Genomic DNA, 115,343 nt, shown 5'->3' on the forward strand with positions numbered 1-115,343 from the left:
AATAATAGCGGCAGTCAACAAGCAAGTTTTACGGCACCGGTACTCACAGAAGCTGAAGTGCTAACTTTTGAGTTAATAGTGACAGATAATGAAAATTTATCAGCAAGTGATAGGTTGCAAATATCGGTTAACCCAAAGAATGAAGCACCTTCATCAAATGCAGGGGAAGATCAAACTATAGATGAACAAAGTTTAGTTACCCTTTCTGGACAAGGAATCGATACTGATGGTGTAATCGAATCATATTTGTGGGAACAAATATCTGGCACTTTAGTGACCTTAGAAAGTTCGCAGAGCAACATAAGCACTTTTATATCCCCAACTATTGTAAAAAGTGAATATATAACATTCAATTTGATAGTTACCGATAATGAAGGGTTATCTGCTAGTGATGAAGTACGAGTTAAGGTCGTTCCAAATAATAATCCTCCGGTTGTTGATGCTGGAGTTAACAAGTCTGTAAAAGAATTAAGTCAAGTTTCTCTTTTAGGTCATGTTACTGATTCAGATGGAACAATTGATGACTATTTATGGAGTCAGGTATCAGGACAAAATGTAGTAATAACAGATTCTAATATCGAATCAGCAAGTTTTATCGCACCAGATGTAATTGATGAAGAGGTCTTAATTTTTGAACTTACAGCAACAGATAATGAAAATGCAACAGGGGTTGACCGAATCTCTATTACCGTTATTGAAAATGAGTTACCAGTAGCTGATGCTGGGGTTGACCAAAATATAACTAGTGGCAGTCTAGTCCAGCTTGACGCAAGTAATTCAACAGATCTAGAAGGAACGGTTTCATTTAATTGGCTGCAAGTTGACTCTACTGGTATAAAAGTGGCACTAAGTGATGTTAATTCGGAAAAACCTGACTTTACCTCTCCCATTTTACTATCAAAGCAAACCGTTTCATTTGAGCTAACCGTTACAGATGGGGCTGGTTTAACAGATATTGATCAAGTTGATATCGCTATTACACCAACTTTCTCTACAGCTTTTAGTCCATCAAATGATTCAAAAATTATTTATGTCAGTAGTCAAAGTGGTGATGATGCAACTGGTACTGCTATTAATGCATCTGAAATGGAGAGTCCTACTAATCCAAATGTTTCGATATTACCTTATAAAACGCTTTCGGCTGCAATATCTCAACTTAGAGACGGTTATCCTGATTGGATTTTATTAAACCGTGGGGATACGTGGAATAATGAAAGTTTTGGTATCTTTTCGAAATCAGGACGTGCTTTATCTGAGCCTATGGTTTTAGGTTTTTATGGTTCTTCGGGTCAAAGACCATTAATTAAAACTGGTAGAGAAACAGGATTGAATAGCGCAGGAAGAGAAACCTCAAACTTAGCTATTATAGGTCTTGATTTTTATGCTAATGCTAGAGACCCCAATTCAGCTGACTTTATTGATAGTACTGAAGGGAGTTCTGGATTAAGAATCGTTGGCAGTGGTGAAAATATTTTAATTGAAGATACTGTGATTCGATTTTTTGGCACTAATTTAAATATTTCAGAATATAATGGCTATCATTCAAACGTTAGTATCAAACGATGTATTATTTTGGATAGTTATGGATATAAAGGTATATCTCATAGTTCAGGTATCTATATTTCAGGTGTGGATGGGATTCTCATGGAAGATAACGTCTTTGATCATAATGGTTGGAATTCACAGGTTTCAGAAGCAACTTCAACTGTATTTAATCACAATGTGTATATTCAATGGAGTAACATTGCAGAAAATATTACCGTGAAAAATAATGTGTCAACAAGATCATCAAATCATGCAATAAAAGGGCGCCCAGGAGGTGTTTATACTAATAATTTATTTGCTGAAAATCCGATAGGTTTTGAGTTTGGTTACAATGCAGAGCATCCAATACAAAATGGATCCCATGCATTAGTTCAAGATAATGTAATACTTGAAGGAAAACAAGGTGGTGGTTCAAAAGCAATATGGGGTATTGAAGTTGATAAAAACGCCTTAGATTGGGGGGGGACTATTGAATTGACTAGAAATATAGTCGCTAATGTGGCTGGTACGTCAGAAAGCATGCAGGCTATTATCTTGCAAGATGGGGTTGTGAGTAATGATAATATTATATATAAGTGGGCTGCTAGAGAAGACATGTTTGATCCTAGTTGGCCAAACCCAGATATTAGTATAGATGAATATATGTCAAGTATCGGCGAGGCTCCTACCTTAGATGCATACTTGAACCTGTTGAGAAATAGAAGTCTTGGAGAATGGGATGAGAGGCTTACTTCGCCTTCAGTAAATAACTATATCCGTTCAGGTTTCAATCGATAACCTATTTGTATATTTACCAAGCATGAGCTTACCTAAAAGTAGGCTTAAAGCAAATCATTTAAAAGGACATAAAATGAAGATAATAGAAGATCATGACTGGGATAAATTAGGGAAAAAATATAAAGATGCGAAACCTTTTCCCTCTATATGTATCGATGATTTCTTAGATATTAAATTTGCTAATTCATTAGTCAAATCCTACCCAAAATATTCAGAAGCTCGCACAATTGGTCGAGAGTTTAGTTCTTTAAATGAAAATTTGAAAATTCAAATCACAGATTTAAATGATTTTCCTGATCCAGTTAAGCTATTATCTCAGGCTTTGTCAGAACCTGAATTTATAGATAATATATCTACCTTAACAGGAATTAAGGATCTGATATGGGATCCTGATTTTTCCGGTGGTGGAATACATTTAACCAATACATCAGGTTTACTTGATGTTCATGTAGATTTCAATTTCGAGACAAAATTAAATTTATATCGCCGACTAAACATATTGATTTACCTTAATCCTACGTGGGAAAAAAAGTGGGGTGGGCAAGTTGAGTTATGGGATAAGGATGTTCAAGATTGTATCCAATCTTTTGAGCCTGTATTCAATCGCTGTGTACTTTTTACAACAAGTGATTTTAGCTTTCATGGTGTGAATGCTGTTAATTCACCTGAAAATATTTCTAGGAACTCTTTTGCAGCATATTATTATACTAAGGAAGCAGGGGATAATTCTGGAGAGGTATATGGGGGGCATCACACTACAATATTCAAAGCAAGACCGTCAGAAAAAATTAAAAAATACTGGCTAATGCCTAAAAATAAAGTAGAGACAACCTTAGCTAAAAGTAAAAAAGAGCTTAAGTCCAGAGTTAAAAGGTTAATTAATTAAGCGCTATTATAAATTAACTTTTCAAGCACTCATTTAGCTTATGAGCAGATCTTGCATTACAAATATCAAATTTAATGATGTCATATTTTTTAAGTAGTGCTTATTTGAGAAGTTAGCTACTTATCATTTTTTTTATCCCTTTTTGTTTTGACCCAGCCAATTTTCTTATTTTTAAAAAAATCAGAATATATTGTTAGCTTACTCAAGATATACATAGGAATTGTGAGAATCTCCCTTATCGATATAATATCCCTAGCTCTTATTAACCAAGTCAGCATGATTGAGAATGAAAATAAAGTACAAGCTAAAAGCAGTGATATAATATAAAACATATTAAAAGTAAGATAAGAAATAAATAAATAAAAGATTAAATAAAGTAACGTAACCAAACATAATAAGCTGATAGGTGGAATTGATAGATCGATAGTAAATAAAATATCTTTTATTCTTTTATGCTTAATAACATAGCTAATTAAATGTGGAATATAAGTTTTTATTGTATTTAAGTGTCCTAGTTCCCACCTTTTCCTCTGACTATGCCGAGCTTGTAAATCATTTGGCAATACACTGACCACCTTTGTTGTGGGTAAGAATATGGGGCTGTTATTATTTAATGTGAAATCAATACCAAGTTTCATATCTTCGACTAAATCGGAGTTTGCTAGATGTACTTTGCTAATTAAATGCCAAGGAAAAGCCATGCCACTACCCATCAAGTGGCAAGGTAAGCCAAGAAGCTTTAAACCTAAAGGCCGTATCTGATTTTTAATGAAAAATGCAAAAAGACTAATCTTTTGATTGATAGAGTGGCAGGGATCTGAAGTCATTAAATATAAAGCTTGTATTGGTTTATCATATTTTAAAGCTGCAATTGATAGCTGATCTATTGTATTGCTTTCTATTTTACAGTCAGCATCTAATAAAATTATAATTTTAGTAGGGGATTTAGATATGTGTTTTATTCCAAAATCCAAGGCATACCCTTTACCTACTAAATTAGGCTCATTTCTTTGTAAAACCTGAACACCAAAGCTTTTTGCTAATTCAGCGGTATCGTCAGTGCAGTTATCGGCTACCACGACAACTCTATCATTATCTTGCGTATGCATAAGTAAATTACTTAGCGTATCTACAATGGCTAATGACTCATTATGAGCGGGGATCAAAATTGTCACATCAGGTCTGAAGCCATTAATTTCTTTATTCTTTTTATTGAAAAAAATTGTACCAATAAATATTTCAATAGAGAGAAAAGTAATAATAATAATAAAAGGTATTAATAAAACATAGCTAAAAATAGTTATGGTAATCATGATAGGCTTCTTTTTTTACAAATATTTTTAAAATGCGAAATTAGCTTTTTAGCTTCAATATCTATATTGTGCCGTTGAGTAACCACTTTTTTTGCTCGGTTACCTATTTCTGTTATTTCGGAGTTATTTAAGTTTAAAGCTTCTTCTATCGCTTCAGATAACTTCGTCGAATCACCAGCTGGAACTAACCAGCCATTTTCATTATGCGTTATTAATTCAGGAATACCTGCGATAAAGGTGGAAATTACAGGTTTTGATAAGCTCATTGACTCCATAATAACAACAGGTAGACCTTCTGCAAAACTTGGTAGAACAGTCAGCTTTGATTGTAAAATAAGCTTCTTTACTTGTTGGCAACTTTGCCAACCAGTAATATTAATATTTCTTTGTAAATTGTATTCTGCTATTTTATTTTCAATATCTGTTCGCATATCGCCATCACCAACAAGAGTGAGGCTAAAATTCACTCCTTTTTTAGCTAATATATTTAGTGCTTCTATTAATAATATTTGCCCCTTTTGCTCACATAGTCGACCTATACAAACTAGATGATTCTTAGTGCCTATTTCGTCAAAGGTGCCATGATAGAAACTTTTTTCTAAGCCGCAATGGACTATCTTAATCTTCTCCCAATACTGATTTGGTACTAACCGGTAAAGTTGGCTTTTTCCAAATGAACTAATCGCTATTACAAAAGCTGCGCTTTTAATTTTTTCAGGCAAAGATATGAAGTTAGGTTTATCAAACTCTTCAGGTCCATGAACTGTAAAACTAAATGGAATCTTAGATAGTTTGGATGCTAGTAGGGCGATAGCTGCTGGGTTCGTTCCAAAGTGTGCATGTAAGTGTTGTATGTTGTCTTTTTCAATCCAATCAGAAAGTATACATGCCTCTAAAAAGTAAATGTAGTGTCGAAAAAGTCCACGCTCTGATTTGAATCCAATTTTATTTGCTAATAAAAGTGTTTTTAGCCATAAAAAAGGTTTATTTATTAATATTAAAAAGAAAGTTTTAATTATAGTTATTTTTGAAGTTGAGAGTATATATTTTGTTTTTTTATATTCCTCAATATCATTTTTATCGACTAATTCATTGAGGTTCGATTTTAATGCATACCTAGATATAGAGGTTCCCATTTTTTCTAATGCTAATATTTCTCGACGAATAAAACTATGGCTAACTTTTGGGTATTGATTTGTAAAATATCCAATTTTCATTTTATTTCACTTTCCATGTATTCTAACAGTAACATCAACTTAGTAAATTATATGGCGTGTTAATTTTATGTAAATTCGATGTCCTTTATCTTGCTTTTCTTTATTAGGCACAAGAAGAGGGGAATCCTAGCAAATAAACTTCTTAGCTAAAAGGGGTCAGTAAGTAATAAAATAGCTATAAGTTATAATATTAAAATTAATATGTTCATTTTAGTCGGTTAGAAAAATAACCTTTAATTTTTATTAATTAATAAGTTGTTGAATCTAATTGTATTGTTGTTGAAATTACCTAGTGTTACTTTATAAAAAAAATAAAATATCAATTAACAGATCAAGAAATTATTGAACAATAAATTGAAAATTTAATAATTTATCATTAGAATGTTCCTTTTTTAGCAATAACCAAGAAATGGATTCATGAATAGAAAAGGAATTATCCTTGCCGGTGGCAGTGGAACTCGACTCTATCCGCTTACAAAAGTGGTCAGTAAACAACTTATGCCTGTATACGATAAACCTATGGTTTATTACCCAATAGCAACATTAATGAATGCTGGTATTAAAGAAGTCCTTATTATTACAACCGAAGAAGAACAGCCTAAATTTGAAGCTTTATTAGGTAATGGTAGTGATTGGGGCATATCAATAGAATATAAGATACAACCTTCTCCAGATGGTTTAGCGCAGGCATTTTTACTTGGTGAAGCGTTTATAGGCGATGCTAATGTTGCATTAATCCTAGGAGATAACCTTTTTTATGGTCATGATTTAGTTAAGTCATTACTTGTAGCAAGTAAGCAACAAGAAGGTGGCACTGTATTTGGTTATCATGTAGCCAACCCTAATGCATATGGTGTTGTTGAATTTGATAATGATGGCATCGCGATTTCTATTGAAGAAAAACCAGTTAAACCAAAGTCTAATTATGCAGTGCCTGGTTTATACTTTTTTGATAATAAAGTAGTTGAGTATGCTAAAAATGTAAAACCATCTGCGCGTGGTGAATATGAAATTACCGATGTTATAGAGCAATATTTAACAGCTGGCACATTAAATGTAGAAATTATGGGCCGTGGTACTGCTTGGTTAGACACTGGAACACACGACAGTTTACTTCAAGCTGCTCAATTTATTGAAACCATCGAAAAACGTCAAGGTCTTAAAGTAAACTGTCCTGAAGAAGTTGCTTATCGTATGGGTTATATCTCTGATGCTCAATTGAGAGATTTAGCTGGCCCTTTACGTAAGAGTGGTTATGGTGAATATCTGCTTAATTTACTTACACAGAGAGTATTTTAATGCGTGTTATCGAGACCGAAATTCAAGACTTAAAGATCCTAGAACCTAAAGTATTTGGTGATGAAAGAGGTTTTTTCTTTGAAACTTTTCGTGATGATTGGTTTAGAAAAAACGTAGCTGACGTTACTTTTGTTCAAGAAAATCATAGTAAATCTTCTCAAGGGATTTTACGTGGTATGCATTATCAAACAGAGCAAACTCAAGGTAAGCTTGTGCGTGTAACACAAGGTGTAGTATTTGATGTTGTAATTGATATGCGAAAGAGCAGTAAAACCTTTGGTCAGTGGTATGGCCATTATTTATCGGCTGAGAATAAGCAACAATTGTGGGTGCCTGCAGGTTTTGCTCATGGCTTTTACGTTACTTCAGAATCGGCTGAATTTGTTTACAAATGTACAGATTATTACGCGCCACAGTTCGAACAAAGTATTCTTTGGAACGATCCAGATCTAGATATAAAATGGCCTATAAATAAAGATTTAATGACATCGCTGTCATCCAAGGATGAAAGTGGATTGTTATTTAAAAACGCGCCTTTTTTTGCATAATCAGACTTCAGAAGAGTAAACAATGAGTAAAACTATTTTTATTACTGGCGGAGCCGGGTTTATTGGTTCAGCTTTGGTGCGTTATTTAATTAATGAAACTGATAATACAGTTATTAACTTTGATAAATTAACTTATGCAGGGAACTTAGAATCTCTAAAGTCGATTGAAGATAATGAGCGTTATCACTTTATACAAGGTGATATCTGTGATCGCCAAATGGTGAGTCATTTATTTGAAAAATATCAGCCCGATTATATTATGCATTTAGCAGCTGAAAGTCATGTGGATCGTTCAATTGATGGGCCTGGTGAGTTTATTGAAACCAATATTGTTGGCACTTATGCGTTACTAGAAGCTGCGAGAAGTTATTATTTAACTTTAGAAACAGATAAAAAATCAGATTTTCGCTTTCATCATATCTCTACAGATGAAGTTTATGGTGATTTGGGAGAAACAGGTTTATTTACAGAAGAAACATCGTATGAACCAAGCTCTCCTTATTCAGCTTCAAAAGCAGCATCTGATCATTTAGTAAGAGCTTGGCATCGAACTTACAACTTGCCTGTTGTTATTACTAATTGTTCAAATAATTATGGTCCTTTTCACTTCCCTGAGAAATTAATACCTTTAGTGATTTTAAATGCATTGGAAGGAAAAGAGCTGCCTATATATGGTAATGGTAAACAGATAAGAGACTGGCTATTTGTTGAAGACCATGCCCGTGCGCTTTATTTAGTTGTCAGTGAAGGAAAGTTAGGTGAAACCTATAATATAGGTGGTTTTAATGAAAAGCAAAATATAGAAGTAGTTAAAACAATTTGTGAACACTTAAATCAATTAGTAAATAATAAACCTGAGGGTATTACTGATTTTAACCAGCTTATTACTTATGTAGCAGATAGACCCGGTCATGATGAACGATATGCAATTGATGCGTCTAAAATACATAAAAAATTAGGATGGCAACCATTAGAGACTTTTGAATCTGGTATTAAAAAAACAGTTCAATGGTACCTATCTAATTTAGATTGGAGCAAACATGTTCAAGATGGTAGTTATCAAAGAGAGCGATTAGGCAAATAAGTCGTTCACTGCATTGGCTGTGAACAGCCATTTTAAATATTAGACTAATTTAATGGAATTAAAATGAAAGTCTTGATTATTGGTAAGAGCGGACAACTTGCATCAGAGCTCATTGATACAAAACCAAACCGAATCGAAGTGCTTGCTCTTGGGCGTGAAAATATAGAAATTGAATCAATTAATTCAATTTCTGATCAAATTGCAAAGTTCAACCCATCAGTAGTCGTAAATGCATCTGCTTATACTGCAGTTGATAAAGCTGAAACTGATAGCGATGCAGCTTATGCGATTAACTTTTCTGCTGTGGAAAATATCGCTAAGGTTTGTAAATCAAATAATATACGACTTATTCATGTTTCAACTGATTTTGTTTTTGATGGGAAAAAAAATAGCGCTTATAAAACCTCAGATAAAACTCATCCAATAAACGTATATGGTGCGTCAAAGTTAGCAGGTGAAAAAGCAATATTTGAAAATCACCCAGAAGATTCAGCTATTGTGCGTACTTCTTGGCTTTACTCAGGTTATGGAAATAACTTTGTTAAAACCATGCTTAGGTTGATGGCAGCGAAAGACTCTCTAAATGTTGTAGCTGATCAAATTGGATGTCCAACATCAGCTAAAGAGCTAGCTAGTTTCATTTGGAAATTAACATCACAAGAACTGATAAAACCTCTATATAACTGGAGTGATTTAGGGGTTGCATCTTGGTACGACTTTGCAGTTGCTATACAGGATATTGCCATTGAATGTGATATTTTAAATAAAAAAATCCCAATAAAAGCAATTTCAAGCCAAGAGTATCCTACGCCTGCTAAAAGACCACAATTTAGCTTGCTTGATTCAACAGAGTCATATCAAATTTACCCTGCAAATCATTGGCGCGAACAGTTAAAAATAATGATGAGTAATACAAAGGAATTTTTATTATGATCTTACCCGTAATTATGGCTGGTGGTTCTGGTACTCGGTTATGGCCATTATCAAGAGGGAATTACCCAAAGCAATTTTTATCACTTTATGGTGAGCAAACAATGCTTCAGCAGACAATTTCTCGTTTAGAGGGATTAAACAATCAACCTAGTATGCTTATTTGTAATGAAGAGCATAGATTTATTGCCGCAGAGCAAATTAGGCAACTGGGTGTGAAACATAGCGGAATTTTCTTAGAACCTGTAGGAAGAAATACTGCACCAGCAATTGCATTGGCCGCATTTAAAGCTTTAGAAAATAATAAAGGTGAAGATGATCCTATCTTACTTGTTTTAGCTGCAGATCATGTAATAGAAAATAAAGATGAATTTCAAAAATCAATTAAACAAGCTTATATTCATGCCCAAGATGACAAGCTTGTAACTTTTGGTATTGTTGCAAAAACTCCAGAAACTGGTTACGGCTATGTAAAACGTGGAGAAGCGGTTAAAAATCAATTAGGTTCTGCTTTTAGAGTCTCAAGCTTTGTTGAAAAACCAGATCTAAAAACTGCTCAGTCTTATGTTCATTCTGGAGAATTTTATTGGAATAGCGGTATGTTTATGTTTAAAGCTAGCCGTTATTTAGCTGTGTTAAAACAATTTCGTCCTGATATATATGAAGCATGTGAAAAATCAATGCAGCAACAGGATGTGGATAATGATTTTATTCGAATAAATAAATCAGCATTTTTAGCATGTCCAGATGAATCTATTGATTACGCAGTTATGGAGCCTATTTGCCAACAAGTGGGTAGTACTGATGCAGTTGTTGTGCCTATGGATGCTGGTTGGAATGATATCGGTGGTTTCTCCGCTTTATGGCAAGTGTCTGAGAAAGACAATAATGGCAATGTTTTCAAAGGTGATATTAAGGCTACCGATACCCAGAACTCATTAGTTATGAGTGATGATAAGCTTGTTGCTTTAGTTGGTGTTGATGATTTAGTTATCGTAAATACAAAAGATGCAATCTTAGTTGCCCATAAAGATAAGGCACAAGAAGTTAAGTCCATTGTAAATGAGTTGAAGAAAGAAGTGCGAAGCGAAGCTACTTTTCACCGTGAAGTATATAGGCCTTGGGGGAAGTATGACTCTCTTGATAACGGAGAAAGATTTCAAGTAAAGCGTATAACAGTTAAGCCAGGCGCAAAATTATCAGTTCAAATGCATCATCATAGAGCTGAGCATTGGGTTGTTGTGTCTGGAACTGCAAAAATCACTAATGGTGATAATGAAATCTTATTAACTGAGAATCAATCAACTTATATTCCTATCGGTGTTGTCCATGCGTTAGAAAATCCAGGTGTTATTCCGCTTGAATTGATAGAAGTGCAATCAGGCTCATATTTAGGTGAGGATGATATTGTAAGGTTTGAAGATAAATACGGTCGTAGTTAAGTCTACTAATTTAAATAATTTGATTTTTAAGTAGTTTTCATTTTTAAGGTTTATAAATGTCAAAGGGATTAAATTCATCTAACGCAATATTAGATGAGGAAAGAGCAAACATTAACTCAAACTCAACTGTAGAGTCTAAAAAATTAACTTGTTTTAAAGCTTACGATATAAGAGGTGAGCTAGGTAAAGAGTTAAATGCGGATATCGCTTATCGTATTGGGCGCGCATATGGAGATATTTTATCACCTAAATCAGTCGTTGTTGGTGGTGATGTTAGGCTTACGTCTAATGAGTTGAAGCTATCTTTAGCAAACGGTTTAATGGATGCTGGGGTTAATGTTTTAGATCTTGGAATGACAGGAACTGAAGAAATCTACTTTGCAACATCTCATTTAAAAGTAGATGGTGGTATAGAAGTAACGGCAAGTCATAACCCAATGAATTTTAATGGTATGAAGCTTGTTAAAGCTCAAGCTCAACCTATCAGTGGTGATACTGGGCTATTTGATATTAAAGTTTTGGCTGAGTCACAAGATTTTAAAGAAAAAGCAGTTGTAAGAGGCACAATCAAGAATACCTCGACTTTAGATCAATATGTAAAGCACTTATTAACCTATGTAGATATTCAAAATATAAAACCGCTTAAATTAGTTGTAAATTCAGGTAATGGTGCTGCAGGTCATGTAATTGATTCATTGGAAGTTGAATTTAAAAAATTAAATGTACCTATTGAGTTTATAAAAATTAACCATTTACCAGATGGGAATTTTCCTAATGGTATTCCAAACCCGTTATTGCCAGAGAACAGGCAAGAGACTATTGATGCTGTTATTGAGCATAAAGCAGATATGGGTATTGCTTGGGATGGCGATTTTGATAGATGCTTCTTATTTGATGAGAATGGCGACTTTATTGAAGGCTATTATATTGTAGGCCTTTTAGCTGAAGCTTTTTTACAAAAAAATCCTGGTGAAAAGATAATTCATGACCCACGTTTAAGCTGGAATACCATAGATCTTGTCAATAAAGCTGGTGGTCAAGCCATTCAAAGTAAAACAGGTCATGCATTTATAAAAGAAAGAATGCGTTCTGAAGATGCTATCTATGGTGGTGAAATGAGTGCTCACCATTATTTCAGAGATTTTTCATATTGTGATTCAGGCATGATCCCTTGGTTATTAGTTGCAGAACTTCTTTGTGTTAAAGAGTCTTCTTTATCTAATTTAGTCAAAAATAGAGTATCAGCATATCCATCACCTGGCGAAATAAATAGAAAAGTTTCAGATGCTGATTCTGTAATTGCAAAGGTATTATCTGTATATAAAAGTGATGCTATCAACATAGACTATACAGATGGGATCAGCATAAATATGGGAGCTTGGAGGTTTAATCTTCGAAAATCAAATACGGAATCATTGCTGAGATTGAATCTAGAAACTAAAGGTAATGAGAAGTTAATGATAGAAAAAACAAAACAAGTATTAGCTTTGTTAACGTAAAAATTTAATTGAATAAAACCGGAAACTAACAAGGTTTCGGTTTATAAAAGGGGCATTCAAAGTGTTATATCTTCAGGGAGTGAAAAGTGAAAAAGTCATCAACTTTTAAAGCTGGAACGAAATCTAATTCAGTCATTTGTCGGTTTTTTGATCTTATTATATTAGTCATATCATTATATTTAGCTGCAAGTGTATATGGCGTAAGGTTAGGTCGCGAATATTTAGTTGTTTTACTTATTGTATTAGTTGCTTTTTTATATGTTGCAGAAGGGGTTGATTTATACCGTTCATGGAGGGCTGGGAAGCTTCGTTCTATGGTGTTAAGTGCTTGGCTTACTTTAACAGTTGCTTTTGCCGCTTTATTTTTATTCGCCTTTATCTTTAAATTTTCAGAGCAATTGTCTCGTGTCACTATAGCTTGTTGGTTTGCTTTCTCATTCGTGAACTTATTTCTTTGGCGCTTAATTTTGCGAAGCTATAAAGTTAATAGAAGAAAATTAGGCTTTAGCATAAAGAAAGCTGCAATTATAGGAGCAACAGATGCTGGTGTTCGAATTGCTAAACAGATTGAGCAGCATAATGAACTAGGTTATGACAGTGTTGGTTTTTTTGAAGACCGCTCCCCAGAAAGGGTATTTCAAAATCAAAACTATACAATAGAGGGCTCAGTAAATGATGCTGTCAATCGCGCTAGAAATGGTGAAATAGATGTTTTGTTTATCGCATTGCCTTTAAAAGCTGAAAAACGTATTGCAGATATATTGAGTCGCTTAGGCGACACGACTGTTGATGTTCATTTTATTCCTGATTTCTTTTTATCAAACTTAATACATGCTCGTATAGACCATGTTGGTGATATTGACACCTTAAGTGTTTTTGAATCTCCATATTTAGGTATAAAAGAATGGGTTAAAAGAAGTGAAGACATCATTTTAGGCTTAACTATATTAGCCCTGATATCTCCAATTTTAATGATTATTGCATTATGTATTAAATACACATCTAAAGGGCCTATCTTATTTAAGCAAGATAGATATGGCTTAGCAGGTCAAAAAATAAAGGTTTGGAAATTTCGCTCTATGACAGTTACTGAAAACAGTGATGTAGTCACTCAAGCGACAAAAAATGATAGCCGAATTACGCCTTTAGGTGGTTTCTTACGCCGTACAAGTTTAGATGAGTTGCCACAATTTTTTAATGTAGTGACAGGTGATATGTCAATTGTAGGGCCTCGACCTCATGCTGTATCTCATAATGAAGAATATAGAAAGAAAGTTGAGTTTTATATGTTACGCCATAAAGTAAAGCCAGGCATTACTGGCTGGGCACAAATAAATGGCTGGCGAGGTGAAACCGATACTTTAGAAAAAATGGAAAATAGAGTTGATTATGATTTGCAATATATTAAGCATTGGTCACTTTGGTTCGATTTAAAAATCATTTTTTTGACTGTATTTAAAGGATTTACGGGTAAAAATGCGTACTAAATTAGGATCCTTAAAAGTGAAAACTTGTATAAAAATATCATTATTTGCAGGAGTATTTTGCTATACGACACATGGTACAGCATCTTCTGAGATTTATTTAGAAAATGGCGTGGTTGTTAAACCTTTATTAAATGTCGTTAGTAAGTACGATGATAATATTTATCAGCAAGCCTCAGATAAACAAGGAGACTCTATCCTGATAGTTACACCATCGATTGGTTTAGTATTTGATGATGGCTTGAACCAATACAAATTGGATTTAGGGTTGAGTTCGGGTAGCTATGGTAAAAATTCTGATGATAATTATTTAGATACAGAAGCTAATTTATCAGCTCACTTTGAACCAAGTAATAAACATAGATTTGATTTACTTGCTTCTGCTTTTAGCCAATCTGAGCCCAGAGGTACTGGAGTGACTGAAGGGACTGGGAGTGCGCTTCCTGAACCCTTAACTTATAAAAAGCATATTTTAGGTGGTAAATATGAATTTGGCGCAATGAGTTCATTTACCCGTATCGCATTTGAAGCACAATCCGAGAATAAAAAATATGACAATTTTAGAAGTATCTCTAAATATAGAGATACTAGTTCTATAAAATTTGGCTCATCACTTTTTTATAAAATGGATTCAGAAACCGATTTATTTTTAGACCTTAGTCGCGAAGATATTAAATATGATCAAATTGAAGATAATACTATTAGCCGTGATTCTAAAGATAATAGAGCCTTATTAGGTGTTCAGTGGGAAATGACCTCAATGACAACGGGTTTGGCAAAATTAGGTTATCAAAATAAATCTTTTGTAGGCTCTAGTAGAGAAAACTTTAGCGGCTTAAGCTGGGAGGCACAAATTCAATGGCAGCCATTAACATATACAAATATCACATTTGAAACTTCACGAGCCGCCAAAGACCCAACAACAGAAGGTGATTATGTCAATCAAAGTTTATATGCACTTAACTGGAATCATAACTGGAATGAAAAGTTACGTTCAAGTATAGGTGCCTCTTTTACAACTGATGTATACACAGGTATTTATCGTAAAGATGAAATATTAACTGGAAGCTTTAGTATTTCATATTTAATTCAACGTTGGTTAGAGATCGGGGTGTTTATCGAAATTAAGGATAATGATTCAACAACAGAAATCATGTCTTTTGATAAAAACTTAGCTGGCTTAAATTTTAATATTTCAATGTAGGGAAGGTTGTGAAAAATTTTTTATATTTAGTTTGTTTAGTTTTATTTATGCCAATGAATGCTTTTGCTAATAATGAATATATTTTAGGTTCAGGAGATCATATTGAGATTAAGGTTTATGGGCAGGATGATTTGACTTTAAATACTCAAATTGGCAACAGCGGAAAAATAAATTACCCCTTTCTCGGTGATATTAAAGTATCTGGTTTAACAGCGAAACAGTTACAAAATAATATTTACGCACGCTTAAATGGTGATTTTTTAATTAATCCCAATGTTTTTGTTCATATTACTCAATATAGATCTTTTTATATTCATGGAGAAGTTAGAACTCCGGGGGGGTACCCTTATCAGCCTGGTATGACAATTAATCAAGCAATTGCCCTTGCTGGCGGATTAACAGAAAGAGCCTCAACCGAAAAGGTGTATATATACAGGGAAGGTAGTAAAGAAATGCAAAATCAAGCCTTGCTAAAAACAAAAGTAAATGCTGGTGATACTGTAACAATAGAGCGAAGGTTTTTTTAATGGATACGCATTCGAATATAAATATACAAGATAACTTAAGCTTAGATCAGGCTAAAGGCTTAGATATCAATCGATTATTAAAAACTGTATTAAAATACAAGTTTTTAATTGTTGGTTTTGCAATTCTAATTACTGTTTTGGTATCCATAGTTTTAGCTAATATTCAGTCTGTTTATCAAGCTAAAGCAACCATCCTTTTTGATTCTGCTAGAGTTCAAGCCGTTTCTGTTAAAGAAGTTTATGCTGCTAATACACAAAGACAAGAGTATGGGATTACTCAGTTAGAATTATTACAGTCAGGTGATATTGCAAGAAAAGTAATTAGCAAGCTAGATATGTATAAATCACCTGATAAAAGCCTTCAAAGTGAATTAGGATTATTAGATAAGCTACAAAATAGCATACCATTTTTACCTAAGAAGGAAGTTGTTCGTATTTCACCTGAAAAAAGAGCGCTTTATGAAATTCAAAGGAAAGTCAAAATATTTCAAAAAAGCCTAAAGGTAAAACGTGTTGGTTGGAGCCATTTGGTTGAAATTTATTTTGAGCACCCAAATCCAGAGGTGGCAGCTGCTGCTGCAAATGCGGTGGGTGAAATATATATTGAAACTCAGATGGCAGCAAAATTAGGCATAACTGAGAAGGCATCTCAATGGCTCGGTGGTCGTTTAGATGAGTTAAGAGTAAGACTAGATGCTTCAGAAGAGAAATTACAAAGGTATCGAGAGCAAGAGAACTTAGTTGATATCGATGGCGCTGTGACCATGATAGACAATGAAGTAACATTATTAACAGAACAATTCAATGAAGCAAGAAATGAGTTAATACAGCTAAAGACTATCGCTCAGTTAATAAATAAACATGGGGAAAATGATAAGCTGAAATTTATCTCAGAGTTAAAAGATCATGAATTAATTAAAAATGCCAACGCTCAGCTTTTAAGTTCAGAATTAAAACATGCTGAGTTATCTAAAGTATATGGACCTAAACATCCTGTCATGCAGGCTGCTGTAGAAGAAGTAAGGCTTTTAAAAAGTCGTTTCAATGATAGGATATCTGGATTTATTGATGAAGTTGATCAATCAGTGTTAAATGCTGAAGATAAATTAAATAGATTACAAAATGAATTAACACTTACAAAGTTAAAATACCAAGACGTGAGTAAAAAAGAATTAACTTTTCATAAGTTATTACGTGATGTAGAAGCTAATAAAAACTTATTTAACCAGTTTTTAAGGCGGTCGAAAGAAACACAAGTAACAGGTGATTTTAATTCAGAACCGGTAACTTTTGTTGAAAAAGCGATGGAACCCCGTTACCCAATTAAACCAAATAAAAAGAAACTAGTGGCTATTGCATTCATTTTTTCAGTCGCTTTTGGTATTGGTTTGGCAATTCTAAGAGAGCTTTTAAATGATACTTTTAAAAGTGTGAGTGATGTGGAAAGCATTTTATCTCAACGCCTTTTAGGGACTTTGCCTTTACTAAATTTACAAAAAGGTGAGGAAATTAATACACATCAATTTTTTGATGCTTCAGAGAAAGGCTATTCAGAGTCGGTTAGAACCTTGAGAACCAATTTTTTATTAACTCACTTAGACTCTGATAATACAGTAATTGAAGTGACATCTTCATTACCAAATGAGGGTAAAAGTGCGGTATCTGTTAGTTTTTCATCAGCTTTAGCACAAATAGAAAATGTTTTGTTAATTGATGCTGATATGAGAAAACCTAGCTTATGTAAAAAATATGGTATCCCTTCATATCATCCTGGTATTGCCAATCTGATTGCAGGTACTGAAAAATTTGAAGATTGTATTTATGTTGATGAGCAATCTGGCGTGACTATTATGCCTTGTGGTCAATTACCGCCAAACCCACTTGAATTATTGTCTTCTGAAAAATTCAGTGAAGTTATAGACATGGTGAGAATTAAATTTGATAAGGTGGTGATAGATACAGCACCGGTTCAAGCTGTTAGTGACGCATTAATAATATCTAAATATGCAGATTCTATCTTGTATGTTGTGAAATCTGATGATACACGCACAGGAATTGCAAAAATAGGCATAGGTAAGTTGTTACAAGCAAATGCAAAAGTGGGTGGTGTTGTACTTAACCAGTTAGATATGGCCACGGTTAGTAAAGATGAAAATGCATATTATTATGAATATGGTAATGCTCACAATGCTAGCAAAGCATGATAGATATTCATAGCCATTTAATTCCAGGAATAGATGATGGCGCTAGAGACAAAGATGAATCTTTGTCTCTTTTTCAGATAGCTGAAAAAGATGGTATAAAGCGTATGGTGATGACACCTCATATTCATTTTGGTCGATTTGATAATACGATATATAAAATTAAATCCGAAGTTCATGAACTTAAAGCTTTATTATCAGAGAATAATATTAACTTAGATATAGCCTATGCTGCTGAGGTAAGGATAGATGCACAATTACTACCAGAAATTGAGCAAGGTCGAATTCCATTTATAGGACAAGTTGAAGGTCAAAAAGTATTGTTATTAGAACTACCTCATAGCCATGTTCCTCATGGATGTGAAAAGTTAATCCGATGGCTCACATTACATAATATAAAGCCTTTAATAGCTCATCCTGAGCGAAATCGAGATATATTAAAAGCTCCCGAAAAAATCAAACAATTTCAAAGTTTAGGCTGTTTATTCCAATTGACAGCTTCTTCATTAACAGGTCACTTTGGCCAAAAAGTACAATTATTATCTGAAAAGTTATTGCTTGATGGTGTGATTGATGTAGTCGCTTCAGATAGCCACAATATTCAACGTAGGCCGCCTATCTTGAGCATTGCTCACAATAAAGTAACTGAATTGTTAGGAGAAGAAACTTCTCACAAGATTTTTCATCAAACTCCTTATGATATTACTAAATCATTATTTAGATAATATGAAAAAATTAAATAGTTCAGTAACTGATTTCTGTATCAGTTTATTAATTATTCTGACTTTGGCATTTGCGTTTATTTCTTTTCAGTGGGCATTAGCAAGTATGTGGTACTTCAATGCAAGTTATCATATTGATGAATGGTCTAGGTCTGAATTGGTGGATAATAGACGAGACTATGATGATGCACTTTTAGCAATAAATAAAGCGATCAGTTATAGTTCTGAAAACCCTCATTATCTACATACTAAAGGCAAAATTATTCATTGGGGAATAATAAGTAAATTTGAAAAGCAGCATAAAATAAAAGAAATAAAAGAAATATATAAAACCTCCCTAATTTATAGAGAGTCTTGGCCTATTGTATGGAGTGATCTTGCTAGAATAAATTCTTTAATCGAAGGCTTATCTATTGAAACTCAAAGCTATATAGATAAAGCTTTATTTTATGGACCTTATAAGAAAGAGGTTATTTTAGAGGTGTTTGATATATATATGCAAAATCTCTCTGATTTAAATTCAACACAAACCCTGCTTTTTTATAAACTGTTAGAGAGTTTTACTAATCATCCTCACTTATTAAAAAACATATTAATTAATGCCGAAGAGTATGGGGTAGCTCACATTATCTGTATTCAAATAAAGTTTAATCAAAAATATAAAAGTTTATCTTCATCTTGGGTGAAAAATGAATATTGCAAATAAAGAAAGTAAACTCCTAAATGGAGCCGAAGTAGGCTTTGAAGATGAAAATAAAAAAATAAGGCAGAGTTTAAAACATGATTGTGGACTTAAAAAATTACTAGAGAAAATGCCTGAAGATGTGCAAGACAGTTTTACTGAGGAGCAATTAGCAAATTTAAAAATAGCCGTTAGTGCTAGGAGTTGGGGTAAACATGCGGTTGATTTTAGAAGTACAGTAAAGTTTTTCCGCTATCGTTATTATTATGTTTTTGTAGCTGGAAGAAATTTAAGAGAATTAACTCGGGCAGAAAAACAATTTGGTTTATTGGTACAAGCATTTTTTGGTACTATTTTTTTGAGCTTTTGTGCAGGGTTAGGACTTTTAATTTTATATCTTATTAAATCAGCGCTTGGCATTAATATATTTGATGACTTTTCTTTAGGTATCTGGGATTGGTTTAAATCGACTTTTTAGTAATTCAATAATTAGACATAAAAAAAGGTGAAGTTAAGCTTCACCTTTTTTTATTCTCTAGAATAGAGTTAGTTTACAAACCTGCAGATGCTTTTAATGCGTCTGCTTTATCTGTTTTTTCCCAGCTGAATGCTGTAAAAGTATCATCGCCTACAGTCATTTCATATGGTTCGCGACCGAAGTGCCCGTATGCAGCAGTTTGTTGGTACATAGGATGTAATAAATCTAACATCTTAGTAATGCCGTAAGGACGTAAGTCGAAGTGTTCACGTACTAGTTCAACTAAACGTTCTTCAGATACTTTACCTGTGCCAAATGTATCAACAGAGATAGATGTAGGCTCTGCAACACCAATAGCGTAAGACACTTGAATCTCACACCGATCAGCAAGTCCAGCAGCAACGATATTTTTTGCAACATAACGACCTGCGTATGCAGCACTACGGTCAACTTTTGATGGATCTTTACCAGAAAAAGCACCGCCGCCGTGACGTGCCATACCGCCGTATGTATCAACAATGATTTTACGACCAGTTAAACCACAATCACCTACCGGACCACCAATTACAAAACGGCCCGTTGGATTGATATGATATTTAGTATCTTCAGTTAATAGTTCAGCTGGTAAAACATGTTTAATGATATTTTCCATTACCGCATTAACTAAATCGTCTTGCTTGATATCAGGATTATGCTGAGTCGATAAAACAACAGTATCAATAGCTACTGGTTTGTTATCTTCATAAACAAAAGTCACCTGAGATTTAGCATCTGGACGTAACCAAGGTAAAATACCTGATTTACGCGCTTCAGCTTGACGCTCAACTAAACGATGAGAGTAGTAAAGTGGTGCAGGCATTAATGTTGGTGTTTCATTTGTTGCATAACCAAACATTAAACCTTGGTCACCAGCGCCTTGCTCTTCAGGTTTTGAACGATCAACACCTTGTGCGATTTCTGGAGACTGTTGACCAATTAAATTCATGATACCACATGTTTCGCCATCAAAACCTACATCAGAAGATGTATAGCCAATTTCACTGATCACGTTACGTGTAAGTTTTTCTAAATCAACCCAAGCATTAGTTGATACTTCACCAGAGATAATCGCAACACCCGTTTTTACCATAGTTTCACAGGCAACTCTCGCATGCTTATCTTTAGCAATGATGGCATCTAATACAGCATCAGAGATTTGATCAGCAATTTTATCCGGATGACCTTCTGATACTGATTCAGAAGTAAAAAAATGTTTCGCCATTTTATGTATACTCACAATAGAGAGCGCTGGTTTTTACACCTACAAGTTGTCTATGGAGGTGAAGCATGCGCTAGGTAAAAATAATGGATGTATTTTATCTGAAGCGATTACAATTTCATAGTTTTTTTACGCCTAGACGTCTAAACGTTATAAATTATAGCGTTAATATTCTAAATTGTATGAAAAAAACTAAAGAACTTAAAATTTGTAGGGGTTTTTATTGCTCAAGAATCCTTAATAAGTAAGAATGGCTGTTCTATTTTTGCAAACCTGCAATTTAGTAAAAACTTAAATTATTTCCAGCGCACAAAATTGAAGGTAGAAGAAGTTATGCCATCTCGCAAAGAACTAGCAAATGCTATTAGAGTCCTATCAATGGACGCCGTTCAAAAAGCCAAATCAGGTCATCCGGGTGCCCCTATGGGTATGGCGGATATCGCTGAGGTTTTATGGCGTGATTATCTAAAGCATAATCCAACAAACCCAGAATGGGTTGATCGTGACCGATTTATACTCTCAAATGGTCATGGTTCAATGCTGATATATTCTTTGCTTCATTTATCTGGCTATCAACTTTCAATTGAAGATCTTAAAGATTTCCGTCAAATGGATTCTAAAACGCCAGGTCACCCAGAGTATGGTTATGCACCAGGTGTTGAAACAACTACAGGTCCATTAGGCCAAGGTATTACTAATGCTGTTGGTATGGCGATTGCCGAAAAATCTTTAGGCGCACAGTTTAACCGTGAAGGTCACGATATCGTAGATCACTTCACTTATACTTTCTTAGGCGATGGCTGTTTAATGGAAGGTGTTTCTCATGAAGCATGTTCATTAGCGGGTACATTAGGTTTAGGTAAATTAGTTGCTTTTTGGGATGACAATGGCATTTCAATTGATGGCGAAGTTGAAGGTTGGTTTACTGATGATACTCCAGCTCGTTTTGAATCATACGGTTGGCATGTCATTGCTAATGTTGATGGTCATAACAGTGAAGAAATTCGTGCAGCAATTGATGAAGCACGTGCAGAGACTTCTAAACCAACATTAATTTGTTGTAAAACAGTTATTGGTTACGGTTCACCAAATAAATCAGGTAGCCATGATTGTCACGGTGCTCCATTAGGAGATAACGAGATTGCAGCTGCACGTGAATTCTTAAACTGGGAACATGGCGCATTTGAAATCCCTGAAGATGTTTATTCTGATTGGGACGCTAAAGCAAAAGGTTCTGATTCAGAGTCTAGCTGGAACGAAAAATTTGATGCATATAAAGCTGCACACCCAGAATTAGCTGCAGAATTAGAACGTCGTCAAAACAGCGAATTGCCAGCTGATTGGGCTGAAAAATCTCAAGCATATGTTGAAGAGTTACAAGCTAACCCTTCAGGTATCGCGACACGTAAAGCATCACAAAATGCATTAAATGCGTTTGGTCCTATGCTTCCTGAGTTTATGGGCGGTTCGGCTGATTTAGCTGGTTCTAATCTTACAATTTGGGATGGTTCTAAAAGCTTAACAGGTACTGATGCATCAGGTAACTACATCAACTATGGTGTACGTGAATTTGGTATGTCGGCAATCATGAACGGTATTACATTGCATAAAGGTTTTATTCCTTACGGTGCAACTTTCTTAATGTTTATGGAATACGCACGTAATGCTGTACGTATGGCGGCATTAATGAAGCAACCTGCAATTTTTGTATATACACATGATTCAATTGGTTTAGGTGAAGATGGTCCAACTCACCAACCGGTAGAGCAAATTGCGAGCATGCGTTTAACACCTAATCTTGATAACTGGCGTCCATGTGACCAAGTTGAATCTGCAATTGCATGGAAAGCGGCAATTGAACGTAAAGATGGCCCAACTTCACTAATCTTTACACGTCAAGGTTTAGCACAACAAGAGCGTACTGCTGAGCAGTTAGCAAACGTAGCAAAAGGTGGTTACGTACTATCTTGTAATGCAGCTAATAATAACCCTGATCTAATCTTAATCGCAACTGGTTCTGAAGTGCAATTAGCACAAGATTCAGCAACACAGTTACGTGAGTCAGGTAAAACAGTACGTGTTGTTTCATTACCATCTACGGATGTATTTGAAGCGCAAGATGCTGCATATAAAGAATCAGTATTACCAGCAGCGGTTTCACGTCGCGTAGCGATTGAAGCTGGCATCGCCGATTACTGGTACAAATATGTTGGTTTAAATGGCGCTGTTGTTGGTATGACGACATTTGGTGAGTCTGCACCTGCTAACGAGTTATTTGAACACTTTGGTTTTACAGTTAATAACATCGTAGCGAAAGCAAACGAATTGTTTTAATAAAAAATTAAACTGCTAGTAAAGTAGTATTAATTACTTAAAAAAGATCTTTGTCGATAAAACAAAGATCTTTTTTTATGCTCAAAAATCAACTTCAAAATTTCTCATAAAATAAATGGCAATTTTCTCTGGGGTTCAGGGGCAAGGTCGATTACAATACCACCAAATTTGATATGGCTTCTTTAAGAACTTTTTACTTCAATGGCAATAAGATTAGCAATTAATGGTTTTGGCCGAATAGGCCGTAATATTGTACGTGCTTTATATGAAGCAAACCTCACCGATCAATTTCAAATAGTCGCAATTAATGAGCTTGCAGATCCTAAAGGCATCGCACATTTATTAAAATACGATACTTCCCATGGTCGTTTTAAATTTGATGTTTCTCTTGATGATAACTATTTAACTGTTGAAGAAGATCGTATTGCGCTTTTCAATGAAAAGTCTCCCGCATTTTTACCTTGGCAAGATTTAAATATTGATGTTGTGCTTGAATGTACCGGCATATACCATTCTCGTGAGCATGCCATGTTGCATATTAACGCTGGTGCCAAAAAAGTACTATTTTCACAACCTGCTGACTCAGACATGGATGCTACGATTGTTTATGGTATTAATGATGAACAGTTGAATGCAGAAGATTTGATAGTCTCAAATGGCTCATGTACTACAAATTGCATTGTGCCAGTGATTAAAGTGCTAGACGATGCTTTTGGTATCGAATCTGGTGCAATTACAACTATTCATGCATCTATGCATGATCAACAAGTAATTGATGCTTATCATCCGGATTTACGCCGCACGCGTGCTGCTAGCCAATCTATTATTCCTGTTGATACAAAATTAGCCCGTGGTATTGAAAGAATTTTACCAAAATTTGAAGGTCGTTTTGAAGCAATCGCAATGCGCGTACCAACAATAAATGTTACGGCAATGGATTTAAGCATTACAACTCATACCGATGTAACCATAGAGCAAGTTAATCAAGTTTTATCAGCAACTAGCAACGAAAGACTTGCGGGTATTTTAAGCTATACAGAAGAGCCTTTAGTATCAATTGATTTTAATCATGACCCACATTCGAGCATTATAGACGGAACTCAAACCCGTGTAAGCCATAAGCGTTTAGTGAAATGTTTAGTGTGGTGTGATAATGAATGGGGTTTTGCAAATCGCATGTTAGATACGGCTAAAGCTATGATGCTTGCCAAATAAAGAAATTAATTAACCCCAAAATTTAAGTGCAGTATTTAATTAACTAAGGAGAATTTCATGTCAGTCATTAAAATGGCAGATCTAGATTTATCAGGTAAGCGTGTATTAATTCGTGAAGATCTTAATGTGCCAGTCAAGGATGGAAAAGTGACTTCTGATGCACGTATTCGTGCCTCTTTACCTACTATTAAGTTAGCTTTAGAAAAAGGCGCTAAAGTAATGGTAATGTCTCACTTAGGTCGCCCAACTGAAGGTGAATTTGCAGATGAGTTTTCATTATCACCTGTTGTTGATTATTTAAATGATGCTTTAGAGCAAAATGTTCGTCTTGAAAAAGATTACTTAAACGGCGTAGAAATTAATGACAACGAAATTGTTGTTTTTGAAAACGTACGTTTTAATAAGGGTGAAAAGAAAAACGACGAAGCACTTGCAAAACAATTAGCTGCTTTATGTGATGTATATGTAATGGATGCATTTGGTACTGCGCATCGTGCTCAAGCTTCAACGCATGGTGTCGGCTTACACGCAAATACAGCATGTGCTGGTCCACTTCTAGCTGCTGAGCTAGAAGCATTAGGTAAAGCACTAGATAATCCAGCGCGTCCATTTGTTGCTATTGTTGGTGGTTCTAAAGTTTCGACTAAACTTACAGTATTAGATTCATTATCTACGATCGTTGATCAACTTGTTTGTGGTGGTGGTATTGCCAATACATTTATTGCAGCAGCAGATCATCAAGTAGGTAAATCATTATTTGAAGCTGATTTAATTGATGAAGCTAAGCGCTTAGTAACAGCAGCTCAAGCTAATAATGGTGATATTCCAGTACCAACAGATGTTGTTGTTGCTTCTGAGTTTTCAGAGTCTGCAGTAGCAACACTTAAAAATGTTGAAGATGTAACAAGCGAAGATATGATTTTTGATATTGGTCCAGATTCTGCAAACGCATTGGCCGAAATTATTAAAAATGCAGGCACAGTTGTTTGGAATGGTCCTGTAGGCGTATTTGAATTTGACCAGTTTGGTAATGGCACTGAAGCAATCGCAAATGCAATTGCTGAGTCTAACGCTTTTTCAATCGCTGGTGGCGGTGATACGTTAGCTGCTATTGATAAATATAATGTTGCAGATAAAATATCTTATATCTCAACTGGCGGTGGTGCATTCTTAGAGTTCTTAGAAGGCAAAAAGCTACCTGCTGTTGAAATGTTAGAGCAACGCGCAAAATAATGTAGCAAGAGGGATTATTCCCTAAAACAAAAAGTAGCTAAATTTAACTCTCACAAATAAATTTAGCTATTTAATTACTCGTTCAAAACCCGATAGTAAGTTACTTAGACTAATCTAAGAGTGAATACTATCAACAATTGGAGAAAGCAAAATGGCTTTAATTAGTATGCGTCAACTTTTGGACCATGCAGCTGAAAATGGTTACGGCGTTCCGGCGTTTAATGTAAATAACCAAGAGCAAATGCGTGCAATAATGGAAGCGGCTGATAAAACAAACAGTCCTGTGATCGTACAAGGTTCAGCTGGTGCGCGTAAATACGCTGGTGCCCCTTTCATTCGTCATATGATTTTAGCTGCAATTGAAGAATGGCCACATATTCCTGTTGTTATGCATCAAGATCACGGTACATCACCTGCAATTTGTCAGCGTTCAATCCAATTAGGTTTTTCATCAGTAATGATGGATGGTTCTTTATTTGAAGATGGTAAAACAGCTTCTACTTATGAGTACAACGTAGATGTTACAAGCCGTACTGTTGAAATGGCACATGCATGTGGTGTTTCAGTTGAGGGTGAGCTAGGTGTACTTGGTTCATTAGAAACAGGTGAAGCGGGTGAAGAAGACGGTATTGGTGCTGTTGGTAAATTATCATTAGATCAACTGTTAACTGATCCAGAAGAAGCAGCTGACTTTGTTAAGAAAACAAATGTTGATGCACTAGCAATTGCGTGTGGTACTTCTCATGGAGCTTACAAGTTCTCTCGTCCACCAACGGGTGATATTTTAGCAATTGATCAAATCAAAGCGATTCATAAACGCATTCCAAATACACATTTAGTAATGCACGGTTCTTCATCTGTACCACAAGAGTGGTTAAAAGTGATCAATGAGTTTGGTGGTGAAATGCCAGAAACTTACGGTGTACCAGTTGAGCAAATCGTTGAAGGTATCAAGTATGGCGTACGTAAAGTAAATATCGATACAGATTTACGTTTAGCATCTACTGGTGCTGTTCGCCGTCATTTAGCTGAAAATCCAGCTAATTTTGATCCTCGTAAGTTTTTAGCTGCAGCGACACAAGCTATGACTGACATTTGTATTGATCGCTACGAAGCGTTTGGTACTGCAGGTCAAGCAGACAAACTTAAAGCAATTTCACTTGATGCTATGTCAATGAAATATGCTGCTGGCGAGTTAAATGCGTTAGTAAAGTAATTTAATAGGCTAATTGCCTTTTAAAATGAAAGCCCTCTCAATGAGGGCTTTTTTGTGCGTGGATCATAATATTACTAAGAGGGATCATAAAGCGGGCTTTGGGATCAGTTTTTTACTTACTTAGATCGTAATATAAGTCATTAAGATCGTTTTTATTAAGTTGTTCAGTCATTTTAGAGTAAATTACCAACTATTTATGTCTGAAAATTAATCAAACTTTATCAAATTAAAATCATCTAAGTAAAAAAATGATCTGACATTTAAATATGATTACTTTAGTTGGTAATTATTTGATCTAAAAGATCATAGAGTCTCTACTGAAAGTTGCTTTAGTCTCTGATCCTGTTGGCTATTTAATTCAAGTGTTTGTGCATGTTTTATAAGATTTTTTTGCGAGAATTGCCAATACTTATTGATATTTAAACTTTGCATCGTATTTAAAAAATTTAATAAATACACACTGTTAAGTGGCATTAACAGATGTGCTTGTGAAAACTGACTTAAAGCCTGAAAACTCATTCCTTGGTTTTGTTTATCTATACCCCAGCGATTAAATAGCGCTGCTTTTATTTTTGGATCTCTAAATTGATCGTTAAATACTTTGTTCATGCAATAGTTGAATGAAATCTCTTGAGCACTCAGATCCATCATACCTATTAAAGATAAACGTTTGTTATATAAATTGTGCAGTACTTTTACTTGCTTTAATAATGCGTGTGCGCAGGTCAATAAAAGCTGTTTATGGCAGTCCTGCGGCTGTTTTATCAGAATGTTGAGTTTTGATAAGTGCTTATCTTTATTTTCAGGTTCTAAACAAATGTTTAAAATTAATTTTATTACATTTTGATATCCTGACATATCAATAGGGCTTTGATTTTGGCTTATCTCGGACCAAGCTTTTTTACAACGCAGTGCAAATAATTCATTAAACTCCTGATCCGCTTTATGGTTAAGTGTGCGATCTAAGACTAAACATTTGATCCATGTTAAAGATAATGAATTTCGATAATGCTGGTTTTCTAATGTGGTTCTTAGTTTTTGTTGTAGATAATCAGTGGCTTCTTCAATTGAATGGTTTTCAAGTATTAAAAGGGCCTTTAACTCTACTTCTTCAGTGGTAAATGAAAACTCATCTAAGTTATCAAATATTTTTAATGCCTGAAATGATTCTTTTTTATTAATAGCATGGTGAACTTTATATAAAATTTGTTTTCTAGAAAGTATATTTAATGACTGCATTTTAAGTAAAGTGAGTTTAAATTTACTTTCGTTACCACATAAATTAAACAGTGCTATTTGAGCACTTGCTTGTATAGCTGCATTACTTATCGTTTTTAATGTATCTAAAGCTGTACCAGGTAAATCACATTTTAATAAATTTGTTGCTTTGATTAGGTTAAGCTCATTTTTTTCTTGATTATCTAATCCAACAAATTGCGCATGTTGTAATATATTTTGTTTTTGTATGCCATTAGCTTTAGATAATTGTTTTAGTAACAATTTCAACCTTTTTGAGCTAGCGTCAAAATACTGTAGTTTTTGAGTTAATTTAGCATGATTTACTGGTTTTTCGATGATATCAGTTGTAACGTACCTAAATGGTAAATCTGCAGATACTTTATCTGCCTGATCTGTTATAAAAATGATTCGGGTATGATCTTGCAGAATTTTAAGAGTCAGTAATTGTCTTATGAATTCAGTACCAGTGAAGCAGTTATCAATATCAAAATCTAAAATCAGTAAATCAAAATCAAGTAGTTTAGGTTTCGATATTAATTCTGCACCATTTTTTACTACTGTGATGTTAAGGCAACCGCTTTGTTTTAGAATACGCTTAAGATGAGAGCGGCTACTTAAGTTAGATTCAATTAGTAATATATTGAGTTTAATATCCGTATCAGAATTCATGTTGTTTATTATTGTTATTATGTTAATAAAGTGATTGTATCTGTTAAATTGTTTCAGTCAAAGCAAATCGATATGCAATAAATAGCAGTTATGGGCTAATATCTAATCAAGGTTCATAAAACTGTCATATTTAATCATAATAATGAATGTAATTAGGAACTTTGAGAGATAATCAGGAATGTCACGAAAAATACTTGTAGTTGATGATGAAGCGCCCATCAGAGAAATGTTGGTGTTTGTACTTGAGCAAAACGGTTATCAAGCTGTTGAAGCTGAAGATTATGATTCTGCTATGGAAGCACTTGCTGTTGAACCATATCCTGAATTAATTTTATTAGATTGGATGCTACCAGATACCAGTGGTATTCAAATAGCTAAAAAAATTAAACAAAATGATCATACTCGAAAAATTCCAATCATCATGCTCACAGCACGTGGCGAAGAAGAAGACAAAATTAAAGGCTTAGAAGTGGGGGCTGATGACTATGTTACTAAACCTTTTTCTCCTAAAGAGCTGATGGCACGTATAAAAGCTGTGATCCGCAGAGTATCTCCAACAGCTTTAGAAGAGTCTATTGAAGTGCATGGTTTACGATTAGACCCAATCTCACATCGTGTCACATCAGCTGGTAAAGAGCTTGATATGGGACCTACAGAATTTAAATTATTACACTTTTTTATGACCCACCCTGAGCGTGTTTATAGCCGAGAGCAATTGTTAGATCAAGTTTGGGGCACTAATGTATATGTTGAAGATCGTACGGTAGATGTGCATATTCGTCGTTTAAGAAAGGCGATCACAAGTGCACATGATAAGTTAGTGCAAACTGTTCGTGGTTCAGGATATCGTTTTTCAAATAAGGTTTAATTTAAACCAAATAACTAGGGTTACTTTATGTTCAGAGTGATCAATAAGCGCACCTTAATACAGCGCTTATTTATGTATTTTTTACCATTATCATTGATCGGAGTCCTAATCGGGGCTCCTTTTTTACTTTTATTCCTTGGAACTGCAAGCCTATTATTTTGGCATTATAAGCAGTTATATAAATTAAGCGATTGGCTGCACAATCAAAAAAGCTTTAATCCGCCTGAAGGAGAGGGTAGCTGGGAGCAAATTTTTGATGGTATTTACAGGTTACAGCATAGAAACAGAGATAAGCGAAATGAATTAGCAGGTTTGATAAGGCGATTTAGAGAAGGTGCAGAAGCGGTTCCTGATGCTGTCATTGTTTTACAAAAAGATCTCAGCATTGTGTGGTGTAATAAACTGGCAGTTCAAGTGCTTGGATTAAAATGGCCGAGTGACAGTGGTCAAAGATTAGATAATTTAATTCGTCACCCTGATTTCGCCAAATATATGAACAATAATGACTTCCATGAACCATTGGAGCTTGACTCTCCTTTAGGCACTGAACAGATTTTAGAATTTCGTGTGATGCCATATGAAACACAGCTGATGGTTGTGGTGCGAGACGTGACTCAATTAAAAATGTTAGAGCAAATAAGAAAAGATTTTGTAGCTAACGTATCTCATGAACTGAGAACACCGCTTACTGTTATTTCAGGATACCTTGAAATGATGGATGCTGACGCTATGCCACCATTAGGGATTTGGGGGAAAGCACACGGTACTATGTCGGAGCAGTGTGAACGAATGAACGGGCTTGTAAATCAATTACTGATTTTATCCCGTATAGAAGGGCCTCGTAAAACGGAACAAGATGAATTAGTTGATATCCCAAATATGTTAAAGCTCATTTTGGTTCAAACTGAAACATTAAATGCGGATAAAAAGCATGTTATAGAGTTAGAGGTCGATGCTAATTTATCTATATTAGGAAAAACTGAAGAATTAAGAAGTGCTTTTTCTAACTTAATATTTAATGCGATACATTATATACCTGAGCCAGGTCATATTCGTATTGTTTGGCAGATGAAAAATGGTGAAGCGCATTTTGCTGTTCATGACAATGGCGAGGGTATTGGGCCTGAGCATATAGGTCGTTTAACAGAGCGTTTTTATCGTGTTGATCAGGCACGTTCTCGTAAAACAGGCGGATCAGGATTAGGGCTTGCTATCACAAAACATGTTTTATCACGTCATGAATCACATTTGAATATTGACAGTGTTGTAGGTGAAGGTTCTTGTTTTTCCTTTAGTTTTTCGAATGAACGTGTAAAAAATCTTAAGTAGATTCGATAGAATTAGAAAATATGACACTTTATTTGCAGGTCATAAAAGTGTCATAAAGTAGTAATCTAACTGTCATTTAAAAGATGAATAATAGCGGCAGTTAATTAGAACGGACTTCAAATAGTTGAGGTTCACAAATTGAGAAAGATTGGAGTTACCAATGAAATTTAAAAATTTAGTTGCCGCTATGGGCCTAACACTTACAACTTTAGTTTCAGCTAATGTTGCTGCACTAGATAAATCAATTCCAGAATACACTAAAACAAGCGGTGTAACTGGTAACTTCTCATCTGTAGGCTCAGATACATTAGCAAACATGATGACTTATTGGGCTGAAGAATACAAACGTATTTACCCTAATGTAAATATTCAAATTCAAGCTGCGGGTTCTTCAACTGCGCCGCCAGCATTAACGGAAGGTACTTCAAATTTCGGTCCTATGAGCCGAAAAATGAAGTCAAAAGAAGTAGAAGCTTTTGAGAAGCGTCACGGTTACAAACCAACTGAAATTCGTGTAGCAATTGATGCTTTAGCAGTATTTGTACATAAAGATAACCCAATTGAAGGTTTAACGATTTCTCAAGTTGATTCAATTTTCTCTTCAACTCGTAAATGTGGTTCTGGTTCTCAAGTTAATCGTTGGAGCGATGTTGGCCTTGAAGGTAACTGGGCTGGTAAAGATGTTCAATTATACGGTCGTAACTCTGTATCAGGTACTTACGGTTACTTTAAAAAGAAAGCACTTTGTAAAGGTGATTTCCGTAGTAACGTAAATGAGCAACCAGGTTCAGCTTCAGTTGTACAGTCAATCTCTTCATCAGTAAATGCAATTGGTTACTCAGGTATTGGTTACAAAACGTCAGGTGTTCGTACTGTACCGCTAGCTAAAAAAGGCACAAACTATGTTGATGCAACTTTAGATAATGTAGCGAAAGGTAAATACCCATTATCTCGTTTCTTATATCTTTACGTAAACAAGCACCCAAATAAGCCATTAGCACCAATTGAAGCGCAATTTTTACAAATGGTATTGTCTAAAACAGGTCAAGGCATTGTTGAAAAAGATGGTTATGTACCACTTTCAGCTAAATTAGTTAAAAAAGAATTAGCTAAAATCGGATTATAATAGTTCAATTTACCCTGAATTATTAAAGCAGCAAACCGCCCGAAAGGGCGGTTTTTTCGTTTTATCACTTCAAACTATAATTGTCAGATCTTCAAAATTTAGCTAATAAAAAAGGAAGCGATTTGGCTTCCTCTTATTTATTATCTAATGGTGGTAACCTGATTTAGATAACAGTGATTTTTTCTGCTTGTGGACCTTTTTGACCTTGTGTAACTGTAAACTGTACACGTTGGCCTTCAGCAAGCGTTTTAAAACCAGTACTTTCAATAGCGCTGAAATGAGCAAAAACATCAGGGCCATTTTCTTGTTCAATAAATCCAAAGCCTTTAGATTCATTAAACCATTTTACAGTACCAGTAGTTGTATTTGACATCGTTCGATCCTATTTTATTCAAGAGTAATTGTTGCTACTAAGATAACGACTTATTTTGTTAAATTAGGCCGTAGCACTTAACAGCGGTTTTGCTGAAATATAGTGCTATTACTTATGAAAACAGGACGAGGTATTATTAAGTGTTACATCGATAAAGTATTGCATAAATATTAAACGTATTTTCAAGCTAATTTTAAGTATATATACGATCGCTTTTTAGTCAATGTATCTAAGGTGATAATAATACATTTATTTTTAATTTATTATATGATTGTTTCCAAAGTAAAAAACATTAAAGTAGTTGTTATTATGTTCAGACTTGAATTTAAAGTTTTATTGCTGCGTTTTATTATGGGTAGCTTAATTATTATACAATTAGGCTGTGCGCAAAATAATGTGCCTAAGCATGCTGTTTATCAAAAATCACCCAGTCAGTTACCCATAGAGTTCAAGAGCTTTGAAGCATATCAATTAGCAGCTAAAAATTGGTTAAGTGATAATCGTGTTTTCTTAACTCAAAATCGAACCAAAGAGCTTAAATTTAATACACCCTTTGAGCTGCCTGCTAAATTGAATTCAGGTTCTGAAAATTCCAAAGGTATCTTATTCGTTCATGGTTTAGGTGACTCTCCATATTATTTCTCAGATATTGCACAAACGTTAAATAAACAAGGCTTTTTAGTCAGAGTCTTGTTGCTACCAGGGCATGGATCTCGCCCTGCAGATTTACTATCCGTATCATCAGATGCTTGGGTAAGGCTGGTTGATATTCAGATCAATGCATTAAAAGCACAAGTAGACAATGTTTATTTGGGAGGGTTCTCTACAGGCGCTAATTTAGTAACCAGTGCTGCCTTGTCTGATAATGCTATAAAGGGGCTTATTTTATTCTCACCCGCATTTAAAGCTAAAACTAAATTAGCCCGCCTCAGCCCATTATTACCCTTATATAAGCCTTGGCCTTGGCTAAAGTCACCCAATTATATGACTAATATAGCGCGATACTCACCAGTACCGAGTAATGCATTTGCGCAATATTATTACACAAGCCGTGATGTGCAAAATAAATTGGAAAAGAAGCTATTTACTAAACCTGTATTTATGGTTTTGAGCGAAGCTGATTCAGTTGTAGATGTATTAGCTGTGGCAAAATATTTTAGTCAAAACTTTACACATAAAAATTCAAAACTTGTTTGGTTTGGTAATAAACCTGACTTTGAGGATAATCGTATTATTGTTTATTCGGCTAAATCAGATAAGTACCAGGTAAGTAATTATTCACACATGGGCATGTTATTTAAGCCTGATAATACCTACTTTGGCTTTCCCTCAGGGTATCGCATTTGTGACAATGGTCAAACAGATGCAGCTTTTAGCAAGTGTTATAAAAAAGGAGATATATGGTATTCGGCTTGGGGCTATAAAGAGCCTGATAAGGCGCACGCACGACTTACTTTTAATCCGAAATTTGATGATATGATGCAGGTATTGAAGCAGGTTTTAACAAAGTAAGTAAATTAAAGTTAATCTACTTACTTTTATATTTATCTCTTTAATCTTTTTCTACTGCGACTTTTAAGCGCTTAGCAAATTCTAAACATTGATTTTGTTTATCGATACATTTTGCATTACAGACTTCAAAACCCACATTTTGACCTGTATTTTTGCCTTTACATACAATATTACATTGATAGTATTTTTGGCCACAGCGTTTGCTTTCAAGTTTATATTCACTGACTTCTTTAGAGGTATTAAAACTACATGCCGATAAAACACATAAAGACACTAAAACTAAAGTAAAAGTCATCAATTTATTAATCATTTATATCAACTTGTATATTGTCAATTAAACGAACAGAACCTAAAAAGGCAGCCGCTAAAATTACAAAGCTCTTACAATCAACTTTAGCTTCTTTTAAATCAGCTTTATTACAAATGTTAAAGTAATCAGGCTTTAAACCTGCTTTTGATAAAGTATTTTTAGCAGTTTGAATGATAGATGAATAATCTCGCTCTCCGCTTTGTAAGGCTTTTTGAGAGTGTTGCAGGCAAGCATACAATACTTTAGCAACATCTTGTTGTTGTGCTGTTAAATAACCGTTTCTAGAGCTTTTAGCGAGACCTGACTCTTCACGTTTAGTTGATACACCAATAATATCTATAGGCATAGATAAATCTTCAACCATAGTGCGGATCACTTGCAGTTGTTGAAAGTCTTTTTCACCAAAACAGGCGATATCAGGCTGCACTAAATTAAATAATTTACATACAACTGTTGATACGCCTCTGAAGTGATCTGGACGTGTTCCTGCACAATGTCCTTCAGATACACCTGGCACTTCTACAAAACTTTGTGCATCTAATCCTTTAGGATAAATAATATCAGGCGTAGGTGTAAATAATAAATCGGTGCCTAAGGCTTTAAGACCTTGCTGATCTTGCTCTAATGTTCTGGGGTAACTGTCTAAATCTTCGTTTGCGCCAAATTGCATTGGATTGACAAAAATACTGGCAACAACTTTATCGGCAAGTGTTTTTGCTTTTTCTATTAATGAAAAGTGACCTTGGTGCAAGTTGCCCATTGTTGGTACAAAAGCCACGGTTAAGCCACTTTGTTTCCAAGCTTTGATTTGCTGGCGTAATGCTGAAATTTCAGTAACTGTTTTCATTAGTTGAACTCATGCTCTTTTGCAGGGAACTCACCACTTGCAACATCAGTCATATATTTTTTAACTGCATCAGGCATATTGCCAGCTTCTAATAAAAAGTTTTTAGAAAACTTAGGAATGTAACCAGCCGAAATGCCAACTAGATCATGCATTACTAATATTTGACCATCGGTTAGGTTACCTGCACCTATGCCAATAGTAGGAATACTCACTGCATCAGTGATAAGTTTAGCCAGGGCAGAAGGAATACATTCTAGCACTAATAGCTGTGCGCCTGCTTTTTCTAATGCTTTAGCATCGCTTATCATTTTTTGTGCTTGTTCTTGTTCTCTACCTTGAATTTTAAATCCACCAAAAACATGAACTGACTGAGGTGTTAAACCTAAGTGACCACATACTGGAATGCCTTGCTGTGTTAATGCTGTGATTGAATCATAAAGCCATTCACCACCTTCAAGCTTTACCATATTAGCGCCTGCGCGCATCAGCTCAGCTGCATTTTTACAGGTATCAGCAATATTTGAATAAGTCATAAATGGCATGTCAGCAATAACAAAAGTACTTGGTGCACCCGCACGTACACATCTAGTGTGGTAGGCAATATCTTGGTTAGTAACAGCTAAAGTATCGCTACCACCTTGTAATACCATGCCCATTGAATCGCCAACTAATAAAACATGAACGCCATTATCTTCAAATAAGCTTGAAAAGCTCGCATCGTATGCAGTTAAAGCACCTATTTTAGTGCCTTCATTTTTCATTTTTCTTAAAGTCGATACAGTGATTTTTGACATTATTGTTCTCTATTTATTACTCAAAAGTCTAAAGTTGAATTTTTGAAAGGCCATTTAATGGCACTGATTTTTGTAAATCTGAAATTTTTATCCCGTCAGGCATCGTGATATTAGGTGCTATTTCTAATAATGGGTAAATAACAAACTCTCTTAATGTCATGCCATAGTGAGGCACAGTTAAGGTCGGTAAATTTAAAGTTTGTTCACCAAATAATAGAATATCTATATCAAGGGTTCTTGGCCCCCAGCGCTCGTCTTTTCTAACGCGGCCTAAATCAAGTTCAATTTTTTGTGTTAACGCTAATAAGTCTAATGGTTGTAATTTTGTTTCAATACAGGCAACTGCATTTACATAATCAGGCTGATCTTGTGGGCCCATAGGTTTACTGCTGTAAAATGCAGAAACCTTAATTTCATCGTCAGTATCAGGTAATGCTTTTAATGCAGACACTGCTTGATTTAATTGGTTTATAGGGTCATTAAGGTTAGCCCCTAAACCTAAGTATACAGTGTGATATTGAGACATTATTCTACAGACTTATTTTCATTGTTATTTTGCACATTGCCATTAGCTGGTTTGCGACGGCGAGGTCTGCGGCGCTTTTTTGGTTTATCTGAGTCATTAGCGCTTTTAGGGCTGCTAAAGTCTTGCACCATTTGCTTTTGAACTTGTGCATCCTTATCGATATAACCCGTCCACCAATCTGCAAGTTCAACTAGGTCGCCGCCAGAAATATTGGCTCTTAATAATAAGAAGTCATAAGAGGCTCTAAACCTTGGTTGCTGTGTTAATCTAAATGGGCGCTGACCTGTACGTCTAGGCATACGTTGTTGAATATGCCAAATATCTCTAGCGCCTAATGTAAAGCGTTTTGGTACGGCAATATGTTTTGAGCTTTCAGAAAGAATTTGATTAATTGCCAGATTGAAAATTTCATACTCAGGTTGTTTTTGTTCTGCCATTAATTTAGCGCAGCGATTTTGCAATGGATACCAATGCAATACAGCAAAAACATAAGCGGGTGTTACTTTTTTATCAGCATTAATGCGCTTATCGGTATTGATAAACATTTGTTTAGTGAGTTTAAACTCATCACCTTCAGGCGATGCTTCAATTAATGCATCAAGCGCAGGGAATAACTCTTTAAATAAACCGTATTTTCTTAATAATAAAAAGTTTTGTTCTGCTTTGCCATTTAAGAAAAGTTTTAAGCACTCTTCAAATAAACGTGCCGATGGAATATTACCTAATAGCGATGAAAGCTCGTAAATCGGCGCTTCTGTTTTAGGTGAAATCGTCATATCTAGTTTTGTAGCAAAACGAATCGCACGTAACATACGTACGGGATCTTCACGGTATCTTGTTTCTGGATCGCCGATTAATTCAATACTACGATTCTTAATGGCTTCCATACCGCCTGCAAAATCACGGATGCTAAAATCTTTTACCGAGTAATATAGGGCGTTGATAGAAAAGTCACGGCGTTCAGCATCTTCTTCTATGCTACCATACACATTATCTCTTAATAACTGACCTTGCTCACTTGATTGGCTTACTTGATTTTTATCTTCAGGGGCATCGTGATGACCACGCATAGTGGCAACTTCAATGATTTCGCGGCCAAATACAATATGCGCTAAACGAAAACGTCTACCGATCAAACGACAGTTACGAAATTGTTTTTTAATTTGTTCTGGAGTGGCATTGGTTACAACATCAAAGTCTTTAGGTTCTATACCTAGTAGCGCATCACGAATACAACCACCTACTAAGTAAGCATCATAGCCGCCATCTTTTAAACGGTATAAAACTTTTAGCGCATTTGGGCTAAAGCTTTTTCTTGATACGCCATGTTCTGAGCGTTCAATGACTTGAGGTGAACCCATACTTGTTACTTCCTGAGATTGATCTTCGGTTTTTTTTTGTCCATTTTGCCCGACAACTTTACGGCAAAAATCAAATATTTTGGAAATAATAACAAGTCTCCTAATGCATAGTGAAATAAAATTTAAATTTAAGGAGGGTATCATATACCAGAGCAGCTTAAAATTTAAGTATAAACCTGAGTAAACTCACTAAATATGCGCTTGAGCGATTGATTTTTTATTAAAGAGCTAAAAATTGACAGTGAGGAGCGTTATCATTCTTGATTAGTTGTATTTCATTCACTCTAGGTACAGTTGTAAGATCCCAGTGAACAACAGCCCAATTAATTAAATCAGCTACATTTTCTTTGATTAAATCAATCGGTGGATTTTGACCCAAAAAACGTAAAGCATCATAAAGTGCTAGTTGTGGTTTGCTTATGTCGATGGAAGGTGCATAATTTTGCTTAGATAATTTAAAACCCGGTTCGGCTACAACTAATGGCACATGGGCAAAGTTAGGTGCTTTTTTATTAAATTGTTTAAATAAAGATATTTGCCTTACTGTAGGTTCAAGTAAGTCGGCACCACGCACGATATGCGTAATATCCTGATTAATATCATCAAGAACTACAACTAGTTGATAAGCAAATAAACCATCACGTCTTTTTAATATGTAGTCTTCAGTGGCAAATGTTTCAGCGACTAATACTTGTCCTTGAACAGCATCATTAAACGTTTTTACTGGGTAATTTTGCTTAATTCTAATGGCTTGATTATCAAAAGGTAGATTGATATCTCTGCAGGCATTGTTATATATGCCGCCTAACGCTTTAATTTGTTTACGTGTACATTGGCAGGCGTAAAGCTGATTAGCATTAAGTAGCGGTTCTAAATGATGTTGGTAAAAGTCGAGTTGTTTGCTTTGATAACAAATCTCTTCGTCCCAGTGCAATCCATAAGCGTCGAGTGTTTTTAATATTAAATCACTCGCACCTTTGACAATGCGTGGGGTGTCGATATCTTCAATGCGAACTAACCACTGACCAGATTGTGATTTGGCATCTAAAAAGCTGGCAAGTGCAGCAACAAGTGAACCAAAATGAAGTGGTCCAGAAGGCGAGGGGGCAAATCGACCTCGATATGCCCCTGATAATGAACTATTCAATTAATTGATTAGTTATTATTAATGACCAGCTTGCTTTTCTTTAATTTCAGCAAGAGTTTTACAGTCTACACATAAATCAGCAGTAGGACGGGCTTCTAAACGACGAATACCTATCTCAATACCACATGAATTACAGAAACCAAAATCATCTTCTTCGATTAATTTAAGCGTTTTTTCAATTTTCTTGATTAATTTACGTTCACGGTCACGGGTACGTAATTCTAAAGAAAACTCTTCTTCTTGAGCTGCTCTATCTACTGGATCTGGAAAGTTTGCAGCTTCATCTTGCATATGGTTTTTTGTACGGTCAACTTCTTCTCGTAATTGAGTACGCCAAGTAGCAAGAATGTTTTTAAAGTGAGCTAATTGATCATCGCTCATGTACTCTTCACCAGGTGTTTCTTGATACGGTGGGATATCCGCGTAAGCGTATTGACCTGATTTTTTTTGCTCTGCCATATCTGACTCCTAATCCTTATTCTCAATCCCGATATAAATTCGGCGGCTATAAATAGCAAGAACTCAGCCTATTAGCAAGGATTATTGTAATATAAAGCTAAATTAACGAATATCTTTTTAAAAATAAGTATTTAAACTTGATTATTCTTTAAACGATTTTGTGTAAGTCATTGTTTTTGTTATTACAGAAAATCACGGTTTTAATAATTTACGATTTGTTCATTATACAGGTAAAAATGGTAATGATTTATTTATCACAATATTATTTATATCTATATCTGTGTTGTAACATAAAATCTCAACACCTGCATCTAAAGCTTGTTTTATACCGTCGGCATATTTTTCATCTACATGCCTAGCAGGCGATAGTTTCTTGATCCCTTGGTGCTGTACTAAAAATAATAAAACAGCGCGATGTCCTTGCTGTTTCATGCTTATTAACTCCCTTATATGTTTTAGCCCTCGGGTTGTGACTGCATCAGGAAAGTAACCTTGACCATTATGCTGCGCATCTTGCCCTAAAAGTGTGACACTTTTAATTTCGATATAACAATCGGTTTGTTTGTCATCAGTTAATAATAGGTCAATTCTGCTATTTTCATCACCATATTTTACTTCTTGCTGTAAGGTTTCATAGCCTTTTAGTTCAGGGATCTTGTTATTTGTGATGCCTTCACTGACAATTTTATTAGCCAAAGCGGTATTCACACAAATCATATCACCTGCGTTATTTTGGCAAAGCTCTAAACTATTTGGGTATTTTCTTTTTAAGTTATCGCTTGTGGAGTAATAAACCTTAAAGCCAGGCTCTGCACATCCTGTCATTGCACCTGTATTAGCGCAATGTATTGTTCTGACTTCACCATCAGGTAGCGTTATATCTGCTAAAAATCGTTTATAGCGTTTAATTAAAGTGGCAGAACTTAAGGTACTACTAAATTTCATTTATTTAGTCTCAATTATTTTGGTAGTGAACTGCGCTATAGTACACTTTTGTCACTTCAATAATGCAAGAGAAATGCAAATGAGCGAAAAAATGATTGTAAGATTAACAGAACAAGCACCTGCGGCACATTGGGGCAATGTAAACTTGTCTTTTGATAATGGTGGCGCTTTAGTACATTTATCAGAAAGTGAAACTTTAAAGCATGTACAAAAAGCGGCACGTTCTTTAGCTGGCCAAGGTATAAAAGAAGTGTCTCTTGAAGGTGATGCTTGGTGTACAGAAAGCCAATGGGCTTTCTATCAAGGTTTTGTCAGCCCTAAGGCGCAAGAAGGTGTTACTTTTGTTGATAATGCACAATCAGATTTAAAAGAACTAGCTTCATTAAAAACATCTGCGTTATTTGCTCGTAAAGTAATTAATGGTTCAGCTGAAGATATTTACCCTGAAAGCTTGGCTGAAAAAGCAGCTGAATTTATTCAATCTTTAGCGCCTGAGCATGTAAGTTACCAAATTATTAAAGGCGACGCTTTATTAGAAGCACAGTGGACAGGTATTCACGCTGTTGGCCGTGGTAGTGCTCGTAAACCTGTTTTATTAGAGTTAGATTATAACCCGACAGGTGATGAAAATGCGCCTGTTTCTGCTGCGCTAGTAGGTAAAGGCATTACATTTGATTCAGGTGGTTATTCAATTAAAGCCAGCGAAGGCATGGCTACAATGAAATGTGATATGGGCGGTGCAGGTACTGTAACTGCTGGTTTAGCGTTAGCGATTAACCGTGGTATTGATAAGCGCATTAAATTATTTTTATGTTGTGCTGAAAATATGATTTCGAGTAATGCATATAAATTAGGTGATATTTTAACGTATAAAAATGGCACAACAGTTGAAATATTAAATACAGATGCAGAAGGCCGTTTAGTATTAGCTGATGGTTTAATGGCTGCTACTGAAACTGGCGCACCACTTATTATTGATGCTGCCACTTTAACGGGCGCTGCATTAATGGCTGTTGGTCAAGATTACAACGCTTTATTTGGTTTAGATAAAGCGTTAGTACGTGAAGTAGAAGATTTTGCATCGGAAGAATTTGAAGCTGCTTGGCCTTTACCACTTGAAAAATGGCATCAAGATAAATGCCCATCTCCTTATGCTGATACTGCCAATAGTCGTTTGCAAAAAGGCGGTGGTTTTGGTGGCGCATCAAATGCAGCTGGCTTCTTATCTCGCTTTGTTGGAAACGAAGGTCAAGGTTGGGTACATATGGACTTAGCTGCATGTTTTGAAAATAATGCAGGTCCACAATGGGCTGCAGGCGCGACTACTTTAGGTATGCGAACAGTGGCTAGAACATTACTGGAAAAAGCTTAATTTCATATAGCTAAATTTAAATTAAAGACGCGAATATAGTTCGCGTTTTTTTTAATTAATTAATTTAATTTTTTGGTTGAAAATAAAACAAAGCTGTCTTTTTTGTTAGGTTTTTCGCTCTAATTTGACTTGTAACAACAAATAAGCTTTCTTTTAGTGTAATATTCGCACCCAATTTAATGGCGTTAGCCAATTTCTCTTATGGAGCCTCAAATGTCTGATAAACGATTTATTACAGCGCAACAGCTGTTAGAAGATTCGTTCCGCGTTGCCGCACAAGTTTATGATGATGGATTTCGCCCTGATTTTATAATTGGTATTTGGCGTGGTGGTGCTCCAATTGGTATCGCAGTGCAAGAATATTATGATTTTAAAGGTGTTGAAACAGATCATATTGCTGTTCGTACATCTTCTTATTATGGTATTGGTTTACAGTCAAAAGAAATCAAAGTGCATGGTTTACATTACATCGTTGAAAACGCCAATGCAGGCGATAAATTATTAATCGTTGATGATGTATTTGATTCTGGTCGTAGTATCCAAGCATTAAAAGAAGAGTTATCTAAACTAATGCGTTTGAATATGCCAACAGATGTACGTGTTGCATGTCCTTATTACAAACCTAAAAACTCTAAAGTTGATATCGTTCCTGATTATTTTATCCATGATTCTGAAGAGTGGTTAGTATTCCCACATGAATTATCAGGTTTAACACCAGATGAAATTCTTGAAGGTAAAACTGATTTAACTAATATCAAAGATTTATTGGTTTAAATTCAGCTCATTGAACTTAGAAAGGCTGCACTAAGTGCAGCCTTTTTTATAATATGAGATTAAATTATTTATCTAATGTATTAGTGAGCTTTTCAATTGTCAGTTCAAGTCTTTTTATTTCCCGCATAGCCGATTGGCGATTCATTTCCATAAAAGTCCACATTTTTAAAGCAATTTGCACCATAGTCGAAAGTAATAATACAACACCCCACTGAATTTTATGTAGCATTAGAGTTTGATCTGAGACTTCAACAAAAAAGAATTGATAGCCAGCCCAAAACATCACTAAAGTAATTAAAAAAGTAACAATAGCCACTAAGATCATCCATCGGCCTAATGAACCTTTAAAGGCATTGAGTAACATTTTAAAAATGCCCGGTTCATGAGCCAGTATATGATCTAAATTTTTAGCTTCAGATTCTAAAGACTGTTTAATTTTGTCATCTAAGTTCATAACGGTATTCCTTAAGGTTAATTATCCATCTTCTGTTTTAATAATTTACGCGCTCGGTTTAATCTAGATTTAACTGTGCCAACAGGTACTTCTAAAATTAAACTGACTTCTTGTAAGCTCATTTGCTCTAAATAAAATAAATGAATAGTGTGTTTATCTATATCTGGTAGTTCATTGATATGATGAAGCAACACATCATCAGCTTCATTTAATGTTTGTGCTAAAGCTTCAATGGGTTCATCAACTTGAAGCGCTCTTTCTTTTGCGTAATGTTTTATTAAATCTAATGTTTGCCAGCGAGTAGCTTGATAAGCCCAGCTTTTAAAAGCGCGAGGGTCTTGTAGTTGTTTTAAAGATTTAGTGATCTTAATCCAAGCATTTTGTACTGCGTCGTGAGCGAGCTGCTCGTTATGGCAAATTTTATAAGAAAATCTTAAAAGACCGGGATTAAAATACTGAAAAAGCTCAGTAAAAGCCTGCTCATCGGCTTGCTTTGCATCCATGACTAACAATTCTACTTTGGCTTGTTCCATAATTTAACTATCTCTCAATAGAGCTCTTTTAATTTTCTTATATCTACAAGACGATAGTATTTACGGAAAGGTTCATGGTAATTAAATTATTTTTGATGAAAATGATCTATAAAGTCGCTGAGTTTATCTTCATTGATAGGTTTTAAGCCTTTATCTGTTCTTTCGATCAAGCCTTGTTCAACAAGTTCTGAAACAACTCTGCGATATGCCCGCTCAGTTGTAGCAAAGCGCTCAGCTTCGGCGCTGACAGTCGGATAGGGGCGTAAAACAATGGGGCTGGTATTTTGATGACGAGATAAACAGTCTTTTGCAATATTATAGCTTAAAGGCAAAAGTAATTTATCTAAGTTTATTTGATGGTTTTCTAAAAATTTAGCCGCAACTGTTTGGGCTGTGTACAGACATAATTCAGGTTGTTGTAATAAAATACTTTGCCAATGTTTAAAATCAATTAAATGATAACTTACATCGGTTTGGCAGGTGACAGTGTAAATACAAGGTTTAGCATTGAGCGCTTCAATTTCGCCAATCAAAGTAAAATTACAATCTAGTTGACCTAACAATAATCTACGGCCATTGCCGACATCATAGCTAAAAGAAACAGTGCCTGATCTCACTAATAATAATTTAGTAAGAGGTTGATCTTGATGTAAAAGGCTAGCGCCTTTTTCTTGTTGGTATTCTTTTTCTGCGTAAGTGAGCAGTTGTTCTATTAAGTTAGCTGAAAAATGATATTGAAACATAGTTAGGCCTGAATTTATTTTTGTATTTTGGGGCTTTGGACATATGTCCTTCAAGGTATACCTGAGCCACTTTAATATGTTTTATATTGATTATACGCGCTTGGCTGAGGAATTATATGTCTTGGGAATATTTAGGTTACTTTGCATCGGTTTTATTAGTAATGTCACTCATGATGACAGACGTTGTAAAACTACGTTGGCTTAACTTAGCAGGCTGTTTTACCTTTGCTATTTATGGTTTGATTATAACCGCTTGGCCTGTGGCTTTTGCCAATGCACTACTGGCTTTAGTTAATTTATACCATATTGTAAAGTTAATGCGTGATAATAAAAAGGACTTGGTAACTGGCTAAATTACTTTGCAACTTTTAATTTATTAGTAATGATGAGAGATGTCGTAAATTATGTAATTATCTGAGCATAAATAAGTAAACTACATATTTATGCTCAATGTTAGTTCTTAATTCTTAGTCCTTTTGGTACTTTTTCTCACCGGCTATCCAAGTTTCTAATACTTGGGTTTGGTAAACTTCTGCAATATCAGATTTAAAAATATCTTTATCAACTAAGATAAAGTCGGCCCATTTACCTCTCTCTAATGATCCAATTTTAAACTCTTGATGTGCTGAGTATGCTGCATCTAATGTAAATGCTTTAAACGCTTGTTTGCGTGTTAATGCTTGCTCTGAGCGCCAGCCATTTTCAGGCTTTTGTTGATGATCCATTCTGCCCATTGCTGAATATAAACCATGGAAAATATTAGCTAACTCTACAGGAAAGTCAGAACCAGCGGCTAAATGAGAGCCTTGTTTAATAAAAGCTTGCCAAGCATAAGCACCTTGCAGGCGTTTATCATCTAATCTTACTTCTGCCATATGCATATCAGATGTTGCGTGCACAGGTTGCATAGAAGGAATTATATTTAATGATTTAAATCTAGGAATATCATCTACGTGCACTATCTGAGCATGTTCAATTCTATTTCTTAATAAGCGACCACCGGTATTTTTAAATACATTTTCATAGGCATCTAAAACAATTTTATTAGCTCGGTCACCAATTGCATGAGTATTGGCGGTAAATCCATGTTTAAAGCTTTTTGTATAAAAGTCTTCGAGTGACGCTTGTGACTCAAGCATAAGGCCTGTGTGCTGTGCTCTGTCCGCATAATCACTTAAAAGAGCTGCACCTCGGCTACCTAAAGCGCCATCGGCATAAACTTTTATGCTACGAATAGATAAAAAATCACTTTGTTCTTGGTAAGTGCCTGCTTTTAACATGAAATCTAACTGGGGATCGCTTGCTGATAACATGGCGTATATTCTAACCGGTAAGTTTTTATCTTTGGCTCTTTGTTTATAAATTTCCCAAGTATCTTTGTTTATTCCCGCATCATGTGCTGATGTAATACCTAAGCTTAATAAGTGCTCTCCAGCTAAGTCTAACGCTTGATTAATAGCTTGTTTATTTGTTTTTGGGATGTGGTTATTAATTAAATCTTCTGCTTTATCTATAAAAATGCCGCTAGGTTCATTATTGGCTAATCTTATAATTTCCCCGCCCATAGGCGCTTTAATTTGTGAAGTAATATTAGCAAGCGACATTGCTTTACTATTTGCCCAAACTGCATGGCCATCTACACGAGTTAATACCACAGGAATATCACTGACATACTTATCTAAATCTGCTGCAGTAGGGAATTGATTGTTTGGCCAGTTCTCCTGATTCCAACCACGGCCAACAATCCAGCCATTTTTATTTTTTGAAAATGCTTTTAGCTTTTCACCAACATCTCTTTTAGATTGAGTATCACGTAAATCTAAACGAGATAAGTTTTGACCTAACCCTATTATATGGCCATGGGCATCAATCAGGCCCGGTAATAAAAATTGGTTTTCACCATCAATTTTTTTTGCATTAGGGTAGCTTTTTAGTAATGCCTCATCACCGGTTCTAACCACTTTGCCATTTTTAAATACCAGTGTGGAAAACTCTTTTAGTTCGCCACTTCGCTCTAAAGTATAACCGGTTACATTATGTACTGCTGTAAATTTTGCTAGTACATTTGATGAGATAACAAGGGAAGGTAAAGTTAATAAACCTGCAATTTTAGGTAATAAACGCATAAGAGTGTCTTTTTATTATTAGTGTTAAAACTTTATTCTTTAATTAGATAATTTAAAAGGGTTTTTATAATTAAATTATTTCATGGAAATAACTTTTAGCATCAATATAGCCAATTGAGCTATCTGCTATTTCAGATAATGGATATTTAGCAGGACCGACAGGTTCTGCCAAAATATAGTGCAAGCCATTTATTGTTGTATATTTATCAGTTTTTAAAGTAGGTAATTGAAAACCGATTAAGGCATGTTGAGGTAGATAAATAAGTGATTGACTGAGCCGTGGGTATATTTTTTTTATAATTGCTGACATTAAAGTCATCTTACTATCACAGTCACCTATGTTTTGCGCTATCACGCGAATCGGTGGATAGTAGCCTAACCCGCTTGATTCTGTTCTGCTTTCTAAAGTGGAATAGGGGATTGATTGCAACCAAGATAAAACAAAGTTGATTAAAACTCTAGGCTTTTTAACTGAAATAGATTCTCTAATCGCTTGCGTTACTGGCTCTAAGTAATCGACGCCTTCAATTACAAAATTTTTATGATCTGGTTTTATTTTTGTACCAGCCCAAGGCGTATTAAATTCAATGTAGTGATGTTGCTTTAAAAAATCTAAATAAGTTTTATTTTCAAGTTGTTTGAGTTTTTGTTCAACTTCATTTATTTTTTTTTCACTTTTACTTTTAATGGTATAGCTTAGTTGTGAATATTGCTGTTTAAATTGAACTCGCACTTCTCTTGGGTTATAGCTACTTGCTTGCTCTAATAAAGCTTTATAAATATGATTCATCGCTTTATCTTTATCGTAGCGTTTAAAGCGTCGGTATTTATTATTGATGAGTTTTTTGGGTAATGAAAAGCTTAAAGTTTGAGTTTTATGGCTATGATCTTGCCAAGTATAGTCAAACGAAATAGTATTTTCGTTGACTGTTTTTTGTAAGGTTTTTGCCTGAACTTGTATGCAAAGCAAGTAAAAAAGAATAAAAATAATTAATGGGCGCATCTTATTCCTCAATGCTTTAAATTTAATACCTTAATAATATCAAACCCCTAGTTAATAATTAAGATGTTAAAGGTGAAAATCCTGGTATTTTAGTTTCATCAATGACGTCTATTTGTTTTTCATTCATAAATTTATCAGCGTATTGTAAGTAGACTTTTTCATGAACAAAAACATTAAAGAGATCATTGTCGATATGTTTATCAAGTGACATAAAACCCATTATTTTCATACATTCACTTAATTTTTTAGCTTCTTTATAGGGTCTATCTCCAGCTGATAGTGCTTCAAAGATATCAGCTATTGCCATCATTCTTGCGGGAAGTGACATTTGTTCTTTGGTTAACCCTCGTGGATAACCTGTACCGTCCATTTTTTCATGATGGCCGCCAGCGTATTCTGGTACGTTTCTTAAATGTTTAGGGAATGGCAAAGATTCTAGTAATAAAATGGTTATATCAATATGGTGATTGATTACATTTCTTTCTTCATCACTTAATGTACCTTTTTGTATTTGCAAGTAACGTACTTCAGTGTTTGTTAAAATGGGTTCTAATTGACCATTTTTATCAATTTGATATTCATTGGCTATTTGAGCAACCCGCTCAACATCATCTTGAGGTAAAAACTCACCACCAATATTAATGCGTTCTAAAAAAGTTTTATCTTTCATAAGCTGAACTTGCTTTTGAATTATTTCATCTTTTTGATCCGGAAATTTTAATGCTTCGATTTCAAATTGTTTATTCACAATTTCAAATTTAGCACTGACTAGTTCAATACGATCAAATACTGTTTCTAGTTTGGTTGATTTATCCATAATATATTCAGGCGTTGCTATTTTTCCACAATCATGGAGCCAGCCAGCAACACTTAATGTATGTTTTTCATCGTCATTTAAATTAAAATCACTTAAAGGTCCAAGCGCAATTTTGTTTACTGCATCGGCTAACATCATAGTTAGCTCTGGTACTCTTCTGCAGTGCCCGCCTGTATAAGGTGATTTTTCATCAATAGCTTGCGCTATTAGCTTAGCTAGAGATTGGAATAAAATTTCCATATCTAAAATAAGTTGTTTATTAGTTAAAGCAACCGCAGCTAATGAAGCAAGAGAGAGCACTAAGTCAGTATTTTTTTGATCAAACGGTACAACTAACGCATCACTTTGTGCATTGATGAGCTGTAAAACACCGTTAATATCTCCTTCATGATTTTCAAGTGGTACAGTTAATACCGATTGTGTTCTATATCCTGTTTTTTTATCCATTGCACGAGCAGCACTGGTATTGTGCTCTTTTGCTTGATACGCATCTTCGATATTGATTGTTTCATGAGTGGCTGCGGCTAAGGCGACTAATGCATCTTTATTTGCTTGTCCATCAATATAAATGGGAATGCAATCAAAATTGATTGGCTTGTCAGATGTGCCTCCCATATGAAGTTTTAAAGAATCATTAACTAAAGTTTCAAATTTCAATTCGTTTTTATCAGTAACTGAATAAATTGTACCGCCGTCAGCATGAGTAAGCGCTTTAGCGCTCATTAAAATATCTTCAAGTAATTTAGTCGTATTTTTTTCTGTTGAAAGTCGGTAGCTTAGTGCTAGTAATTGCTTGAGTGCATCGGCATCATTTAGTTTTGACATAAGCCTATACTCTATAAATTGATTTGGAGAAGTGAGTCAATAAGTTAATATTACACTTCATGAGTTTTACCTTCTTGAGATGCGATAATCTGTAAATCATCAAATTGTATATCACTTATGAATTTATCTAACTCTTTATCGGTTCTCTCTGGTGCATGGCTATATAAAATGAGCACTTTAATTTTTGCCGCTTTAGCTAATTTGATTGCTTGATCTATTGAGGAGTGACCCCAACCTAATTTTAGCGGCATTTCTAGATCTGTGTATTGTGCATCATGCACCAAGCAGTCAACATCACTTAAAAATGCAACCCAAGAATCAAAGTCAGTATTTAAATTATCTTTTGAATAAATTTCATTATCTGTAACATACGCCACAACTTTGCTGTTATGGCTGATTTTATAGGCTAAACCCCCATTAGGATGATTAATTTTAATGGCTGAAACACATAACCCATTTATTATCATGTTTTCAAATTCATTCATCAGCGGAATAATGTTGATATCGGCAGTTAAGTCCTTTGAGGGAACAGGGAAGGTGCTCATATCCATCTGTTCTAAAATGGCATTATGTTCAATTGGTTGAGTAGGTGCACTGTAAATATTGATAAGTCTATTTTTTTGATAAGCGGGTATGAAAAATGGAAAACCTTGAATATGATCCCAATGGTTATGGCTTAATACAATAGTGACAGGTTCATTATTAGAAGCGAGCTCCTCCCCTAGTTTTTTAATACCGGTACCCGCATCAAAAATAAGCTTTTTATTATCAGCTTCAATCAGTACACAAGCTGTGTTACCACCGTACTTTACTGTGGTTTCGCCTGGTGTTGGTATCGATCCTCTGGTGCCATAAAAGGTCACTTTCACTTGTATTACTCACACATATTCAATAAAAAAAGGAAGTAATACAATTGGTATTACTTCCTTTTTTATAGTGTGAAATGACTTACTTGTCCATTAATCCTCTAATATATTTAACTGGCGCGCTGCCATAACTTAAAAATTCATTGTGGAAAGTTTTTAAGTCAAAGTCTTTACCTAGTTTTTGTTTTTGTAGTTCACGGAAATCATATATTTCTCTATAACCAGTATAATAGCTTGTTAATTGAACTTGGCTTAGTGTTGCACGTCGCCATTTACCTGATGCTTCAGCGTGTTCTTGAAAAGCATCATTCATTAATAAGTCTAGACCTTGCTGTTCGGTCATACCTTTAACTTGAATGCTGTAATCTAAAATCGTATTACAGATCACTCGCAAGTTCCATTTGTAATACATCAACCACATTTCAGGTTCAAAATCACCATAACCTTCTTCTAGCATCATGCGCTCAGAATAAACCGCCCAGCCTTCAACCATAGCGCCGTTACCTAAAATGCTCTTGATTAAAGAGGGTGATTCATTTGAATAAACTAACTGTGTGTAATGTCCTGGAATTGCTTCATGAATATTCAGTATTTGTAAAATCCAATGATTGTATTCACGTAAGTACGATTCAGCTTGCTCTGCGTTCATATTATCAAGTGGCGTCACATTGTAGTATGTATTTTCTTTTGTTTCGTATGGACCTGGAGCACTAATTGATGCACCAGCAAAACCACGCATATAATCAGGTGTTTCACGCACGACTAGCGGCTTTTCAGGATCTAGGTCAATTAAGTCTTTATCCATTACAAACTTTTCAAGAACAGGGATTTGATGTTTAATTTCGGGTACGAATTCATCAGCTGAAACATGTTTAACTGATAAATGTTTAATTAGTTTAGCAACCGCTTTTTGCTTATCTGCAGGCATAGGTTCATCTGCAAGATATTTAGGCCAAAGTTGCTCTGTGATTTTGATCATTTCTTGTAAAACAGTATCTCTATCGTTTACTGCTTTTTGGTAAACTTCCTTAGCTGTATAGCCTGATTGAATATCAAAGGCGAACTTCTCTTCATAAAGTGCTTCACCAATTCTAAATGATCTGGCATTACCATTTTTAGCTAGATCTTTTTCAAGCACTGTTAAAAAGTCGATATAACCTTGAACAGCTTTAGTAGCAGCATTAAATCTTTGTTCGAATAGTGCTTTATCACTGTTTGATAATTCAGAGGCTTTTACTTTTGTTAGTAATTCAGGTGAAAAAACAGAAAAAGCGCCTTTATTTTGGCTAATCGCTAACTGTGTATATTCAATTGTTGGGTTTTCAATATTGTTTTGTGCTGCGTGATAATAATCCGGTACATTTACTAAACGACGAAGTACTTTTTCAAACTTAATTTTGTCAGAGTCAAAACGACCATTTATAATTTTTGCAAAACCGCCCGCTACATTGTAACTAGATGGGTTCCATTGCCAGCTTTTAAACTTAGTTAAGCTCCAAATATTTTTTTTAAGTAAGTTTTCTATTAAGTAGTAATCAGTTTGTTGATTTGAGCTTAATGAACTTAGATCGAATTTTTCTAAAGCAGTAAGCTGTGCTTGTGTGATAGCGAGATCTTTTTGACGGCTCGATTTGTTTGGCACTGTTAAAATGTCATCGTATTTACCGTAACCTGCCCAAAGAGACCATTCAGGGTTATTTTTCCATAACTCATTAATAAACTTTTTAGAAAAATCAGAAAATTGAGCTTGCACTTGCTCTTTTGCAACTGATGGTTGTGATACTTGCTCTGTCGTATTACATGCACTTAATGTGATTACTGATGCAAGCGCTAGGGCTAAAGCTGACTTTTTCATTTTAACTCCAAAAGGATTGGGGATTTAATTAGCCCTTTTATAAGGTATTTATTATTGGTTTTACAGTAAAAAACGGTGAGTTTCATATAACTCAGGTGAAATGTGTCTTCTGAATTTAAAGTCGTAAATGAATATAAAAACAAATCACGTTTGCTTTTTATATTGCTCAATAATAATCAAAAGCTTACTATATAAAATAGTGTGGAATTAATAATTTATGGATTAAATGTGTTTATAAAATATATTTTGATTTTTCATATAAGTATATTTTTCAGTATCACTGCTTTTGCACAACCCACTATTCCTCCCTTAACAGTAAAATATGGCACATCGTTATTATTAAAAAACGCACAACAAAGTTATTACTTAGATGTATTACAGTTAGCGCTTGAAAAAAGCAGTGATAAATATGGTGCTTTTAAGTTACAAGAACAAGTATTAGAAATGCACCAAGGCCGCACATTAAATATGCTGGAGCAAGGCAAGGTCGTTGATGTCGTATGGAGTATGACTTCTAAAGAGCGTGAACAAAGGTTTAATACGGTTTATATACCCATACTTAAAGGTTTAATGGGATATCGCATTGGTATCATTCGAGCAGATGACCAATATCAATTTACAGATATAAATAGCTTGTCTCAATTAAAACAAACTTCCATAGGGCAAGGTATTGATTGGCCAGATACACAAATTTTATTATCAGGTGGTTTTAATGTGATCCAAGGGGCAGCTAGAAACTTATTGCCAATGCTGAAAATGAAACGCTTTGACTTTTTCCCTCGTGGGCTACATGAACCTTGGGGTGAAATAAAAGAAGATTTAAATCTTAAGGTAGAGTCGAGACTATTATTAAAATATCCCGCACCAATCTACTTTTTTGTAAATAAAAATAATGGAGAGTTGTCTAAAAGATTAGAGTTTGGCCTTAAAAAAGCAATTAAGGATGGTAGCTTTGATAAGCTATTTTATAACCATGAAATGATCTTTAGCGTTATTAAAAAAGCGAAGTTATCACAAAGGCGTATTTTTGAATTACATAATCCATTATTAAGCGATAAAACAAAGGAATTATTAAGTGATGATAAACTTTGGTTATCACCACTTAATTTAACTTATTAGTGACTTTTTAAACGATTCTATTTCGATTTTCATCATTATAAAAAGCAATAATATTTAAGCTGATTTCTTTAACTAAACGTGCAATAGACTCTTTCGAACCCCAAGCAATATGTGGTGTAATAATTAAATTATCACCTTTATATTGAATCAGTGGGTTGCTTTCTTTTGCAGGCTCAAGACTTAATACATCTGTTGCAGATGCTGCTATTAATTTGTTTTTAAGTGCTTTAACGAGGGCTGTTTCATCTACAATACCACCTCTTGCGGTATTAATTAAAACAGCTGTTGGTTTCATTAATGAAAACTCATTATTAGAAATTAAACTTTTAGTTTCTTCTGTGAGTGGTGAGTGAATAGAAACGATATCGGCTTGTTTTAGCGCAGATTCAAAATTAGTTCTGCCTTCTCTGCTAGCTTGGTTTTTCCTCTCACTAATTAATACTTTCATGCCAAATGCTTTTGCAATATTTTCAACGCCTTTACCTAATGCACCGTAGCCGATAATTGTCAGAGTTTTATTTTCCAACTCAGAAATAGGATGGTTTAATAAACAAAACATATCACTTTTTTGCCAAGCGTCATTTTTGCAATCTTGAATATATTTATGGCTATTACTCATTAAGGTAAGGATAAGTGTGAAAGTATGTTGTACAACTGAGGCTGTAGAGTAACCAGCGACATTGGTGACCGCTATTCCTTGTGATTTAGCTGTCACTAAATCAATGTTATTGGTTCCGGTTGCAGCAATACATATCAATTTTAATTTAGGTAAATTAATTAAATCTTCATGCCCTAAGCATATCTTATTAGTAATAATGACATCTGCATTTTTGCAGTGTTCTTGTATTTGAGATTTACTGGTGGTTTCATATGACTTAACAACAGAGTTTGCTTGTTCATTAATATTATTTAAAGCAGATAAATCAGCATTATTTAAAGTGGCGGCATCTAAAATAACAATATTGATTAAATTTTTTTGCATGATTACAGGCATATGCATCGATTTTAAAATGAGATATATAATTGCGCATTGTGACAATATCGGTACTTCACTTCAAGCTGTGAATTTTTAATTTATTAATATGCTTGACCTTGGTGTTTACTCTAAGGTTTATTATGCTTGTATTAACAGCTCAGATGGAAACGATTATGTATAAAATAGGTGAGTTATCTAAGGTTTTATCAGTATCAACAGATACTCTTAGATATTATGAGAAAAATGGCTTATTAAAACCTTCAGGGCGAAGTGAATCCGGCTATCGTTTATATAATGATAATGATTTAAGGTGTTTACAGTTTATTGTTAGGGCCAAAAGTATTGGTTTTAGTTTGAATGAAATTAAAGAATTATTATCTATTAATCTAGAAAAACAAGATCATAGTTGTGGTGAAGTTAAATCATTAACTGATTTAAAACTTGCACAAGTTGAAGCTAAAATAATGGAACTGACACGATTTAAAGACTCATTACGTTTATTATCAGACGCTTGTTGTGGCGGTGAAGAAGCTGCAATACATTGCTCAATTTTATCTGCTTTGGAGAATGTTGATGACTCATTTAATCGCGTTAACTGATAACTTTTGGCAACTGTTTGTTATTTCTGCACCTTGGCTTTTATTAGGGTTATTTATAGCAGGTTTGATTAAGGTTTATTTACCAAAAAATTTCTTAATTAAACATTTAGGCAAAGAGGGTTTTGTTTCAACTGTGAAAGCTGCATTAATTGGTGCGCCTATGCCTTTATGTTCTTGTGGTGTGATCCCTGCGGCTTTAGGGTTAAGAAGAGCGGGTGCCTCTAAAAGTGCAACAACTGCATTTTTAGTTTCAACACCTGAAACCGGCGTTGATTCTATTTCAGTCTCTTATGTTTTATTAGGCCCATTTATGGCCGTCATTAGACCTATCGCTGCAATAACAAGTGCAATTGTCGCTGGTTTATTGGTAGGTCGTGATAAAGGTGCCACTTCAGAAGAAAGTGCGCATAAACATGATGCAAAAGAAACATGTTGTAGTAAAAAAGAGCCAAAAGTTGAAATTAGTTGCTGTAGCAAAAAAGAACCAGAGTCAAAACCTGCAGAAGTAGCTTGTTGCTCTGAAAATAAACATCAAACACCTCATAGTCATACTGATACAATTGGTGAACCTAGTAGTCGGATTTTTGAAGCGCTTCATTTTAGCTGTACAAAGTTATTACAAGATACCGCCAAATGGTTATTAATAGGCTTATTTTTTGCTGCTCTGATTCAAACTTTTGTACCTAACGACTTCTTTACGCAATGGGGAACTGGCATTTTAGCTATGGTAGTCGTGGTTTTGATCAGCATTCCTATGTATATCTGTGCTACTGCTTCAACGCCAATAGCTGCAGGATTATTACTCTCAGGGGTATCGCCCGGTGCTGTTTTAGTTTTTATGCTTGCAGGCCCTGCTACTAATATTGCCACTTTAGGTGTGGTGATCAATGAGTTAGGTAAACGTGCAGTCGCTGCGTATTTAACTGGTGTAATAGGCATTGCGATTATATTTGGTTTATTGACTGACTTTTTAGTTGAGACTTACGGCATTGAAGTTGCGCCTATGCTAGGTGAAGAAAACCATGTCTTACCACATTGGCTAATGCAAGCATTTGCAATATTACTGATAGCCCTGTTAATTAGGTTAGTCGTTTTAAGGTTTAAAAAGTAATTATTAATGAGCATGTTTTTTATATCTTAAAGGCTGGTTTAGGCTTTAAGATATAACCCTTCAAAATCAAAGGTTATGTAAATTATCTAAGTTGTAATTTACATAAGCTTTTAATAATGTCTCTGTGGGTTTAACTTTTAAATAAACGCATCACCCTTATATGAGTATATGTCACCCAACCTTTCAATGTAGCAGATAACTGTTTAAGCGCACTTCAATTAGCATGATCTACGTCAATAAATGTAAATGAAAGTAATTATCGTTATTGATCTTGTTATTGTATCTATATAGAATACTCACAAATAATATTAATTATCATTTACAGTTTAAGGGAACGTAATGAAATTTTCTAAGAGTTTTGCATTATCAATAGTATGCGCGGCTATTTTAGCTGGTTGTGGCGGTGACGATGGTAAGAATGGCACTAATGGTGTTGACGGTGCTAACGGTACGAATGGTGTTGATGGTACAAATGGCGTAAGCGTTTTTGTTACAACTTCTGATGTTGTAAATACAAATGCACAACATGCATATGCTGTTTATAGCGATTCTTTAATTGCTGCTAAAGCATTAAAAGAACAATTAGAAGTTTTTGTTACAGCACCAACTGAAGAAAATTTCACAAGAGCTAAAGAGGCGTGGCTTGATTCGCGTGAATCCTATGGTGAGTCTGAAGTTTACCGTTTCCGTGAAGGACCAATTGATAATTTAACAAAAGATGAAGAAGGAAATTGGACTTTAGTTCCTGAAGAGGGACCTGAAGGTGCGATAAATGCTTGGCCATTAGCCGAAGCATTTATTGATTACACTATAGATATGGATAACTTACAAAATCCTGAAAGCGTATCATCTTTACCTGTAGGCGGAAATATCATTGCTGATAGCGTAACTTATCCTGTAATCAATAAAGCTGTATTACAAGCTGCGTTTGGTGGTGTTAATGATGCACAAGATGAAGCGAATGTAACGTCTGGCTACCATGCTATTGAGTTTCTATTATGGGGTCAGGATTTAAATGAAGATGGCACATACACTGCTAATCGTGATTACTCTGCAGGCTATCGTAAAGCATCAGATTACTACACTGTAGCAAATGACTTTGAAGGTAAAGTCGGGACTTGTACATCAGGTGAAACTGGTGCTGATAATGAGCAATGTATTCGTCGTGGCCAGTTCCTAATCGCAGCAGCTGAACTATTAATTGATGACTTACAAGCGGTAGCTAATACTTGGGCACCTGGTTCTGGTTTTCATTACAATAATTTCACGAATACAGATAACTCAAAAGTATCATTAGCAAAAATTTTAGAAGGCATGGGTCGTTTAAGTTACGGTGAATTAGCGGGTGAGCGTATGAGTATTGCACTTCGTACAGACTCACAAGAAGATGAGCATTCATGTTTTTCTGATAATACTCACCGTGATATTTTCTTAAATGCAAAAGGCGTTCAAAATGCATTTTCTGGTCAGTATACTCGTGATACCGGTGAAGTATTACAAGGTGCAAGCATTTATGATTTACTAGTAGTAGAGGGCCACCCTGAACTAGCTAATAAATTACGTGCTGCACTTGAACTAACGATGGCAAAAGCGTCAGTTATTGATACTAATGCTAAAATGGGTACGTCATTTGATTTACAGATTCAGTTAGCTGATTTTAAACCTGCAGTAACTGAAACGATAGAAGCATTAAAAGCGCAAACAGATGTGATCAATGAAGTGATCACTGCACTTGAAGTAACAACAAGTGATTTAAAACAAGATACTGACGAATTTGGTGGTTAGTTTTTTGTATTAGTTAAAAACCCACTACTGAGTGGGTTTTTTTGTTTATTAGCTTTTGATTCTATGGGCGTAAAATGAAAAAGCAAATTTTAGCACTTCTTATATCTTCAAGTGTTTTGGTATCTGCATGTGGTGGTGGTTCAGACTCTTCTAACAATTCAAATGGTAATATAGATGGTAACTCTGGCGGTAATACTGGCGGTGGTAATGTCACTTTTCCTGGTCAGCCAAAAGATGGTTTGCCAACAACCTCTTCTCAAACACCTGATGAAAACGAGCATTTAAGTGGCGGGGAAGCGAGTACAAATGTATTTAATGAAGATGCGTTTAGTCAATCAGCTCCTGCTATTCATAGTGACTTTGAGCTCGATGGTGTATTTAAAACCGGGGATCATTTATTTAGAGGCATACATAAAGGGCAAGGTCCTTTATTTAATAACGCTACTTGCCAAGGCTGCCATATTAAGGACGGTCGTGGAGAAGTACCTGCAAATACAAAAATGGCTATGACAAGCATGTTTTTAAGAGTGAGTGATGATAAAGGTGTACCTGATGTTATATACGGAGATCAAATTCAAACATTTGGCACAGTAGAAGGGCATGAACAAGGTGCATTGCCAAAGCATAATGGTGCATTAAATGAAGGACTTGCATATGGCGAAGCTTATGCATTTGTAGAATACGAGATAATAAATGGTCAATTTAATGATGGTGAAACATATCAGCTAAGAAAGCCTATTTATAAAGTAAAAGATCTGTCTTATGGCGACTTTAATGATTCTGTTCGATTTTCACCTAGAGTATCCCCTGCGGTATTTGGTTCAGGTTTATTAGGTGCTATTCCTGAAGAATATATTACTTCATATGCAGACGAAGACGATGTCGATAATGATGGTATCTCTGGTAGAGCAGTCTATGTTGAAGAGCCAATCTCAAATGAAAACAAATTAGCGCGCTTTGGCTATAAAGCGGTAACTGCATCTGTATTACAACAAATATCAGGTGCATATCGTGGCGATATGGGTATAACTAACTTTGTTGCTCAAGAAGAACCTTGCACAGATTTACAAGCAGCTTGTATTAATAAAGCAAAACAAGAGCAAGATAATGAAGCAGGTAATTTAGATTTAAGTAAATTATCGTTAGCACAGGTCGAATTTTATAACCGTTTATTAGCTGTACCTGAGCGTAGAGGCTTTAATAAACAAACTAATTCATGGGATGCAGATGTATTAGCTGGTCGTACTTTATTTCATGAAAGTAAGTGTGTTTCTTGTCATGTACCACGCCATAAAACAGGCGAGGCGCAGGGGAGTTTACTCGGTGATGCCGGTTTATTAGATATAGCAGAGTCATCAACACCAATTGCAGCACTAAGCGAACAAGTAATTTATCCATACACAGATTTATTATTACATGATATGGGTGGTCAATGTGCTGAAATTACACGTGAAGATAATGAAGGCAATGCGTGTATCTCAGGAGAACAATGTTATTGGGTGCAAAAGTGTGATGGTTTAGCAGATGATCGTCCAGAAGGAAATGCAACAGGGACTGAATGGAAAACGCCTGCACTTTGGGGTTTAGGCTTAGTACAAACGGTTAATCCAAATGCGACTTTTTTGCATGATGGACGCGCGCGCACTATCAGTGAAGCAATTCTTTGGCACGATGGTGAAGCTAAAACGGCTAAACAAAACTTTGTTGCTTTATCTAGCTCGCAAAGAAGTCAATTATTAGCATTTTTAGAGTCGCTTTAATGAGAGCCTTTTGTTTATTGAGTATCTTGATTGTTTTGTTTGCATGTCTGCCCGTAGATAAAACATATGCACCTGAGTTTGATATCAGTGAGTTTAAACCCGCAGGTGAGGCAACTTTAAAAAGGGTTAATACCAGAACATTTATTCATCCATCAGGAAATTTATCCCTAGATGATGAATTAGATTTTTGGGATGGTTTCTCTTTTTTTAGAGATCCTTGGATAGCAGCGCCTGCTGCAACTGAAGATAGAGATGGCTTAGGGCCTTTATTTAATGCCCGTTCATGCAAGGCTTGTCATGCTAGAGGTGGTCGAGGTCGTGAACCTGTTGAAGGTATTTCAAAACCTATGGCTTTACTGATCCGTTTAGGTGATAAAATCGACGGTTCAAAAATAGATGAAAATTATGGTGGCCAATTACAGCCATTTGCAATTCGTTTGTCTCATAAAGCCCTTTCAACAGTGATAGAACCTGAAGCTGAAATAAAACTCAAGTATGAATTTATTAATGGCACTTACGCTGACGGCTCATCTTATCAATTACGTAAACCTAGCTATGAATTAGTTAATTTAAATTATGGAAAGCTAGAAGAAAGCACTGTTTTATCACCGCGTTATGCACCTGCTATTTACGGCATGGGTTTGCTTGATGCGATAAAAGAAGAGGACTTACTTGTCCTTGAAGATATTGCCGATTCTAATAATGATGGAATTAGTGCTAAGTACAATTTAGTGCCTGATGTATTAACTCAAAAAGTGGCTGTAGGGCGTTTTGGTTTTAAAGCATTGCACCCCAGTTTAGCGCAACAAACGGCAGGTGCGTTTGTAAATGATATTGGAATTACAAATCCATTTTTTCAGTCTGATACCTGTTCACACATACAAATAGGCTGTCGTCAAAGATCTTTGCTTGGCGGACATGATAAGCAGCTTGAGATCCCTGAAAAACTACACGATTTAACCGTTTACATGGGTCAACATGTTGCAGTTCAACCAACTCGTTCACTTAAAAGTAAACAAGCCCAATTAGGACGTGAAATTTTTTATCAATTGAACTGTCATTCATGTCATCAGCCGAGTTTTAAAACCGATGAAAGCTACCCAGTAAAAGAGTTGGCAGGACAAAGAATTTGGCCTTATACCGATCTTGCTTTACACGATATGGGTGAAGGATTATCTGATGGTAAAGCTGAATTTAAAGCAACAAGTTCAGAGTGGCGAACAGCACCATTATGGGGTTTAGGTTTGCAAAAACATATCCAAGGTTATCAAGCTTTTTTACATGATGGTAGAGCCAGAACATTAGAAGAAGCCATTTTATGGCATGGCGGTGAAGCAAAGGCGTCACAACAAGCATTTATAAAATTAGATAAATCGCAAAGAGACGCGGTTATCTTTTTCTTAAAACAAATTTAAGGATAATAAAGTGAAAAATTTAGCATTAATTTTAGCCATTAGTTTTGTATTAACTGCATGTGGTGGTTCAGGGTCTTCTAAAAAGGTAGATTCAGGTGAAACTGGCAATGCTGGTGGCGGATCAGGCGGTACAACTGAACCAGTCAAAAAAACACCAGATGAAGCGATGACTGCAGTATTAACGTCATTAGCCGATAATTATATTTTGCCAGCGTATAGTGATTTAGTTAATAAAGCTGATGATTTTGAAATGGCGAGCATTGATTTTTGTTCTAATTTAACAGCGACTGAGACTGAGCTTAAAAAATTACAATCAAGTTGGTCAGCGCTTAGTTTGTCTTGGCAGCATAGTAAACCAATTAAACTAGGACCTGTAACCGAAAGCTTTTTTAATTATCGAATACAAATTTGGCCAGATACGAATGCGGCTATTTCAAGGGGGGTGGCAACTTTATTAGCAGCTGAACCATTAAATGAAGAAGTTGTCGCACAAACACAAGATGGTGCACAGGGCATTCCGGCTTTAGAATATTTATTATATCCTGAGTTAGCAGTTAACGGTTTGTTAGTAGCAGATGATAAAGCGAAGCGTTGTGAAGCTGTTATGTCTATTGCAGCAAATGTTAAAACTATCACATCGACAATTAATGATAAGTGGTTACAAACTAGTCGTGATGAGTATATCAATGGTACCGGTGATTTTAGTTGTTCAGATTGTGCAGGCACACCAGAGCAAGCAATTTTAGAAAAACAACTTACTAACTGGTTTGAATTAATGGAAGTAATTGTTGATAACAAAATCAATAAAGCCTTAGACACAGCTTTACCTGGTAGAGTTGATTATGCTGAGCAGTACCGCAGCGAAACTTCATTTGACAATATTAAAGAAAATATAAAGGCGTTAGAGTTAGTTTATTTAGGTGCAAATGATTATGGTTTTGATGATTACTTAGTTGAAATCAATGAAAATGAAACTTTGGATACCACAATAAAAAATGCATTTTTTGACGTTTATACAGCTATTGATGGTTTAAGTGTGTCATTAGAGCAAGCTATTACTAAACAAGAGACTCGTGCTCAGTTAATTGAGATAGCAACAAAAATTACAGCCCTTCGTACAATTATGGCCAGTGATTTTGTGCAAGTAACTGGTTTTAACCCTGGGTTTAATTCAAATGACGGCGATTAATATTAATCGCAGAGGTTTTTGTAAGTCTATGCTAGCTTTTGCTGGCATAGCGACCTTACCTGTATGCGACACTTTAAATACTAAGCATTATGCCAGTGCTTTTAATACATCAAATAATAAACACTTTGTCGCTAAGTTAGACGAAAATGGCAATATCGTATCACAAGTTGAGATCCCATATAGAGGTCATGATTTAGCCCAAGTACCAAGCGATAAAAATCGCGTATTTGCCTTTGCACGCAGACCCGGCAATATGATTTTTGATATTGATTTATCTGATGGCACTTTAAGGCAAACGATAAAATCTCAAGAAGGGCGACATTTTTATGGTCATGGCGTGTTTTCATCAGATGGAAAATGGCTATTTACGCCAGAAAATGACTATGAAAATCAACAAGGAAAAATTGTAGTCAGAGATGTTACAACATTTGATATCGTAGCTGAGTATGATTCCGGAGGCATCGGTCCACACCAATGTGCCTTTTTAAGTGATGGCATTACTTTAGTGATAGCTAATGGTGGTATTGGTACTCATCCGAATACACCTAGAAAAAAGCTAAATTTGGATACCATGAAACCAAATTTGGCCTATTTAAATACCCAAACTGGCAAGATCATAAATCAGTTTCATGCCCCCGATAATCAACTGAGTATTCGCCACTTGGCAGTGAGTGCACAAGACAAAGTGGTAATTGGTATGCAGTACCAAGGTGCTAAAAATCAAAGGGTACCGCTTATTTTTACCCAACAAGGTAATTCGGCGTTAAAGGCATGTGATGTTGAGCAAAAAACGTGGCGTAAAATGCAGCAATATACAGCCAGCGTTTGCATAGATAGCGCTTTGAATATAGCGGCAGTCAGTGCGCCTAGAGGTGATTTAGTTTCTTACTGGGATTTAAATACAGATAAATTTATTGGTTTATATAACAATAGAGATTGTGCTGGTGTTGCATTAGCAGATGATGGTTTTATGTTGTCCAACGGTAAGGGTGTGATAAAACGTATTGCAGCTTTGAGTCAAAAACCTATAAAACAGCAAACAGTTTCAGGCATTAAGTGGGATAATCATATGTTGGCATTAGTATAATTTTTAATTGTATATAAATCCCGCTGTTTTTACACTGGTACGACATGTTTACCTTGGCTTAGTGAGAGTAGTCAAGGTAGACTATGGTTCATTTTGTTTTATTAATGTATAGAGTCAAATCCACGTGAGTCAAAAAGAAGATAAATTTGCAGACATTCGTCCCTATAACGATAGTGAAGTGCCTGCATCATTACAGCGCTTGATCAATGATGATGATTTTATTAACTTAATTGCAAAACATAATATCCCTAAGTGGTTATCACCTTTATCGTTTATCACCAAACCTTTACTAAAAAGGCAATTAGCTAAAAAATGGCTAAAGCTAAATACTGTTGAAAAGTTGCAAGACGAAGTTTCGAGATATTTAGGCTTAGTGATAAAAAAAACCACATCGCAAGTGACTTTTTCTGGGCTCGATAAATTAGATAAAACAAAGTCATATTTATTTATATCTAATCACAGAGATATTGCTTTAGATCCCGCTTTAGTTAACTGGGGTATGTTTTCTCATGATATGAGTACAGTGCGCATTGCGATTGGCGATAACTTATTACAAGTGCCTTATATCACTGAATTAATGCGTTTAAATAAAAGCTTTATTGTTAAACGTTCAATCAAAGCGCCAAAAGAAATGTTTAAAGCGCTAAGTCAGCTTTCAGCATATATTTTTGATTCTATCGATACAGGAAATTCAGTATGGATAGCGCAAAAAGAAGGGCGAGCAAAAGACGGTAATGACTATACAGATCCTGCATTGCTTAAAATGATTCAGCTTCAAGGTAGAAAGCAAAAGTTAAGCTTTGAAGAGTATGTTCAGAAACTTAATATTGTGCCTGTTTCTATTTCTTATCAATTTGAGCCATGTGATATTGCTAAAGCGAATGAGCGTTACCATAAAGATAAATTTGGTGATTATCAAAAGCAAGATGGTGAAGATATGGATAGTATTATGGAAGGTTTTAGATCAAATAAAGGTCATGTTCACTTGGCATTTGGTCAGCCGATTGTTTCAGGTTGTGAATCCCCAGAAGAGCTTGCTCAAACCATAGATCAACAAATTCTATCGTCATTTTATTTGCACCCCGGTAACTATATAGCTGCAAATCATAATGTATCTGATGTTAGTGAGCCAGATAAAAAACAGTTTGAAAAACGCATGGCGCAAGTGCCAGATGAATTAAAAGAGATTGTTTTAGGTATTTATGCCAAACCTTTAGAAAAACAGTTAAAACAGCTTTAATAGCTGAAAATAAACATTAAAAAAGCCGCTTAAGCGGTTTTTTTGTGCCTAAAATTCGGGCTATACTTATACCAGCTCCAATAAATATATACTCAATCTAAATGGTCTAAATATCCAATAGCTGCGTTGCTTTCAATCCCAATAGCGAGCTATTACTCAATCAAGCGCCTTGCTTATATGGATATAGGTACTTAGGTTTAGTCGGGAACTATAAACCTGTGCTCTTGAATATTTATCCTAATTTATATTTGAGCACTAACTTACTGGAACTGGTATTAATATACCTCACACCTTTATTGAGTGGCGTCGTATAAACTGATTAACCTTGTTTGGACATATTTATTAATAAAGGGAGGAATATATGCAACAAATTGAAATATTTGAAATTCCGAGTCCCTGTATTGATGTATGTGAATCCAATTCTAGAGGTTTTTGTTTAGGGTGCTATCGCAGTAGAGATGAGCGGTTTCACTGGCTTAAAATGAGCACTGCAGAGAAAAAGAAAGTACTTATGCTATGCCAGCAAAGGAAAAAACGTCATCAACAAAAACTCGCCGCGAGTAAAAAGAATGAAGAAGTGCAACACAGTGAACAAAATGGCTTTGATTTTTAAAAGCGATAGCTCTTAATGCCGTGTTTATCTTTTAACTTTTGAATCACACCACTTTCTTTTAATGCTAATAACTTTTTGGTTAGAGGCACTATTAAGTCTTTATTTTTTGCATGTAAGAAATGATAGGAATTAAGTAAACTCACTTCTTGAGTTTGATAGTTAGCGCTTTCAAAGTGGGGTAAATCATGAGAAAGCTGAAAATTTAATAATAAAACTGCATCTACTTTCTTCTGTGCTAAAAGAGATAATTGCGTTTTAATATTTTGAACCGGTATACGATCTCCTAAATATTGCACTTTGTTCAAAAATTTATGTGCAACAGGAAACCCAGATCTATAACTGATAGAAGAAAAATGAGAGATATCACATGGATCACAGGTTTTCTTTTCATGGATCAGCAATAATTTAAAATCAAATAATGCAAAAGGGACTTTTATAAGATCAGGGTAATCTTGACTAATATCAGCAATTCGTCCTAATTGACCATCAAATACACCTTGATTTGCGGCCTGTAATACAGAGTCATATGAATGCTCTTTTAATACTAAGTCGTAGCCTAAAGATTTGTAGGCAAGCGTCATAAGCTCAATCACATATTGAGATTGACTATTTTTAACCGGTAAATTGAAAACGACTTCCTTAGCAGCATCTACTTTAGTACTTAAAGTACTCAATATAAAAACACTTAAGAAAAGCCAAAATTTCAAATTCATTGTGATAGATACACCGTTAGGTTTTTAAAACGAAATCATTTATACTGAGGCAAATTTCAAAGTTAACATACCATTCAATGAACTATAACCTTTGCCTATTACCTAGAAATGAAAAATATCAAATCCAACTAGATTATGAAGCATCTTATTGGGCCTATCAAATAAAAAAAGGTAAAACTAGCCGAGATGTTGTTTATGGCAATATTTTAGCCCGCCCAAGTTCAGAGCAAGATTATTTAAAACAACAGTTTGAACAATACTTAACTGTAATGTAGTTTTGTATGCAGAAAAATTTTGAAATATCACTATTAGATAAAATTAAAACACCCATCATCAATAAGTTTTACGACTTAAATCGTGTTAAAGGCAGAGCAAATAAACAAGATGATGTATGGGTCGTGCGCCACAATAGTGATATTATAGCTGCTTGTAGAATACAAAATATATCAGGGCATCTATTCCTTTGTACTTTATTTGTCACGGATGAAATGCGCCAAAAAGGCATTGCCAAATCGCTTATTCGTCATCTAATTAGTTATTATAAAAGTACTGAACATCGTGATATCACCACTTTTCCATACACTTATTTAACCGGCTTGTACTTATCAACTGGATTTAATTTATATCAAACACTGCCCGAACCTTTAGCTATAATGCTTAATAACTATTTAAATCAAGGGCGAAAGATTTCAGCAATGCGTTATTCTCTGAATAATTAGCTTATTTTCTCCCCATACTAATTGTTATTTTAATTTGTAGATTTTGTTTCTAATTGGTTACAATAAAGACTCATTAAGTCCATATTCAATCTGCTGTTATTTTAATGAGTATATAATTTGTTTTATAGAACATTTCTAAATTTTATATTTTTCATAGTTTTAAGCTTTGTTTGTCAAACGGCTCAAGCTAAAGTTGTGCGCCTTTCCCCTAATGAAGGGTTAGCCCAAAGCTATGTAAGTAACTTGATAGTTGATAAAAAGGGCTACCTTTGGTTAGCAACCCAAGGTGGCTTAAATAAATATGATGGTTATCAAGTTGAAGCCGTTTTAGGGCCTGATAATGTTTTAGCCGATGCCATTATTGATGTGATTTATCAAGATAACCAAGGTTATATTTGGATTACATCATTATTGGTCGGTGTTTTTAGATATGATCCTGATACAGCTGAATTTAAACAGTTTGTAAAAGCGCCCACCAACGAAAATGAAGTCTCGTATAAAGCTGTTTTTAGTGTATTAGACTCAGGTCATTCAGGCACTATTTGGCTAGGCAGGGGGCGAGATTTAGCTAAATTAAACATGCATACTGGAAAAATAGAGCCTGTATTCAACATTCCAAATGCCACAATTCAAAGTGCGGTCCGCCAATTATTTTATCACCAAGGTTTTATTTATATTGGTACTACTGAGGGTGCGTATATTTATGAAATTGCATCTGGTCGAACGCGCGTTCTAAATCACCTTCAGAGTACTGAAATCCATGTAGATCAAAATAATGTAAAATCGTTTGCTTTAAAAGATCAAAATACACTTTGGGTGGGTGCTGTTAAGGGCCTTTATCAAGTAGATATAAGCAATGCGCAAGCATTATTTGAAGAGCCGGAAGTATCATTTAAATCTACAACTTATATAGCCGATTTAAATATATGGAAGATATATCAAAAACAAAATAAGTTGAAACTCGCAACGGATAAAGGTGTATTTGAATATTACCCAGAAGATAATCATTTAGTAAAAAATAATAGCTTAGCTGATAGCGAATATACACAATCAGATGTCAGTATTATTGATATGATTGAAGATCAGCATGGCTCAATGTGGTTGGCAACAAAAACGGATGGCGCTTTTTTTGTGCCCAACGTAGATTATTTCTTTTTTAATTATCATCCTGATAATGTAAAAGGGCAAGGGTTAACGCATCATAATGTATGGGATATTGTAGAGTTTAAAAAGAAACTTTGGTTAGGTACCGCAAATGGTTTGACTCAACTAGATGTAGAAAGCTATCAAACCGAAGGCTACTTAAAAGATTATATTATTGATGAATATAATAAAAATTTTAGTATTTTTAAATTGCTACCTTATAAAAATGATTTATGGCTGCAAACAAGTCGCGGTTTATTCAAGTTTGATACTGTTTCAAAAGAAATTACCCCAGCAAAAACAACCAGCAAAGAGTTTGAAAAATACCTTGTAGACAGGGTTTATGGTATTTATACCAATTCAGAGGGTGATCTATATGGTATCCACCCTGATCATGGCATGTTTAAATACAATCTAGATACTTTAACAATTACTCCTTTAAATAAAGGTTTTGAGTCAATAGATCCCTTTTTAGCGATAGGGTTTTTAGAGCCGCTTGCGGATAAACCTGATTTTCCACTATTTTATGCTTCTGGCACTTTATATCGTTATGATATTACAAATGAATCTTTAGATGTCATTTATCAATTACACAAAAAAGATACCGCTGATATTAATATTAATTCTTATGCTGTAGATAAAAATGGTGTTTTATGGCTATCATTTAATACACTAGGTTTGATTGGCTTAGATGCAAAAACCTTTAAAGAAGTACATCGTATTGATCGTAAATTTATAGGCTCGTTACTTTACGATATGTTTGTTGATGATATCGGTATTATTTGGATGAGTAGTCATAAAGGAATTTGGCGATTAGACCCTGATAATTTGCATTTTCAACAATATACAGTGGAAGATGGACTTGAAGTGAATGAGTTCAATGGGAGCACAGGAACTAAATTAAGCAATGGCCGAATTGCTTATGGTTCGGTTAAAGGCATTACTGTTTTTACACCTTCTGATAATCGACCAAAACAAGCATTAATAGAGCAAGTGAATATTACTTCAGTGCAATTGATGTCTCGTAAATTAGATATTCCAGCAACAGCGCAAGTAAATGAAATTGCATTAAATCATGATGATATTGGCTTAGATATCGCATTTTCTGCTATGGCCTTTAAATATCAAGATCGTATTAAGTTTGAATATCAACTATCTGATGGTAAAAAAGTCACAACCCGAAATACTAATCGAGTGATGTTTCCTAAATTAAATGCCGGTAAATACACGCTATCCGTTCGTGCAAAAGATCCGTTAACTGGTATTTATACAAAACCAGCCACATTAAAAATTAATGTGGCCTATGCACCATGGCGTTCTCCTTATGCGTTAATCACTTATGCATTTATCATTTTGAGTGTAATATTTGTTTGGCTATCTCGACGTAATAAAATGCAACGTAAGCTATTGATAGCCCATAAAGAAACACAACAAAGTGAAGCAAGGTTAAAGTTGGCATTACAAGCAAGTCATTCTGGCGTGTGGGATTGGCATACAGATTCAGCATTAATTTATCAGCCAAGGCTTATTACAGATCTGGGTTATGAAAATGAAAAAATTAGTTTAGATGATTATTTAAAAAAGATTCACCCAGAAGATCGGGCTAAATTTAGAATCGAATGGCTTGAGTTTTTATCTACTAACAAAGGTGCTTTTGAATGTACTTATAGAATACGTCATATTGCAGGTCATTGGCGTTGGTATAAAGACTTAGGCAAAGTAATGGTTTGGGATAATGGTCAGCCTATTAATGTATCAGGTACTTATACCAACATTACGCGTGAATTAGTGTTTGAAGAAAGCGCGCGTTTATTTGGTGCTGCATTTGAGCATACTCGCGATTGGGTTTTTATTTTAGATAAAAAATTTCGTGTTCGTGCGACCAATCAAGCTGTAAGAGATGATTTTAATCTTTCAAAAAACATCGTATCAAGTCGCAAGTTAGATTTAGGTTTAAGTAAAGATACTCGTCTCAATTATTTAAGAATATTGGCTAAACTCAAACCTTCAGAACACTTTCAATTTGATGAAATAATCATCACGCCAGATAAAGTAAAACATCCGGTTATTATAAAAGTCACTGCGATTGCTGATGAAACTAATCAAAATAATTCAATAGAAAACTACATCGTTGTTGTTACAGATATAAGCGAACAAAAAGAAGCTGAAAATGAATTACGCGTATTAGCAAACTATGACTCACTAACTAAATTACCAAATCGTTCTTTGCTTTTAGATCGTATAAGTCATGCAACAGAATTGGCACGCCGTCATGAAAATAAACTGGCTTTAATCTTTATTGATTTGGATAGGTTTAAGCAAGTGAACGATTCTTTAGGTCATGATTATGGCGATGAATTATTGGTTGAAATTGCAAATCGGTTAAAACTATCACTCAGAGAGCAAGATACAGTAGCCAGATTAGGTGGTGACGAGTTTGTTATCTTATTAGAAGATATCGATCTCGTTGATGAAGTCTTAACTGTCTGTAATAAGCTAGCACAAGATATTTCAAAGCCTGTAAAATTGGGATTGCAAAAAGTGAGTGTCGGTTCAAGTATGGGCATAGCAATGTTTCCAGAAGATGCTGATGAAACAAATGACTTGTTAAAAGCTGCTGATATCGCCATGTTTCATGCTAAAAAACATAGTAGTGATAGTTATCAGTTTTTCCGCCAAGAAATGAATCATAAGATTCAAAGAAAATTACAGTTAGAAAGTGACCTTAAATTAGCATTTGAAGACGATAAGTTCATTAATTATTATCAGCCAATTATATGTGTTATCACACAAAAAACATTAGGTTTTGAAGTGTTGTTAAGGTGGCCTGATAATGGCCGTATGGTTTCTCCTAGTGAATTTATACCAGCAGCTGAGAGTACTGGTTTAATTAAAAAAATGACACTAGCAACACTTCAAAGAGCATTGAAAGATTTATCTGATTGGCTAACAGTTTTACCTGAGTGTTATTTATCAGTTAATTTATCAGCAAAAGACTTTGAAAACCCGCAATTATTTAGCTGTATTTCATCTTTAATTAATGAATATGACATTAAACCTAAACATCTTGTATTTGAAATTACTGAAACAGTACTAATGCATGACTCTGAAAAAGCATTAGAGTGCATGCAGCAACTAAAGTCCCTTGGCTGTAAAATCTATTTAGATGACTTTGGCACGGGTTATTCATCTCTTACTTACTTAAAAAAATTCCCAATAGACGTACTTAAAATCGATCAGAGTTTTGTTAAAGATATTGGTGTAGATACTAATGATGAAACCATCATCAATTCAACATTGGCAATGGCACATAGTCTTGGTAAAGAATGTGTCGCAGAAGGTGTAGAAACTTTTGAACAAGTTCAATTTTTAGAAATGTTAGGGTGTTCATACCTACAAGGATTTTTATTTTCCAAACCTGTCCCTAGTGAGGGCGTAGTTGCGTTATTGAGTAAGGATTGGGGCAAGGAGTTTGGGTCATAAATGGAAGCCTAAATCTAAAGGCTTCCTTTATAATAAATTTAAATAACCCTAGCCCATTCTTTTTAAACGGCCAGAACGAACAAAAAAAAGCCGCCCCCACTTTTATTTATAAGAACGACACTTTCTCCTCAATTAAATCATCAGTTGTATTGTAATCGCGATGGAGCTACGTCCTTGTAGCAAACATAGCTTGTTCGTGCATCCTGCACTTAACATTACAAGACTGATAATTTACTTTCGGATGTGATTAAAGAGGGAGAGCGTGTCAATCTTGAAATTGGTGTAAACGTCTTAAAGTGTGGTTCCCGATGAAACACTTCGGGAATAACTGCCGATTAGTCTGTATCGTAATAGGATTAGACAAATGTAAAAACGACAATGACTACAAACTCCAAAACGTCATCTCCGAGGTGTTTTATCGGAGATCTGGTTTTAATTTTTAGTTGTAGGTTTATATCTGATGATGAGATTCCCTATAAAACACTTAGGGAATGACAAATGATGCTTCTATCTCGTAACTTAATAAAACAAAACCATTGGTTTTTTTGGCTTTGTAGCCTATTCTAGCCAACAATTTTTACCTTTAGATAAACTCTATCGGTACGTTATTAGTATTGGAGTACCTTAAATGAAAAACATAGATCTATTTGTAAAAAATTGGGGCAGTAAGCAGGCTATGGTGCCTATCGCTGAACAAGATATTTTAGAACTTGAATCTAAGATAAATGGTTTTTTACCTGACTCATATAAATATTTAATATCTACCTATGGTTTAGTTCATACGCCTAATGTATTAACTAAGATCTGTGATTTAGGCTCTGATATTTCTGAAGTACAAGATTTTTTATCACTTGAAGATGTATCTTCACTTTCTCAGTTATATGAATTAACTGGTATGCCTAAAGGGCATGTTTTGTTTGCATCAGATTGTAAGGGAAATATGTTTTGTTTTAAGTTAGCTGATTGTGAAACACAACAAACTGATTTACCTGTCTGGTTTTTTGAACGTGATGTTTGCACTGTTACAAAAGTATCTAATTCTTTTATCGAATGGTTAGATGAGTTTAATGAACTTTAATTAAAACTTTTAGATGTAAATGAGATTCCCGATAAAACAACTCGGGAATGACACATGAACTTTCGGTGAAATTATTGAATTAAGCAATATTTATTACAGTATTTATCAGCTCTAATTTTGAATGTTAAAACCAATTAAATACTAAACTCAATTTTGTGTATTCTTACCGCAATGTGGGCAGTAGTGTTTTTGATATAAACTAGTTTGTTGTTTTTTTATCGCTAATTTAGCTTCTTGTTTACCTAAACCTAGCTCTAATCTCAGTCGTTCTAGTTTGTTTTTTTCATCATCTGTTAATTTTCCGTCTTCTAAAAAAGCATGCACGGTATCTTCAAATAATGTGCGACGTTTTCTTAATTGTTCAGAAAAACTAGAAGCTAATAAACCTGTAGGGATTGCAACCATGCCCATGCTTAATACCGTGATCACACCGCCAAAAAAGCGCCCTAATGGCGTGATTGGTACAACATCACCATAACCTACCGTTGTTAATGTGGCCATGGCCCACCACATAGATTCAGGTATAGAACCAAACTTATCTGGTTGTACATCATGTTCTATTAAATATATACCGCATGAAGCGAGGATCAGTACAATTGCCATAATAAAAAAAGCAGCGCCAAGTGAGCTGGCTTCTTCTTTAAATGATTGTAATAACAACTGCATAGCACGAGAGTAACGGGTGAGTTTAAATACGCGCATTAAGCGTATTACACGTAAAAAACGTAAATCAAAAGACACAAATAGCATTAAATAAGAAGGTAAAATAGCCAATAAATCTATCAGAGCTAAAGGGCTGGTGATGTATTTTAGCCGCATTTTAAAATGGCTATCACCGCTATTTCTATATTTTTCTTTATCAACACATGCCCAAAGTCTCGCTAAATATTCTATGGTGAATATGCCAACTGAAATGATTTCAATCCAAATAAAATATATGCGATATTCGATGGCTATGCTCTGAACTGATTCAATCACGATCGCTATAACATTAATTAAAATAAGTAATACTAAGCAAAAATCGAGGTAGCGACCCCGATTTATTTGTTCTCCGGAACTTTCTAATACTTGAGCAACAAAAAGTCTGAATGATTTCACTTAAATACCTACTTATTTAATATTATTAATATTTTATCATAACTATATGCTTTTTGAATTAAGCTGGCCTTTTATGATTAAGTAAAGCTTTTAGCTTTGCAGGTTTAATAGGTTTGCTTAAATAGTGGATATCTTTGCTTTTAGTTTCGGCTTTAAGCGCTTCACCGCGCATTGCTGTAATAAGTACTGCGGGTATTTTACTTTGCCAAATATCACGTAAATCTTGAATGAGTGAAATACCATCACATTCATTACTCAATTGATAATCCATTAAGATAATATCGGGAGCTGTATTGTTATTTGCGTGAGCGAGTGCCGTTTCTACAGTATTAAAACTTTGATGATTACAGCCCCATTTATTCAGTAAACTGGCCATGGCATCTAGGTTTTCTTGGGCATCATCAACCATAATCACGTTGAATGATTTTTTACTATCAAATTGAATATTATTAATGGCTTTTTGTTGTACTAACTGTGATTGACCTAGGGGTACCTCGATACTAAAGCAACTGCCTTTGCCTTCGATGGATTTAACTTCTAGCTTTAGCGCTAGTAAATCAGCCATACGTTTAACAACACCTAAACCTAAGCCAACGCCTTTATTATCGGAACTATCAATACGATAAAAATCACTGAATATTTTATCTTGCTGATACTGTGAAATACCAGGGCCGGTATCCCAAATTTCGATTCGGATATGTTTAGGTTGAGAGTCTTTAGTAGCAATATATCTACAGCCTACTAAAACCTTGCCTGTATCTGTATATTTTACAGCGTTAGAGACTAAGTTTTGTAAAATACGCCTTAAGTAAGTGGTATCACATTGTACTATGGTGTTTGAAGGGCGGATTTTCAGTTTTAAGCCTTTTTCTTGGCATAAAATAGCATATTCACTGGTAAGTGGTTTTAAAATATCATTAATACAAAAATGTCTATTTTCTGGTGTCATCGCACCTTGGTCTAATTTGGCTATTTCTAATAAAGCCGACATCAAATGCACGGTTGAATCTAGGCTATGGCCTAATTTTTCAAAACTATTTTGGTTAGTCTCGCTTAACTCTTTTTCTTCAATTGAAGCTAAATACAAACGTGCAGCATTGAGCGGCTGTAAAATATCATGGCTTGCTAGGGCTAAAAACTTAGTTTTACTTTCATTGGCAGATTCAGCTTCAAACTTGGCAGATGTAAGTGCTTGCTCTGTTTGTTCTCTTCGAATAATCTCAGCTTCTAATTCCACATTAATATTGCTGATCTCTTGAGTTCTCGCTTCAATGCGATTCTCTAGAGAAATGTTAACTTCCTCTAATAGATTTTGCGTTTCAATATGACTGGTAATGTCTGAGTAACTAGTAACAAAACCACCATCCGGTAACGGGTTACCCGTCATTTCAAAAACTTGGCCATTTTTACGGCGGCGAATAAAGTGATGCGGAGTACCATTTTTTAAATGCTGAACACGTTTATTGATTTGCCTTTCCAGCTCTCCAGGCCCACATTCACCTTTACTCACATTAAAACGAATGACTTCTTCAATAGGTTGCCCAACCTCTAAAAATCCTTCAGGGTATTCAAACATCTCCATATAACCTTTATTCCAGGCAACTAATTTGAGGTCTTTGTTAACTACAGAAATACCATGACTTAGATTCTCCAGTGCCGTAAATAATAGGTTTTGATTAAACTGTAGGGCTTGTGTGGTTTCATCAAAGAAATTAACTACCTCTTCAAATGCCATTTGTTTTCCAGTGAGCACTGTACTAATTAAGGCCTGAGCAGATGAAGCACCTAGCACACCTGTTAATGCACGCTCACAGTAATCTATAAATTCAGAGTTGGGAATTTCGCTATCATCGTCTAAATTTGCATTCATCATATAGTGAGAGATAAGTTGTTTGCTTCTTTGAATACCTAAAAATGTTTGCAATAAAACTTTTAAGTCGTAGATACTGGCTTTAACATCTTTATTTTGACGTTTATCTATTGGCGTTTGCTCTCTAGGATTTACAAAAGCAGTCGCTTGAATTTTATCAACTAAGCGTTCATGGGCGCCTAAAGAAAAGGCGATATAACAGACTATATTGGCAAATAAAGCAATAAAAGTACCTTGTGTAATGATACCTTGCTGTACAAAACTGGTATTAACTGACGCACCCTCCAGTAACGGATACATTAAAAATAACATCCAAAATAGAAAACCAGAGATTAAACCCGCATAAACACCATAAGCATGGCCTTTTCGCCAATATAAGCCGCCAATAATAGCAGGTAATAATTGCGTAACTAATGAAAAGGCAACCAGTCCCATGCTTGCCAGCGCTGCATTGTTACCTAATTGCTGTTGATATAAATATGCTAAACCTAAGATAGCGGCGATGGTAATGCGCCTAACTAATAATATTTGTCGTTTGTAGCTAGTGGTGATCAGGTTGCGTTTAAATTTACGTTTAAGTAATAATGGTAAAACAACATCATTAGAGATCATGGTACTTAAGGTTAAAGTGGCAACAATGATCATAGCAGTACCCGCAGATAAGCCGCCGATAAAAACAAAGGTTGTTAAAATGGCGTTGTTTTCTGATACTGGGAAAGCCAATACAAAACTATCTGGCGCAAAATGAGCACCAATTTCAGGATGAAATGCAGCTGTAGCAATGGGAATAATAACAGCAGCAGTTAATAACAAATAAAGCGGAAATGCCCAGCGAGCAGTTTTTAAATGATTTAAGTCTTGGTTATCAACAACAGTGACATGAAATTGCCGAGGTAAACATATAATGGCAGCCGCAGCCATTAACGCTTGACCTACAAAGTTAAAACTCAATACATTATCAACTTGCCACTCACTAAAAGCACTTTGTTGGGTGAACACTTCAAACATACCCGGTTGGTAATTTAAAAATACATAAATGGCTAAGCCGGCTACAGCTAATAGTGCTAATAATTTAATGAGAGATTCAAAGGCAATAGCGAGCATTAAACCAGAACGGTATTCAGTTACATCAACTTTACGGGTACCAAAAAATATGGCAAATAATGCCATCATAATCGTACCAGCCAGTGCGAGGAAAGTACCTGATACTTGGCTATTATTTTGTACTAATAAAAAACTAGAACTAAGGGCTTTTAACTGCAAAGCAATATATGGAATAGTCGCTAAAAGAGCGATCAAAGTGACTAAAATTGCTGTAAGTTGACGTTTACCATAACGGGCTGATATAAAGTCGGCTATGGTAGTAATATTTTGCTTTTTACTGACGAGTACTAATTTATGTAAAAACCTGTGACCAAACATAAATAATAAAGCGGGGCCTAATAATATAGGTAAAAAACTCCAACCAGAATTAGTTGCGGTGCCAACTGCACCGTAATATGTCCACGACGTACAATAAATGCCTAATGCAAGTGAATATACAAAAGGGTGGTGGCTGATTTTTTTAGCTAAAACTGTTTTTTTGTCACCCCAGCTTGCAAGCCAAAATAACAAAGCCATGTAACATAAGCCAACTAAGATCAGTGTAAGTGTCATGATATTTATATAAAAATGAGATTTAACATACCTTAACATGTCACAGAAGGTATGTGTGTTATTCCTTAGTCTATCTCAAACTAAACTAATAAATGTATTCAAAATTACATTGTTATTTATTTGTTACATATTAAGTTTACAATTCATTTTCAATGGATATTTATTAAGTTACCATTTGTTCTTATAACTTAAAAAATAATACATGGAATAATATGAACCGCTTACTAGCCCGCACTTTTTTAATATTAGTTTTAATCAGTGCATACTTTTTATCTGGATGTTCTGAGCCTCAGGCAGATGAAAAAGAAGAAGAAGTGATTTATAAAGTTCCTGTCGAAACGATTACGTTAAAACAACAAGATATTAAGAATACCTATAAAACCACGGCAGTACTCGAAGCTAAATCTGAAAGTAAAGTGACAAATAAAGTCACGGGTATGATTAAAAGTGTATTGGTAGAAGAGGGCATGTTGGTTAAGCAGGGTCAAATACTGGCTGAAATAGATGATGAAAGCTATCAGTTAGAGTTTGAAAGGGCGAGCATAGACTTAGAATCAGCAACTGCAGAATATAATCGCAGTAAGCCAAATAAAGGTAAGCAGTTAATTTCAGCTAAGGATTTAGAAAAGCTTGAGTTTTTGGTGAAGTCACGCCACAACCAACAAAAAATTACAGCTATTAAAGTGCGAGATAGCAAAGTCCGTGCTCCAATTTCGGGTGTGATAGCTTCGCGTAGTGTTAAAGCTGGAAACATGACATCAAGTGCAGATTCAGAAATGTTCCATATTGTTGCTTTAAATACTTTACAAGGTGTTGTTTATTTACCTGAAGCACAAATGAATGCTGTTCACTTAGGGCAAAAAGCCAGTTTAAATTTCCCAGCTAATGGTGATAAAAGCATTTCTGCTGAAATATCATTAATTTCGCCGATTATAGATACAAAATCAGGTACATTCAAAGTCACACTGCAGGTTGATAACAATACAGGTATGTTAAAGCCAGGTATGTTTGCAAAAGTAGCGCTCACTTTAGATGAGCATAAAAATGTTGCTGTAGTGCCTTTAAAAGCTTTACTCATTACAGACAGTGAAACAAGCCTATTTGTTATTGAAGATAATAAAGCAAAAAAGATAGTGGTAGAAACTGGTTATGAAGAGGGGGGGTTAGTTGAAATTCTTACGCCGTTAGCAACAAATACTCAAATTGTGATTGTTGGCCAGCAAAGTCTTAAAAAAGACAGTTTAGTAACTGTGATAAATAAATCAGAACATACATCTCAAGAAATTGCTGATTAGCACACAACACTACACAACATAATAAAAATAATATCTGAATTAAGAGTCTGAGTTTATGAGTATTGTCAGTACGGTTGTTAAACGTCCCGTTACAGTTTGCATGTTTACACTTGCCATTATGTTATTTGGTATGGTTGGCTTTTCGCGATTATCAGTGTCACTTTTACCTGATTTATCTTATCCCACTTTAACTATTCGTACGGTTAATCCAGGTGCTGCGCCAGCAGAAATTGAACAATTACTTAGTAAACCAATAGAAGAAGCTGTAGGTGTCGTAAAAGGGATCCGTAAAGTTCATTCAATTTCAAAAGCTGGCCAATCAGATGTGATTGTTGAATTTGATTGGGGTATAGCTATGAACTTTGCTACTCAAAATGTGAGAGAAAAGCTTGATACGCTGTCATTACCTAAAGATGTTAAAAAGCCAATTATCTTGAGATTTAACCCCGCACTAGACCCCATAATTCGCTTGGGCATATCAACGACCAATAAAGATTTTAAAGCGTTAAAACAAAACCGTACTTTTGCAGAACAAGAAATAAAACGTCAATTAGAAACCATAGCAGGTGTTGCCGCCGTGCAACTAGGTGGTGGTTTACAGCAAGAAATACAAGTGATATTTGATCAAGAAAAGGCCGATCAAAGAGGTATATCAGCACAAGATATTGTACAAGGTATTCAAAGTGAAAATATTAATATGTCGGCAGGGCGTGTTTATGATGGTCAGCAAGAGTATTTAGTTCGCACTGTAAATCAATTTGCATCTCTTGATGAATTGAGCAATATGATAGTTAAACAAGTCGATGGTTATACTATTTACTTAAAAGATATTGCTCAGGTTTATGATGGTGAAAAAGAACGTACTGATATCACTCGCATTAATAATAACGAAGCCATTGAGTTAGCTATTTATAAAGAGGGAGACGCGAATACTGTAAACGTTGCAAATTTAGTTAATGAAAAACTAGTAAAAATTAAAGAAAGCTTACCTGAATCGCTTACCCTAGATGTTATTTATGATCAATCAGAGTTTATTATTGATGCTGTAGATGAAGTTCAAAATGCAGCAATTGTTGGCGGTATTTTAGCTATGCTGATTTTATACTTATTTTTAGGTAATTTGTTTAATACCTTAATTATTTCTTTGGCGATCCCAATCTCTATTATCGCGACCTTTAACTTGATGTTTGCCAATGATATTAGCCTTAATATTATGTCTTTGGGCGGCATTGCTTTAGCTGTAGGGTTATTGGTAGATAATGCGATTGTAGTACTTGAAAACATTGCCCGTTATAGAGAAAAAGGCGAGAGCATTATTAATGCAGCAGTTCTAGGGACTCAAGAGGTAACGGGGGCTGTCATTGCCTCAACATTAACAACGTTAGCAGTGTTTTTTCCTTTGGCTTTTGTTGAAGGTTTTGCTGGTCAGTTATTTAGTGATCAAGCGATGACTGTGACCTTTGCTTTATTGGCATCTTTAGTTGTTGCCTTAACATTGATACCTATGTTGGCATCTAGGCAATTTGCTATTAAAGAAAATACGACAACTGAGCAACAATCTGAAAAAAGTGATAAAAAAAGCACATCTCGATTTAATTTAATCAAAAGAATTTTAGGGTTCCCTTTTAGACTGGTATTTAATTATTTGCCTTTAGCAATAACAAAAGCACTTTTATTAATTGCTAATTTATTGATGAAATTAATTAATTTAATACTTAAACCTGCATATAAGTTGTTTAGTGTCTATTTTAGTAAAGTAGCCGTTTTGTATCATTCACTGTTATTAAAATCACTAAAAAATCGCGTTTTGGTTTTATCTTTGGCTATTGTATTTTCTCTTGGGGTGGCGAGTTTAATACCCGATATGGATGTTGAACTTGTACCAGAAGTTGCAAAATCAGAATTTACCCTTGAGATTTCTTTGCCTCAAGGCACACCAATTAAAGTAACAGATCAACATTTGCAAACTTTAGCAAATAGCATTAAGTCAGACCCTAGAGTGAAACATACTTATTCTTTAGCTGGCAGCGGTAGTTTGATGATGAGTTCAGCAAGCAAAGGCGGTGAAAACTGGGGGCAGTTGTTAGTTGCTTTACATAATAGTGATGACATTAAACCTATAAAAGCACTGGTAAGGAATAAAGCCCAAACCATGGCTGATGTGACTGTAAAAATTAAACAAGCTGAAATGTTCACAACAGAGCGTCCATTACAGATCATTTTATCCGGTTATAATTTGGCGAGTTTAAAGAAAACAAGTGATGAATTAGCAAGAATATTAATTGCTGATAAACAATTTACAGATATTAATAAAAGCTTACGTGATGGCCAACCTGAGCTGAAAATTGAATTTGATAATGCGCGTTTAGCCAGTTTAGATTTAAGGGCTTCAAATATTGCTGAGCAACTAGTGACTAAAGTAGCTGGTTCAGTTGCAAGTAAATATAATTTGAATGATAGACAAATAGACATTTTAGTGAGAGCTGATGAGCAAGCTAGAAACTCTGCCCAAGCAATAAAACACATTACGATTAATGCCTCTCAAGACAGATCTCTGCCTTTATCTACAGTTGCAAAAATCAGCCAGAGTATCGGTCCAAATGAGATTAATCGCATAGATCAAACTCGAGTAGCCATCGTATCTGCCTCCTTAGCTTTTGGTGATTTAGCCAGTGCAGCATTGAAAACTAATATGATAATAAATAAGTTAAATTTACCAGACAATATTCGCGTGAAAATTGCTGGGCAAAATGAGGAAATGTCTCGATCATTTTCTTCACTTATGATGGCTTTATTATTGGCTGTATTTTTAGTCTATTTAGTGATGGCCTCACAATTTGAGTCTTTGCTTAATCCATTTATTATTTTATTTTCAGTGCCATTGGCTGTTTTAGGTTCTGTATTGGGTTTATATATCACAAGCACAGCCATTAGTGTGATTGTATTAATAGGCGTGATTATGCTTACTGGCATAGTGGTAAACAATGCCATCGTGCTTGTTGATCGCATTAATCAATTACGTGTTCAAGGCATTGAGAAATCAGAGGCAATTATCACAGCAAGTAATTCACGCTTGAGGCCTATCATTATGACCTCACTCACGACAGTGTTAGGGTTAGCGCCTTTAGCACTTGCTGGTGGTGAAGGCTCAGAATTAAGGGCGCCTTTAGCAATTACTGTGATGTCAGGTTTATTTGTTGCAACAGCGCTGACACTGCTTGTGATCCCCGTTTTGTATAGTGTATTTGATCGTAAAAAATATGCTCAAACGGTCACCGAAGACACCCAGATAATTCAAGGTGACATTAATTATGATAGCTAATAAAAATTTTACAAAAACGCGTTTGCCAATTAATTTATGGCTGAGCGCGTTGGCGTTAAAGCGCCCGGTAACAACCGTTATGATAATGCTGTCGTTATTTATGACTGGACTCGTTGCGAGCAGGTTATTACCCCAAGAAAGCTGGCCAAGTGTAAATGCGCCAGTGATGTTTATTTATGTGCCATATAGTGGCTCATCACCAAAAGAGGTCGAACGTTTAATTACTCGACCGATAGAAGAAGCCATAGCGACCGTGGGCGGTATATCTTCTATGAAATCTCGCAGCCGTGCTGATTCTGCTGCAATTCAAATTATGATGGATTTAGGCTCTGATCTTGATAGCAAAATTTTAGAAGTCAGAGAAAAAGTCGATATGATCAGTCATTTATTGCCTGATGATGTGCAAAGAGTAAATGTACAAAAGTTTTCTACTCAAGATATTCCTGTGATGACATTAACGCTCACAGGTAAAAATGATTTATCTCATGCTTATGATTTTTTAAATAAAAAACTCGTTAGAAAAATAGAACGATTATCAGGGGTAGGAAAAATAGAATTAAGAGGCGTTGTTAAGCCTAATATTGAAATTAAACTTGATAGTACAAAGCTCGCAATGAATCGGGTAAACCAAGGTCAATTATTACAAGATTTACGTGCCAGTAATTTTATAGTGAAGTCGGCATCGGTTATTAATGGCGAGCGAAAATTTAGAGTATCTCCACAAGGTGAATATAAAAGCTTAACTGATATTAAAAACTTTCAAGTAAAAGCGAATGTAAAGCTCAGTGATGTTGCTAAGGTATCACTTAAAAGCCCTGAAAAAGACAGTGAAATCAGAAGTGACCGCCAAAAAACCATAGGTTTGGAGGTATTTAAAGAGTCTGATGCCAATGTTGTTGATGTTTCTAATAATGTAGTGAACTTTGTTGATTTTATAAAAGCAGAACCTGAGTTTAAAGATATTAAAATCAATATAAAAAACAACAGTGGTAATGAGATCCAGGAGTCATTATCAGATTTACTCAAAGCGGGCTTTGCAGGCATATTTTTATCTTTTGCTGTTTTATATGTATTTTTTAAAAATTATAGGATCACCTTAGTTGTGGTTGCCTCAGTGCCTATTTCATTGAGCTTTGCACTCGCTGGTATGTACTTTATGGGTTATACACTTAACATGCTGACACTAGCAGGCTTATTTATAGCTGTGGGCTTGTTGATTGATAATTCTGTCGTAATTTGTGAAAGCATACTACAACAACAATCATGTGCATTAAGCCATTATCAAAAAGTAATTAAAGGCGTTGATAATGTGAGCATCGCAGTGATCAGTGGCACATTAACAACAGTTATCATATTTTTCCCTATCTTAATGGGTGAAAAAAACTTTATTACAGTGTTAATTGAGCAAATTGCAGTGGCTATTTGTTTGCCTTTATTAGCATCATTATTAGTGGCAAAAACTTTGATCCCTTTGATGCTCAGCAAAGTAACCGAAGGAAACCTCAATGCAGTTACGACTCAAGGACGATTAGATAAGGTTTATCGATTCAGCTTAAAAAACATATTACGAAATCCAAAACGTTCTGCTTTAGGTGTTTTATTGTTATGTTTATTAGGCTTTTTTGCTCGAGACTTTGTATCAAATCAAGAAGAGCACAGTAAAAAGTCGAGAGATATTACCATTAGATACCATGTTATAAGTGGGCAAAAATTGGCTGATGTCTCTAAATTAGTTGATGAAATGGAAGTATACCTTTATGACAATCAACAAGAATTTGGTTTTAAAAAAGTAGATAGCCGTATTTATGCGGATTATGCATCTTCTACTATTAGGTTAAAAAAGGGATTATCCATTTCGATATCTGAATTAAAAGAAAAAATCCGTTCAGGCTTTCCTAAAACAGCTATCGCTAAACCTTCATTTTCATGGTCTGATAATAAACAAAAATTTGCCAGTTTATCTCTGTTAGGCAGCTCAACTGAGCGTTTAATATCATTGAGTGAGTCGGTGATTTTAAGACTTAAGCAAATCGAAGGTTTTGATGAAGTTGGCATTGATGATAATGATAAAAAACGTGAATTACTATTACGGATTGATAATGAAAAAGTTGCTCGCTTAGGTTTAAATACACAAGATATTGCTAGTCGCATTTCAACCGCTTTAAGAGGTGTAAATTTAAGATCTTTTAGGGATGAAATACTAGGAGAGATAGATATACGCTTGGTTTATCATGATCAAAAGGCACTGCCTTTATCCCAAATTAGAGATTTACCTATATATGAAACGCAAGGGCGTGTTTTAGCTTTGCAGCAACTTGTAAAGTTTGATTCACAAGCGATTATGCCTGTCATTAATAGAGTGCAAAGGCAAACAAGTTTAACAATTTCTATTAACCTCAATAAGATAACTCGTAAAGACGCGGCTGTAAAAATAAAACAAGTAATGAAAGAGATCGCATTACCTACAGGTTACGAATGGCAATTAGGCCGAGCTTACCGAAATGATAATATTTCAATGGCTAATATGGCGATAAATATGTTACTAGCACTGGCATTAATTTTTATGGTGATGGCTGCATTATTTGAATCTTTATTAATGCCTATAGCAATATTATCTTCTATTGCTTTGGCTTTTATTGGTGTTTATTTTACTTTTGCAATCTTGGGCATGGGCCTAGGTGAAACTGCGATGATAGGCATGCTCATATTAATGGGAATAGTGGTAAACAATGGCATAGTATTAATAGACCAAATTAATAAGCTAAAAGGGTCATCAACAAGTTTAATCGAACCGATAATACAAGCGTGTGCAACTAGAATAAGGCCTATTTTAATGACAGTCGCAACAACAATAATAGGGTTAGTACCCGTTGCGATAGCTTCAAGTAATAATGAAGCTTACCCATTAGCAATCGCAATTATAGGTGGTTTAATTTTTTCAACATTTACCAGTTTATTCTTAGTGCCATATTGTTACTTAATGCTAGTTAAACTGGGTGAGCGCTCAGCTAAACGATTTTCAATCGCCAAAAAATTCGCTGATAAATATATAACAACTTAAAAAAGAAAAGCTCCTGAGTCAGGAGCTTTTTTATAATGCTTAAAAGATTAAGTTAACCAATAGAAGGGATCATGCCAAACATTTGTAAGAACTGTGCGCTGATGATTAATACACCAGATAATGCCGCTAATAAAAGCGCTGAATTACCACCTCTTACTTGATAATCCTCATTAGAAGCCTGTCGTTGCTTTCTTTGTTTAAATACCATTGCAGTTGGTAAAAATACAGCTAATACAACCAATGCAATAGCGGCATAACCTAGTGCCATAATAAAGCCTTGAGGATAAAACAGCGCAAAGCATAAAGGTGGTACAAAAGTGACTAACGCTGTAACAAGCCTATCTTTTTTTGCATTGCCTTTTTTTAAGGTATCACTGAAAAAATCAAATAAACCAAGGCTTACACCGAGGAATGATGTTGCTAATGCTAAGTCTGCAAAAATAGTAATCGCATTGCTCACTTTAGGGCTTTGCAGCATAGATGCGACACTTGCGATAAACCCTGATAAACCTTCACTTTGTAATAAGTGTGATTGACTCATTACACCTTGGCTGACTACTTGCCAAAATAAGTAAATAACTAAAGGTAATGCCGCGCCCATAATCATAATTCTTCTTAATGACTTTATATCTATACCAACATATTTAACGATTGAAGGAATAGAACCATGAAAACCAAAAGAAGTAAAAACAACAGGAATTGCTGATAATATAAGGCCTTGTTCAATTGGCATTTCTAGTAAGTGTTGACCTTGAACATAAGGGGTTAACATATAAAAAACCGATGCTAAAACAATTACTTTAATTGAAAATAATACGCGATTTATTTTATCTACCGTGCCTGTGCCTAAAGTGATAATTGCACCAAAAATAACAGCAAATAATACTGAACCAGATTGTACCGGTAGCTCTAAATTCGTCCACTCAACAAGTTTAGTTTGTAGTTGAGAACCGCCACCGGCAATATAAGCGGCACATAAGGCGTAAAATAAAAATATCATAGAGAAATTAGCAATTAACTGGCCTTTTCTTCCCAGAAGGCTTTTTGCTAAAGAGTTTAATGTTGCCTCTACATGTGCATATTGATGCACTTCTAACATTAATAAAGCGGTATAAGTCATTAATGCCCATGCAGCAAATAATAATACCGTAGCAGTTGAAAAGCCGAGTCCTGCAGATGCTATTGGCAAAGCAAGCATGCCTGCACCAATTGTCGTACCTGCAATAATCAACATACTGCCTAATGTTTTACCCTGAATCATTCAATCGCCCTTTATTCTTAGTATTCTTGAGCTAGGTTAAGGTTTAAAAATTAAATTGAAAGTATATGAGGTAAAAAAATTAATTAACTTGTAGCATAATATTTACAAAAGAGGTTGCTTGGTAACTAAAATTAGTACCTATTGAAGTTATACGCTTTTGATTAATAAAGAAGAATAGGGTGTAATTATTACTGGATATAAGCCTAAAGTAAAAGTTACCTCAGGCTTAATTACAACAATTATCGGGATTATTTTTAGCTTAAAATAGTTTAAATATGTTTACCGCGAGTCCAAGGTGATTCAGATAAAAGGCGTTCACCGGCATCTACTGCACCCGTTTCCATTGTTGTGCCCATAGAGTCGTTCCAGCGGTTCAGATAACCAAATAAAGAAATAACACCTAAAATCTCAACAATTTCTCCATCATCCCAGTACTCATGCATTTGCGCTGTAATTTCATCATTTACTGCATTTGGCACACTGGAAGCGGCAAGCGCCAATTCAAATGCCGCTTTTTCAGCTTGTGTATATAAATCACTTTCTCTAAATGACCAAATGTTAGCTAAACGTTCTTCGGTGCCGCCGTAGCGCTCTGCAGCTAAAATCGTATGTGCCTCACAGTATCTGCAGCCTGTATTGGCACTAGTGATATAACCTATTAAGCGTTTTTGCTCCGCTGTTACACGCCCATCATTGGCCATTACAGCCATATTCAGGTTAATAAATGCTTTTGCAATGGCAGGTCTGTGCTGCATGGTTAAAACACTATTAGGACAAAAACCTAAAGTTTCATTAAAAAATTTAGCAAGTTCAATAACTTCTTCATTGGCATCTGTTGGTAATGGTTTAACTAATGGCATGATAAATTTCCTGTTTTATTTTTATAGTGTATTTAAAATACAATTAAAATGCTGCATATGCAATAACCTTGTTGTTGCACATGCAGCATTTTTGGTTTGAGTTTTTATTTTTTATATAAAATGCTAAAGTGCCACAATGATTTCATATCAAGGTCAAGCACATTAGTAAGTCAGCTAGAGATCAGGCTTTTTCCCTGACAAAACAAATTGAAAACCCATTAGATTTAACATCTCATCTGCCATATAGAGTCGCTGTGGTAAGTAATTTATTGGCATTAAATCGAGATTGGAAAATTAGAAACTTAACTGATTTAGATCCAAGAGAAATGCGGGTTTTGATTAATATTGGCTCTTATATGCCTGTTAAATCAGCTGATATTGCTTATCAATCTAGGCTAGATTCTTATACGGTAAGCAGGGCGGTTAAAAAGCTTTTAAGTTTAAACTTAATTGAATCTCATCAAGATGAAATTAAAAAGAATGTTAAAAATTTATACTTAAATGAGGCAGGAAAAGCTTTATATCTTGAACTTATAAATGCCATGGATGAAAGATCTAAGCAATTAGAGTCTGTATTATCTGAAGATGAACAAGCTGTATTTTTTGATATGTTAGCGCGAATAGAAAACAAAACCGAAGCACTTTTAGCTGAACAAGCCAGTGAATTTATCAAGGAAGGTTTAGATGCGCCCACAGATCAAAAAGAATTAATTAGATGGCATAAAAAATCAAATAAAAAACCTAATTGAACTTAATTAAATTTTTATTTGGCTATGGCCTGTTTTAGGATTTAATAAAATCACTTTTTCTGATTTTAGTTGTTTAATGGCATCAGTTATTTCTGAGCAAGTTTGTTTACCTATAATAGAGTTTTGACAAACATAAAATACGTCTAATATATTGATAGGTTTATTTAAGTCATAAATAAACTTATCTTTAAACTTACTTTTATTGACTGCTGCTAATGTTGATTTATTGTCCCCTATAATGCCATCGATCCTGCCATTAAGTAACATTTTCACATTTATATCATCGTTATCTGTATAGAATATTTTTATTTTTTTATTGTTAACGATTTCAGAACCATAGCTGTATCCATGCACTGCGCCAAGTTTAAGCCCCTCAAGGTCAAAAGTGGATTGAATATTCATGTCCTTTACACTGTAAAAAATTATATTTTTTAACCAAAAAGGCTCAGATACGACTGCATTTTTTTTAGGTAGGCTTTCATATAGTTCAGGAAAGTAACTGATCAAATCATTATGCTTAAATTCATGCTGCACTCTTTTTGTTGGCATGAATAATAATTTATTTTCTGTTTGAGTACGGCGCATAATTTCTTTATGTAATCTAATAAAGGTGCCTTGATTTTCATTGATTGCCAATTCAGGAATATAGTAACTACCAAACATCAGGGTTTCAGAAGTAGAGGCATGGGAAAATAAAAGAAAAGCGAAAGCAGTTATCAATTTCATTAGTTTGTCGTAGGCATTTTTTGGCTTATTACTATATTTTTATTTGTTATTAGAGAATAGCAGTATTTGATCGCTATGCCAGTTTAATAAGTTAATTCCCATCTTTGGTAAGGTTTCTCTATCTAAGTTTTCTAAAAGTGACTTTATTTCTAAACCTAGCTCAGTATCACCCTTTAATAATAGTTTACGGTTGAAAAATAAAGTATCGGGATCTGCTTTTTGACTCGCCATTAAAACAAAGCTGTTAAAGTCTCCTTTAAAAACAACATCTGATCTCCCATGAGGTTTAACTATCAAGCTAGATTGTCCTTGAATATTTTGATGACTTATAAACCAAGAGGACTCTAAATCAGAAACTGTTAATTCTAACCATTTATCAGTTAAAAAATCGAATTCATCTTCTTTCAATTCAATAACAAAAACTTTATTTAAAATGTGTTCTAGTACAACGCATGGCACTTGATTTGGTATTATTTTTAGCGCAACTTTCCCGCCTAGCGGTAACTTATCTACAGCATTTTGAATGAAAGTATTTATCAGGCTCATAGTCATCAAATTTATACGATTAATGGCATTATTTTATTCTGAGTTATCATTTCAAAGCTTAATCTATATCAAGTTTCCCTTAGCAATTATCATTAAATTAAAGCCATAAAATTTTTTGTGGTGTGTATTCATGGAGCTTCTTTGTCCTGCAGGCAGTCTTGCCTCATTAAAAGCAGCAGTCGATGCGGGTGCTGATGCGGTTTATATTGGTTTTAAAGATGAAACAAACGCGCGGCACTTTGCTGGTTTAAACTTTACTGAACGGCAACTTGAAAAAGGGGTAGCTTATTTGCGACTGTATAATTGTAGACTGCATGTCGCAATTAATACTTTTGCCCACCCTGATGGTATGGCGCGTTGGCAAGCTTCTGTAGATAAAGCGGTATCAATCGGCGCTGATGTTTTAATAATCGCAGATTTAGCCGTGTTAGATTATTGTGCTAAAACCTATCCTGATGTCGAAATTCACGCTTCAGTGCAAGCATCTGTGACAAATGCAGCTGCGATTAATTTTTTTGTAGATAACTTTAATGTAAAACGTGTTGTTTTACCTAGAGTTTTGTCAATTCATCAAGTACGTCAATTAGCAAGAATCAGCCCTGTTGAAATTGAAGTATTTGCCTATGGTAGTTTATGCATTATGGCTGAAGGACGCTGTTATTTATCATCTTATTTAACAGGCGAATCTCCTAATACCGCTGGTGCTTGTTCACCTGCAAAATTTGTAGAATATAAAGAAACAGATACAGGCTTAGAAACCCATTTAAATGGTATCTTAATTGACAAGTTTAGCGATGATGAAAAAGCAGGGTACCCAACATTATGTAAGGGTCGCTTTGATGTTGGTGACGAGCGTTATCATGCGCTTGAAGAGCCGACAAGCTTAAATAGCATGGAAATGTTGCCTGAGTTGATGCAAATGGGCATTAGTGCAATCAAAATTGAAGGTCGCCAACGTAGTCCATCTTATGTATCTCAAGTGACATCGAGTTGGCGACAAGCGATTGATGCATGTAAAGCTAATCCTGAAAATTTTAAACCATCAGTTGAGACCAAAGCGTGTTTAAGTAGTTTATCCGAGGGAAGCCAAACTACGCTTGGTGCCTACCATAAAAAGTGGAAATAAAAACGATGAAATATGCATTAGGTCCTATCTTATATTATTGGCCAAAACAGCGTGTAGAAGACTTTTATAAGTTAGTTGCGCAATCAGACGTAGATATAGTCTATTTAGGTGAAACAGTATGCTCTAAGCGCCGAGAGTTAAAAATAAAAGATTGGTTAAATATAGCTCAGATGCTGTTAGATGTTGGTAAAGAAGTCTGTTTATCTACAATGGCTTTACTTGAAACACCATCTGATTTAGCCATGTTAAAGCGTTACTGCGATCAAAAAAACTTTATGGTAGAGGCCAATGATTTATCAGCCATACAGTTATTATCGGAGCAAGGTTTACCTTTTGCCATAGGCCCTGCTGTAAATTGTTATAACGCGCAAACCGTCGATTTATTTCTTTCAAAAGGCATGAAGCGTTGGGCAATGCCTGTTGAGTTATCGCATGAATGGTTACGCAAAATAGTCAGTGATCCATTGCTCAAAGATAAACGAGATAGTTTTGAAGTTGAAGTGTTTGCTTATGGCAATATGCCATTGGCTTATTCAGCGCGATGTTTTACTGCTCGCTCAGAAAATCGATCTAAAGATGAATGCAAATTATGCTGTATCGAATACCCTGAAGGGCGAATTATTAATAGCCAAGATAAAAATCAATTGTTTGTAATAAATGGTATTCAGACAATGTCGGGATTGAAATATAATTTAATTAATGATTTAAAAAGTATGCATGGCACAGTTGATGTTGTCAGACTGAGTCCACAGTCTGAAGGTACCCTAAAAATGCTAGAAAACTTTAAGGCTAATGAGTCCGGACTTGCACCTATCGCTCTTAATAAAAGCGATGAATGCAATGGTTATTGGCATAAAGTAGAGGGCATGGTTCAGGTTGAGGTTTAAAAGGCCATTAATACCTTAGGTGTATACAACATTTACTTTCCAAAAACTGCATTTACAGGTGGTTTAGTTATATTAGACTAATGTCTGACATATGCTAAATTACCTCTTTTCTTTTGTCTTTCTCAAATTTTTTATTTGAAATTACTTCAGCTAATTCATTTGGTTATGCTTTTTTTTTAGATTTGGTTTTACTGTCCTCTATTAAAGTTAACAATATGTTACGACTAAGGTCTGACTTTCAAGTCGTGTTTTGCTTGTTATGTTTAATCCTGAAGATATATTTTACTCACTTCAAAATGTTTTTTATAAAGTATAAAAATAATATGCATTTTGAAGCGATTAGAATATTAGCGCACTCAATGGTCCTATTAGGGGAATATGAAAATGGCTTTTAAAAATGATGAACAAGCTAAAGCATATTGGTCAGAGAATCTGTCCTTAATGTTTAAGTTATTAGCGGTTTGGTTTTTGGTCTCTTTTGGCTTTGGTATTATGTTAGTTGATGTACTAAACGAGATTAGATTTTTTGGGTTTAAATTAGGCTTCTGGTTTTCACAACAGGGCGCAATTTACACATTTGTGGCTTTAATTATCGTTTACGCAATGAAAATGAATGCGTTAGATAAAAAATACGGCGTAGACGAATAGGAGCAATATGATGGATGTTCAAACTCTCACTTTTTTAATTGTTGGTTTAAGCTTTGCGCTTTATATCGGCATTGCAGTATGGGCTCGAGCGGGTTCAACTCAAGAATTTTATGTTGCTGGTGGCGGTGTACCTCCTTTAGCAAATGGTATGGCAACGGCGGCTGATTGGATGAGTGCTGCGTCATTTATTTCAATGGCAGGTATCATTTCTTTTGCAGGTTATGATGGTGGTGTTTACTTAATGGGTTGGACTGGGGGTTATGTATTATTAGCCTTATGTTTAGCACCCTATTTACGTAAATTTGGTAAATTTACGGTTCCTGATTTTATTGGCGATCGTTATTACTCACAAACAGCACGTACAGTAGCTGTTATTTGTGCCATCTTTATTTGTTTTACTTACATTGCAGGTCAAATGCGTGGTGTAGGTGTTGTATTCTCTCGTTTCTTAGAAGTTGAAATTGAAACAGGTGTTTACATCGGTATGGTAATTGTATTTTTCTATGCTGTTTTAGGTGGCATGAAAGGCATTACATATACGCAAGTTGCTCAGTATTGTATTTTAGTTTTTGCTTACTTAGTGCCGGCTGTATTCTTGTCTTTAATGATGACAGGTCATGTATTACCACAAACTGGATTTGGGGCTACACTATCTGATGGATCAGGTATGTTACTGCTTGATAAACTTGATGGTTTGAGTACCGAACTCGGCTTTGCACAATATACCGAAGGCTCTAAATCCATGATTGATGTATTTGCTATTACAGGTGCATTAATGGTGGGTACTGCAGGTTTACCACATGTAATCGTTCGCTTTTTCACAGTTCCTCGCGTAAAAGATACACGTATTTCAGCTGCATGGACGTTAATATTTATTGCGATTGTTTACACGACAGCACCAGCACTTGCTTCATTTGCTCGTGTAAATATGGTTGATACGATTAACGGTAAAGATGGTAGCGGTACAGCTTATGCTGAAGCACCTAGCTGGATTAAAAACTGGGAAAAAACGGGTCTTATTACATTTAATGATAAGAATGGCGATGGCAAAATGTTCTACTCAGCGGGTAAGATCACAGATCCTGCTAGCAAGAACGAAATAAAAATTGACCGCGATATTATTGTATTAGCAACACCTGAAATTGCTGATTTACCAGCATGGGTTATTGCTTTAGTGGCAGCGGGTGGTATTGCAGCAGCATTATCAACAACGGCAGGTTTATTATTGGTTATCTCAACATCAGTGTCCCATGATTTATTGAAACGAACATTGATGCCTAATATTAGTGATAAACAAGAGCTCAGGGCCGCAAGATTGGCAGCTGTGATTGCCATTACCATATCGGCATACTTTGGTATTAATCCACCTGGCTTTGTAGCCTCAGTAGTTGCCTTTGCCTTTGGTTTAGCTGCATCGAGTTTCTTCCCTGCAATCATTATGGGTATATTCTCTAAGACGATGAATAAAGAAGGTGCTATAGCAGGTATGGTATCGGGTATTTTATTCACAATCGGCTATATCGTTTACTTTAAGTTTATTAGCCCTGATTTAAACAGCGCTGAAAACTGGTTATTTGGTATCTCGCCAGAAGGTATTGGTCTGATTGGTATGGTTGTTAACTTTGTAGTTGCAGTAGCGGTACAAAAAGTGACTAAAGAAATTCCAGCTGATGTAATTGAAATGGTTGATTCAATCCGTAGCCCTAAAGGCTCAGGTGATGCGCACGCTCACTAAAATGAAATAAACTGATATTGATTTTAATCAATAAAGCTTAAAAGCTCGACTATAGTCGAGCTTTTTTTTGCTTGTAAGTAAAGTAAAGTGAGGTAAGGTTTAAAGGGAGTGAGTCATGACTAACACCATAGAGCAAAAAGAACTCTATCAATTTTTAAGTAATCAAGCGCCATTTTCAGAGCTTGTACCTGCGGCTGCACACTATGCGGTTAATCACTTGCAAATTATTTATTTAAGTAAAGAAAATCAGTCTCAATGGTTAAACTCCCATTCTCCTAGTTTGTTTTTAATTCGTTCCGGTTTATATGACTTAGTGAATACCCAGGGGGAAGTGATTACACGTTTGAGTGAAGGCGATTATTTTGGCTATCCTTCATTGCTCACAGGTGAAGCGATAAAAAATAGCTTACAAGTACAAAATGAAGGCATAGTGTATGTTTTAGAACAAGGTGACTTTGATTTTTTACGTCGTGAGTATTGGGCTTTTGCACAATATTTTGTACGCGCTCATGCTAATCGCCTATTAGCTTCGAATTATAAAAAACGAGAAGAAAATTGGTCGGAGCAAAAAATTTCAGAGTTGATGCACTTTGGCGCTGTCACTCTTCCTCCAGATACGAGCATTCGTGATACGGCTAAAAAAATGAGTGAATCGAGCGTTTCTTCTATGATGATCACCCAAGATGAAAAGCTCGTAGGTGTTGTTACCGATAGGGACTTACGAAATCGCGTTTTGGCAGCAGAAGTTAATCCTGATCAAGCAGTTACCAAAATTATGACATCAAACCCGAAGTATATATTTGAAAATAATCGCGTATTTTCTGCGATGCAATTAATGCTGCGCCATAATATTCATCATTTACCAGTATTAGATGAAAGTTTTAAACCTTTAGGCATGCTTACCAGTACCGATTTATTAAGGCAGCAAAAATCAGACCCAGTGCAACTGATTGGTCGAATATATAAAGCGAATAGCACAATAGATTTAAAACGTTATGCAATGGAAATACCTGAGCTATTGCAAAGTTTTTCTCATAAAGTAGAAGACATTAGCATTATAGGAAAACTATTAAGCAGCTTAACGGATGCGCTAACTGCGCGTTTAATTATTTTATATCAAGAGCAGTTTGGTCATGCAGAAGTCCCCTTTAGTTGGATTTGTTTTGGCTCACAAGCGAGAGAGGAGCAAACTTTACATTCAGATCAAGATAATGGCTTATTATTGCCTGATAACTTAACGCCAAATCAAGATTCATATTTTAAAAGCATGGGGGAATTTGTTTGTGAGCAGCTTGCATTATTTGGTATTAAATCTTGCCCAGGTAATATTATGGCAAGTGCACCGCAGTGTCGCCAAAGTATTGATAGTTGGGTTGCAAAGTTTTCGCACTGGATCAAAAGCCCATCACCTAAAGCACTGTTAAATTGTAAAATATTTTTTGATATTCGCTTTGTGGATGGTTCTACTGAACTTTTTGATTGTTTTATGGATAAACTAGAAAGCATCACCAAAGATCAGCTGTTTTTTGCCAGTATGGCGACTGATATCAATAATAACTCAGTTCCCATAGGGTTATTTAATCAATTTAAATTAGAGAAAATTAAAGAGAAAAACAAAGATAAACATAAGTATTTAGACTTAAAAAAACGTGGCGTTGTGATCATTAATGATATTGTGCGTTTGTATTCCTTAAATCATGCTATTCGTGCATCTAATACCCTTGAGCGTTTAAATGCATTAGCTAAGATATCGCATATTAATAAAACCGATATTTATGATTTAAAAGATTGTTGGCGGTATTTAACGCAATTGAGGTTACGCACACAAATCAATCAAGAAGGTTTACCGAGTAACTGTATTAATCCAAATAAACTGACTTCGATGGAAAAACATCAATTAAAAGAAGCTTTTTATTTGATAAAACAAGCACAGCAAGCAGTCGCTTTTAAATTCGCTCGGGGTAGTTTATAAATGGGAGTTGCTCAAAAGGTCATTCAAACAATAAAAGAGTTTTTGATACCGAATAATCATTTAACATTGCTTCACAAACAAAATTGTTTGCATGCAGATTATTTAGTCATAGATTTAGAGTTAACAGGCTTGAACCCTAAAGAAGATGAAATAGTGTCAATTGCTTGGTTGCCGATAAAAAATCAAAGGATTTATGTTGGTCAGGGTGAACATTTTATTAACTCTCAAGTCAGTTGTTTAAAACAAAGTCCGATATTTCATGGGATCAATCAACAAGCGGTGCAAAGCGGGCAACCATTGACTAAGGCATTGCTAAAGCTCGTATCATTATTAGATAGTGTTGTTTTCGTATTTCACAACGCTGAACTCGATTGGGCTTTTTTGCAAAAAGCTTTTATAGAACATGGGATCATATTTTCTACTGAGCAATATAAATCAATTATAATATTAGATACCATGAAAATTGAGCATAAACGCTTGTCTAGGCTAAGTCATGACATAAGCTTCGATGCTTTAAACTTGGAAAAATGTAGGCATAGATATAATTTACCCGATTACTCAAACCACAATGCATTAACTGATGCGATGGCCACAGCTGAGTTATTACTGGCGCAAATTAATCATATCAGTAGCGGCAAACCATTAGCCGTTAAATCTTTATTGTAGTGCACTGTCTTTTTATTAAATCAATACGACCATTGAAACTATACTGTGATCAAATATATTTATTTTAATTATATTTGGACGTCTAAACATCTAGAGCTTGATAATTCTAGCTATCCGTTCATAATAGCGCAATAAGTTTACTTGTTTGGAGATTTTTTATGCCTATCACGGTACAAGATCAGCTACCTGCCATAGCTGCTCTTCGCAATGAAAATGTATTTGTTATGCCGCAAAGTCGTGCAAAAACACAAGAAATTCGCCCAATGCGTTTGGCTATTTTAAATTTAATGCCTAATAAGGTAGAGACCGAAGTTCAGTTTATTCGACTTCTGGCAAATAGCCCGCTACAAGTAAATGTCGATTTATTACGTTTAGATACGCACAGAAGTAAAAATACCTCAGAGCAGCACTTAGACACTTTTTACCGTTATTTTTCTGAAATCAAAGATAATAATTATGATGCTTTAATTATAACGGGTGCGCCTTTAGCGCATTTAGAGTATGAAAATGTGGGTTATTGGCAAGAGTTAGAAGTTATTTTGGATTGGGCTGAAAGCCATGTTACTTCAACTTTATTTTCTTGTTGGGCAGCTCATGCAAGTTTATTTCATCATTACGGTTTAAAACGAGAGCTTAAAAAAGATAAATTATGTGGTGTCTTTAAACATCAATGTTTTTCTGAGCATGGTGCATTAACACGTGGTTTTGATGATGACTTTTTAGTGCCTCATTCTCGTTATGGCAATATATCTTTAGAACAAATTGCAACTGTACCCGAGCTTGAGGTATTGGCGGGTTCCGATAAAGTTGGCGCATATTTAGTTAAAAACCAATCTGGTAGCCAAGTTTTTATAACAGGGCACCCTGAATATGAAGCGGACACTTTAGCGGGAGAATATGCCAGAGATGTTGCCAAAGGCGCCGATGCTGCTATACCAGAAAATTATTTTCTAAATGATGACCCTAAAATTGAGCCATCAAAAACTTGGCAAAGCCATGCATTTTTATTATTTTCAAATTGGTTAAACTATTATGTATATCAGACTACGCCTTATGATATAAAGCTTATTAGCCAAGATGTCAGAACAAACAATTATGCAGAATAAATTAACGTACCGTCGCCAAATTAGTAGTAAGGATTAACTCATGCCTAATAAACTTGAGCAGTTAAAAGCAGCATTAGAACAACGTATTCTCATTTTAGATGGTGCTATGGGCACCATGATCCAAAAATATAAGCTTGAAGAAGAAGATTATCGTGGTGAGCGTTTTGCTGATTGGCATATTTTAATCAAAGGCAATAATGATTTATTAAGCCTGACTCAGCCAAAAATAATAGAACAAATTCACCGTGAATATTTAGAAGCTGGCGCAGATATAATTGAAACCAATACATTCAATGCGACCACTATTTCAATGGAAGATTATGAGATGGCAAAATTTAGCCGTGAAATTAATCTTGAATCTGCAAAGTTAGCCCGTAAAGTTTGTGATGAAATACAAGCGAAAGATCCGTCTAAACCGCGTTATGTAGCGGGTGTATTAGGTCCAACCTCTAAAACCTGTTCTTTATCGCCAGATGTAAATGATCCCGCATTTAGAAATATTACATTTGATCAGCTGGTGGAAGCCTATATTGAATCAACTTTAGCACTGATTGAAGGTGGTGCCGATCTTATATTAATAGAAACTATTTTTGATACCTTAAATTCTAAAGCGGCAGCATTTGGTGTTGAAGAAGCATTTGAGCAAGCGGGTGTCACTTTACCTGTTATGGTATCTGGTACTATCACAGATGCCTCTGGACGCACTTTATCTGGGCAAACAACAGAAGCCTTTTATAATTCAATTCGTCACATCAAACCTATCTCTATTGGGTTAAATTGTGCTTTAGGTCCTGATTTACTGCGTCAATATGTCGAAGAGCTTTCTCGTGTTTGTGAAACTTATACCTCAGTGCACCCTAATGCAGGTTTACCAAATGAATTTGGTGAATATGATTTAGAAGCAGATGAAATGTCAGTCGAAATGGTCGATTGGGCAAAGTGTGGCTTTATTAATATTGTAGGTGGATGTTGTGGTACAACGCCTGAACATATTAAAGCTTTTGCTGATGGTGTAAATGGTATAGCTGCGCGTAAACTACCTGAATTGGAAGTTAGAATGCGTTTGTCAGGCCTTGAAGCCTGTAACCTAAATTAGTGTGAGAAGTAAATAATGACACAACAAATAGCTGTTTTTACTAATGTAGGCGAAAGAACAAACGTAACCGGATCTGCGCGGTTTAAGCGTTTGATCATGAATGAAGAATATGAAGAAGCTCTAAGTGTTGCCCGTGAGCAAGTAGAGAATGGCGCGCAAGTTATCGATATCAACATGGATGAAGCCATGTTGGACTCAAAAGCTGCCATGGTGAAGTTTCTAAACTTAATCGCTGCAGAACCTGATATCTGTAAAGTGCCTATTATGGTTGATTCCTCTAAATGGGATGTAATTGAAGCTGGCTTAAAGTGTATTCAAGGTAAAGCGATTGTTAACTCTATTTCTTTAAAAGAAGGTGAAGATAACTTTAGACACCAAGCAAAATTGATTAAACGTTTTGGTGCTGCTGCTGTTGTGATGGCATTTGATGAAACTGGGCAAGCTGAAACTGAAGATCGCAAATTTGATATCTGTAAACGTGCTTATGATATTTTGGTTGATGAAATTGGTTTTCCACCAGAAGATATTATTTTTGACCCAAATATTTTTGCTGTCGCGACAGGCATTGAAGAGCATGATAATTATGCGGTTGAATTTATTGAAGGAACACGTCGTATAAAACAAGGTTTACCACACTGTAAGGTGTCAGGCGGTGTATCAAACGTATCGTTTTCTTTTCGTGGTAACAACCCAGTACGAGAAGCAATTCACTCTGTATTTTTATATCACGCAATAAAAGCGGGTATGGATATGGGCATAGTAAACGCCAGTCAATTGGCTGTTTATGATGATATTCCATTGGAGCTCAGAAATGCGGTAGAAGATGTTGTTCTCAATACTGATCCTGAAGCGGGTGAGCGTTTAGTTGAAATTGCGCCTAAATACTCTGGACTGGCACAAGAAAGTAAAAAAGAAGATTTAGAATGGCGTACTTGGTCTGTTCAAAAACGTTTAGAACATGCGTTAGTAAAAGGTATTACACAGTTTATTGAAGAAGATACTGAAGAGTGTCGTCTAGAAGCTGATTTACCTATCGAAGTAATTGAAGGTCCACTAATGGACGGCATGAACGTGGTAGGTGACCTATTTGGCGCTGGTAAAATGTTTTTACCACAAGTTGTAAAATCAGCACGTGTAATGAAGCGCGCAGTTGCATATCTTGACCCATTTATTGAGGCGACTAAGGTCAAAGGCTCATCAAATGGTAAGATTTTGATGGCGACAGTGAAGGGCGATGTTCATGATATTGGTAAAAATATCGTGGGTGTCGTACTGCAATGTAATAACTATGAAGTAATTGATCTAGGTGTAATGGTACCAACAGAAACCATTTTACGTGTAGCAAAAGAAGAAAATGTAGATATTATCGGTTTATCAGGTTTAATCACGCCTTCACTTGATGAAATGGTACATGTTGCTAAAGAAATGACTCGCCAAGGTTTTGACTTACCACTTATGATAGGTGGTGCGACAACATCAAAAGCACATACAGCTGTTAAAATTGAACCGCAGTATCGCGCAGAAGGTGATAAAAAAGGCGTGATATATGTTAACAATGCCAGTCGTGCTGTAGGTGTTGTCTCTAATTTATTAAGTAAAAAAGTTAAAACTGAGTTTTTACAAAAGACCACTACAGAATATGAAAAAGTACGTGATCAACAAGCACGTAAACGTCCTCGTTCTAAGCCTGTAACGCTTGCTAGAGCACGTTCGAATGCAGCTAAGTTAGATTGGGATAATTACACACCGCCAGTACCTAAAAAGTTGGGTATTACGGAGTTTAAAGATGTTTCAATCAAAACATTACGAAAATATATAGATTGGACACCTTACTTTATGACTTGGTCATTAGCGGGTAAATATCCACGTATATTAACCGATGAAATAGTGGGTGAAGAAGCGCAAAGCTTGTTTAACGATGCAAATAAAATGTTAGATGAGCTGGAAATCTCAGGTAAGTTACAACCTTTAGGCATTATAGGTTTATTTCCAGCTAATCGCGTTGAAGATGATATCGAAATCTACAGTGATGAAACGAGAAGTGAAGTATTATTAAGATCTTGTCAATTACGTCAACAGACAGAAAAAACAGACTTTGCCAATTATTGTTTAACAGATTATATCGCTAAAAAAGGCATCAAAGATTACTTTGGTGGTTTTGCAGTGACAGGTGGCTTGGCTGAAGATGAAATTGCTGACGCATTTGATGCCAAGCAAGATGATTATAATAAGATAATGATCAAAGCGATTGCTGACAGATTAGCTGAAGCTTTTGCTGAGTACTTACATGAAAAAGTACGTAAAGAGTATTGGGGTTATGCTGAAGATGAAAACCTGACAAATGATGAATTGATACGTGAAAACTATCAAGGTATTCGTCCTGCTCCAGGTTATCCCGCATGTCCTGAACATACAGAGAAGAAAAAAATCTGGCAGCTTTTAGATGTTGAAAACCGTATTGGTATGAAGCTTACCAGCTCTTATGCAATGTGGCCGGGCGCTGCGGTATCAGGTTGGTATTTTTCTCATCCTGATTCTAAATATTATGCGGTAGCTGCCATTCAAAAAGACCAAGTAGAAGATTATGCACAACGTGCTGATATGACACTTGAAGAAGCAGAACGTTGGTTAGGACCAAATTTAGGGTATGAAAATTAATTATAAAACTCATTAACTTACATTTACAAAAAGCGACTTATGTCGCTTTTTTTATATATTTTAAACATGTTATTGTAACAAATTGTTATGAAGATTTTAAATTAATGGAATAAATGTGTTGTTGAAAATATTTAAGTTAGTTTTTTTATTGCATATATTTGCAATATCAATTGTGCATGCTACTGAAAAGTTTGATCAATTATTTGATCATGTTCAGTATCAAAATTCAAAGATATCACCAGATGGAAAACATTTTGCTGTAGCTACATTGAAGAAAGGAAAAACTATTTTAGTGTTTCTAGAAAGAGCAAACTTAAAGCTAGTCGGTTCTGCTAGTTTTGCAGGTAACTTAGAACTAGGAAGGTATTATTGGGTTAATAATGAAAGAGTTGTAATTAATGTTGTACAGAAAGATCCTTGGTCAGAAACACCTTCTTCCTACGGAGAACTATATTCTGTGAACTTAGACGGCTCAAAAGGTAAGATGATTTATGGGTATCGCTCAGGTGAATGGAACATAGGAAGTCGTTTAAAAAAGAAAGAATCAACTTCTGGGTGGGGGGAGATTATAGATATTTTACCTGAAGATAAGAAGCATATTTTAGTAAGTTCAACTCCTATGAGTGCTACTGGAGAGAGATATGCATCTATTTTTAAATTGAATGTATATTCTGGTGTTATCAAAAAGAAATTAGGTAGATCGCCTGTATCATTTTCCAAATTATTAACAGATATTGAGGGGAATGTTAAAATTGCTGTAGGTACTGACAATAATAATATTTCACAAATGTATATCAAGAATAAAAATGATTGGAAAAAAGTACCTAAAGGAAGTGTTGGTGAAAAAGTTTATCCTTTATCTATTAGTGAATCAGGAAAATATTTATATACTTTAGATAATTATCAGCAAGATATTAGAGGAGTTTTTAGATTAAACCTTGAAGATTTTAGTTATGAATCTATTTATACGGATAAAAAAGTAAATGTTACACATGTTGAAATGACAACAAACAATCGTTCAGCTTATGCGATTCGTATTGATGATGGCTACCCAGCTTATTTGATTTTAAATAAGCGTCTTGAAGAGGCTAAAGTATTTAAGGATTTACTCGCTACTTTCCCATACAGTGAAGTCACCATAACGAGTAAAACAGAGAAAGGGGAATTTTATGTTGTTATGGTATCTTCTGATATAGACCCAGGAACGTTATATTTATTTGATAAGAAAAATAATAAAATTACAGCGTTATTCAGGTTTAAACCTAAATTTAAAAGCAGTGAATTTGCCCAAGTTGAACCCATAAATTTTGAATCTTCAGATGGTAAAATGATAAATGGCTATTTTACTCAAGCAAAATCTAATAAAGAAAAAGAGTTAGCTCCTGTTGTTGTGTTAGTTCATGGAGGACCTCATGGAGTGAGGGACTATTGGGAGTTTTCTTCTCAAGTTCAGTTCTTAGTGGCTCATGGTTATTCTGTGCTACAAGTAAATTACCGAGGCTCAGGTGGTTTTGGGTATGAATTTGAGGCTGCAGGTTACAAATCTTGGGGCAGTTTAACTCAGAAAGATATTTATGATGGCTATCAATGGCTCGTTAAACATAATAAAGCAAAAGATAATAATGTATGTATTATGGGGGCTAGTTTTGGAGCATATTCTGCGGTGCAAAGTGCGGCTATTTTTCCTGAAACTTATAGGTGCGTAATTGCTAATGCGGGAATTTATGATTTGGAGTTAATGTTTGAAGAAGGTGATGTTCAACAAAGACGTTCTGGACTGAGCTATTTAAAACGAGTGTTAGGCACAGATGAAAAATTATTAAAAAGTATGTCACCTGTAAATTATGTTGAAAAAATCCAAGCTCCATTATTGCTTGCCCATGGAGAAAATGATGAAAGAGCGCCATTTGAACATGCTGAACGATTAAGAGAAGCACTTGATGAAGCAAATAAAACTTATGAGTGGTTTACTGTTGATAAAGAAGGGCATGGTTTTTATAACCCTAAAAACCAAAAAGCGTATATGAAAAAGGTAGTTGGTTTTTTAGATAAACATCTTTTATAGCTAATTTGAAATGCTTAATATTGAGACCAGTAATCATAATTACTGGTCTTTTTTATTTTGAAATTTAATTTTTCAGATGAAGTAGTTTAGCGAATGATGTTTAATTCAGATTTTCTTAAATAAATTAATAGCATAAATTTCAGTGAATAAACTAGAAAAGTGCAGAACCCATATATAGTAAAATATAATTATTAATTTTTACTTACAAATTAATAGTTTCGAAAACTATTTTTTTATTTTTAGCATGTTAATGTGATTTTAATATAAACATATATCTTAAAAAGACCAAAGGAAATATATCGTGAATAGGATAATTCAGTTTTTTTTATTATGCAGTATTTTAATAATACCATTAAATGTAAATGCTAAAGGTGAGAAAGGGTTTGATAGGAGCCAATTTTATAGTACTAAAATATCTCCTGATGGTAAGCATTTAGCTGTTTCAATGGCATTGAATGATAAAGTGGGTTTGGTTTTTTTAGATAGAAAAACTTTAGCTCCAGTAGGTAGAGTGCAATTTCCAGGAACGCATGAAGTGGGTTACTTTCGTTGGGTAAATGATGAGAGAGTTGTAATCAATATGCTTCAAAGGTTTCCAGGTAAAAAATTTCCACAATTATCTGGTGAATTATATGCTATTAATTCAGATGGCGCTATGGGAGAAATGATCTATGGTTATCAGGCTGGAGAAATGCAAACTGGCAGTTTGATCCGTGCTAGAAAGTCTATTCAGGGTAACGGTGAGGTGATTGATATCTTACCTGAAGATGATAAACATATTTTGATTAGCTCTACGCCTACGGTAATGAGAGGTAATGAGTATATTGTTGAAGAAGGCTTAGCCACTGTATATAAACTTAATGTTTATACTGGTGTTATAAGAAATAAAGTGGTGAAATCTCCTATTGCCCATGCAGAGTTTTTAACAAACGCAAATGGTGAAGTGAAAGTTGTTTATGGGCGTGATAAAAATAATACTAGCTTACTATATGTTCGTAAAAATGATTCTTGGATTAAAGTACCTAAAAGCAAAAAAGAGATTGTGGGTGACTCGTTAAATTTGATCTCTCTGAGTGAGTCAGGAAAAGAACTCTATGCACTTGGCAAAAGTAACGCTGAAGCTAAGGAGATATTTAAATTAAATCTTGATGATTATAGCTATTCTCAAGTATTTACTAATCAGGATATGGATATTTCTAATATAGAGAAAACTACAAATAATCGAGATTTATATGCTGTAAAACTTAATGGTGAGCATGCAGAATATCACTTTGTGAATAACCAATTAGATGAAGCTAAGATTTTTAAAAAGTTACTGAACACTTTTCCTGACAGTGAAATAAAAATTACAAGTAAAGAAGATAAAGGTAATTTATATGTTGCTGTTGTAGCCTCATCTCAAGGTGCCGAAACAGTATACTTATATGATAATAAAAATAATAAAATTTCGGTGTTGTTTCAGCTTAAAGCTAACTCAGCTAATAATAATGTAGCTAAAGCCAAGTCTAAAAAACAAAACTTAAAATAATAATATAGGTAAGAAGTTAATTACATTTGGTTGAGTAAATTAATAAACATTGTTTTTAACACCTCATTGTAAGCCAGTAATTCATCGTTACTAGCTTTTTTAATTGATAAATAAAAAAATCAGGAATTGATGTTTCTTGTCGAAAACTTAAGTTCAACTATAATTTTAAAAGAAATAAACGTGTAACCAAGGCATAAAAGGATTTAGAGCCGATGGAAAATAATGAAAACTACAATAGGGTACTTTTTGAAAATACCGTAATTGGGCTAGCTTTATGTCGCATGAGCGGCGATTTAATTGATGTAAATACTGCCTATTCAAAAATATTAGGTCATTCAGTTGAGCAAGTACTCACCTTAAGTTACTGGCAAATCACACCTGAAAAATATTATTCGCAAGAAAAAACATAATTAGAAAGCCTACAAAAAACCGGCAGATATGGACCCTATGAAAAGGAGTATATTCACGCTGATGGTCATTTAGTGCCAGTACGCTTATCGGGGCAAATAGTAAAAATAAGTGATGAGGAGTTTATTTGGTCCAGCGTTGAAGATATAACTTGTATTAAAGTCGCAGAATTAGAGCGTGAAAGTTTGATCGGTAAATTAGAAAAATCATTACAAGAAATTAAGACCTTAAAGGGTTTGATCCCTATATGTAGTTATTGCAAAGTGATCCGCAATGAAGAAGGGACTTGGGAAATATTAGAGTCTTACTTAAGTAATCATTCTGATGCACAATTTAGCCATGGTACTTGCCCTGAGTGCCTTGAAAAAGAGCTTGATAAAATAAGATGCATTCACTCTAAAACGTAATCAAATGAGCAATAGGAAGTCAGGGTGCTTTCTGACTTCTTAAAAAGTAAATCCCTATTATCCATGACATTGCTGCAGGTTATCTGTTTTGATTAAAGCGATAATCTCTCCATTATCATTATGCTTAAAAGCTAACAAATCTCCCTGTGAAATATTATTATCAAGGGCGTTATTGCGCTGTAATTGCTGTAAAAGAGATGCGTTAACTTGTACTAAAATGTCTTTATTACATGACTCAATATACCAATCATCGGCTTTATTAATTAATTTACCTCTAAGCTGCTTTTGGCTATTAAGTATTGATTGCGCCTTTGCTAGTTGCTCTTTTGCTTGCTGGTGAGCATATTTAATTTTTTTGTGATAACTGTTTTTTTCTAAGTAATGGATTTCTGTGATACTAGGTATATAAACAATTTCTTCAGTGCTGTTTAAATAGTCTTTTTGATTGTAATACAAACTGAACAATGTAAATAAAGCGACTGCCGTTAAGCTGATTTGCAGTGTATTTATCCAATTAAACTTGTTTTGATTTTTAACTTGAGTAATTAAATGTTTTTTTTCTTGTGGAGATAACTTATTGTCAGATTTATGGATTTTATATAATTGATTCAATTTATCATCAAAGTTATTTTCAGGTTGTGACATATTAGCCTCCTATATGCTGTTTAAAGTAAGATTTAGCGTAACGTAATCTTGTTTTTATGGTTTGTTCTTTTTGTTGTGTGATTTGCGCTATTTGTAAAATAGAAAACCCTTCTTGTTGTAAAACAAAAGCTTCCCTTTGAACAAAAGGTAATTGCTCTAATAGTTGTTTGAACTTTATTTGTATATCTTCATTCGCTTCAAAATGATGTTTTTGAATACTTTCAGGTTCTACTTGATCATCAAGTAATGCTTTTAAGCGATTTATCTTTCTAAGTTCATCAAGTAGGGTATTACGACCAACAGTAAATAACCAAGCTTTAAATGAACCATTTGCTTGATAATACTCTCGCTTATCAATTACTTTTAACCAGGTTTTTTGGCTAACATCTTTTGCTAATTCAATATCACTTTGACTTAATAGAAAATGATATAAATCATTTGCATGTAACTCTACTAGTCTTTGCAGTAATTCTTTTTTTCCTGACTTTGAATACAGAGACATTAAAGTTTCGGCATCTTTTTTTGGTAATAACCACTCTTTTAAACTTACTATCATTAATAAATTTATCCTTTTATATTTATTATTTTTAAATAAAAGGAATGTTTGATCATTCCTGATTTTATTTATATCTCTATAAGCTTTTATCTAACTTAAAGTCTAGCTGAATACTTTGTCCTGTTTGCGCAACTGCGTTACCTTCAACCATTTTAGGTTTGTACTTCCATTTTCTAAGTGCTCTTATTGCTTCTTTATCAAATACGCGTTTAGGTTCTGAGTTTATAATGTATGGTGAAATAACAGTACCTATTTCTGATATTGTGAATCCAAGTTGAACCCAACCTTCTTTACCGTCCCTTGCTGCTGTAATAGGGTACTTTGGTGTGATCCTCACTAAAGGTGTTGCTTCACCTTGAGAGCTTGTCATTGTGGGCATTTTTATTGTTGAACTGATCATTTTTATAACCGGTGCAAAGTGGGTTAGCGGGTTTCCAGGATCGACAGTTTCTACCTGAGGCGGCATATGTTTAGGTGGCTGCGGTTTTACTTGTGGCGGCGGAGGCACTCGGGTAATTAACTTAACTGCTTTTATGAGTGGCGCTTGCATTACATCTATTTCAATTATCTCCGGTGCATCCACAGCAATTTTATAGTCACTTTTAATTAAATAATGCATAAATGCAAAAGTGATTATGGTTGTGATGCTGGCACCTAAAATGAAAGATGAAAATTTAAAACTTTTATATAAAGGACTTTGAGTGATAGCGATTGTCATAAGCTTCTCCAGGGAGTTATTTTCTAAAATTGTAAGACTCATATATAAAACGTTATAAAAAATTAGAAGGGGTTAAATTTTTATAATAAATATAAATAATTTTTATTCGAAGATAATTTATATTAGTGAAGGAAGTTAATTCTTTGTTTGTTTAGCGAAGTTAAGCCGCGTTTAGAATGATTTTTACGCATTAATGAAACTCGTATTTTTGACATGTTTAAGTATAATGTCGCTATTAAATTTATATTTGAGATATGTTGTGGCAGAAGTAAGGGCAAGAGTTCAACTTAAGGTTGGCAAAAATAGTGATGTCTTAGCGCAATTAGTATCATTTACCGGCCTAAAAGATCAATTAGAACATGTAGCTTTGATTTTTAATGACGCAGATAAAAATCAAGAAACACCTTTAGTGCGTATGCACTCAGAATGTTTAACTGGCGACGTTTTTCATTCATCACGATGTGATTGTGGTGAACAGCTAAATGAATCAATCGAAAAAATGCATCAAGAAGGTGGCATTTTACTTTACTTACGTCAAGAAGGACGTGGTATTGGTTTATATAATAAAATTGATGCGTATGTATTACAGTCTCAAGGTATGAATACTTATGAAGCGAATAATCACTTAGGATTTGAAGACGATTTACGTGATTTTTCTGATGCTGTTTTAATGTTAAAAGCCTTAGGTATCTCTCAAGTTCAATTATTAACAAATAACCCTAGAAAAATAAATGCATTAAAAGATGCGGGTATAATAGTTAATAATGTAGTTGGTACACATGCCCATGTTAAAGAGGGTAATAAAGCCTATTTAGAAACTAAAGTTAAACATGGTTCACATCGTTTAGACTTAGGTAAAGTAATTAGTATTCGTAAAGAGAATGAAGATAAATAATGGCAATAGAATTAAGAGTTTTTAAAGCGCAATCTGGATTAGAGTGGTTTAAGGCTGCATGGCAAATTTTTAAGTCTCAGCCAGGCACTTTTATTTTTATGCATCTGTTCATAATTATAGTGGGCTTTATTCCATTTTTGATGCCTTTACTGCAAATTCCAGCCGCTTTAGCTGCACCATTTTTAATTGCAGGGTTTTATCGCGCTGTTTTGGCTAAGCTTCAAGGTCAAAAAATTGCACTTGCTGATATTTTAAAACCATTTTCAGAGAAGGGCACTAGGCTCGGTTTATTCCGTTTGGGCTTATATCAAATGGCTGCCGGTATTTTATTAGCGCTTGCTAGTAGTGTTTTATTTGAAGATGCATTATTAATTTTACAAGAAAATGCACAAAATCCAGAGTTAGTGGTTGAGCAATTTATCGCTGCAATACAGCCTGCTAATGTCATTTTATTTATCAGTTTAATTGCTGTTTATATGATGGCTTTTGCGTTTGCAGTTCCGCTTGTTTATTTCAAAAAGAAAGAAGCAATTTTTGAAGTTATAAAAGCAAGTTTATTATCTTTTTGGCACAATTTTGCTGCTTTAGGTGTTTTTGGTGGCATTTTATCTGTATTGATTTTAATTTCATCTTTACTGTCTTTAATTCCATTATTGATTGTTATGCCGATAAGTTACATCGCATTCTTTATTGCTTATCAAGCAATCTTTCAATTAAACGAAGAAAACATAGACCAAAATAATGATGAACCGCCAAGTTCACATGGCCAGTTTAATGCCTAAAGAAAGATGTTAAATGGAAGAACAAGCCAAGCAGAAATTAAAAAATTATGTTTTATGGTTATTATCACGACAAGAATATTCTCGTCGTGATTTAACTTTTAAGCTACAGAAAAAAGAAGCATCACCAGAATATATTGAGTCACTATTAGACTGGTGTGAAAGCCTTAATTATATTGATGAGACACGTTATTGCGAAGGTTTTATTCGACGCCATTTAGCCAAGAATCATGGTTATGCCCGAATAAAATCAGAAGCAGGCGCTAAAGGCATTGATAAAACACTGTTAGCATTTCAAATTGAAGAAATGGAAATAGATTGGTTTCAATTAGCCAGAACAGCATATATTAAGAAGTTTTCGAATATTACAGACACGCCCGACTACAAGCAAAAAGCGAAAATAGTACGCTATTTAATGTACCGGGGTTTTAACTATGAACAAATTGAATTCGCATATACCCATAACCAATCATGAATATGAATGGCTATGGGCATAGTGTCAGACGAGTGAGATAACCCATGCAACACATGAGCACAGCAAAATTACGTCAAACTTTTTTAGATTTTTATGCTAGTAAACAGCATCAAATCGTACCTTCTAGCAGCTTAGTACCAGGTAATGATCCAACTTTATTATTCACCAATGCGGGAATGGTTCAGTTTAAGGATGTATTTTTAGGTGGTGAAAGCCGTCCTTATACACGAGCTACAAGTTCACAGCGTTGTGTACGTGCCGGTGGTAAACATAATGATTTAGAAAATGTGGGTTACACAGCTCGTCACCATACATTTTTTGAAATGTTAGGTAACTTTAGCTTCGGCGATTACTTTAAAGTTGAAGCAATTCAATTCGCATGGCATTTTTTAACTGAAGTAATTCAATTACCAAAAGAAAAGCTATGGGTAACTGTTTACACTGAAGATGATGAAGCAGCAGATATTTGGATTAATCAAATTGGTGTAAATCCTGACCGTGTATCACGCATTGGTGCTAAAGATAACTTCTGGTCTATGGGTGATACGGGTCCATGTGGTCCATGTACTGAAATTTTCTTTGATCACGGAGAAGATATTTTTGGTGGTCCTCCAGGAACGCCAGATGAAGATGGTGACCGTTACATTGAAATTTGGAACTTAGTGTTCATGCAATTTAACCGTCATGCTGATGGCACTATGGAACCTTTACCTAAGCCTTCTGTTGATACTGGTATGGGTCTTGAACGTATCGCTGCAATTTTACAAGGCGTACATTCAAACTATGAAATTGATATCTTCAAAAACTTAATTAGTTCTGCTGCTGCTGTAACAAATGCAACAGATTTAGAAGATAAATCTCTACGCGTTGTAGCCGATCACATTCGTTCTTGTGCATTTTTAATTGTTGATGGTGTTATGCCATCAAATGAAGGCCGTGGTTATGTATTACGCCGTATTATTCGTCGTGCTGTTCGCCATGGTAATAAGCTAGGTGCGACAGGTTCATTCTTCCATAAGTTAGTTGCTTCATTAATTAATGAAATGGGCGATGCTTATCCAGAACTTGCTAAGCAACAATCGATTGTCGAAAAAGTATTAAGAATTGAAGAAGAGCAATTCAGTAAAACATTAGATCGTGGTCTAGTGATTTTAGAAGATAGCTTAAAAGCACTTGAAGGTACTGTGATACCAGGTGATTTAGTATTTAAACTTTATGATACTTATGGCTTCCCTTCAGATTTAACTGCAGATGTAGCTCGTGAACGCGAATTAACAATTGATGAAGATGGCTTTAAAGCTGCCATGCAAGTTCAGCGCGAAACAGCGCAAAAAGCAGGTAAGTTTGGTACTGATTATAATGAACAATTAAAGTCAGATCACACAACATCGTTTAAAGGTTACCAAAACGATCATATCAGCAGTACTGTGATTGAGTTGTTTGCCAATGGCGAAAATGCATCTGTACTAGAAGATGGCCAAGAAGGTATCGTGATTTTAGATCGCACTACTTTCTATCCTGAATCAGGTGGTCAAATTGGTGATGCCGGTACTATTAAAGTAACAGGTGGTGAGTTTGTTGTTACTAATACAACTAAGCTTGGTAACGCGATAGCGCATCAAGGTAAAGTTGTAGGTTCAATTGGCTTAAACGACCGTGTTGAAGCACAAATTGATGTGGATCGTCGTGATAGTATTCGTAAAAACCATACTGCAACGCATTTATTACATGAAGCATTACGCCAAGTGCTTGGTGAACATGTAACTCAAAAAGGTTCATTAAATGGACCTGACCGTTTACGTTTCGATTTCTCTCATTTTGAAGGTGTAACAAAAGAAGAGTTACTTAAGATTGAAACGCAAGTAAATACAGAGATCCGTCGTAATCTTGATTTAAATACTGAGTTAATGCAAATTGACGAAGCGAAAGAAAAAGGTGCAATGGCACTGTTTGGCGAAAAATATGATGATGAAGTACGTGTTGTTAGCATCGGCGACTTTTCAATCGAATTATGTGGTGGTACTCACGTAAATCGTATTGGTGATATTGGTTTATTTAAATTGGTATCAGAAAGCGGCATTGCTGCAGGTGTGCGCCGTATTGAAGCTGTAACAGGTGTTGCTGCATTAGATCATATTAATGCGCAAGCTGAAGTATTAAATAAAATTGCAAGTTTAGTAAAAGCTGATAGTAATAGCGCACTTGATAAAGTATCTGCCCTTGTTGATAAAGCAAAAGGCTTAGAAAAAGAAATCGGTCAACTTAACGATAAACTTGCAAGTGCTGCAGGTGCTTCATTATTAGATTCAGTGATTGATATCAATGGCGTTAAAGTTTTAATCGCTAATGTTGAAGGTACAGAATCTAAAGCATTACGTGGTATGGTGGATGACCTTAAAGTAAAACTTAATTCAGGCATTATTGTATTAGGTGTTGCTGCAGGCGCTAAAGTAAGCTTAATTGCTGGTGTAACTAAAGACTTAACGGGTCAATTTAAAGCCGGTGAATTAGTTAACTTTTTAGCACAACAAGTTGGCGGTAAAGGTGGTGGTCGTCCAGATATGGCACAAGCCGGTGGTTCACAACCTGAAAACCTAGCTTCAGCGTTAGACAGTGTTGAAGCTTGGATTTCTGAAAAAGCTTAAGTTTGAATTTGTAGCCACCAGATATGGTCAACATAACTGGAGGTTCACAGCCTGTAAACCTAACTTCAGCGTTAAATGGTGTTGAAGCTTGGATTTCTGAAAAAGCTTAAGTTTGAATTTGTAGCCATCAGATATGGTCAACATACAGTTGGTTCACAACCTGAAAACCTAACTTCAGCGTTAGACAGTGTTTAAGCTTGGATTTCTGAAAAAGCTTAGACTCTTTTTTTTTCATTATAACCTATAGAGCCATTTGATATTTTCTCAAGTGGCTTTTTATTTTTGTGCCTACCCTCGAAAAGTAAAAAATCAATAAACTCATTTATTTAAACATCTTCATCAAAAACTAACTGTCATTTCCAAGCATTATTTCTCAAAATTTGCGCTTAAAGCTTAAAATATAAAAAAATAAAATGTTTTTAGTGTGAATTTATTTCCATAAAGGGTGCTTTCAGTTTTAATAGCGTATTCTATTTTTATCAAGTAAAAGCTTGTCTTTCATTGCTTTTTTAGCAAATACAGCTTTAATAAGAGTATGAAAAAAACCAATTAGAACTTTTACTTACTTTTCTCTGTTTTATTCTTTAAAATAAGAAGGGACGGAATCTTTTAATTTTATGAAATACTAGGAGCAAGCGCATGCTAATACTAACTCGTCGCGTCGGTGAGACCCTTATGATAGGTGATGAAGTTACAGTTACTGTACTGGGTGTTAAAGGTAATCAAGTACGTATCGGTGTAAATGCACCAAAAGACATCTCTGTGCATCGTGAAGAGATTTATATGCGCATTCAAGCTGAAAAAGCAAACCCTTCAGCGGGTAACGAATAAGTAATTATTTGATTTAATAACTTAGGTTAATAAGTCAAAATAAAAATGCCAATCAGGTCACTGATTGGCATTTTTTTCTATAATAAATATTTAATCAAACCTCCATATTAGAGGTTTTGTTAATACCAGTTCTGTTAATTAACGGAACTGGTATACCTACTAATTAAAGATTTTCAATCGTTGTTTTCTGCTCAACTAATTTTGCTTTAGCTTCACTTAATTCTGCAAAGATTGCTTTTTCTTTGTTAAGTACCGCTTCAGGTGCTTTGCTCACAAATTTTTCATTGTTAAGTTTACCTGTAACACGGCCTAGCTCTTTTTCTAATTTCTCTAACTGTTTATTTAGACGTGCAACTTCTGCTGCAACATCAATTAAACCCGCCATAGGAATTAATACTTCTAAACTGCCTACCATAGCTGTTGCTGATGCAGGTGCTTGTTCGCCATCACTTAGAGCTGTAAAGCTCTCCAGTTTAGCCAGAGAAGCTAAGAAGGCTTTATTTTCATTTAAACGGCGTTGATCATCGCTTGATACATTTTTAAGTAATACATTAAGCGGCGTATTAGGACTGATGTCCATTTCACCACGAATATTACGTATTGCTAAAATGAATTGTTTAACCCATTCTAAATCAGCCATCGAATCAGTATCTACATTAGCTTCATTAAATGCAGGGAAAGCTTGAACCATAATACTGGTATCTGTTGTGTTTAAACCTGCAAGTGGTGCAACACGTTGCCAGATAGTTTCTGTGATGTAAGGCATTAATGGGTGCATTAAGCGTAATAAGCTTTCAAGCACTGTAATTAACGTATGACGGGTACCACGCTGCTCAGCTTCTGTGCCTTGCATTATTACTGGTTTAGTTAATTCTAAATACCAACCACAGAACTCGTTCCATGTGAAATCGTAAATAGTATTAGCAGCTAAATCAAAACGGTAGTTATCTAAGTGCTCAGTAAATACTTTTACTGTTTGCTCAAATTGACCTAAAACCCAACGATCAGCTAATGAATATTGTTTTTCAAGATCATTGGTAAAACCACAATCTTGTTCTTCAGTATTCATTAATACATAACGGCTTGCATTCCATAACTTATTACAGAAATTACGGTAACCTTCTAAACGGCTCATATCCCAGTTGATATCACGACCTGTTGATGCCATTGCTGCTAGTGTGAAACGTAATGCATCAGTACCATGTGCTTCGATTCCGCCAGCAAATACTTTACGTGTATCTTTTTCAATTTTAGCAGCAAGCTTAGGTTGCATCATGTTGCCAGTACGTTTTTCAACTAGGCTTTCAAGATCAATACCATCGATCATATCTAATGGGTCGAGTACGTTACCTTTAGACTTCGACATTTTATCGCCGTTATCATCACGAATAAGGCCTGTTACATAAACGGTTTTAAATGGTACTTGTGGTTTACCGTTTTCATCTTTGTTGAAGTGCATGGTCATCATGATCATACGCGCAACCCAGAAGAAAATGATATCAAAACCTGTTACCAATACATCTGAAGGGTGGAAAGTTTTTAAATCTTCAGTTTGTGCAGGCCAGCCTTGTGTTGAGAAAGTCCAAAGTGCAGATGAGAACCAAGTATCTAATACATCATCATCTTGCTTAAGGGCAACATCATCAGCAATATTGTTATCGCGACGTACTTCAGCTTCATCACGACCAACAAATACATTACCTTCGTTATCATACCAAGCTGGGATACGATGTCCCCACCAAAGTTGACGTGAAATACACCAGTCTTGAATATCATTCATCCAAGAAAAATACATGTTTTCGTATTGTTTAGGCACAAATTCAATTTCACCGTCTTCAACTGCTTTAGTTGCAGTTTCAGCTAGTGGTGCCACACGTACATACCACTGATCTGTTAGCAATGGCTCAATTACTACACCAGAACGATCACCATAAGGAACGGTTAAACCGTGGTCTTCAATTTCTTCTAATAAACCCGCTTGTTCAAATTCAGCTACAATTGCTTTTCTTGCTGCAAAACGGTCTAAACCATGTAAACGCTCAGGAATTGGTGCGTCAAACTCAAGCTCTTTACCATCAAAAGTATACGCTTCACCTTGTGTTAATATGGCTGCGTTTTTATCAAAGATATTAACCATTGGAAGTTGATGACGTTTACCCACTTCATTATCGTTAAAGTCGTGACCAGGCGTGATTTTCACACAACCTGTGCCTTTTTCCATATCTGCATGTTCATCTGCAACGATAGTGACACGACGATTTACGATAGGCAGTAAGATATCTTTACCGATCAGGTCTTGGTAACGCTCATCATCGGCATTAACTGCAACACCCGTATCACCTAACATAGTTTCAGGACGAGTTGTTGCCACTACGATGTAATCTTTACCTTCTTTAGTTTTTAGATCATCAGCTAAAGGATAACGTAAGTGCCACATATGGCCTTTTTTATCTTTATTTTCTACTTCTAAATCAGAGATAGCGGTATGAAGCTTTGGATCCCAGTTTACTAGGCGTTTGCCACGGTAAATTAAATCTTCTTTATGTAAACGAACAAATACTTCTTTTACTGCTTCAGATAAACCATCGTCCATTGTAAAACGTTCACGATCCCAATCAACTGATGCGCCTAAACGACGAAGTTGTTTTGTGATAGTGCCGCCAGATTGCTCTTTCCAATCCCAGATCTTATCGATAAATGCATCGCGACCTAAATCATGACGTGTTTTACCTTCTTCAGCAGCCAATTTACGCTCAACGAGCATTTGTGTTGCAATTCCAGCGTGATCGGTACCAACTTGCCATAAAGTATTGTTACCTTGCATACGCTTATAACGTGTAAGGGTATCCATAATGGTATCTTGGAATGCATGGCCCATATGTAGGCTACCAGTGACATTTGGTGGTGGGATCATAATTGAATAAGCTTCACCTTTACCAGATGGTTTAAAGTAACCTTTTTCTTCCCACCCTTGATATAAAGACTGTTCAATATCTTGCGGGTTATATGTTTTTTCCATTATTGGAGCCTTAATCTAATTTTTTAGTTTAACTATT

The 115,343-nt window shown here is 35.1% G+C and carries 94 protein-coding genes and 1 pseudogene; 62 read left to right on the forward strand and 33 right to left on the reverse strand.

Annotated features, from left to right (window positions below):
• Both KO527_RS09365 and KO527_RS09370 read left to right on the forward strand, forming a co-directional pair.
• Nucleotides 1-2,322, forward strand: a pseudogene (locus KO527_RS09365) (right-handed parallel beta-helix repeat-containing protein); the annotation flags it as partial.
• A gap of 73 nt (nucleotides 2,323-2,395) precedes the next feature.
• Nucleotides 2,396-3,208, forward strand: coding sequence for a 2OG-Fe(II) oxygenase (locus KO527_RS09370; protein ID WP_216040053.1), 813 nt, complete (start codon nucleotides 2,396-2,398; stop codon nucleotides 3,206-3,208).
• 116 nt (nucleotides 3,209-3,324) lie between these two features.
• Here the strand turns inward: KO527_RS09370 and KO527_RS09375 are convergent, their stop codons facing one another.
• Nucleotides 3,325-4,521, reverse strand: a complete 1,197-nt coding sequence (locus tag KO527_RS09375) for a glycosyltransferase family 2 protein (RefSeq protein WP_216040054.1) — start codon at nucleotides 4,519-4,521, stop codon at nucleotides 3,325-3,327.
• The gene (locus KO527_RS09380) at nucleotides 4,518-5,738 is read right to left on the reverse strand and encodes a glycosyltransferase family 4 protein (RefSeq protein ID WP_216040055.1); all 1,221 of its coding nucleotides are present in this window, start codon (nucleotides 5,736-5,738) and stop codon (nucleotides 4,518-4,520) included. The genes KO527_RS09375 and KO527_RS09380 overlap by 4 nt, the downstream gene beginning before the upstream one ends.
• A gap of 417 nt (nucleotides 5,739-6,155) precedes the next feature.
• On the opposite strand from KO527_RS09380, the gene rfbA reads away from it, so the two are divergent.
• The 13 genes from rfbA (at nucleotide 6,156) to KO527_RS09445 (ending at nucleotide 19,838) form a co-directional block, all read left to right on the forward strand.
• Nucleotides 6,156-7,037, forward strand: coding sequence for a glucose-1-phosphate thymidylyltransferase RfbA (gene rfbA, locus KO527_RS09385; RefSeq protein WP_216040056.1), 882 nt, complete (start codon nucleotides 6,156-6,158; stop codon nucleotides 7,035-7,037).
• On the forward strand, nucleotides 7,037-7,585 hold the full coding sequence (gene rfbC, locus KO527_RS09390) for a dTDP-4-dehydrorhamnose 3,5-epimerase (protein WP_216040057.1): 549 nt from the start codon (nucleotides 7,037-7,039) through the stop codon (nucleotides 7,583-7,585). The genes rfbA and rfbC overlap by 1 nt, the downstream gene beginning before the upstream one ends.
• Nucleotides 7,586-7,607: 22 nt before the next feature.
• Nucleotides 7,608-8,669 carry a dTDP-glucose 4,6-dehydratase gene (gene rfbB, locus KO527_RS09395; RefSeq protein ID WP_216040058.1) on the forward strand — a complete coding sequence of 354 codons (1,062 nt, stop codon included), beginning with the start codon at nucleotides 7,608-7,610 and terminating at the stop codon, nucleotides 8,667-8,669.
• 63 nt (nucleotides 8,670-8,732) lie between these two features.
• On the forward strand, nucleotides 8,733-9,602 hold the full coding sequence (gene rfbD / locus KO527_RS09400; protein WP_216040059.1) for a dTDP-4-dehydrorhamnose reductase: 870 nt from the start codon (nucleotides 8,733-8,735) through the stop codon (nucleotides 9,600-9,602).
• Nucleotides 9,599-11,041, forward strand: a complete 1,443-nt coding sequence (locus KO527_RS09405; RefSeq protein WP_216040060.1) for a mannose-1-phosphate guanylyltransferase/mannose-6-phosphate isomerase — start codon at nucleotides 9,599-9,601, stop codon at nucleotides 11,039-11,041. Before rfbD ends, KO527_RS09405 begins: the two co-directional genes overlap by 4 nt.
• 56 nt (nucleotides 11,042-11,097) lie before the next feature.
• Nucleotides 11,098-12,540, forward strand: coding sequence for a phosphomannomutase CpsG (locus KO527_RS09410; RefSeq protein WP_216040061.1), 1,443 nt, complete (start codon nucleotides 11,098-11,100; stop codon nucleotides 12,538-12,540).
• Nucleotides 12,541-12,626: 86 nt separating this feature from the next.
• Nucleotides 12,627-14,027, forward strand: coding sequence for an undecaprenyl-phosphate glucose phosphotransferase (locus tag KO527_RS09415; RefSeq protein ID WP_216040062.1), 1,401 nt, complete (start codon nucleotides 12,627-12,629; stop codon nucleotides 14,025-14,027).
• 16 nt (nucleotides 14,028-14,043) lie between these two features.
• The gene (locus KO527_RS09420; RefSeq protein ID WP_216040063.1) at nucleotides 14,044-15,228 is read left to right on the forward strand and encodes an outer membrane beta-barrel protein; all 1,185 of its coding nucleotides are present in this window, start codon (nucleotides 14,044-14,046) and stop codon (nucleotides 15,226-15,228) included.
• Between the two features lie 47 nt (nucleotides 15,229-15,275).
• On the forward strand, nucleotides 15,276-15,755 hold the full coding sequence (locus KO527_RS09425) for a polysaccharide biosynthesis/export family protein (protein ID WP_216040184.1): 480 nt from the start codon (nucleotides 15,276-15,278) through the stop codon (nucleotides 15,753-15,755).
• Nucleotides 15,755-17,959 (forward strand): polysaccharide biosynthesis tyrosine autokinase, encoded by a 2,205-nt coding sequence (locus KO527_RS09430; RefSeq protein WP_216040064.1) that lies wholly within the window; start codon nucleotides 15,755-15,757, stop codon nucleotides 17,957-17,959. The genes KO527_RS09425 and KO527_RS09430 overlap by 1 nt, the downstream gene beginning before the upstream one ends.
• Nucleotides 17,956-18,681, forward strand: coding sequence for a CpsB/CapC family capsule biosynthesis tyrosine phosphatase (locus tag KO527_RS09435; protein WP_216040065.1), 726 nt, complete (start codon nucleotides 17,956-17,958; stop codon nucleotides 18,679-18,681). The genes KO527_RS09430 and KO527_RS09435 overlap by 4 nt, the downstream gene beginning before the upstream one ends.
• A 1-nt stretch (nucleotide 18,682) precedes the next feature.
• Nucleotides 18,683-19,384, forward strand: coding sequence for a VpsP family polysaccharide biosynthesis protein (locus tag KO527_RS09440; protein WP_216040066.1), 702 nt, complete (start codon nucleotides 18,683-18,685; stop codon nucleotides 19,382-19,384).
• Nucleotides 19,368-19,838 (forward strand): 3-phosphoshikimate 1-carboxyvinyltransferase, encoded by a 471-nt coding sequence (locus KO527_RS09445; RefSeq protein WP_252733590.1) that lies wholly within the window; start codon nucleotides 19,368-19,370, stop codon nucleotides 19,836-19,838. The genes KO527_RS09440 and KO527_RS09445 overlap by 17 nt, the downstream gene beginning before the upstream one ends.
• Before the next feature lie 73 nt (nucleotides 19,839-19,911).
• Here KO527_RS09445 and metK read toward each other — a convergent pair whose 3' ends face one another.
• Nucleotides 19,912-21,099, reverse strand: a complete 1,188-nt coding sequence (gene metK, locus KO527_RS09450; RefSeq protein WP_216040067.1) for a methionine adenosyltransferase — start codon at nucleotides 21,097-21,099, stop codon at nucleotides 19,912-19,914.
• 330 nt (nucleotides 21,100-21,429) lie between these two features.
• Here metK and tkt point away from each other — a divergent pair, with 330 nt between their 5' ends.
• The 4 genes from tkt to fba all read left to right on the forward strand — a co-directional run bounded on the left by tkt (nucleotide 21,430) and on the right by fba (nucleotide 27,094).
• Nucleotides 21,430-23,430 carry a transketolase gene (gene tkt / locus KO527_RS09455; RefSeq protein ID WP_216040068.1) on the forward strand — a complete coding sequence of 667 codons (2,001 nt, stop codon included), beginning with the start codon at nucleotides 21,430-21,432 and terminating at the stop codon, nucleotides 23,428-23,430.
• A 201-nt stretch (nucleotides 23,431-23,631) separates the two neighbouring features.
• Nucleotides 23,632-24,645 (forward strand): erythrose-4-phosphate dehydrogenase, encoded by a 1,014-nt coding sequence (gene epd / locus KO527_RS09460; protein ID WP_216040069.1) that lies wholly within the window; start codon nucleotides 23,632-23,634, stop codon nucleotides 24,643-24,645.
• 57 nt (nucleotides 24,646-24,702) lie between these two features.
• Nucleotides 24,703-25,878, forward strand: a complete 1,176-nt coding sequence (locus tag KO527_RS09465; protein WP_216040070.1) for a phosphoglycerate kinase — start codon at nucleotides 24,703-24,705, stop codon at nucleotides 25,876-25,878.
• Between the two features lie 151 nt (nucleotides 25,879-26,029).
• Nucleotides 26,030-27,094 (forward strand): class II fructose-bisphosphate aldolase, encoded by a 1,065-nt coding sequence (gene fba / locus KO527_RS09470; RefSeq protein ID WP_216040071.1) that lies wholly within the window; start codon nucleotides 26,030-26,032, stop codon nucleotides 27,092-27,094.
• Between the two features lie 303 nt (nucleotides 27,095-27,397).
• Here fba and KO527_RS09475 read toward each other — a convergent pair whose 3' ends face one another.
• Complete coding sequence (locus tag KO527_RS09475) at nucleotides 27,398-29,002, reverse strand: response regulator (RefSeq protein WP_216040072.1); 1,605 nt, start codon at nucleotides 29,000-29,002, stop codon at nucleotides 27,398-27,400.
• A gap of 178 nt (nucleotides 29,003-29,180) precedes the next feature.
• Between KO527_RS09475 and phoB the strand changes: the two genes are divergently transcribed.
• The 3 genes from phoB (at nucleotide 29,181) to KO527_RS09490 (ending at nucleotide 32,325) form a co-directional block, all read left to right on the forward strand.
• A complete protein-coding gene (gene phoB, locus KO527_RS09480) occupies nucleotides 29,181-29,870 on the forward strand; it encodes a phosphate regulon transcriptional regulator PhoB (protein WP_042148112.1) in 690 nt (229 codons plus the stop codon).
• A gap of 27 nt (nucleotides 29,871-29,897) precedes the next feature.
• Nucleotides 29,898-31,199, forward strand: coding sequence for a phosphate regulon sensor histidine kinase PhoR (gene phoR / locus KO527_RS09485; RefSeq protein ID WP_216040073.1), 1,302 nt, complete (start codon nucleotides 29,898-29,900; stop codon nucleotides 31,197-31,199).
• A 160-nt stretch (nucleotides 31,200-31,359) separates the two neighbouring features.
• Nucleotides 31,360-32,325, forward strand: coding sequence for a phosphate ABC transporter substrate-binding protein PstS family protein (locus tag KO527_RS09490; protein ID WP_042148106.1), 966 nt, complete (start codon nucleotides 31,360-31,362; stop codon nucleotides 32,323-32,325).
• Between the two features lie 163 nt (nucleotides 32,326-32,488).
• Here KO527_RS09490 and KO527_RS09495 read toward each other — a convergent pair whose 3' ends face one another.
• Nucleotides 32,489-32,698, reverse strand: a complete 210-nt coding sequence (locus KO527_RS09495; RefSeq protein WP_216040074.1) for a cold-shock protein — start codon at nucleotides 32,696-32,698, stop codon at nucleotides 32,489-32,491.
• Between the two features lie 309 nt (nucleotides 32,699-33,007).
• On the opposite strand from KO527_RS09495, the gene KO527_RS09500 reads away from it, so the two are divergent.
• Complete coding sequence (locus KO527_RS09500; RefSeq protein ID WP_216040075.1) at nucleotides 33,008-34,210, forward strand: alpha/beta fold hydrolase; 1,203 nt, start codon at nucleotides 33,008-33,010, stop codon at nucleotides 34,208-34,210.
• A gap of 40 nt (nucleotides 34,211-34,250) precedes the next feature.
• On the opposite strand, the gene KO527_RS09505 is transcribed toward KO527_RS09500, so the two are convergent.
• The 8 genes from KO527_RS09505 to sfsA all read right to left on the reverse strand — a co-directional run bounded on the left by KO527_RS09505 (nucleotide 34,251) and on the right by sfsA (nucleotide 40,599).
• Nucleotides 34,251-34,520 carry a hypothetical protein gene (locus tag KO527_RS09505; RefSeq protein WP_216040076.1) on the reverse strand — a complete coding sequence of 90 codons (270 nt, stop codon included), beginning with the start codon at nucleotides 34,518-34,520 and terminating at the stop codon, nucleotides 34,251-34,253.
• Nucleotides 34,513-35,367, reverse strand: a complete 855-nt coding sequence (gene panC, locus KO527_RS09510; protein WP_216040077.1) for a pantoate--beta-alanine ligase — start codon at nucleotides 35,365-35,367, stop codon at nucleotides 34,513-34,515. The genes KO527_RS09505 and panC overlap by 8 nt, the downstream gene beginning before the upstream one ends.
• Nucleotides 35,367-36,161, reverse strand: a complete 795-nt coding sequence (gene panB / locus KO527_RS09515) for a 3-methyl-2-oxobutanoate hydroxymethyltransferase (protein ID WP_216040078.1) — start codon at nucleotides 36,159-36,161, stop codon at nucleotides 35,367-35,369. Before panB ends, panC begins: the two co-directional genes overlap by 1 nt.
• Before the next feature lie 28 nt (nucleotides 36,162-36,189).
• Nucleotides 36,190-36,687, reverse strand: coding sequence for a 2-amino-4-hydroxy-6-hydroxymethyldihydropteridine diphosphokinase (gene folK, locus KO527_RS09520; RefSeq protein ID WP_216040079.1), 498 nt, complete (start codon nucleotides 36,685-36,687; stop codon nucleotides 36,190-36,192).
• On the reverse strand, nucleotides 36,687-38,048 hold the full coding sequence (gene pcnB, locus KO527_RS09525) for a polynucleotide adenylyltransferase PcnB (RefSeq protein ID WP_252733592.1): 1,362 nt from the start codon (nucleotides 38,046-38,048) through the stop codon (nucleotides 36,687-36,689). The genes folK and pcnB overlap by 1 nt, the downstream gene beginning before the upstream one ends.
• A 220-nt stretch (nucleotides 38,049-38,268) precedes the next feature.
• Nucleotides 38,269-39,195: a tRNA glutamyl-Q(34) synthetase GluQRS gene (gluQRS, locus tag KO527_RS09530; RefSeq protein ID WP_216040081.1), complete on the reverse strand. Its 927-nt coding sequence runs from the start codon at nucleotides 39,193-39,195 to the stop codon at nucleotides 38,269-38,271.
• A gap of 18 nt (nucleotides 39,196-39,213) precedes the next feature.
• Nucleotides 39,214-39,654 (reverse strand): RNA polymerase-binding protein DksA, encoded by a 441-nt coding sequence (gene dksA, locus KO527_RS09535; protein ID WP_216040082.1) that lies wholly within the window; start codon nucleotides 39,652-39,654, stop codon nucleotides 39,214-39,216.
• 222 nt (nucleotides 39,655-39,876) lie between these two features.
• Entirely contained in the window at nucleotides 39,877-40,599 is a 723-nt protein-coding gene (gene sfsA, locus KO527_RS09540; RefSeq protein ID WP_216040083.1) for a DNA/RNA nuclease SfsA, read from the reverse strand.
• A gap of 79 nt (nucleotides 40,600-40,678) precedes the next feature.
• Here sfsA and pepB point away from each other — a divergent pair, with 79 nt between their 5' ends.
• The gene (gene pepB, locus KO527_RS09545) at nucleotides 40,679-41,971 is read left to right on the forward strand and encodes an aminopeptidase PepB (RefSeq protein WP_216040084.1); all 1,293 of its coding nucleotides are present in this window, start codon (nucleotides 40,679-40,681) and stop codon (nucleotides 41,969-41,971) included.
• A 213-nt stretch (nucleotides 41,972-42,184) separates the two neighbouring features.
• Nucleotides 42,185-42,745 (forward strand): phosphoribosyltransferase family protein, encoded by a 561-nt coding sequence (locus KO527_RS09550; RefSeq protein WP_216040085.1) that lies wholly within the window; start codon nucleotides 42,185-42,187, stop codon nucleotides 42,743-42,745.
• A 64-nt stretch (nucleotides 42,746-42,809) separates the two neighbouring features.
• Here the strand turns inward: KO527_RS09550 and KO527_RS09555 are convergent, their stop codons facing one another.
• The 3 genes from KO527_RS09555 to KO527_RS09565 form a co-directional block, all read right to left on the reverse strand.
• Nucleotides 42,810-43,199 carry a DUF6768 family protein gene (locus tag KO527_RS09555; protein ID WP_216040086.1) on the reverse strand — a complete coding sequence of 130 codons (390 nt, stop codon included), beginning with the start codon at nucleotides 43,197-43,199 and terminating at the stop codon, nucleotides 42,810-42,812.
• Between the two features lie 17 nt (nucleotides 43,200-43,216).
• A complete protein-coding gene (locus KO527_RS09560) occupies nucleotides 43,217-43,732 on the reverse strand; it encodes an RNA polymerase sigma factor (RefSeq protein WP_216040087.1) in 516 nt (171 codons plus the stop codon).
• An 86-nt stretch (nucleotides 43,733-43,818) separates the two neighbouring features.
• The gene (locus tag KO527_RS09565) at nucleotides 43,819-44,475 is read right to left on the reverse strand and encodes a cyclic nucleotide-binding domain-containing protein (RefSeq protein WP_216040088.1); all 657 of its coding nucleotides are present in this window, start codon (nucleotides 44,473-44,475) and stop codon (nucleotides 43,819-43,821) included.
• Between the two features lie 116 nt (nucleotides 44,476-44,591).
• On the opposite strand from KO527_RS09565, the gene KO527_RS09570 reads away from it, so the two are divergent.
• Nucleotides 44,592-44,828, forward strand: a complete 237-nt coding sequence (locus tag KO527_RS09570; RefSeq protein WP_216040089.1) for a YgjV family protein — start codon at nucleotides 44,592-44,594, stop codon at nucleotides 44,826-44,828.
• A 114-nt stretch (nucleotides 44,829-44,942) separates the two neighbouring features.
• Here the strand turns inward: KO527_RS09570 and KO527_RS09575 are convergent, their stop codons facing one another.
• From KO527_RS09575 to KO527_RS09595, 5 genes are all read right to left on the reverse strand, one after another.
• Nucleotides 44,943-46,601, reverse strand: a complete 1,659-nt coding sequence (locus KO527_RS09575; RefSeq protein WP_216040090.1) for an amidohydrolase — start codon at nucleotides 46,599-46,601, stop codon at nucleotides 44,943-44,945.
• A gap of 70 nt (nucleotides 46,602-46,671) precedes the next feature.
• Nucleotides 46,672-47,604 (reverse strand): hypothetical protein, encoded by a 933-nt coding sequence (locus KO527_RS09580; protein ID WP_216040091.1) that lies wholly within the window; start codon nucleotides 47,602-47,604, stop codon nucleotides 46,672-46,674.
• A 58-nt stretch (nucleotides 47,605-47,662) separates the two neighbouring features.
• Nucleotides 47,663-49,246 carry an HD domain-containing phosphohydrolase gene (locus KO527_RS09585; protein ID WP_216040092.1) on the reverse strand — a complete coding sequence of 528 codons (1,584 nt, stop codon included), beginning with the start codon at nucleotides 49,244-49,246 and terminating at the stop codon, nucleotides 47,663-47,665.
• Between the two features lie 50 nt (nucleotides 49,247-49,296).
• Complete coding sequence (locus KO527_RS09590) at nucleotides 49,297-50,115, reverse strand: MBL fold metallo-hydrolase (RefSeq protein WP_216040093.1); 819 nt, start codon at nucleotides 50,113-50,115, stop codon at nucleotides 49,297-49,299.
• 79 nt (nucleotides 50,116-50,194) lie between these two features.
• Nucleotides 50,195-51,967, reverse strand: a complete 1,773-nt coding sequence (locus KO527_RS09595; RefSeq protein WP_216040094.1) for a DUF885 domain-containing protein — start codon at nucleotides 51,965-51,967, stop codon at nucleotides 50,195-50,197.
• Between the two features lie 228 nt (nucleotides 51,968-52,195).
• Here KO527_RS09595 and KO527_RS09600 point away from each other — a divergent pair, with 228 nt between their 5' ends.
• Complete coding sequence (locus tag KO527_RS09600; RefSeq protein WP_216040095.1) at nucleotides 52,196-53,086, forward strand: hypothetical protein; 891 nt, start codon at nucleotides 52,196-52,198, stop codon at nucleotides 53,084-53,086.
• Between the two features lie 7 nt (nucleotides 53,087-53,093).
• Here the strand turns inward: KO527_RS09600 and KO527_RS09605 are convergent, their stop codons facing one another.
• Entirely contained in the window at nucleotides 53,094-54,053 is a 960-nt protein-coding gene (locus KO527_RS09605; protein WP_216040186.1) for a D-2-hydroxyacid dehydrogenase, read from the reverse strand.
• A 182-nt stretch (nucleotides 54,054-54,235) separates the two neighbouring features.
• Here KO527_RS09605 and zntR point away from each other — a divergent pair, with 182 nt between their 5' ends.
• The 9 genes from zntR (at nucleotide 54,236) to KO527_RS09650 (ending at nucleotide 64,861) form a co-directional block, all read left to right on the forward strand.
• The gene (gene zntR / locus KO527_RS09610) at nucleotides 54,236-54,661 is read left to right on the forward strand and encodes a Zn(2+)-responsive transcriptional regulator (RefSeq protein WP_216040187.1); all 426 of its coding nucleotides are present in this window, start codon (nucleotides 54,236-54,238) and stop codon (nucleotides 54,659-54,661) included.
• Nucleotides 54,648-55,772 (forward strand): SO_0444 family Cu/Zn efflux transporter, encoded by a 1,125-nt coding sequence (locus tag KO527_RS09615; RefSeq protein WP_216040188.1) that lies wholly within the window; start codon nucleotides 54,648-54,650, stop codon nucleotides 55,770-55,772. Before zntR ends, KO527_RS09615 begins: the two co-directional genes overlap by 14 nt.
• A 339-nt stretch (nucleotides 55,773-56,111) precedes the next feature.
• Nucleotides 56,112-57,557, forward strand: coding sequence for an imelysin family protein (locus KO527_RS09620; protein ID WP_216040096.1), 1,446 nt, complete (start codon nucleotides 56,112-56,114; stop codon nucleotides 57,555-57,557).
• A 74-nt stretch (nucleotides 57,558-57,631) separates the two neighbouring features.
• Nucleotides 57,632-59,317 (forward strand): di-heme oxidoredictase family protein, encoded by a 1,686-nt coding sequence (locus KO527_RS09625; RefSeq protein WP_216040097.1) that lies wholly within the window; start codon nucleotides 57,632-57,634, stop codon nucleotides 59,315-59,317.
• Nucleotides 59,317-60,732 (forward strand): di-heme oxidoredictase family protein, encoded by a 1,416-nt coding sequence (locus tag KO527_RS09630; RefSeq protein WP_216040098.1) that lies wholly within the window; start codon nucleotides 59,317-59,319, stop codon nucleotides 60,730-60,732. Before KO527_RS09625 ends, KO527_RS09630 begins: the two co-directional genes overlap by 1 nt.
• A gap of 10 nt (nucleotides 60,733-60,742) precedes the next feature.
• Nucleotides 60,743-61,921: an imelysin family protein gene (locus KO527_RS09635; protein ID WP_216040099.1), complete on the forward strand. Its 1,179-nt coding sequence runs from the start codon at nucleotides 60,743-60,745 to the stop codon at nucleotides 61,919-61,921.
• Nucleotides 61,908-63,008 carry a DUF1513 domain-containing protein gene (locus KO527_RS09640; RefSeq protein ID WP_216040100.1) on the forward strand — a complete coding sequence of 367 codons (1,101 nt, stop codon included), beginning with the start codon at nucleotides 61,908-61,910 and terminating at the stop codon, nucleotides 63,006-63,008. Before KO527_RS09635 ends, KO527_RS09640 begins: the two co-directional genes overlap by 14 nt.
• A gap of 124 nt (nucleotides 63,009-63,132) precedes the next feature.
• A complete protein-coding gene (locus tag KO527_RS09645) occupies nucleotides 63,133-64,248 on the forward strand; it encodes a 1-acyl-sn-glycerol-3-phosphate acyltransferase (protein WP_216040101.1) in 1,116 nt (371 codons plus the stop codon).
• Between the two features lie 361 nt (nucleotides 64,249-64,609).
• Entirely contained in the window at nucleotides 64,610-64,861 is a 252-nt protein-coding gene (locus KO527_RS09650; RefSeq protein WP_216040102.1) for a DUF1289 domain-containing protein, read from the forward strand.
• On the opposite strand, the gene KO527_RS09655 is transcribed toward KO527_RS09650, so the two are convergent.
• The gene (locus KO527_RS09655; protein WP_216040103.1) at nucleotides 64,858-65,574 is read right to left on the reverse strand and encodes a hypothetical protein; all 717 of its coding nucleotides are present in this window, start codon (nucleotides 65,572-65,574) and stop codon (nucleotides 64,858-64,860) included. The two genes, KO527_RS09650 and KO527_RS09655, sit on opposite strands and share 4 nt — an antisense overlap.
• 77 nt (nucleotides 65,575-65,651) lie before the next feature.
• On the opposite strand from KO527_RS09655, the gene KO527_RS09660 reads away from it, so the two are divergent.
• From KO527_RS09660 to KO527_RS09675, 4 genes are all read left to right on the forward strand, one after another.
• The gene (locus tag KO527_RS09660; protein ID WP_216040104.1) at nucleotides 65,652-65,849 is read left to right on the forward strand and encodes a DUF3283 family protein; all 198 of its coding nucleotides are present in this window, start codon (nucleotides 65,652-65,654) and stop codon (nucleotides 65,847-65,849) included.
• A 6-nt stretch (nucleotides 65,850-65,855) separates the two neighbouring features.
• Nucleotides 65,856-66,293 carry a GNAT family N-acetyltransferase gene (locus KO527_RS09665; RefSeq protein ID WP_216040105.1) on the forward strand — a complete coding sequence of 146 codons (438 nt, stop codon included), beginning with the start codon at nucleotides 65,856-65,858 and terminating at the stop codon, nucleotides 66,291-66,293.
• Between the two features lie 195 nt (nucleotides 66,294-66,488).
• Entirely contained in the window at nucleotides 66,489-70,919 is a 4,431-nt protein-coding gene (locus KO527_RS09670; RefSeq protein ID WP_354668612.1) for an EAL domain-containing protein, read from the forward strand.
• A gap of 628 nt (nucleotides 70,920-71,547) precedes the next feature.
• Entirely contained in the window at nucleotides 71,548-71,997 is a 450-nt protein-coding gene (locus KO527_RS09675; protein WP_216040107.1) for an SMI1/KNR4 family protein, read from the forward strand.
• 147 nt (nucleotides 71,998-72,144) lie between these two features.
• Here the strand turns inward: KO527_RS09675 and KO527_RS09680 are convergent, their stop codons facing one another.
• Entirely contained in the window at nucleotides 72,145-73,095 is a 951-nt protein-coding gene (locus tag KO527_RS09680; protein WP_216040108.1) for an ion transporter, read from the reverse strand.
• A gap of 58 nt (nucleotides 73,096-73,153) precedes the next feature.
• Nucleotides 73,154-76,621 carry a hybrid sensor histidine kinase/response regulator gene (locus tag KO527_RS09685; protein WP_216040109.1) on the reverse strand — a complete coding sequence of 1,156 codons (3,468 nt, stop codon included), beginning with the start codon at nucleotides 76,619-76,621 and terminating at the stop codon, nucleotides 73,154-73,156.
• 212 nt (nucleotides 76,622-76,833) lie between these two features.
• Here KO527_RS09685 and KO527_RS09690 point away from each other — a divergent pair, with 212 nt between their 5' ends.
• From KO527_RS09690 to KO527_RS09700, 3 genes are read left to right on the forward strand one after another with little or no spacing between them, the layout of a single operon-like run.
• Nucleotides 76,834-77,916: an efflux RND transporter periplasmic adaptor subunit gene (locus KO527_RS09690; RefSeq protein WP_216040110.1), complete on the forward strand. Its 1,083-nt coding sequence runs from the start codon at nucleotides 76,834-76,836 to the stop codon at nucleotides 77,914-77,916.
• Between the two features lie 55 nt (nucleotides 77,917-77,971).
• On the forward strand, nucleotides 77,972-81,238 hold the full coding sequence (locus KO527_RS09695) for an efflux RND transporter permease subunit (protein ID WP_216040111.1): 3,267 nt from the start codon (nucleotides 77,972-77,974) through the stop codon (nucleotides 81,236-81,238).
• Nucleotides 81,228-84,299, forward strand: a complete 3,072-nt coding sequence (locus tag KO527_RS09700; protein ID WP_216040112.1) for an efflux RND transporter permease subunit — start codon at nucleotides 81,228-81,230, stop codon at nucleotides 84,297-84,299. The genes KO527_RS09695 and KO527_RS09700 overlap by 11 nt, the downstream gene beginning before the upstream one ends.
• A 52-nt stretch (nucleotides 84,300-84,351) precedes the next feature.
• Here KO527_RS09700 and KO527_RS09705 read toward each other — a convergent pair whose 3' ends face one another.
• Together KO527_RS09705 and KO527_RS09710 are read right to left on the reverse strand one after the other, a co-directional pair.
• A complete protein-coding gene (locus KO527_RS09705) occupies nucleotides 84,352-85,560 on the reverse strand; it encodes an aromatic amino acid transport family protein (protein WP_216040113.1) in 1,209 nt (402 codons plus the stop codon).
• Between the two features lie 269 nt (nucleotides 85,561-85,829).
• Nucleotides 85,830-86,420, reverse strand: coding sequence for a carboxymuconolactone decarboxylase family protein (locus KO527_RS09710; protein WP_216040114.1), 591 nt, complete (start codon nucleotides 86,418-86,420; stop codon nucleotides 85,830-85,832).
• 254 nt (nucleotides 86,421-86,674) lie between these two features.
• On the opposite strand from KO527_RS09710, the gene KO527_RS09715 reads away from it, so the two are divergent.
• Nucleotides 86,675-87,169 carry a MarR family winged helix-turn-helix transcriptional regulator gene (locus KO527_RS09715; protein ID WP_216040115.1) on the forward strand — a complete coding sequence of 165 codons (495 nt, stop codon included), beginning with the start codon at nucleotides 86,675-86,677 and terminating at the stop codon, nucleotides 87,167-87,169.
• A gap of 6 nt (nucleotides 87,170-87,175) precedes the next feature.
• Here the strand turns inward: KO527_RS09715 and KO527_RS09720 are convergent, their stop codons facing one another.
• Both KO527_RS09720 and KO527_RS09725 read right to left on the reverse strand, forming a co-directional pair.
• Entirely contained in the window at nucleotides 87,176-87,895 is a 720-nt protein-coding gene (locus tag KO527_RS09720; protein WP_216040116.1) for a transporter substrate-binding domain-containing protein, read from the reverse strand.
• A 39-nt stretch (nucleotides 87,896-87,934) separates the two neighbouring features.
• A complete protein-coding gene (locus tag KO527_RS09725; RefSeq protein WP_216040117.1) occupies nucleotides 87,935-88,441 on the reverse strand; it encodes an SCP2 sterol-binding domain-containing protein in 507 nt (168 codons plus the stop codon).
• 130 nt (nucleotides 88,442-88,571) lie between these two features.
• On the opposite strand from KO527_RS09725, the gene KO527_RS09730 reads away from it, so the two are divergent.
• From KO527_RS09730 to KO527_RS09790, 13 genes are all read left to right on the forward strand, one after another.
• Nucleotides 88,572-89,567 (forward strand): peptidase U32 family protein, encoded by a 996-nt coding sequence (locus tag KO527_RS09730; protein WP_216040118.1) that lies wholly within the window; start codon nucleotides 88,572-88,574, stop codon nucleotides 89,565-89,567.
• Between the two features lie 5 nt (nucleotides 89,568-89,572).
• Complete coding sequence (locus KO527_RS09735) at nucleotides 89,573-90,454, forward strand: U32 family peptidase (protein WP_216040119.1); 882 nt, start codon at nucleotides 89,573-89,575, stop codon at nucleotides 90,452-90,454.
• Between the two features lie 384 nt (nucleotides 90,455-90,838).
• Nucleotides 90,839-91,102, forward strand: a complete 264-nt coding sequence (locus tag KO527_RS09740; RefSeq protein ID WP_216040120.1) for a DUF4212 domain-containing protein — start codon at nucleotides 90,839-90,841, stop codon at nucleotides 91,100-91,102.
• A 10-nt stretch (nucleotides 91,103-91,112) separates the two neighbouring features.
• Nucleotides 91,113-92,837, forward strand: a complete 1,725-nt coding sequence (locus KO527_RS09745) for a sodium:solute symporter family protein (protein WP_216040189.1) — start codon at nucleotides 91,113-91,115, stop codon at nucleotides 92,835-92,837.
• Between the two features lie 115 nt (nucleotides 92,838-92,952).
• On the forward strand, nucleotides 92,953-94,809 hold the full coding sequence (locus KO527_RS09750; RefSeq protein WP_216040121.1) for a DUF294 nucleotidyltransferase-like domain-containing protein: 1,857 nt from the start codon (nucleotides 92,953-92,955) through the stop codon (nucleotides 94,807-94,809).
• Complete coding sequence (locus tag KO527_RS09755) at nucleotides 94,810-95,475, forward strand: 3'-5' exonuclease (RefSeq protein ID WP_216040122.1); 666 nt, start codon at nucleotides 94,810-94,812, stop codon at nucleotides 95,473-95,475.
• 158 nt (nucleotides 95,476-95,633) lie between these two features.
• Entirely contained in the window at nucleotides 95,634-96,581 is a 948-nt protein-coding gene (gene metA / locus KO527_RS09760) for a homoserine O-succinyltransferase (RefSeq protein WP_216040123.1), read from the forward strand.
• Between the two features lie 40 nt (nucleotides 96,582-96,621).
• Nucleotides 96,622-97,677 (forward strand): homocysteine S-methyltransferase family protein, encoded by a 1,056-nt coding sequence (locus KO527_RS09765; protein WP_216040124.1) that lies wholly within the window; start codon nucleotides 96,622-96,624, stop codon nucleotides 97,675-97,677.
• A gap of 15 nt (nucleotides 97,678-97,692) precedes the next feature.
• Entirely contained in the window at nucleotides 97,693-100,335 is a 2,643-nt protein-coding gene (gene metH, locus KO527_RS09770) for a methionine synthase (RefSeq protein WP_216040125.1), read from the forward strand.
• A gap of 121 nt (nucleotides 100,336-100,456) precedes the next feature.
• Entirely contained in the window at nucleotides 100,457-102,400 is a 1,944-nt protein-coding gene (locus tag KO527_RS09775; RefSeq protein WP_216040126.1) for an alpha/beta fold hydrolase, read from the forward strand.
• A 301-nt stretch (nucleotides 102,401-102,701) separates the two neighbouring features.
• Nucleotides 102,702-103,928 carry a hypothetical protein gene (locus KO527_RS09780; protein WP_216040127.1) on the forward strand — a complete coding sequence of 409 codons (1,227 nt, stop codon included), beginning with the start codon at nucleotides 102,702-102,704 and terminating at the stop codon, nucleotides 103,926-103,928.
• 212 nt (nucleotides 103,929-104,140) lie between these two features.
• Nucleotides 104,141-104,338, forward strand: a complete 198-nt coding sequence (locus KO527_RS09785; protein ID WP_216040128.1) for a PAS domain S-box protein — start codon at nucleotides 104,141-104,143, stop codon at nucleotides 104,336-104,338.
• A 72-nt stretch (nucleotides 104,339-104,410) separates the two neighbouring features.
• Nucleotides 104,411-104,743 carry a hypothetical protein gene (locus tag KO527_RS09790; RefSeq protein WP_216040129.1) on the forward strand — a complete coding sequence of 111 codons (333 nt, stop codon included), beginning with the start codon at nucleotides 104,411-104,413 and terminating at the stop codon, nucleotides 104,741-104,743.
• Between the two features lie 57 nt (nucleotides 104,744-104,800).
• Here KO527_RS09790 and KO527_RS09795 read toward each other — a convergent pair whose 3' ends face one another.
• The 3 genes from KO527_RS09795 to KO527_RS09805 form a co-directional block, all read right to left on the reverse strand.
• Complete coding sequence (locus KO527_RS09795) at nucleotides 104,801-105,388, reverse strand: hypothetical protein (protein ID WP_216040130.1); 588 nt, start codon at nucleotides 105,386-105,388, stop codon at nucleotides 104,801-104,803.
• A gap of 1 nt (nucleotide 105,389) precedes the next feature.
• Complete coding sequence (locus tag KO527_RS09800; protein ID WP_216040131.1) at nucleotides 105,390-105,944, reverse strand: sigma-70 family RNA polymerase sigma factor; 555 nt, start codon at nucleotides 105,942-105,944, stop codon at nucleotides 105,390-105,392.
• 76 nt (nucleotides 105,945-106,020) lie between these two features.
• Complete coding sequence (locus tag KO527_RS09805) at nucleotides 106,021-106,662, reverse strand: energy transducer TonB (protein WP_216040132.1); 642 nt, start codon at nucleotides 106,660-106,662, stop codon at nucleotides 106,021-106,023.
• A 259-nt stretch (nucleotides 106,663-106,921) separates the two neighbouring features.
• On the opposite strand from KO527_RS09805, the gene ribA reads away from it, so the two are divergent.
• The 5 genes from ribA to csrA all read left to right on the forward strand — a co-directional run bounded on the left by ribA (nucleotide 106,922) and on the right by csrA (nucleotide 112,287).
• Nucleotides 106,922-107,557, forward strand: a complete 636-nt coding sequence (ribA, locus tag KO527_RS09810; protein ID WP_216040133.1) for a GTP cyclohydrolase II — start codon at nucleotides 106,922-106,924, stop codon at nucleotides 107,555-107,557.
• Nucleotides 107,557-108,339 (forward strand): BPSS1780 family membrane protein, encoded by a 783-nt coding sequence (locus tag KO527_RS09815; protein ID WP_216040134.1) that lies wholly within the window; start codon nucleotides 107,557-107,559, stop codon nucleotides 108,337-108,339. Before ribA ends, KO527_RS09815 begins: the two co-directional genes overlap by 1 nt.
• Nucleotides 108,340-108,352: 13 nt before the next feature.
• Nucleotides 108,353-108,811 (forward strand): regulatory protein RecX, encoded by a 459-nt coding sequence (locus KO527_RS09820; RefSeq protein WP_216040135.1) that lies wholly within the window; start codon nucleotides 108,353-108,355, stop codon nucleotides 108,809-108,811.
• A 44-nt stretch (nucleotides 108,812-108,855) separates the two neighbouring features.
• Nucleotides 108,856-111,456 carry an alanine--tRNA ligase gene (gene alaS / locus KO527_RS09825; RefSeq protein WP_216040136.1) on the forward strand — a complete coding sequence of 867 codons (2,601 nt, stop codon included), beginning with the start codon at nucleotides 108,856-108,858 and terminating at the stop codon, nucleotides 111,454-111,456.
• Between the two features lie 639 nt (nucleotides 111,457-112,095).
• Complete coding sequence (gene csrA, locus KO527_RS09830) at nucleotides 112,096-112,287, forward strand: carbon storage regulator CsrA (RefSeq protein WP_042143112.1); 192 nt, start codon at nucleotides 112,096-112,098, stop codon at nucleotides 112,285-112,287.
• A 163-nt stretch (nucleotides 112,288-112,450) separates the two neighbouring features.
• Here csrA and KO527_RS09835 read toward each other — a convergent pair whose 3' ends face one another.
• Nucleotides 112,451-115,306: a valine--tRNA ligase gene (locus KO527_RS09835; RefSeq protein WP_216040137.1), complete on the reverse strand. Its 2,856-nt coding sequence runs from the start codon at nucleotides 115,304-115,306 to the stop codon at nucleotides 112,451-112,453.
• Nucleotides 115,307-115,343: the final 37 nt, after the last annotated feature.

The sequence above is a fragment of the Pseudoalteromonas sp. C2R02 genome (assembly GCF_018860845.1).
Lineage (GTDB): Bacteria > Pseudomonadota > Gammaproteobacteria > Enterobacterales > Alteromonadaceae > Pseudoalteromonas.

What these genes read in the sequence shown, in the direction of transcription:
- KO527_RS09370 (WP_216040053.1), top strand. Translation starts at nt 2,396, where the DNA reads ATGAAGATAATAGAAGATCATGACTGGGATAAATTAGGGAAAAAATAT.
- KO527_RS09375 (WP_216040054.1), bottom strand. Translation starts at nt 4,521, where the DNA reads ATGATTACCATAACTATTTTTAGCTATGTTTTATTAATACCTTTTATT.
- KO527_RS09380 (WP_216040055.1), bottom strand. Translation starts at nt 5,738, where the DNA reads ATGAAAATTGGATATTTTACAAATCAATACCCAAAAGTTAGCCATAGT.
- rfbA (WP_216040056.1), top strand. Translation starts at nt 6,156, where the DNA reads ATGAATAGAAAAGGAATTATCCTTGCCGGTGGCAGTGGAACTCGACTC.
- rfbC (WP_216040057.1), top strand. Translation starts at nt 7,037, where the DNA reads ATGCGTGTTATCGAGACCGAAATTCAAGACTTAAAGATCCTAGAACCT.
- rfbB (WP_216040058.1), top strand. Translation starts at nt 7,608, where the DNA reads ATGAGTAAAACTATTTTTATTACTGGCGGAGCCGGGTTTATTGGTTCA.
- rfbD (WP_216040059.1), top strand. Translation starts at nt 8,733, where the DNA reads ATGAAAGTCTTGATTATTGGTAAGAGCGGACAACTTGCATCAGAGCTC.
- KO527_RS09405 (WP_216040060.1), top strand. Translation starts at nt 9,599, where the DNA reads ATGATCTTACCCGTAATTATGGCTGGTGGTTCTGGTACTCGGTTATGG.
- KO527_RS09410 (WP_216040061.1), top strand. Translation starts at nt 11,098, where the DNA reads ATGTCAAAGGGATTAAATTCATCTAACGCAATATTAGATGAGGAAAGA.
- KO527_RS09425 (WP_216040184.1), top strand. Translation starts at nt 15,276, where the DNA reads ATGCCAATGAATGCTTTTGCTAATAATGAATATATTTTAGGTTCAGGA.
- KO527_RS09430 (WP_216040064.1), top strand. Translation starts at nt 15,755, where the DNA reads ATGGATACGCATTCGAATATAAATATACAAGATAACTTAAGCTTAGAT.
- KO527_RS09435 (WP_216040065.1), top strand. Translation starts at nt 17,956, where the DNA reads ATGATAGATATTCATAGCCATTTAATTCCAGGAATAGATGATGGCGCT.
- KO527_RS09440 (WP_216040066.1), top strand. Translation starts at nt 18,683, where the DNA reads ATGAAAAAATTAAATAGTTCAGTAACTGATTTCTGTATCAGTTTATTA.
- KO527_RS09445 (WP_252733590.1), top strand. Translation starts at nt 19,368, where the DNA reads ATGAATATTGCAAATAAAGAAAGTAAACTCCTAAATGGAGCCGAAGTA.
- metK (WP_216040067.1), bottom strand. Translation starts at nt 21,099, where the DNA reads ATGGCGAAACATTTTTTTACTTCTGAATCAGTATCAGAAGGTCATCCG.
- tkt (WP_216040068.1), top strand. Translation starts at nt 21,430, where the DNA reads ATGCCATCTCGCAAAGAACTAGCAAATGCTATTAGAGTCCTATCAATG.
- epd (WP_216040069.1), top strand. Translation starts at nt 23,632, where the DNA reads ATGGCAATAAGATTAGCAATTAATGGTTTTGGCCGAATAGGCCGTAAT.
- KO527_RS09465 (WP_216040070.1), top strand. Translation starts at nt 24,703, where the DNA reads ATGTCAGTCATTAAAATGGCAGATCTAGATTTATCAGGTAAGCGTGTA.
- fba (WP_216040071.1), top strand. Translation starts at nt 26,030, where the DNA reads ATGGCTTTAATTAGTATGCGTCAACTTTTGGACCATGCAGCTGAAAAT.
- KO527_RS09475 (WP_216040072.1), bottom strand. Translation starts at nt 29,002, where the DNA reads ATGAATTCTGATACGGATATTAAACTCAATATATTACTAATTGAATCT.
- phoB (WP_042148112.1), top strand. Translation starts at nt 29,181, where the DNA reads ATGTCACGAAAAATACTTGTAGTTGATGATGAAGCGCCCATCAGAGAA.
- phoR (WP_216040073.1), top strand. Translation starts at nt 29,898, where the DNA reads ATGTTCAGAGTGATCAATAAGCGCACCTTAATACAGCGCTTATTTATG.
- KO527_RS09490 (WP_042148106.1), top strand. Translation starts at nt 31,360, where the DNA reads ATGAAATTTAAAAATTTAGTTGCCGCTATGGGCCTAACACTTACAACT.
- KO527_RS09495 (WP_216040074.1), bottom strand. Translation starts at nt 32,698, where the DNA reads ATGTCAAATACAACTACTGGTACTGTAAAATGGTTTAATGAATCTAAA.
- KO527_RS09500 (WP_216040075.1), top strand. Translation starts at nt 33,008, where the DNA reads ATGTTCAGACTTGAATTTAAAGTTTTATTGCTGCGTTTTATTATGGGT.
- KO527_RS09505 (WP_216040076.1), bottom strand. Translation starts at nt 34,520, where the DNA reads ATGATTAATAAATTGATGACTTTTACTTTAGTTTTAGTGTCTTTATGT.
- panC (WP_216040077.1), bottom strand. Translation starts at nt 35,367, where the DNA reads ATGAAAACAGTTACTGAAATTTCAGCATTACGCCAGCAAATCAAAGCT.
- panB (WP_216040078.1), bottom strand. Translation starts at nt 36,161, where the DNA reads ATGTCAAAAATCACTGTATCGACTTTAAGAAAAATGAAAAATGAAGGC.
- folK (WP_216040079.1), bottom strand. Translation starts at nt 36,687, where the DNA reads ATGTCTCAATATCACACTGTATACTTAGGTTTAGGGGCTAACCTTAAT.
- pcnB (WP_252733592.1), bottom strand. Translation starts at nt 38,048, where the DNA reads ATGGGTTCACCTCAAGTCATTGAACGCTCAGAACATGGCGTATCAAGA.
- dksA (WP_216040082.1), bottom strand. Translation starts at nt 39,654, where the DNA reads ATGGCAGAGCAAAAAAAATCAGGTCAATACGCTTACGCGGATATCCCA.
- sfsA (WP_216040083.1), bottom strand. Translation starts at nt 40,599, where the DNA reads ATGAAATTTAGTAGTACCTTAAGTTCTGCCACTTTAATTAAACGCTAT.
- pepB (WP_216040084.1), top strand. Translation starts at nt 40,679, where the DNA reads ATGAGCGAAAAAATGATTGTAAGATTAACAGAACAAGCACCTGCGGCA.
- KO527_RS09550 (WP_216040085.1), top strand. Translation starts at nt 42,185, where the DNA reads ATGTCTGATAAACGATTTATTACAGCGCAACAGCTGTTAGAAGATTCG.
- KO527_RS09555 (WP_216040086.1), bottom strand. Translation starts at nt 43,199, where the DNA reads ATGAACTTAGATGACAAAATTAAACAGTCTTTAGAATCTGAAGCTAAA.
- KO527_RS09560 (WP_216040087.1), bottom strand. Translation starts at nt 43,732, where the DNA reads ATGGAACAAGCCAAAGTAGAATTGTTAGTCATGGATGCAAAGCAAGCC.
- KO527_RS09565 (WP_216040088.1), bottom strand. Translation starts at nt 44,475, where the DNA reads ATGTTTCAATATCATTTTTCAGCTAACTTAATAGAACAACTGCTCACT.
- KO527_RS09570 (WP_216040089.1), top strand. Translation starts at nt 44,592, where the DNA reads ATGTCTTGGGAATATTTAGGTTACTTTGCATCGGTTTTATTAGTAATG.
- KO527_RS09575 (WP_216040090.1), bottom strand. Translation starts at nt 46,601, where the DNA reads ATGCGTTTATTACCTAAAATTGCAGGTTTATTAACTTTACCTTCCCTT.
- KO527_RS09580 (WP_216040091.1), bottom strand. Translation starts at nt 47,604, where the DNA reads ATGCGCCCATTAATTATTTTTATTCTTTTTTACTTGCTTTGCATACAA.
- KO527_RS09585 (WP_216040092.1), bottom strand. Translation starts at nt 49,246, where the DNA reads ATGTCAAAACTAAATGATGCCGATGCACTCAAGCAATTACTAGCACTA.
- KO527_RS09595 (WP_216040094.1), bottom strand. Translation starts at nt 51,967, where the DNA reads ATGAAAAAGTCAGCTTTAGCCCTAGCGCTTGCATCAGTAATCACATTA.
- zntR (WP_216040187.1), top strand. Translation starts at nt 54,236, where the DNA reads ATGTATAAAATAGGTGAGTTATCTAAGGTTTTATCAGTATCAACAGAT.
- KO527_RS09620 (WP_216040096.1), top strand. Translation starts at nt 56,112, where the DNA reads ATGAAATTTTCTAAGAGTTTTGCATTATCAATAGTATGCGCGGCTATT.
- KO527_RS09625 (WP_216040097.1), top strand. Translation starts at nt 57,632, where the DNA reads ATGAAAAAGCAAATTTTAGCACTTCTTATATCTTCAAGTGTTTTGGTA.
- KO527_RS09630 (WP_216040098.1), top strand. Translation starts at nt 59,317, where the DNA reads ATGAGAGCCTTTTGTTTATTGAGTATCTTGATTGTTTTGTTTGCATGT.
- KO527_RS09640 (WP_216040100.1), top strand. Translation starts at nt 61,908, where the DNA reads ATGACGGCGATTAATATTAATCGCAGAGGTTTTTGTAAGTCTATGCTA.
- KO527_RS09650 (WP_216040102.1), top strand. Translation starts at nt 64,610, where the DNA reads ATGCAACAAATTGAAATATTTGAAATTCCGAGTCCCTGTATTGATGTA.
- KO527_RS09655 (WP_216040103.1), bottom strand. Translation starts at nt 65,574, where the DNA reads ATGAATTTGAAATTTTGGCTTTTCTTAAGTGTTTTTATATTGAGTACT.
- KO527_RS09660 (WP_216040104.1), top strand. Translation starts at nt 65,652, where the DNA reads ATGAACTATAACCTTTGCCTATTACCTAGAAATGAAAAATATCAAATC.
- KO527_RS09665 (WP_216040105.1), top strand. Translation starts at nt 65,856, where the DNA reads ATGCAGAAAAATTTTGAAATATCACTATTAGATAAAATTAAAACACCC.
- KO527_RS09675 (WP_216040107.1), top strand. Translation starts at nt 71,548, where the DNA reads ATGAAAAACATAGATCTATTTGTAAAAAATTGGGGCAGTAAGCAGGCT.
- KO527_RS09685 (WP_216040109.1), bottom strand. Translation starts at nt 76,621, where the DNA reads ATGACACTTACACTGATCTTAGTTGGCTTATGTTACATGGCTTTGTTA.
- KO527_RS09690 (WP_216040110.1), top strand. Translation starts at nt 76,834, where the DNA reads ATGAACCGCTTACTAGCCCGCACTTTTTTAATATTAGTTTTAATCAGT.
- KO527_RS09695 (WP_216040111.1), top strand. Translation starts at nt 77,972, where the DNA reads ATGAGTATTGTCAGTACGGTTGTTAAACGTCCCGTTACAGTTTGCATG.
- KO527_RS09700 (WP_216040112.1), top strand. Translation starts at nt 81,228, where the DNA reads ATGATAGCTAATAAAAATTTTACAAAAACGCGTTTGCCAATTAATTTA.
- KO527_RS09705 (WP_216040113.1), bottom strand. Translation starts at nt 85,560, where the DNA reads ATGATTCAGGGTAAAACATTAGGCAGTATGTTGATTATTGCAGGTACG.
- KO527_RS09710 (WP_216040114.1), bottom strand. Translation starts at nt 86,420, where the DNA reads ATGCCATTAGTTAAACCATTACCAACAGATGCCAATGAAGAAGTTATT.
- KO527_RS09720 (WP_216040116.1), bottom strand. Translation starts at nt 87,895, where the DNA reads ATGAAATTGATAACTGCTTTCGCTTTTCTTTTATTTTCCCATGCCTCT.
- KO527_RS09725 (WP_216040117.1), bottom strand. Translation starts at nt 88,441, where the DNA reads ATGAGCCTGATAAATACTTTCATTCAAAATGCTGTAGATAAGTTACCG.
- KO527_RS09730 (WP_216040118.1), top strand. Translation starts at nt 88,572, where the DNA reads ATGGAGCTTCTTTGTCCTGCAGGCAGTCTTGCCTCATTAAAAGCAGCA.
- KO527_RS09735 (WP_216040119.1), top strand. Translation starts at nt 89,573, where the DNA reads ATGAAATATGCATTAGGTCCTATCTTATATTATTGGCCAAAACAGCGT.
- KO527_RS09740 (WP_216040120.1), top strand. Translation starts at nt 90,839, where the DNA reads ATGGCTTTTAAAAATGATGAACAAGCTAAAGCATATTGGTCAGAGAAT.
- KO527_RS09745 (WP_216040189.1), top strand. Translation starts at nt 91,113, where the DNA reads ATGGATGTTCAAACTCTCACTTTTTTAATTGTTGGTTTAAGCTTTGCG.
- KO527_RS09750 (WP_216040121.1), top strand. Translation starts at nt 92,953, where the DNA reads ATGACTAACACCATAGAGCAAAAAGAACTCTATCAATTTTTAAGTAAT.
- KO527_RS09755 (WP_216040122.1), top strand. Translation starts at nt 94,810, where the DNA reads ATGGGAGTTGCTCAAAAGGTCATTCAAACAATAAAAGAGTTTTTGATA.
- metA (WP_216040123.1), top strand. Translation starts at nt 95,634, where the DNA reads ATGCCTATCACGGTACAAGATCAGCTACCTGCCATAGCTGCTCTTCGC.
- KO527_RS09765 (WP_216040124.1), top strand. Translation starts at nt 96,622, where the DNA reads ATGCCTAATAAACTTGAGCAGTTAAAAGCAGCATTAGAACAACGTATT.
- metH (WP_216040125.1), top strand. Translation starts at nt 97,693, where the DNA reads ATGACACAACAAATAGCTGTTTTTACTAATGTAGGCGAAAGAACAAAC.
- KO527_RS09785 (WP_216040128.1), top strand. Translation starts at nt 104,141, where the DNA reads ATGGAAAATAATGAAAACTACAATAGGGTACTTTTTGAAAATACCGTA.
- KO527_RS09795 (WP_216040130.1), bottom strand. Translation starts at nt 105,388, where the DNA reads ATGTCACAACCTGAAAATAACTTTGATGATAAATTGAATCAATTATAT.
- KO527_RS09800 (WP_216040131.1), bottom strand. Translation starts at nt 105,944, where the DNA reads ATGATAGTAAGTTTAAAAGAGTGGTTATTACCAAAAAAAGATGCCGAA.
- KO527_RS09805 (WP_216040132.1), bottom strand. Translation starts at nt 106,662, where the DNA reads ATGACAATCGCTATCACTCAAAGTCCTTTATATAAAAGTTTTAAATTT.
- KO527_RS09815 (WP_216040134.1), top strand. Translation starts at nt 107,557, where the DNA reads ATGGCAATAGAATTAAGAGTTTTTAAAGCGCAATCTGGATTAGAGTGG.
- KO527_RS09820 (WP_216040135.1), top strand. Translation starts at nt 108,353, where the DNA reads ATGGAAGAACAAGCCAAGCAGAAATTAAAAAATTATGTTTTATGGTTA.
- alaS (WP_216040136.1), top strand. Translation starts at nt 108,856, where the DNA reads ATGCAACACATGAGCACAGCAAAATTACGTCAAACTTTTTTAGATTTT.
- csrA (WP_042143112.1), top strand. Translation starts at nt 112,096, where the DNA reads ATGCTAATACTAACTCGTCGCGTCGGTGAGACCCTTATGATAGGTGAT.
- KO527_RS09835 (WP_216040137.1), bottom strand. Translation starts at nt 115,306, where the DNA reads ATGGAAAAAACATATAACCCGCAAGATATTGAACAGTCTTTATATCAA.